Below are 101947 nucleotides of genomic sequence, written 5' to 3' on the forward strand. Positions count from 1 at the left end.
AGTAGATTCAACTTTTGCTGATGGGCGCTATTTTTTGAAGGCAAAAACCAACTGGATGAGAAACTTCAGTGATGGAAATGCATTCTTAAAGGAAATCAAGGTTGTTAAATCCGACTTAGATGTCACCCAGGATCGGCTAAATTTCGAGAGTTTGGATATCCGGTTTTTTCCGGAGGGCGGCAAAATGGTGTCCGGAATAAAAAACACCGTGGGGGTAAAAGTGGTCAATGGTAAGGGGCTGCCAGTAGAGGTGGGCAACCTCAGGATAGAGGATGGGTCCGGCATACAAATGGCATCGATCGAGGTCAATAATCAAGGTCTTGGAAAATTTGAAATAACTCCCAAATCCCGTTCCGATTATTTTGCCAAAATCAGAGTCTCTTCTGGAGAGGAAGTAAGTTTTAAGTTGCCAAGATCAAATGCCAAGGGAATTAATCTGAATGTAGTTGATAATCCTTACAAAAAGGAAGTTTTGGTGCAAGTTGAAGCAAACGAGTTGGCCATGAAGGATGGGGATGTAAGAACGAATTTGGTTTTGCACAAAGATGGTGAGATTATATCTCAACCGGTATTATTGACCAAGAACGGTAAAGTGTTCAGTACTTATTTTGATAAGACAAAGCTAATGACTGGTGTAAATACACTTACCTTATTCGATATGGACAACAAGCCCATAGAGGAAAGGCAATTTTTTGTTTGGAAAGGATTAGGGGAGCACAAAATTGAAACCGCAATAGGCCATTCTTCGCGGGCAAACGACTCGTTGGAAATTACTATAACGTCCAAGGTTCCTGAGGCCGTGGGGTTGAGTGTATCCGTTTTTCCAATGGACACAAAAGTTTATAAGGGGGACGGAAATATGTACAATCAAATTTATCTGAGGCCTTATGTAAAGGAGGATATTCAAAACGATGGTTATTATTTTAACGATACCAACTATCAAAAGAAGTATGAGATGGATTTGCTCTTATTGACAGAGGGACACAGTAAATATGATTGGCATGCGATTTTGAAAGACCGGTTTGAAACAAAGTATAACCCAGTAGATGGAATTAATCTTTATGGTTTTTTAAATGAGGATTTGAAAAGGGAGAAAATTTTAGTGCATAAAACGATCGAGCATGAACTTAAGGAAATAGATCTATCATCCGGCCAAGATAAATTTTTGATCACCAATTTTTATCCTATCACTGGCGAGAGTATTTTCTTTTCCAAGATAGATGTTCGCGGTAAAATATCCAAGTTGAATATGTATGCCCGCTTATCCAACAATTATTTTTTGGATGAGAACATTGATGTTTCCGACCATAAAAAAAACGCCTTTCCCAAAACTAACATCTCAACCATAAAGGAAGGGAGTAAAGGTTTTAAATTACCAGATATAAGTTCAGAAGAAAAACTTATTGCCTTGGATAACGTGACCATAACCGAGGAAAGTAAAATGGAAAAACAGGCTCGAGAGAATATAAGAGTTCCTCGATATTTGGCAAAAAAAATTACGGTCGTGGACAAAGAAATGGCATTGACGTTCAATACTGTTGCAGAACTGTTGCGCTCCAAAGGCTACGAGGTAAGGGAGGATTTACAGGCCTTCGACGGTGGTAGCAATGCGTTTATTAGTAGGTTTCGCATAAGATCGCGCCGAGGTGCGGGAGTTAATATGTTTCTTGATGGTGCTTTACAGGTTAATCTGGATGTTTTTACACATATGCCATTAGTACAAGTAGAGAGTTTTTATATTGATAGGTTGTCTAGGTACATGGGGGCCAAGGGAGGTTTTCGCGAGACGATTTATATTTTCACAAGACGAGGTAAGGAATTGAATCTTACGCCTGGGCAAGACTTTATGTCCAGAAAATCTTTTGAATTTAAAGTGGACAAAGGGTTCGAAAAACAAAAGAACTTCTATAACCCGGAATTTACTTCTTTTACAGATACTGCTTTTAAGAATTTTGGTTTGATTCACTGGGAGCCTTGGATATGGATAGATGAAGATGACAGTTATACCTTGAAAATTCCTAACTATGGTTTCGATAACTTAAAGTTAGTTATTGAAGGAATGGGCAAGAACGGAAATGTGTTGTCCGAAATTAGGGTGTTGAACGTGGGTGATTCCAACTGAAAATCCATTTTTTCAATAGGTTTTTGCCTTTAATTGTGCTACTGGTAAAGGTTTGCATGGCAAAGTGTTTTTAGGCTTTTAATTTTAAAAACTTTTATTGATCAGATGTTCTAGTAGTAATTTTTTGGAAGGACAAGCTTAAACATTAATGGTTTCGTCAAATTTTATTTATGTATCTTCTTGATTTAAAATCAAGAAACAGATTTTAGTGTTTCACTAACCATAATAATTATTCAGAAATGCGAGAATATAAACCGCTATTTTATATAGTATCCTTACTATTCTTAATAAACACACTTAATGCCCAAAACCAAATAGAAGATAGTTACCAAGAATATTTCCAAGCACCTAGAGAGGTGGTGTACCTACATGTAAGTAAGGATATATTTCTTCCCGAGGAAGAGATATGGTTCAAAGGGTATCTGTACGATCAAAAAAACGCTAAACCATCAAAAATTTCAAAAACCATCAATGTAGGGGTTTATGATAGTACAGGTGTCCTAAAAAAGGAACAGCTTTACTATTTGAATGATGGCTTTTTCAAGGGAAGTGTGAAAGTAGATTCAACTTTTGCTGATGGGCGCTATTTTTTGAAGGCAAAAACCAACTGGATGAGAAATTTCAATGATGGAAACTCATTTTTTAAAGAGTTTTTGGTAGTCAAATCAGACTTTCAAGTTAAGGGGAAATCCCAAGATGTGAATAAAATTGATTTTCAGTTTTTGCCAGAGGGAGGTAATCTGGTAGCCGGTATTAAAAATATCGTGGGAGTTAAAGCCCTAGATCACATGAACAGGCCTTTGCAGCTAAAGAATATTAAAGTTGTAGACGAACAGGGGAAACAAGTGGCGTTGATGGAAACCAATGGCCGTGGTCTTGGAAAATTTGAAATCACACCTGATTCTGATGTTATCTATACTGCCAAAGTAAAAATACCTTCTGGAGATGAAGTCAGTATGAGGGTACCTATGATTTACCCTAAGGGAATCAATCTTAATGTAATCGACAATCCCTACAAGAATCAGGTTTTGGTGGAAGTTCAAGCCAATGATTTAGCAATGGAGGATGGAGCGGTCAAAACCAAATTGGTTTTACACAAGGAGGGAGAAATCATATCCAAACCAATCTTGTTGTCAAGAAACTCTAAAATTCATACAACCTATTTTGACAAGACCAAATTGATGAAAGGTGTAAATATCCTTACTCTATTTGACGAAAAGGACAATCCCATAGAAGAAAGGCAATTTTTCGTATGGAAAGGCATAGGGAAGAATAGTGTAGAAATCGATATGGATTACGCTCTTCAATCAAATGAAGATTTGGAAATTACGATAAACTCCAAAGCCTTAGAACCTATGGGGCTTAGTGTTTCTGTTTTGCCTGTTAGTACAAAGGTTCATAACGGAAAAAGTAACATTTACGAACAATTATACCTAAGACCGTATGTGAAAGGTGCCATCCATGATGCAGGTTATTATTTCAGGGATGTCAACAATCAAAAGAAATATGAGATGGACCTGCTTTTGCTTACTCAAGGTTTGAGCAAGTACGATTGGAATGAGATAGCGAACGAAGAGGAATTTAAGACCACTCATAATCCTATATATGGATTGAACCTGTATGGTTTTTTAAATGAAGATTTGAAGAGAGACAATATATTGATCCATAAATCTATTGAGCATGAGCCGACGGAAATAAAGTTGTCCCCCGGTCAACGTAAATTTTTGGTAACCAATTTTTACCCAATAAATGGAGAAAGTATCTTCTTCTCTAGAAAGAAAGGTAGTGGCAAGTTGTCCAGATTGAACATGTACGCTCGTTTGTCTACCGCCTATTTTCTTGAGAACGAAATCGATATTTCCAGCTATGAAAAGATAAATATGTTTGAAAAGGGCAACAATATAATATATGGTGATGACAACGATTTTGAATTGCCAGAACTAACCCCGGATGGATCTTTGATTGCCCTGGATAATGTTACTGTTACAGAGGAAAGTAAAATGGAAAAAGAGGCCAGGAACAATTTGCGGGTGCCAAGATATTTGGCGAACAAGATTACCATTGTGGATGAAGAATTGGCCAGAACATTTGGTACCATTGGAGAGTTATTAAGATCTAAAGGTTATGAGGTGTTGGAAGAACTTCAGGCATATGATGGCGGCAGCAATGAATTCATTAGCAGGGTCAAAATAAAATCACGGCGCGGTGCTTGGGTTAATGTTTTTTTGGACGATGTCTTGCAGCTGAATTTGGATGTGCTTTACAAAATGCCCTTAACACATGTGGAGAGTTTTTATATAGATAGATTATCCAAGTATATGGGGGCAAAAGCAGGGCACAAGGAAACGATATACATTTTTTTGAGACGTGGTGCGGAGCTAAATCTCACGCCGGGCCAAGATTTTCTGTCCAAAAAATCCTTTAGATTCAATGTGGAAAGAGGATTCGAAAAGCAAAAGGAATTTTATAACCCAGATTTCACCTCATTTAGGGATTCAGCTTTTGGAAATTTCGGGTTGATTCATTGGGAGCCAATGGTGTGGGTAGATAAGGATAACAACTATAAATTTACAATTCCCGACTACGGTTATGATAAGTTAAAGGTTGTCATAGAAGGGATGGGAGAAAATGGTAGTATATTCTCTGAGATAAAAATATTGGATACTACAATGTCCAACTAAAAATCCAATTTCTTTTTACGGAGCTCAAAGTTCTGGCCCAGGTACACTTTTCTTACCATTTCGTCCACGGCAAGTTCTTCAGGTTCTCCCGCTTTTAGAATGCCGCCTTCGAACATTAGGTAAGAACGTTCCGTAATGGCCAAGGTTTCCTGCACGTTGTGGTCGGTGATCAAAATACCAATGTTTTTGTTCTTTAATTGGGCCACAATACGCTGAATGTCCTCAACCGCTACGGGGTCAACTCCCGCAAAAGGCTCATCCAATAGAATAAATTTAGGGTCGGTGGCCAGGGCACGGGCTATCTCGGTACGTCGGCGTTCACCACCAGAGAGCAAATCGCCACGGTTTTTACGGATATGTCCAAGACCGAACTCATCAATCAGAGACTCCATCTTCATGTGTTGCTCCTTTTTGCTCAAATTGGTAAGCTGCAGTACGCTCAAAATGTTCTTCTCGATACTCAACTTTCGGAAAACGGATGCTTCCTGTGCCAAATAGCCGATACCGTGCTGTGCCCTCTTGTACATAGGGAAGCTGGTAATGTTGGTGCCATCCAGGTAGATGTTCCCGCCATTGGGCTTTATCAAACCAACGATCATGTAGAACGAAGTGGTTTTTCCAGCTCCATTGGGACCTAAAAGTCCAACGATTTCACCTTGGTTTACTTCTAGGGAAATGCCCTTTACCACTTTTCGGCCACGGTAGGCCTTCATTATATTTTCTGCGCGTAGCTTCATAGGAATGTGCCAAAACTAAACATATTCTTGGTCCGGCGTATGGTCTTTTGGATTTTTTTAAGCTTCGCTTTCCTCGATGTCCTCCCAATATTCGTAGGCACGACGCAAGTGTGGAATTACAATGGTTCCACCCACTAAAGTGGCTATGCCCAAGGTCTCCATCACTTCTTCTTTGTTGGCACCAGCTTCTTTGGAACTTTCCAAATGGTATTTTACACAGTCATCGCAGCGTAGTACTGCAGAGGCCACCAATCCCAATAGTTCTTTGGTCTTCACGTCCAAAGCCCCTTCCATAAAGGCATTGGTGTCCAGGTTGAATATACGTTTGATCAGCTTGTTGTTCTCAGCAAGCAACTTATCGTTCATTTTGGCACGATAAGCATTGAACTCTTCTACTTTATTTGGCATTTTTTCTTGCTTTCTCTTTTCTTTCTTCTTTTCTGACTACCATTCTCGAAATGAAAATACTTACCTGGTACAACACAAGAACGGGTATACACACAATGATTTGACTTGTAATATCCGGCGGTGTGATGATTGCAGATAGTATTAGGATGATCACCAAGGCTATTTTTCTGTATTTCTTTAAGATTTCGGGAGTTACCAACCCTACTTTGGTCAAAAAGAAAATAACAATGGGCAATTCAAACATGATACCACAGGCGATTACAGAGGCCCTTACCGTTCCGATGTAGGAGGCAAGGTCGATTTCGTTCAATACTTCCTTGCTTACTTGGTACGACCCCAAAAAGTTGATGGACAATGGGGCAACGATGTAATATCCGAAAAGTACCCCTAGGAAGAACAATCCAGAGGCGGTAATGATGAACCCGCGGGAATGCTTTCTTTCGTTTTCGTAAAGCCCTGGACTGATGAATTTCCACAACTCCCACAAAATGTATGGGAAACCAAGAATGACGCCCGCCCAGATGGATGTCCAAATGTGTGCGGAAAACTGTCCTGCCATCAATCTACTCTGAATGGTAAATGGAATGGTATCACCACAAAATTCGGAATCCACTCCGAAGAACTTTCCAATATTGCAAAAGAACTGATAGGTTGGGAAGTCCATGTTCTTGGGTCCGAACAGTATCGTATCAAAAATAAAGCCCCTGAATACAAAGGCCATACAGGCAATGATAACAACTGCCAAGGTGGAGCGCACCAAATGCCAACGTAACTCTTCCAAATGGTCCAAAAAGGACATTTCATCCGGATTTTTTCTCTCTTTTTTAGCCATTATAGGATTCCCTCGTTTATAAGGTTATGGAGGTGGACCACGCCTGCGTAGTTGTCCCCGTCAAAGGCCAACAATTGGGATATGCTCTTTTCCTGCAATAGTTTTAATGCTTTTACGGCCAACGTATCCACAGCTATTGTCTTAGGATTGGACGTCATAATATCCTTTGCGGTAAGTCCACTTATATTGTCATATTTGCTCAACATTCTTCGCACGTCACCATCGGTAACGATACCAACTACCTTCCCTTGGTCAAGTACAGCGGTAACGCCCAGCATTTTTTCGGATATCTCCATAATCACATCTTTTACCTTGGCATTGATATCCACTTGTGGTTTTTGATTGTTCACCACAATATCGGCGACGCGCAAATATAGTTTCTTTCCCAAAGCGCCGCCAGGATGGTATTTGGCAAAATCCGAACTGCTGAATCCCTTAAGTTCCAAAAGGCATATGGCAAGTGCATCGCCCATGGACATTTGTGCGGATGTACTCGTGGTAGGTGCCAAATTATTGGGGCACGCTTCTTTTTCCACAAAGGTGTTCAGAACAAAATCGGCCTGTTTGGCCAATACGGAATCCATGTTGCCCGTGATGCCGATGAGTTTATGGTTGCCCACTTTGATCAATGGAAGCAAAGCTTTGATCTCCGGGGTGTTGCCGCTCTGCGACAAGCAGATGACCACATCGTTTTGTTGGATGGTTCCCAGATCGCCATGAATGGCATCAGCGGCGTGCATAAAAATGGCCGGGGTTCCCGTGGAGTTCAATGTGGCCACAATTTTGGAGGCCACGATGGCGCTTTTCCCGACACCGGAAACAATGACTCTTCCATCGGATTCCAGGATATGCTGTACGGCATGTGCAAATTGGTCATCTAGCAGACCAATCAAATTCGCTACGGCCTTGCTCTCGATTTCGAGGGTCCGTTTTGCTATGTTTAAAATTGACTTAATGTCGCTCAAAGTATAATAAAGTAATAAACCGATTAACTGATTGCATTCCTAAAAGAATGTCTTATATTTAAGATTACAAAACTAATCAAACTATCTTTTACAGACTATTATGGAAGTGAGAATAGATTCTTCTGTAATTGATTGGTTAAAATAAAAGCTTCAACTGCCTTTTAGGCTGCTTGTTATTAATTGAAAAATGCGGAAATGAGCCTAACGAACACTGATTTGCATTCCTCGCTCAAAAAATATTTTGGTTTCTCAAAGTTCAAAGGGTTACAGGAAGGTGTAATCCAGAATATACTCAACGACAATGATACCTTTGTAATTATGCCGACAGGCGGGGGGAAATCCCTTTGCTATCAACTGCCGGCCCTTATGAAAGAAGGAACAGCAATTGTTGTTTCCCCGTTGATAGCCTTAATGAAGAATCAAGTGGATGCCATTCGTGGCATTTCAGAACAACATGGCATTGCCCACGTATTGAACTCCTCCTTGACCAAAACAGAAGTAAAACAGGTAAAGGAGGATATTGCCAATGGTGTTACCAAGTTACTCTATGTAGCTCCCGAATCCCTGACCAAAGAGGAAAACGTTGATTTTCTAAAAGGAGTCCAACTTTCCTTTGTGGCTGTGGATGAGGCACACTGTATTTCGGAATGGGGGCACGATTTTAGGCCCGAGTATCGTAACCTTCGTGGCATCATCAATAGATTGGGGGATAATATCCCGATTATTGGGCTTACGGCAACCGCTACGCCCAAGGTGCAGGAAGATATTATTAAAAACTTGGGTATGACGGATGCCAAGGTTTTCAAAGCTTCCTTTAACAGACCCAATTTATTTTACGAGGTACGTCCTAAGACCAAAGAGGTCGATGCAGATATCATCCGTTTTGTAAAACAGAACCAAGGAAAATCCGGTATCATATATTGTTTGAGCAGAAAAAGGGTGGAAGAATTGGCCCAAGTGCTCCAAGTCAATGGTGTAAGTGCCGTTCCCTATCATGCTGGCTTTGATGCGAAGACCCGTTCCAAGTATCAGGATATGTTTTTGATGGAGGAAGTGGATGTGGTGGTGGCCACCATTGCCTTCGGCATGGGAATCGATAAACCCGATGTTCGTTTTGTGATACATCACGATATTCCGAAAAGTATCGAAAGTTACTATCAGGAAACAGGACGTGCCGGCCGGGATGGGGGAGAGGGACATTGTTTGGCCTACTACGCCTACAAGGATGTGGAGAAGTTGGAAAAATTCATGTCTGGTAAACCTGTGGCCGAGCAAGAAATCGGTAATGCCTTGTTGCAGGAGATAGTAGCCTATGCCGAGACATCCATTTCCCGTAGAAAATTTATTCTACATTACTTCGGCGAAGATTTTGATGAATTGAATGGAGAAGGGGCTGATATGGACGATAATTCCAGGAACCCCAAACCCAAGGAGGAGGCCAAGGAAGATGTAGTCAAGCTTTTGAGTGTGGTAAAGGACACCAAAGAAAAATTCAAGACCAAGGAAATTGTAAGGGTGTTGGTAGGAAAGACCAATGCCATGATAACTTCCCATAAAACCGATGAAAAGCCCTTTTTTGGAATAGGCAAGGACAGGGATAAAGAGTTTTGGATGGCGCTTACGCGACAGGTTTTGGTCGCAGGCCTCCTCAAAAAGGAAATCGAACGCTATGGAATCCTGCATCTGACTGAGGAGGGTGAAAAATACCTCGAAAATCCGGAGTCCTTTATGATGACCAAGGATCATGTATACTCCAAAGATGATTCGGGAAATATCGTGGTCGCAGAAAAATCCAACGGAGCCGTAGCGGATGAAAACTTATTGAAACTATTGCGCGACCTTAGAAGAAAAGAGGCTCAAAAGCGAGAGGTTCCGCCTTTTGTGGTTTTCCAGGATCCATCATTGGAGGATATGTCACTTAAATATCCGGTAACGATGCAAGAACTGCTCAATATTCAAGGTGTGGGCGAGGGCAAGGCCAAAAAATACGGAAAAGCCTTCGTGGATTTGATTTCCAAATACGTGGATGAAAACGATATTACCAGGCCGGATGACCTTGTGGTAAAAAGCACAGGCGCCAACTCTGGATTAAAATTGTATGTGATCCAAAGTGTGGATAGAAAATTGGCACTGGACGATATTGCTTCTGCCAAAGGGTTGGAGTTGCCAGAACTGATCAAAGAGATGGAGCAAATCGTATTCAGTGGGACCAAATTGAACATTGGCTATTGGATTGACGAAATCTTGGATGAGGATCAACAAGAGGAAATCCATGACTACTTTTTGGAAGCTGAGACTGATTCCATTTCTGCAGCCGTTGAAGAATTTGAAGGGGACTACGAAGATGAAGAACTCCGTTTGTACCGCCTAAAATTCATAAGTGAAGTGGCGAATTAAAATTCGCCACTCAATTCTCCTGTAGTGATTGCCGCTACGATTAATCCAAAATAAAGGATAGTAAGCACTAAATACACCAATGCTAATGCCAATCCAATGTAGGAAAGGATTTTACCTGTTTTCACATTACTGTAGTCGGTATAATTTTCGGGGCTTGATCGGTACAATTGGTCAGCACTTTTCGCTTTTACCAAACCGATAATGCTAAAAATGGCACCAAAAGGGCCGCAACAAAACAAAGTGAGGACAATGGAGAGTATCCCCATTGTCAACACCGTGCTTGCCCCTGGTAAGGGTTGTTGGTTCATATTGTTGTCTTATTGATATTGTTCAAGGATTTCTTGCATTTGCTGAGGATCTTGAAGGGTCTCCCATCCAAAATAAGAAATGGCCCAAATCATATAGGCAAGGGCTAAGATATTCAGTACAAGCCCGATAATGGCAAGTATCCTACCTGTTTTTACAGTTTGGACGCCTTCGTACATTTCTGGATTTTCAGCATAGAGCTTCAAGGCTTTGTTGGCCAATATCAAGGCAATGATTCCGAAAATAAGCCCGATGATACCGTAGCAGCAACAAGTTACAATCGAAATGATGCCAAATACCATTATCAGTGTAGCGTTTGGAAGTTTCTGTTGTTCCATAGTTTTAGGTTTTTAATTAAAAAGGTTGTTCATTTTTAGAATATAACTTATTATGATGGTACCAGCTGTCATGACGACAAGGGCCATTTTTAAGTACTGGGAATATTTGATGGTCGTAAAGCTACTCGTTACCAAAAACGCAAGAAGCGCCAACATGGGATAAATAGCTGGATACATCTGAAATGCAGCAACGAACTCTCCATGCAACAATAAATCAACGGAACGCTGTAAGCCACATCCTGGGCAATCTATTCCCAGAAGTTGTTTGTTGAGGCATGGAAGCATGTAATCTTCTAAATCTATGGCAGATATGGTCAGTGCAGGGTACATCATAGTCTGTAGAGCCCGAAATTACTATTATTTTTGTATTCGGGTTTAATATTTACATCATTTTTACCTTAGAAATCAATTATGGGCAAATTTTCAATAGGGGATAGGGCAGAAGTGTTGGACGAGGCCATTTCGGGGATCGTGCAAAAAGTGGACGGTAATGAAGTGACCTTGATTACCGATGATGGGTTCCCTATGCATTTTCCTGCCGATGATCTGGTTAAAATAGAAGGCGATATTTCTGTTTCCAATTATGAGGTCGCTCAAATCAAAAAAGAAAAGGAGATACCAAAAAAGAGAAAGGCACCGACCATAAAGCCCAAAGAAAGGACAGCTCCAAAAATGGAAGTGGATTTGCATATCCACCAACTAGTGAAATCCAGCAAGGGCATGAGTAATTTTGATATGCTCAACATTCAGTTGGATACCGCAAAGCGACAATTGGATTTTGCCATACGAAAACGAATCCAAAAAGTGGTGTTTATCCACGGAGTGGGTGAAGGGGTGTTAAAAGAAGAACTACGCTACTTGTTCAATAGGTACGACAATGTGAATTTTTATGATGCCGATTACCAGAAATACGGTTTGGGAGCTACCGAAGTCTACATTTATCAGAATGCTTAATCAGGAACATTGGTGGTTACTTCACCAAACTCGTTTATAGCCAAATTGGTAATACGTTCCCCGTTTCCAGTAACAAAGGAAATTCCGCTAAGGCTAATATTGTGAGCAAAAAGAGTGCTGTCATTTTCGGCAAGCATGGTCTCAATGATGACCAATCCATCTTCCGCTACGACTTCTTGTACTACAGTCGGTTCTACCGTGGGGATATCATCGCAGAAATAATCGTTGTCCACACCGTCTGAGAAAACCCGATATGTGATTTGGGATTGATTGGGAACCGTACTTTCCGTGATTATCGTGTCCCCGATAACGCCATTGTTCAAGGCACCGCTTTGCAACTCTAAAATCAGGGCTTCGCTTTCATTTATTTTGAACATCAGGTTTTTTGCGTTTCTCACAGGGTTGGTGCAATACTGCAAGGAAACACTATCAAAATCGATGGTTTCTATCTGCAGGTCGCCATCACTGCAAGAAAAGAAGGTGCCCAAAACAAAAACTGAAAGGATAAATTTTCTCATGTGCCAAATTTAAAGCAATTCCATTTTAATACCCTAATCCTTAGGGATAGTTTAAAAGAAATTAACTTTATTTCACGTACTTTTGCACCTGTTAAAAAGTGACCCGAAAATGCAAAAAGTCTATCTGGACAACGCTGCAACCACGCAGGTAAGACAAGAAGTGATTGAACGAATGCAACAAGCCTTGGCAGAGCATTACGGTAACCCATCTTCCACACATAGCTTCGGGAGATCGGCCAAGACCGCTGTGGAACAGGCTAGGAAAACCATTGCCAAAACCTTGAATGCGCAACCAGCCGAAATCATCTTTACTTCTGGAGGCACGGAAGCGGATAACATGATTTTGCGTTGTGCCGTGAGGGATTTGGGGGTCGAGACCATCATTACATCCAAAATTGAGCACCATGCCGTGCTGCATACGGTTGAGGAACTTGAAAAAGAGTACAACATCAATCTTTGGTATGTGGATTTGGATGAACATGGCAATCCAGACCTTAACCATTTGGAAGAATTGCTCAAAAAGGACGCTTCCAAAAAGTTGGTCAGTTTGATGCATGTGAACAACGAAATCGGGAACATTACCGATATTGCTGCTGTAGGTAAACTTTGCAAGGCAAACGAAGCACTTTTCCATTCCGATACTGTACAATCCATAGGACACTATCCTTGGGATGTGCAAGCTGTAAATGTTGATTTCATGACAGCTGCCGCCCATAAATTCCATGGACCCAAAGGGATAGGTTTTGCCTTTATTCGAAAAAATTCTGGTTTAAAACCTTTAATAGTGGGAGGTTCCCAGGAAAGAGGTTTTAGGGCAGGTACCGAACCTTTCCATAACATTGTTGGGTTGGAGGAAGCTTTTGTAAGAGCCTACGAGCATTTGGATGAAGAAACCAAAACCGTAAAAGAGCTCAAAAAGTATTTTGTGGATAGGATTTTGGAAGAGATTCCGGGAGCAGAATGCAACGGACTTTCAGGCGATATGGAAAAAGGCACTTATACCTTGGCCAATATTCGTTTGCCATTTGACAAACAGAAGGGCTTGATGCTCCTGTTCCACTTGGATATGAAGGGAATTGCCTGTTCCAAGGGAAGTGCATGCCAATCGGGAAGCAACCAAGGTTCGCATGTGCTTAATGAAATTTTGGAAGGCGAGGAACTGGAGAAGCCCAGTTTGCGCTTTTCCTTTTCCATGTACAATACCAAGGAAGAGCTGGACTACGCTGTTGAGGTGTTGAAGGAGTTTGCGAACAGTTGATTAATTTCTGTTCCTTCTTTTTTCCCTGTCATAAGGAAACTTTCTGGATGCGGTCTTCATCATTTTATCGATGAGTTCCGTGGTGTTTTTGCCTGTTTTCTTGGAAATTTCGTTCTCATATTTCCAAAGTAGTTTGCCTGTATCGCCATCACTTATTTTCACGCCGATACGTCCGTAATTTGCATTGCCACTGAAGTAATCCAAAATACTGAAATCCGTGGGCACTCCTTCTGATAACAATATGTTCAGGGTCAGGTTGCCGCTGATAATCCCGTCCACATCTAGAATTTTGCACAATTCCTGGGTGGTGTAGGTGTCAATATTATCGTAGTCAATATTGTTCTGTGCCAAAATAGCGTTGGTGTTCATAATGTTCTGAAAGTCCACATTGAACTTTTTTCGCTTTTTACGTTTGGAAAAATAGGTTTCCAATGCATTCTGTACCGCATACCCCTCTTTTTGCGCCAAAACACTCAATTCATCCTTGTCCACCGCTTTCTTTAATTCCAGATGCGCGATAAAGGGTATTATCGCCAAAATCTCATGGTCTTCGGTATACTCATCAAACCTTATGCTCTCATAAATGTTCTTTTGGGCCATGGCCAGTGTAGTGGTAAAAAGAACAAGGACAAAGACAATTTTTTTCATTAATCAATTTTTATTTCAATACTCATGGTCTATGGCTGAGGTTGTTCAGGCAACAGGTTGGCACTTAGAATCGTAAAAAAACAGGTTGTATCAGATCGGGTTGATTTTCCGTGTGCAAAAGTAACGCTATTTCCTGAAAAAAGAGCTCGTGTAGGTGGAAGAGTTGCCGACATTGTCCGTAACCGTGACTTTAAGTTCACATTCCGTTTCGCTGGTCACATTATCCTCAAAATTATAGGTTATGGTATTGGTTTTTGGCTCATACTCCATCAAAATCCATTTTCCGTTCAAGGTAGCGGAATAGGAATCAATGCCGCTCAAGTCGTCCGAAATGGAAAGACTAAGGTAGTTGTAATTACTCAACCATTGTTTCTCCTTGAAGTTTTTGGGGCGTATCTGGGGTGCTACACTATCCCTTACCAAGGTATAGGTGCCCAAAGTTCGTGTTCGTGTTGTAAAAGAGCCATCCCTTTTATAGGTTTTCGAGTAGGATGGCCACATTCTACTGTCCAAATGGGCAATGAACAATTGTTTTCTTTCTTCCGTTGAATATTTTGATGGGTCAAAGCTTATAGTGAAATTTCGGTGGGCTGCAACGCTATTATCGTGTATCGTGATGGTGTCGTTCCCTTTTTCCAGATGGATGAAAAAATCTTCATAAAAGGTGCTGGCGGGAAAATAAACTTTGGCAGCCCCCAAATCAAAATTGTTGGGTTTAGTGGCAATGATAAAATTTTCGGTGGTCTCGTCATCCTTGGAGATTTTTTCCTCTTCCCGTTTTCCCTCTACGGGAATGATCAGCTTTGTGGTGTTGCCCTCCAAATCCGAAATGAGCATTTCCACATTGTACGACATTCCTTCTTCCACTTTTATCTTTCCATCGTTGTAAAGCGATTTGTAAATGCTCAAATGGTTGTAGGGTTCCTTAAAACACTTTTGGATACGCTGCCGGTGGTCGTAAAAGTGTGCATAATCGATAAGGGTGTTGATGTAACGGGTCTCTCCAAAGGAGAAAGTCTCAAAATCAAACTCGGAATAGGTTCTACCGTTTACGGACTGCTTGATAGCGTACACCCCGTTTTTGTTGGCGGCCATGTCCAAACGGTCAAATGTATTGATTCCGAAGCCTATGGTTCCGGAAGCGGTTACTTTATCAGCCAAAAAAGAACCGTCGGACTGTCGGGTATAATTCAACTGGATTTTTTTTGCGCTTTGATTGATCAAGCCACCCTCGGACAATGGATACCCATAGAGCCCCAACAAAGTTGGGTCAGTGGCGTCCCTGACCTCATACCCGTAGAGTAGGGGATTGGTGGGTTTGCTGTTCACGCTGTTCCTTATTTCAAAATGAAGGTGGGGTCCTGCGGAACCGCCCGTGTTGCCCGAATAGGCAATCGTACTGCCTTTGGTCACTTTGAGTTCGCCATAATCGGGAAACATCTCCACTTCATAGGATTGTTTCTGATATTGGACTTTTTTAACGTATTCCTCGATTTCGGGACCAAATTTTTGCAGGTGGGCATATACCGAGGTGTATCCGTTGGGGTGGGCTATATAAAGTGCTTTGCCATACCCCCAGTGTGAGACTTTGATGCGCGTTACGGTACCATCGCCTATGGCAAAAACGGGCAGTCCTTCCCGTTGTTGTGTTTTAATATCCATCCCGGAATGGAAATGATTGGATCGAAGCTCGCCAAAGGTGCCAGCCAAAACCAATGGAATATCCAAAGGTGAACGGAATTCATCTTGGGGGTATTTTTTTTGGGCGGAAAGGTGGAGTGCAATGAAAAATAGGACCAATAAAGTGTTGCAGCGCATATAAACATCAATAATTCCTACGAAAGTAACCAATGTTTTGTTTTGAGAAAAGGATTTAAGAGAACCAAAAGACTTAAAGCAATGCTTTAAGAATAAATCTTAAAAGTATTGCGAGGTTGTACTAGGTTGGTTAACTTTGTGTAATACGTATTGTTGTTTGCATATATGAGCGAACTTGTTGAGATTGTTGATTCTTTGGAGAACAAGGTGAGCAAATTGCTTCACAAAATGGAGCTGTTGCACCAACTCAATGCCAAGTTAAAACAGGAATTGGAAGTCCAAAGGGATGAAAACAAAATTCAACAGAAAGCGCTCAGCGAATGGGAGGAGAAATACGACTCCCTGAAAATGGCAAGCACAATGCTGGGTAGTAATACTAGTAAAACAGAAGCTAAGCTCAAGATAAATACTTTGATTCGCGAACTTGATGTTTGTATAGCCAAGTTGGCGGATTAACTGGTACCGAGATTATGGACGAGAAGCTCAAAATAAAGCTTTCCATTGCTGATAGGGTATATCCTTTGACGATTGATCCCAAGCAAGAGGAAGGGTTGCGCAAAGCAGCCAAGAACATAGAAAATCTGGCAAAAAAGTTTGAGCAAAACTATGCCGTTCGGGACAAGCAGGATGTATTGGCCATGTGTGCTTTACAATTTGCTTCCAAAATTGAGCAAAGCGGAATAGATCGTTCCGAAGATGCGGAGGCTGCCATGCAGCGCCTCAGGGCATTGGACGAGTTGGTCCATTCCAAAATTGGGGAATAAGTTCTTTTAAATAAAATATTGTTACTGCCCACATTGGTAATTAATTTTTGACAAACTCAACACTAATATAATTAGAAAGGGTGAGTTTAGGCTGTAAAAGCAGGCCCTACTCGTATAGGGATCCTTGATCAGTCTGTTAGCCCTAAACCTGTATTTCGGAGTTTGTACAAAACTTCTTCTGATGTGGGCTTTTTTTTTAACTAAACACAATCTAAAGATGGATAATATCATATTAATTGTTGTCGCAGCTGTTGTAGGGCTGGCAATAGGATTCGGAATTGCCAAGATGATGGAGAAGGGCAAGGCATCCAAAACCATTGCCAATGCAAAGAAGGATGCGGCCGATATCATTAAAGAGGCCAAAAAAGAAGGGGAGGGCATCAAGAAGGATAAGATTTTTCAGGCCAAGGAGAAGTTTTTGGAATTGAAGGCGGAACATGAAAAGGTTATCATCAACAAGGATAAGAAAATCGCCGAGGCCGAAAAGCGTACTAGGGACAAGGAATCCCAAGTGAGCAGCGAATTGGCCAAGAATAAAAAGCTGAACGATCAGTTTCAACAGAAAATAAAGGATGTCGAGTACAAAAGTGAGATACTCGATAAAAAACAGGCCGAGGTCGAAAAGCTTCACAAGAGCCAAGTCCAGCAGTTGGAAGTGATTTCAGGACTTTCCGCTGAAGATGCAAAGGCACAATTGCTGGAGTCGTTAAAAGAGACCGCCAAGAGTGATGCCATGGCATATCTTCAAAATACTTTGGAAGAAGCAAAGCTTACCGCACAACAAGAGGCCAGAAAAATCGTGGTCAATACCATCCAGCGTATCGGAACCGAAGAAGCAGTGGAAAACTGTGTGTCGGTATTCAATCTGGAATCCGATGATGTCAAAGGACGAATCATTGGTAGGGAAGGTAGAAACATCCGTGCTTTGGAATCTGCTACCGGAGTTGAGATCATTGTCGATGATACCCCGGAAGCCATTATCCTCTCCTGTTTTGATTCCGTGAGGAGGGAAGTGGCAAGATTGTCCCTGCACCGACTGGTAACAGATGGACGAATCCACCCAGCTCGTATTGAAGAGGTGGTAAAGAAGACCGAAAAGCAAATCAACGAAGAAATTGCAGAGATAGGTAAACGTACTGTTATTGATCTGGGCATCCATGGATTGCACCCAGAGTTGATCAAAGCGGTGGGTAGAATGAAGTATCGTTCGTCTTACGGACAAAACCTTTTGCAACACTCCAGAGAGGTGGCCAAACTTTGCGGTGTGATGGCTGCGGAATTGGGGCTCAACCCTAAACTGGCCAAACGTGCTGGATTACTTCACGATATTGGAAAAGTACCCATGGCCGAGGTAGAAGTGGAGACACCACACGCAATCTTGGGTATGCAATGGGCACAGAAATATGGTGAAAAAGGTGAGGTTTGCAATGCTATCGGAGCCCACCACGACGAAATTGAGATGAACACTTTGATATCTCCGATTGTTCAGGTCTGTGATGCCATCAGCGGAGCAAGGCCAGGAGCAAGAAGACAGGTTTTGGACTCTTACATCCAACGATTGAAAGACTTGGAAGATATCGCTTTTGGTTTCAACGGGGTACAGAAAGCCTATGCTATTCAAGCTGGTAGGGAACTTCGAGTGATTGTGGAAAGCGAAAAAGTGAACGACGACAAAGCGGCCGAACTTTCTTTCGAAATCTCACAAAAAATACAGACCGATATGACCTATCCTGGTCAGGTAAAGGTTACTGTAATCCGTGAGACACGATCTGTAAACGTTGCTAAATAAGTAGTTGGAAAACTAGAAGTCCAAGGTGTTTAGCAAAATCCAATTTATTGGGATGTCCTGATATTGGGAACTGGACCTGTTCGTGGTATTGGTGGTGTTTTTTGACATGACCACAAGCCACATACCGTCGCCGTAAGTTATGGTGGTTATCGAATATCCTTTGTCCGCCCTTTCTTTGATCCAATTGAAGGGATACGCAGTTTCTGTTTTCCATGATTGTGCCCCTAGTTTGGAACCTTTGCTCATGGCGAGGGCCCAGACACCGTTTCCATAGGTAGCAGAAGTTATGGCGTAATTCTCGTTCCAATTGTCAATAATCCAATCCCTTGGAATATCGTAACTGGTCTTCCATTTTTGGTCGGTAAACCCGGTATTTTTGTTCATGGCCAAATACCAGTTTCCAGCCCCATACATTACCGAAGTGATTTGGTAATCTTCATTCCATTTTCCAATGACCCAATCCTTGGGAAAGGTATCCGATTTTTTCCAGGATTGTGGCTGTAAAGCTTTCCATTTGCTCATCAGTACAACGAACTGTTCTTTATTTTCATCATAATCAAAAGCGGATATGTTGAGGCCTTCGTCCCATTGCTGTTTGATCCATTCGTCAGGGAATTGATTCGATTTTTTGATTTTTTGTTCCGAGTAGGGGGCTTTGCTCGTGTTGTCCATTACGGCGACCCAAACCGATTCCCCATCCACACCATTGGCAAGTACGGTCACTGCATTGTCTTCCGTGGGATAGGATATTTCTCCTTTGTTCAAATAGATCAGCAATTGGAAAAGTGATTCCTCTTCTTCAAAATAGTCATCCAGATATCCCTTGGTCAGTGCTTTGGGGTTTAATTTTACCCAATAGAGCATTGGTTTCATGGATTCTGTAAAGTCTCCGCCTTCAAAAGCATTATCGTCAGCTGTATATGCTTCGTAAGATGCCCCATTTTCTTTTACATAAAAGTTGTCCGCACTATAAGTGGAGTTTGATGGTCCACGCACCATGTGTGCTTCGCGACCATCCAAATACTGGTCTGTGGTACCATCCGCTTTTATGAAGTTTTTGTAAGAGCAAGCGTAAGTGGCCAGTTTATCCGCACCATTGGCATAATACTTTACGCGTACCAGGGCTTCGTTTTCCTCATAGAAAATAACAAGGGCGGTATACTTCACATCTCCGCTGACCCAACTGGTCTCGTAATAGTTTTGCGAATATCCGGAAATGGCAGCGCACAAAATCATTAGGGAAACTAAAAGGTTTTTCATAGTGGTTGGTTGGTATGGTGTTTTGATTCTAAAGATAAAAATGCCACCAAAATGAAGAAAAAACCAAAAAAATGCGGTGTATGGTCAAAAAAAGTTGTGAATACTTGCTTTTAATCATAAATCGACCCTTCTAATTCTTGATGTGAAGTACTGTGAGCTGACAATTATCATACTTTTCCAGGCGGGATAAGGGTAATTTCATTGAAGGAATTGTTAAACTACTTGAGTGATGAAAAATGGTGTGCCCGTTTCTAAAATAATGACCAAAAAGTTGGTCACGCTTACAACTAAGGATGATTTGGTAACCGCCGAACGGCTTTTTAAAAAGCATCATATAAGACATATTCCCGTGGTGGAAGGCTCATCCATTGTAGGGATGTTGAGCTACACGGATCTATTGCGAATCAGCTTTGCTGATGCCGTGGACGAACATGAGGAATATGTGGACACCATTGTTTACAATATGTTTACCATACCTCAAGTTATGGTCAATGACGTTGTAAGTGTAACATCCAAGACTTCTATTGGGGATGTGGCACGTTTTCTTTCAAAAAGAGAGTTTCATGCATTGCCTGTAGTGGATAATGGCAAACTTGTGGGGATTGTTACCACTACGGACTTAATCAACTATTTACTGGAATGCATTGAGCCTTGAACTGGAAAGAATGCAAAGGGCCGCCCTAATTGGCGGCCCTTTGATTTTATATGATGAATTGATCTTTATTCCTCTTCGTTGCTCTCGTTTTCCTCTTCCTCGGATTCCTTGTTGAGCTTGTGCTCGAGAATGTTGAGTTTCTTCATCTTCTCTTTCCAAGTTTTAAGGGCCTCTTTTTGCTTGTTCAAGTTGTTGACAACTTCTTTTACCAATGGATTGCCCTCGGTATCACCTGAGAAGAATTGAAGATTGTTCTCCAATTGACGGATTTCGGATTTTACCTCGTCGATTTTGCGTTTGACAAAAAGGCGTTCGTTGCCGATGGCGTAATTATCCTCGGTTTTGGCCAATTCCTGAACTTTGTTGCCGTATTTGAGCAGTTCCGATTGTTGTTTGCCAACTCCTAACTTTTTGAAGAGCGCGTCCACAATTTTGTTGAACTTGCTGTTGATATGCTTCTTGTTATAGGGAATACGGCCATATTGTTTCCATTCGGCCAAAAAGGCTTTGATGTCTTCGATATCCTTTTTCTTGTTACCGCTGAGCTGAAACTCTTTCAAGCGGTCTAGACAGGCACTTTTCTTCTTGAAGTTTTCGAACTCTTCTTGGTGGGCCTCATTCTTTTCAGCATGCAGACGGTCAAAGTAATGGTTGCAGGCATCTTTGAACTCTTTCCAAATCTTATCGGAATACTTTCGGGGTACATGGCCAATCTTTTTCCAGTCCCGTTGTATGCGTTTCATTTGAGGGGTTACCTCGGCCCAATCGTCACTATCCTTTAAGGAAACAGCCAGTTCCAAGAGCTCTTTTTTCTTTTCCAGATTTTGCTGTTGCTCTTTTTTCTGGTTTTTATAGAAAGCGTTCTTGGTTCTATTGAATTTGCGGACGGTTTCCTTGAAATGGCTCCAGGTTTCCTCGTTTACCTTTTGGGGAACTCTTCCCGCTTTAAAGAACGATTCCCTGAGCGCTTCAACTTCTTTGATCTGTTGTTGGATCCCTCTGTGGTTGTCCGCAACATTTTCGGCTATTTTAGCAATGTTGGCAATGATCTCCTGCTTTTTCTCCAGATTCTTTTCGTAGGACTTTTCCAGTTCTTGGAAATGTTCTTGCCTACGTTGGTGCATGGCCTTGGTGGCATTGCTGAATTTTTCCCAAATCTCCTCGCGGTGTTCCTTGGCCACGGGGCCTATATCCTCTTTCCAGATTTTGTGAAGGGTCTGCAGCTCCCTGAAGGCCTTGTTCAAATCCGGCTCATCGACCAAAGCTTCGGCACGTTCCACCAATTTTTGTTTTTCTTCGAGATTGTGCTTAAAGTCAAGATCGCGCAATTCACGGTTAAGGTGGAGAAAATCGTAAAAGATTTCCATGTGGTGATGGTAGGTGCGCCAAACATCATTGTAATTGGCACGCGGGATTGGTCCGGCATTCCTCCATCGATTCTGGAGATCCTTGAAATTGTTGTAGGTGGTGTTGATGTCTTCCTCGATATCGATAAGACCTTTCAACTCCTCAATGATATCCAATCTTTTTTGAAGATTGTCCTTTAAGGACTGGTCTAATTTTTTGTAGTACTGGTCTCTTTTTTCCCGGTAATCGGAGTAGACTTCATTAAATTGTCTTTTGGATACGGAATTGTATCTGAAATCTATCTCGTTGCCACCCTTGGAGATGAACTCCTCTTTCTTTTCATCCAGAAAATCATGGAACTTTTGATCGAACTCATATTTAATGGAGCTCACATGCTTGTTGATGGCCTGTACTTTTTCGTTTTTGACCAATTTTTGCAATTCCCCAACCAAGTTTTCCATGGACATAGAGTGATAGTCCAACATGGGGATGGTATGACGCTTTTCGTTGTCTGAATCCTCTGCGTCCTCCGCATTGGATTCGTCGATTTCGTCTATGTGTTCGTTGGAGTCCTCTTTCTTTTCAGGATTTATTTCATCGCTCTTGGTTTCGGAAACCGCATCTTTTTCAGCTTGTTTTTCCTCTTCATTTTCAGGTGTGGCACTTTCGGAACCCTTAGGTTCGGCCTGAGTGCTTTCTTCCAAATGTCCTTTGGTGTTTTCCGATGTTTCCTCTATACCACCTTCAGCTTGCTGAAGTTTACGATCATTTTCCTGCATTCGTAGCTTATTTACCTATTGATTGATGAAAATTATAGCCAATTTAACAACTTAATTGTCTAATAGCAAAAGTATTGTTTCTTCTTTTTGGTCGGGAATATAGTTGTGTGGATCGGTGTAAACCCTATACCGATTGTCTTCTATTACAGGTTATTCCAGATTTCCCAAGCTTTTTCGGCCTGCTGTTCCAGCATTTTCAATCCATTGCAAATAGTGGCGCCATTGGCCTCTCCCATAGCCAGAAAACTGGTTTTTTCCGGATTGTAGATCAAATCGTACAATAAGTGGTCGGGACCAATATATTGATAGGGTAGCGCAGGTTTGTCCTCGATATTGGGATAGGTCCCCAAAGGAGTACAGTTGATGATCAAGGTATTTTTTTCTAGAATACTTTGATCTAGCTCATTGTAAGTATATTGCCCCTCTTTTTTACTGCGGGAAACATAGGTATTGGCAATGCCAAGTTCGTCCAGTACAAAACGAACCGCTTTGGAAGCACCACCCGTTCCCAAAATCAATGCATTTTTGTGATGTGGTTTTAAAAAAGGTTCCAGCGATTTTTGAAAGCCATAGGCATCCGTATTGAAGCCTTTTAAACCTTTCTCTGAAAATTGAATCGTGTTGACGGCTCCAATTTTCGCCGCTTTTTCATCCAATTCATCCAAAAAGGGGATGATATCCTGCTTGTAGGGAATGGTAACGTTGAGCCCCTTGAGATTGTCCTGGGCGAGCACGTTCTTGAACCCATCCATGTTTTGAATGTCAAAATTCTCGTAGCTGTGGTCTTTCAATCCCAAACCCTTGAATTTTTCAGTGAAATACCCTTGCGAAAAGGAGTAGGAGATGTTTCTACCGAGAAGCCCGAACCTGTTCATTTTTCTGTCTGTTGTTGCCATACCAATCCAAAATCAATAATACCAAAATCCCAATTAAAATAAAAAGGATGGCCCACCAGCTTTCCGCCTCTGCCATATCGGGTAGATATCTGGTGTAGTTCACTATAACTTTGTTCCCGTTGGAGTCCAATAATGTATTTCCTGTTGGGTCTATTTTAAAAATAGTCTTCTTCCAAGGCCAAAGTACACCCAGCGACCCGGTTATAAAACCTAATAGCACAGCTGAGGTTATGGCTTTAAAATGCTTTAACAAATAGCTCAGTAAATGAGAAAATGTAACCAATCCCGTAATGGAACCCAAGGTAAAGACCCCCAATATTTTTAGGATTTGGATTCGTTCCTCATTCTTCCAGAAGCTGAAGTCCCCAGAGAAAATCTCGGAAAAAGTATCGTAAAGGGCATTTACGGAGTCTACCAGGAGTAGGACGTAATTGCCCATCAAGATCAAAATAAAGGATCCAGAGAGCCCCGGAAGGGTCATACCGGATACACTGACGATTCCACAGAAAAAGATGAACAGTAGGTTGTCATTTTCTTTTGCGGGACTCAAAAAGCTAATGGAGACCCCGATGATCAAACCAATGAGCCCGGCCGGAATGGTTTTTTTGTTCCAAGGTGAAAAATCTTTGCCAATGTGATAGATGGAACCGATGACCATCCCAAAGAAGGTGGCCCAGACCAGTAGCTCATTATGTTCCAAGAAATAATCCAGAATTCGGGAAACACTGAAATAACTGACAAGCATCCCAAAAACGAGCAGTCCCAAAAAACGAGCGTTGGTGTATCGGAAAAAGCTTTTGAACCTCCCGTTGAACAAAAGTTTCAGGGCTTTGGAGTTCAGTTTTTGCAGGGAATAGATGAACTCTTCATAAAACCCAGCCACAAAAGCGACTATGCCACCGGAAACCCCTGGAACCTTATTGGCGGCACCCATACAAAGCCCCTTGATGACCAAGAAGAAATTGTCCAGAAATGTTCTAGGTTGATGCATGCGCCTAAACAGGTTTTACTTATTTTTTGGAAGCTAGTCTTTCCAGGATAAAAATAAGTGAAAAACCTAGGATGGCTAATACAATGGCCAGCATTAATTTGCTATCGCCCTGAAAAGCACCGGGAAGCACGTTCATATCATCGACGACAACGGTTTTTTCGCCAAAGGTTTTGGTCTCCAGCACTTTTTTCCATGGCCAAATTTTATTCAAAGACCCGAGAATGAATCCGGTCAAAAGCGCCAACGTGATGTTTTTGTAGTGATTGAACATCCATTTGAGCAGGCGAGCGAAGCTCAAAAGCCCGAAAATGGCACCAACTCCTACTGTTAGAATAATCTTGATGTCCCGCTCGTGAACAGCGTCCAGAATGGTTTTGTACGAACCCAATAACACCAAGATGAATGCTCCGGATATCCCGGGTAGAATCATGGCGCAAATCGCCAAAGCCCCTGAAAGAAATAGGTAGGGCAAACTGTCCACATTATCGTTGGCGGGCAGTTCGGTAATGAAAAATGCCAAGGCAGCCCCTAAAATGAGCACAACAATGGTTCCCATGGTCCATTTGGTAATTTCCTTTCCCACCATGAATATGGAGGCCACCACCAGACCAAAGAAAAAGGACCAAAGTAAAATTGGTTCGTTTTCCAATAACCAACTTAAAAACTTGGCCAGAGAAAGCACGCTTATAAAGATACCAAGGAACAGCGCAGCTAAAAAGTTGCCGTTAACTTTGTTCCAAGCGGCTTTTATGCCCTCTTTCCTTAAAATTTTGATAAGGGAGAGGTCTATGTTGTTGATGGAGGTAATGAGCTCTTCATAAATGCCCGAGATAAAGGCAATGGTTCCCCCTGATACTCCCGGTACTACATCGGCGGCCCCCATGGCCATGCCCTTTAGGGTAATGAATACGTAGTCCAGTATACGGCGTGCTTGCATGATTTTGGATAATGTGCTGGCTACTTTGCTGTTTTCCTGATTTTTGAAACCAGCGCTTTCACCCAATCTACTTCAATGAATTCAGGGAATTCTTTTTCAAACTGCTGCAATTTACCAATATCCAATTTCATAGCCTTGGATAAGATGCTTTTTGCTTCATCCAAGTCGTTATTTTTTAAATGGAGCCCCGCCAATTTATAAGTGAGTTCCGAATTATCCGGGTAAAATTCCAATCCTTGGATCAATACTTGGATGGCCGAGTTGTAATCGCCGATCTTGTTGAGCACTTCTGCCCAGTTTTTCCAAGTAACCAATTCATAATTGCCCAAATCCACGGCCTGCTTGTAGGCAAAGTCCGCTTCATCATAGTTGTTGAGCGCAAAATAAATCTTGGCAGCCTTTTTCCAATATTTAGGGTTCTCTCCATCAATATTTATGGCCTTGTTGATATAATATAGGGCTTTTTCATAGTTTTTCTGTCCAAAATGGAAATCTGTAATGGCCAACCATCCTTTATCCAACAAGGGGTCTTCATGAACCGTATGGTAGTAGTAATATTTTGCCAAATCAAAGTTGCCCAGTTTTTCATGACACTTTCCAAGTCTTAAAAAAGCATAGGATGTAGGGTCTTCGATGGATATGGTGGACTCGTAATTTTCGATGGCCTCGTTGTAGCGTCCCAATTTCTCCAGCACCTTGCCTTTTTCAAAATAGGCTCCGATAAAGGAATCATCCGAAATCACGGCAAAATCAAAAGCGGTCAAAGCTTCCAAATACAGTTTTTTGGCCAGGTACATTTTCCCCAATTGGTGCCATGCCACCTCGCAATAGGGGTTTCGGTCCAAATAATCGTTCAGGTAATAAATGCTTCCGTCAAAATCCTCTAAAAATTCAAAGCAGTATACCACATTGTAGAGCGATGAATAGTCCCTGTCATCAATCTCGACGCAACGCATAAAACTGAGTTTGGCCTGCTCGTAATCATCCATAAAAAGGTACTCCATTCCGAGGAGGGAATGAATGTCGAAGGAGTGGTCTGTAATGTCCAACGCCTCTAGCAATAGGTTCACAGCTTCCTGGTGTTTGTCCTGCTTAGATCGGATATTGGCCCGTTGGATGAATACTTCCTCATTGGCTGCGTTTATGGTCTGAATTTCATCCAGAAGCGTTTCCGCAGCTTCAAATTTGTCTTCAAACGCCAATACTTCCACCTGTAACAGTTTAAGCTCCATGGAATTTGGATGTTGTTCCAAACCAATTTGAATGGCTTTTTTGCCCAGGGATATTTTACCGTTGTTCAGGTAGTGGTGAATGATTTCCTCAAAGTCCTCCGCATCAAAGAAATAGACGTCATCCGTCTTGAGCATGGACTCAAATTTGTTTATGGATTTGTCAGGATATTCGTTGGATTCTAACGCCATAGGAACGTTTTTGGTTGAACTATGGACTTAAAATTAACCCTTTGAGGTGCTCTTCAAGTCCATTTTAGGGGTATGTTATCAACAAATTAGTTAACAGTATCGGATTTGTAGCTGTCCAAAATACTGAGGATTTGGTCGCAACCTTCCTCGATTTCTTTCATGGAAATGGTCAGTGGAGGCGATATCCGCACTGCTTTTGGTTCAAATAATAGCCAGAAAAGTATGAGTCCCTTTCTAGCGGCTTCAAGCACCAAATAATCGGCTACTTTCTTGCTCTCCATAATTGGTGCGAGCATTAATCCTTTGCCCCTTATTTCTTTTATCAATGAATGTTGCAATAATTTTCGGAACAGTTTTTCCTTTTCCAAGGTTTGTGGAATCAAGTCTGTTTCGGTAATTTCTTTTAGGGTTGCCAAACTTGCCGCTGCAATTACTGGATTTCCACCAAAGGTGGTGATGTGGCCAAATTTGGGATTATCCTTTAAATCGGCCATAAGTTCATGCGATGCCACGAAAGCTCCAACGGGAAGGCCCGATGCCATGCCTTTGCCAATAACTAAGATGTCGGGCGGACAATTAAAATGTTCAAAAGCGAACAGTTTGCCTGTGCGTCCAAAACCTGGCTGTATTTCGTCCAGGATCAATAAAGCGCCAACTTGGTCGCAGCGCTTTCGTACTTTTTCAAGGTAACCGTTTTTAGGAACGATAAACCCAGCGCCACCTTGAATGGTTTCCAAGACCACGGCAGCAGTTTTCTCGGTAATCTTTTCGATTTCTTCCTCAACATTGAATTGAATCGACCTGATATCCGGAATCAATGGACGGAATGCACTTTTGCGTTCTTCCATCCCCATTAGGCTCAGGCTGCCCATGGTATTCCCGTGATAGGCATTTTTTGCCGCAATCACTTGTGAACGACCTGTGTGCCTACGAGCCAATTTGATGGCGCCTTCCATGGCTTCCGTCCCTGAATTGACCAGATAGGTGGTGTCCAGGTTATCAGGAAGGAGGGAGGCCAAAAGTTTAGAGAATTCCACAGCTGGTTGTTGCACATATTCGCCGTAAACCATGACGTGCATGTATTCGTCCACCTGTGTTTTAATGGCATCCACTACTTTGGGATGGCAATGCCCTAAGCTGCAAGCTGATACGCCAGCCACAAAATCCAGATAGGCGTTGCCGTCTTGGTCGTAGATGTAGCTCCCTTTGGCACGAGAAACTTCCAAGGCCAATGGATGCGGGGAAGTTTGGGCTTGGTATGTGAAAAAATCGTTTTTGGACATTATGGGCTTTGCGCTTTCTTTTTAAGAACAGGCTTTTTGGGTTTTACCGCCTTGGTATTGGGTGCGTTTATGGGGTCGTTCTGGTTGCTCTGCCGCTCGTTTTCCTCTGCATCAATATCAATGGGATTTTCTATTCCCCGAATTTTGACCAGTTCAATGTTGTTGTCGTCTTCGTCAAATATTTCTTCTTTGGACATGATCCGTTCATCCCCACGCCAAACAAAGCCCTTCAATTTTCGACTTTCTACGGGCAGGTCTGTTTCTGGGAAAATATCCCCATCAGGATCAACAAAAAAGGTAATGTCCTCAATATCATTATCGGCCATTAGCAGGCGAATCTTACTACAGATGGTCTTATCTATTCCAATCAGCTCTTCATCATCGTTGTAGACATAGTAGATGACCTCCGTGTTTTGGACCAAATCAATGATTTTCAATTCATTTTCAATGAACTTGCCAAAAAGGTTCTTTCCTTTGGCTTGATTGTATCCAGTGCCGCTTATCGTATCCAATGAAATAATGAAGGCATTCTCGATTACCTTCAAGGAATCCAGCTTGTCGGTTTCCATATCGGAAATCAAATGAATACTGTCTCCGGTGATCTGGTTGTCCACATTCCATAAAATGGGGTCGGTGATCAATTGGGTAATACCTGTTTTTTCTTCGAAATGGATAGAATCGCATTTGCCACTCAAGTCCGTTTTGTAGAATTTGGCATTTCTAAAAGCCCTGACGATGCGTTCATCTTCTTTACCGGTGACCATCAAGGTGTCCCCATGCATGTAAAGTGAGTCTTTTTGCACCAGGCTGATGGAGACCGCCCTTTTGGTGGCAAAAACGGAATCTTTGGCCTTGTGGACTTCGGCATAGTGCGCTCTGATCACACCATTGTTGATGGTGTCCGTGATTTGAATGTTGTTGGTGGCCGAAGCAAACTCTGTGGCCTTATCAAAATAGAGACTGTCCCCCTCAATGATTTTGTTGTCGTAATCGATTCGGGTATTCTTTATGCCGTAGCCTTGCTCGATAGTGGTATCGTAAAAACCTCGCTCGCAATATATTTTGTATTCCTCGCCCGTAATGGTGGAAGGACCGTACATGTAAGCATTTTTGGAGGTGGTGTAGTAGTCCAATTGTTCCGAATCAATGATATAATCCAGGTTGTCTATGTGTACGTTTCGTTGGAACTGATACTTTTTTGGCGTCATAAAGTAAGTGCCCACTTTACTGGTAAGTACATTGGCGGAGTCTACCACCTTACCGCCTGAATTGTAGTAAGCCTGTTGCTTTTCCCTATCAAAATATAGGGTGTCGGTGGTCAATCGCATTTGACCATTGCTCAGGTCCACTTTTTCCCAGGCTTTGGCCAATCTGGTATTGCCATCATAATCCATTTTACCACTGTTCATCTCAATGGAGTCCCCCTGTTGCAAACGTATGTTTCCAATGGCTTTTAAACGGTTCTCCTCGGCATAAAAAAGAGCAATATCGCACCACAGGTCGGCTCCTTGGTGTTCAAACTGTACTTGTTGCTCATCGTCCTTGGTGAAAATGGATGCGCCAGGAAACTGAGTTTCATCTTTGGTGAACGTACCGCCGTAGACAATATTGATTTGCCGGCCACCTTCTGGCTGCTGTTCCTGGGCAACTATACTAAAAGTGATAAGGAATACAATGAAAAATGAAATGCTTTTCAAATTCACTAAATTTTGCCCAAAAGTAGGGTTTTTAACGGACGTGGCATACAGCCTTTAGAAAGCTTTGGGATTTCTAATCCAAGTGATTGCCTTTGTTTTTACTTCCCGCGTTTTAGGGTAAGGGTAATTTGCCCACAATGGTAGGTGTTGTGATAAAGGATATGTCCCAATAGCTTGGTTCTGGATATGGGACCAAAAAATGGGGTGTCCAAGGTTTCCATCCATTCTTTTTCGGATAGACTTTCAACGAGACCATCCAGTACTTTGTACCCATCGTCCACCAATTTTCGGCTTTCTTTTAGGTCATACACTTTGCCAGTGTCTTTTTCGCCCATGGTGGTATTTTTCACCTCGGTGGGAATGCCGAAGAATTGGGCAAGCAGGTGCATGATTTCCCCAATATGACGATATATAAACCCAACGGATGCGGTATCATCATTTAATTTCAGGGCACTGTTTTCCTGGGTGATCTCGTTGAAGGTAAAATCACAGGTTTTTCTGTTCTGTGCAATCAGATCTTCAAGAATATCCTTGGTCATATAAATTATTGGTTTAGGTATGCCGAATACATCCAAATGAGTTTTTCCTGCTCACGGATATAATCGCTCATCAAGGCATTGGTGCCCTCGTCGTCTGACTCTCCTGACATGTCCAGAAGTTCCCTTTCCAAAGGTAACAATACTTCGTAGCCATTTAAGATTTCTTGGATGGCCATATTGCCACTCGAAACATTTTTAGCGGCCTTGATTTTTGATAGCGCTGAGTAATCCCCGTAGGTATGGAGCGGAGTGAAGCCCAGTGTCAAAATCCGTTCAGCGATTTCATCAATTTTGACCAATGAATCATTGTAAAGTTCCTCAAATTTCACATGCAGTTCAAAAAACTTTTCGCCTTTGATGTTCCAGTGGAAACCACGGGCATTCATGTAAAATAATTGATAGTTGGCCAATAATTCATTGAGTTTATCGGCCAAGTCGCTCGAAGCCTGTTTATCCAGTCCTATTTGATTCAGTTTATTTGTCATATCAGCTTATTTTGATTTTACCCAAAGATAGCTTCAGGATATCAGTTTTACAGTGATATAAGTCACATAGACCAGGAATAAATCAATCATTTTTCTTTATCAAACTGATGGCGAATCCACCACCCTCCACCATGGGGACAGTAAGCGAAGATCCTTTGCTGATTTTGATCTCCTCAATGCTGATACCCGTAGGGTTGGTTTGGTAATGGGCATCGGCAGCATCTTTGTAAATAATGGCCTCATAAGTGACACCACCATCCAGAAAATGAAAATCAATAGTGACCTCCCGTGCGTTTTCATCGGTTATGCCGCCAACAAACCAATTGCCGGTTTCCCTTTCTTTTCGGGCTATGGTGACGTAATCGCCAACCTCTCCGTTCAATACATTGGTTTCGTCCCAATCCACACCTACATCCCTTATAAACTGGAATGCAGGCTGGCCTTCATAATTCTCGGGCAGGTCGCAAGCCATTTGTACCGGACTATAAATAACCACGTATAGGGCCAGTTGCTGCGCCAGGGTGGTACTGATATGGTTGTTATCCTTGGTTGGCAAACCTATGTCAAAAACACCGGGGGTAAAATCTATGGGTCCGGCCAACATTCTGGTAAAGGCCACAATGGGCAGGTGCTCGGCAGGGTTTCCACCATCGGCCGACCAGGCATTGAATTCTTGTCCACGAAGCCCTTCGCGGGCAATGGCGTTGGGATAGGTTCGTCGGATTCCTGTTGCTTTAATGGGTTCGTGCGCATTTATGGCCACCTTGTACTTGGCCCCGGTCTCCAATACTTTTCTATAATGGTTTACCATCCATTGACCATGGTGGTACTCGCCTTTTGGGATGATTTCCCCCACATAACCGGTTTTGACCGAATGGATACCCAATTGGTTCATCAGTTGGTAGGCAGTATCCAATTGTTGTTCATAGGTTCGCGGTGCCGCTGAGGTTTCGTGGTGCATAATGATTTCCACACCTTTTTCCTTGGCGTATCGGTTCAATTCCTCCAGATCGTAATCGGGGTAGGGGGTCACAAAATCGAATACGCCCTCGCGGTCTTCAAAACCTATCCAATGTTCCCATCCCGTATTCCAACCCTCTACCAAAACACCTGTAATGTTGTTTTTTGCGGCAAAGTCGATATAACGTTTGGTATTTTCAGTTGTGGCACCATGTTTGCCCGTAGGCTTTAAGTCGTTGGTGAACGTATTCATATCTTGGGACCCCGCATAGTCCCATGTGGACTTGCCTATATGCATTTCCCACCAGATGCCTACATATTTTTTGGGTTCGAACCAGTCTACATCACCCAATTTATTGGGCTCGTTAAGATTCACGATTAATTTTGATTCGATTAGATCTGTAGCCTGGTCGGCAATTTGAATGCTACGCCACGGTGTTTTAAAGGGCAGTTTCCTTTTTACTTTGTACCCCTTTATATCGGAACCCACCAATTCACTGGTCAAGAGCAAGGTTTCATTGTCGACCTTTAAAGTCATTCCGGCATAGTCAGTAAGATTGGCCTCATGAAAACTGAGGTGCAATCCATCCTCTCCGCGCATGGTCACGGGAGTGTTCACTGCATTTTCAGGAATGTAGGTCTGGGCAAGGTCCTCGTTATTTCTTTTGGATGTAGCATCGATTTCGGAAACTTTGGTGGTGTTGTACAAGTGTTCATAGATATCCCAATCGCCAGGAATCCAAAATGTAGTGTAATCCTCGGTCAACTGGAACTCGGTGTTCTCATCCATGATAATGATGCTGTCTACCCCTTGCTGTGGCAAAAACTCATAACGAAAGCCAACGCCATCGTCATAAGCCCTAAAATAGATATTGAATTTGCGGTTGGGAGCTTGGGTCTCTTCGAGCTCCACTTTGAGTTCATTGTAATGGTTCACGACCTCTTTTTGCTCACCCCAAGGCATTTCCCAGGTTTCATCGACCGTAGTTGTGGTTGAATTAACAATGCTCAGGTTTCCATCCAAGGCTTCCTGATCTTTGAAATCAAAGCTCATGGAGGAGGAGTCAATCACAATTTTGTTGTTGTGATTTACCAAATAATACGGCGTACCATCATCCGAAAGCTGAAAATCAATGGAATTGGTGCCGTTAGGCGATGCAACGGATAATTTTGCAGGTTCTTTGGTACAGGAAATAAGCGTGCCTATTACAAACAGCAGGGTAAGTGTTTTGTTCATCGTATTGATATTTAATCAATTATATATGTGGTAAACTAATTGTCCGTGATTGCGATTGGACCTATAATTTACTGAAAAATGAACAAAAAACCGAGACTTATCTGTGAATAGTTTGCAGTCTATCGGGACCTACGGATACTATCTTAATGGGTACGTTCAACCGCTCCTCCAAGAACGCGATATAGTCGTTCAGGGTTTCAGGTATATCCTCTGCCTTGGACAGTTTTGTAAGATCTTGGGACCATCCTTTCATCTCGGTGTACACAGGAGTTACGTATTCTTCCTCGATATTGTAGGGTAAATGCTGAATTTCTTCGCCTTTGTACTTGTAGGCCGTACAGACTTTGATGGTATCAAAACCGCTCAAAACATCGGCCTTCATCATCATAAGTTCTGTAACACCATTAATTTGGACCGCATATTTAAGGGCTATCAGATCCAACCAACCGCAACGTCGCGGTCTTCCTGTAGTGGCTCCGAACTCGTTGCCTATTTTGGCCATTTTGGCACCGTCCTCATCAAAAAGTTCGGTAGGGAAGGGGCCGCTTCCCACACGTGTGGTATATGCCTTAAAGATTCCCAATACACGTTTTATGTTGTTCGGAGCAACACCCAACCCCGTGCAAGCCCCAGCGGCAGTGGTGTTGGAGGATGTTACAAAGGGATAGGTTCCAAAGTCAATATCCAATAGGGAACCTTGTGCACCCTCGGCCAAGATTCTCTTTCCTTCTGCCTGTGCCTTGAAAATATATTCCTCGCTATCTATAAAGATCAATTTTTTAAGTGTTTCCACACCTTCGCAGAACTCCGCTTCCAATTCATCCAAATTGTACTGGATATCCACGTCGTAAAAATCGATCATGGCCTCATGCTTATCGGCCAAGGCACGGTATTTGGTTTTCCAATCATCAAACTCCAAATCCCCAACACGCATACCATTGCGGCCGGTTTTGTCCATATAAGTTGGCCCGATACCTTTTAGGGTAGAGCCGATTTTGGCCTTTCCTTTAGAAGCTTCAGATGCGGCATCCAACAAACGGTGCGTCGGTAGAATAAGGTGAGCTTTTCTGGAAATAAAGAGCTTGGATTCAATATCAATATTGAACTTTTCCAAGTTGTCCAATTCTTTCTTGAATATGACAGGGTCTATCACAACCCCATTGCCCACAACATTAATGGCGTTTTCATGAAATATGCCGGATGGGATGGTGTGTAAAACGTGTTTTATACCATCAAACTCCAGGGTGTGTCCAGCATTTGGACCTCCTTGAAATCTGGCGATAATATCGTATTCCTTGGTCAGTACATCAACAATTTTTCCTTTTCCTTCGTCTCCCCATTGGAGTCCAAGCAATAAATCTACCATGTAATGTTCGGGTTATTCGGTTAGGTTTTCTTCTTTGTTTCGAGTTCCGTAGAAATATAATGAGTGATTGTTGATCTTGATGTCAAAAACCTCTTCAATTGTTTTTTTGATGGATTGGATGCGCGGGTCACAAAATTCCACTACTTCGCCAGTGTCCGTTAAGATCACATGGTCATGCTGGCGGTCAAAATATGATTTTTCGTACTGGGCCTGGTTTTTGCCAAACTGATGCTTGCGTACCAACTTGCTCTCCAACAATAGTTCAATGGTATTGTAGAGCGTGGCCCGGCTTACCCGATAGTTTTTGGTCTTCATCTTAATGTAGAGGGATTCCACATCAAAATGATCGTCACTATCATAAATCTCCTGTAAAATGGCGTAGCGTTCAGGGGTTTTGCGGTGTCCTTTCTCCTCTAAGAACGAGGTGAACACGTTTTTTACAATTTCCTGATTTTTATTGTTTCCCATAGCTCGTTATACTCTATGCTAATGCACAAAGGTACAGTTAAAAATTAAATTCTGGTTACTTTATCTATACCTTCGACTTGCTTTAAACTGTTCATCAAACGTTTAAGGATATTGTTGTTTTTGACCACAAGTGTGATTTTCCCTTTAAAGGTACCGCCATCGGCACTAAAGTTGAGGTTGCGCATGTTCACGTGCATGTTTTCCGAGATGATTTTGGTAATATCCTTGACCAATCCCATATTATCAATTCCCGTGATTTTGATATCAACGGAGAATTCTTCCTGTGAGGAATCTATCCATTTGGCACTAATGATCCGGTAGGCATAGTTGGATTGCAAAGAAATGGCGTTCGGGCAGTTCTTTTTGTGCACCTTGATGCCATCGTTTACACTGACAAAACCAAACACTTCGTCCCCGGGAATAGGATTACAGCATTGGGAGAGTTTATAGTTGAGCCTTTCCTCTTCCTTTCCAAAAACGAGTAGATCATATTTGGTGGTGATCTCATTTTTATCAACATCTTTTGGAGCTGGGGTCTTGCGAATCCTGTTCTTAAAGAAATTGATGAACGCATTGTGATAGGATGAAGAGAAGTCTTTTAACTTATCGTTGTCAATGACCCCGATACCCACGCGGTAAAAGAGATCCAAGCTTGTCTTCAGCTTGAAGAAGGTCACCAATTTGTTTACGGTGTCCTCGTTCAGGTTGATTTTTTGTGCCTTCAGTTTACGGCGCAAAATTTCCTTCCCTTCCGCAGCAACCTCTTTTTTCTCCTCGCTAAGTGACGATTTTATTTTAGACCTGGCCCGGGCCGTTTGTGCATAGTCCAACCAGGTTTGGGTAGGTTTTGCACTCTCCGAGGTTATGATTTCCACTTGATCGCCGCTACGTAGCTTGGTGCCCAAGGGCACCAATTTACCGTTGACCTTTGCGCCTCGGGTCTTCATCCCGATTTCGGTGTGAATATTGAACGCGAAGTCCAAGGCGGTAGCACCTTTGGGCATCGATTTTAGATCTCCTTTGGGCGTGAACACAAATATTTCCTTGGAATAGAGGTTTAGCTTGAACTCCTCTACAAAATCAACGGCGTTGCCATTGGCACTTTCCAAAGCTTCTTGCAATTTGTTCAACCATTCCTCAATGCCCTGTTCTTTTTGTGCCCCATGCTTGTATTTAAAGTGCGCTGCATAGCCTTTTTCTGCAATCTCGTGCATGCGCTCACTTCTGATCTGTACCTCTACCCATTTTCCTTTTGGACCCATAACGGTAATGTGCAGTGCTTCATACCCTGTGGATTTGGGTGAAGTGATCCAATCTCGCAGCCGAATGGGATTCGGGGTAAAGTGATCCGTTACGATGGAATATATTTTCCAAGCCAGGAACTTTTCGTTTTTTCTATCGGATTTGTATATGATACGTATGGCAAACTTGTCGTAGACCTCATCAAAAGTCACGTTTTGTGCCTTCATCTTCCTTCGGATGGAGAAGATGGACTTCATACGGCCCTTGATATAGTAGTTGAGCCCTTCCTTGTCCAAAGAAGTTCGGATGACATTAGCGAAATCCTCTATATAGGCGGCGCTTTCTTCTTCGGTATCCTCTCTTTTGGCGGAGATATCATTGTAAACTTCGGGTTCCGTGTATTTTAGCGAAAGGTCTTCAAGATGCGTTTTGATGTTGTACAGTCCAATTCTGTGGGCCAAAGGGGCGTAGATGTACAAGGTTTCCGATGCAATTTTAACCTGCTTGTGCTCTGGCATGGAATCCATGGTGAGCATATTGTGGTAACGGTCCGCTATTTTAATGATGATTACCCGAACATCATCATGCAGGGTCAATAGCATTTTACGGAAGTTCTCCGCTTGCTGACTGATGTCCTTGTCCTTCTTTAAATGTGCAATCTTGGTAAGACCGTCCACGATCCGGGCAACTGTCTCTCCGAACATCCGTTCAATGTCGTCCAAAGTGTAGGCGGTATCCTCAACAACATCGTGGAGTAGGGCAGAGGCAATGGAAACGGCGTCCAGCCCAATTTCCGAAGCAACAATTTTGGCCACGGCAATCGGATGGAAAATATAAGCTTCCCCAGATTTTCTTCGCTGGTCCTTATGGGCATCAACGGCCACATCAAAAGCGGAACGGATCAACTTCTTGTCCTCATCCGTCAGCGTTTGGTAGCTTATGCGAAGTAATTCCTTGTACTGCTTCGCAATCTCCTTGTTCTCTTTTTCAATAGCAGCCTCTGTCATAGTATTTTAAATTTACTACAATCTTATTATCTAACCAACAAAATCTATGCCTTTAGGTTTCGGATACGCTCCACCAAAGGTGGGTGGGAATAGTGGACAAAAACGTAGGCGGGATGTGGCGTTAAGTTGCTCAAGCTTTTCTTTGATAGTTTTTTTAATGATGAAACCAAAGGTGTCGCGGCAAATGTCGTTTTGGCAAAATCATCGGCCTGGAACTCGAATTTCCTTGATAAATAGTTCATGATCAATCCTGTCAATTCCGAAATTGGACTGTACAATAGCGCAAACCCTACCAAAGCAGCATGAAAACTTGGCGTGGACACTCCGATGGCCAACGATATTTCTGGATGGTTGATGAACAACGATAGTATAAAAAGCGTCAATCCCGTGGTCAATAAAGAAACCATTAGGTTCACAATGATGTGTTTGCGTTTGTAATGACCTACCTCATGGGCCAAGACCGCCACGATTTCATCCTCGCTCAGATCGTTGATCAATGTATCGAACAAGGTAATGCGCTTTTCCTTTCCAAAACCTGAAAAATAGGCGTTTGCCTTGGTAGACCTTTTGGAACCATCGATCACAAAAATATTTTGAAGTTCAAAACCCACTTTTTGGGCATAATTTTCAATAGAACTCTTAAGACTTCCATCCTCAAGAGGTGTTTGCTTATTGAATAACGGAACGATCAACCTGCTGTAAAATAAATTGATGAACAAGATGAAAACACCGACTGCTATCCAAGCGTATATCCAAAAATTGGGTCCTGTGGATTGGTAGAACAGCATAAACAGTGTCAAAATACCACCACCTAGAATGATGGTGAGAAGGCCACCTTTTATTTTGTCGGATAAAAAGGTGGATTTGGTGGTTTTGTTGAACCCGTATTCTTCCTCGATCACAAAGGTTCGGTAATAGGAAAAGGGGAGTCCCAGTATAGCACTTCCCAGCATAATGATTCCGAAGAAGATCAAAGCCATCGGGATACTTTCCTCTGTTATGGAGCGCGTGAGTTGGTCCACCCATTCAAAACCGCCGAAAGCAAGAAAACAAATGGTCAGTACCAATGAAAATCCATCGGAAATAACACCGAATTTGTAATTTGTCCGTTTATATTGTTGGGATTTTTGATACTCATTCTCATCAAAAACATCGGCAAGTTCAGGGGGTAAAGTAGATTTGAAACGCTTGGCGTTCAGGTATTCCAAATACTGGTGAACCAGGTATTGGACCACAAGAATGGCCAGAATGACATAAAAGAGCATATTTTTTTCCATAGCTTAAAATCCGCGCTGGCGCTTCGCCTCAAATATAAGTATTGCGGCGGATACCGAAACATTCATGGAGTCTATTTCTCCCTGCATCGGTATGATTATGTTTTGGTCGGAATTTTGAAGCCATTTTTCTGTTAATCCAGTAGCCTCCGTGCCCATTACAAGGGCAGAAGCGGCTTTAAAATCACAATCCACATAATTTTTTGAAGCGGTCAGGGCAGCACAGTAAATTTTGATTTGGTTGGTTTGTAAAAATTCAATGATTTCGTCCGTTGTTCCCACCCCAATCTGGTTGGTAAAAAGACAACCCACGCTGGAACGGATAATGTTTGGACTATATAGGTCGGATTTGGGATTTGCGATAAGAACGGCATCGACAGCAGCGGCATCGGCAGTGCGCAACAATGCGCCGATATTGCCCGGTTTTTCAGGAGCCTCGGCAACCAACACCAATGGTGTTTTAGTCTCGAAGGAGATATGCTCCAAAGCATGGTTTTTGGATTGCACAAGCCCAATAACACCTTCCGTGGTGCCCCGATGTGCAACTTTGCCGTAAACGCTTTCGGAAACTTGTATGATTTCTGGGTTTGAAACTTTGGTGAGAGCATCAACAGAACTGGAATTCATGATTTCGGGACAAAATAGAAGGGTTTGTAGTGTATACCCTCCCTTTTTGGCCAATTCAATTTCCCGCTGTCCTTCAACAACAAAAAGCCCACTTTTTCTCCTTTCACGCGATTTCTCTTTGAGGAGCAGGACTTTTTTTATCAAAGGGTTTTGGGCACTACTAATCAGTTTAGCTTCCATACAGTTGGTAAAAATAGCCATTCCTGTAATTAAACAAAGGGGTTTTCGACCAACTGGTAAAAACCTTATCATGAATAAATTAACCATCCTATTGCTTTTTATGGGCTTGATTGCCTGCAAGCAAAACCCCAAAACAGAAAAAACTGAAGTTCCGATTCAACAGGAAATCGTGGTGGACGAAGCTGTTTATCCTGATGCCTTGACGAAGGTTTTTGAGGCCCATGGAGGTTTGAAACAGTGGAAAGCACAGCGCACATTGTCATTTGTACTCCCCAAACCAAATTTACCTGAAACGCACACCATTGATCTTCGGACAAGAATGGATAGAATTGACACCGACCAATTTTCCATGGGTTTTGATGGCGAACGAGCTTGGCTTTTGAATGGAAGCGGGAGTTATGAAGGTGATGCAGGTTTTTATCACAATTTGATGTTTTATTTCTATGGCATGCCCTTTGTTTTAGCGGATGATGGCATCATGTATTCCGCTACTGAGGATTTAGCATATGAAGGCAAAAGATATCCGGGACTACAAATAGCTTATGAATCAGGAGTTGGGGCTTCATCTAAAGATGAATACTACATTCATTTTGATCCTGAAAGTAATAAAATGACCTGGTTGGGCTACACGGTGACTTACCGGTCTGGAGAAAGTTCGGATAACGTGAGATGGATACATTATGCGGATTGGCAAGAAGTGAACGGATTGGTGTTGCCAAAATCCATCACTTGGCATAACTATGAGGGAAGTAAAATTTTAGAACCAGCCAGTACGATTACCTTTGAGAGTGTCACTGTCAGCGAGAATCCTCGAGAGGATGATTTTTATGTCAAGCCCGAAAACGGGGAATATGTGCCCGTCAACATACAATAGATATAGAAGTTGAATTGATTGTTGTTCCGTCAACCTGAACTTGATTCAGGTTCTCATATTGATTTTACAATCAACTGGATAAGATTCTGAAATAAATTCAGAATGACGCTTTCCAAGGAATTTTAAGTAGTAATAGCAAAACAAAAAAGGCGCTCCTCAGAGCGCCTTTTGATATTTAGGACTACTGTCCTTCATTTTGTCGTTCGTATTTGCCCATGTACCGTTTCCATAATTCGGTCTGGTGGGTTTCCAACGAAACGTCCCTACCATCAATAAAGGCTTTGGAAAGTTGGTTGGTTCTCATGTCCAATGCATCCCCTTGAGAAATAAATAGGGTGGCACTCTTACCTTCTTCCAAAGTTCCGTACATATCGTCGATGCCCAAAATTTTGGCGGTATTGCCAGTGATCAATTGAAGTGCTGTCTCCTTACCCAGACCTTGTGCCACGGTTTGCCCGGCGTAAAAGGCCAAGTTTCTTGCTTGGAAATTGGCAGCTCCTTCGTTTTGTAAACCAACTAAAAGCCCCGCATCCACCAAGATTTTTGGTAATTTATACGTGATATCATAATCGTCATCTTCAAAACTAGGTAAGGAATGTGTTCGCTCCAATAATACGGCAACATTGTTTTCTTTTAGAAAATCCGTTATTTTATTCGCTCTGTATCCGCCAACGATGACCACATGTGCTACGCCCATATTCTTGGCAAAGGTCACGGCATCGGTAATTTCCTTTTCTCCATCGGTATGGATGTAGAGTCGCTGGGATCCATCAAAAAGTCCCTGCATGGCTGCAAAGGGCAAGTTTTTCTCATCTTCGCCAGCTTTTCCGTAGGCGATGGAATTCTGGAAGAACATTTTAATGTCATCGATTTCTTTTCCATAATCCTCGTTGGGAATATAGCCTCTTTCCTCACCGGCCCACCAACGGCCCCTTCTAAAAAAGTTGGGCCAGTTCATGTGGATGCCGTCGTCTGTTTTCAAAGCGGCATCTTCCCAGTTCCATGCATCGAACTGGACAATACTGGAAGTTCCTGAAATGGTACCTCCCTGTGGTGTTACCTGTCCAATGAGAACACCGTTCGGACGCATACTTTCCACTACTTTGGATTCTGCGTTGTAAGCGATCAAACTGCGGACATGTGGAATCATTTCGCCGATTTCATCTTGGTCGTCACTTGCCCTAACGGCATCTACTTCCACCAAACCTAGGGATTTGGAGGGTGCGATAAAGCCAGGGTATACGTGTTTGCCTTCGGCATTGATCATGGTGCCAATGGTCGGTGCCATCAAATCTGCTCCAATGGCCGTGATTTTTCCATCCTTAAAAATGATGGTACAGTTCTCTATCACCTCTCCATTACCGATATGGGCGGTAGCACCAATAATGGCAATCTGTTCGGATTGAGGTGGGGCCGGGGTTTGCTGTGCGTTCAATGAAACCCCTAAAACAATTGCTATGATTAAAAATATTCTTTTCATGGTCTATTTTTTAAAGGGTGTCACAATTAAACTCTTCTTTCTTGCTCTGAACGGGAGTTCTGGATTTTTTACCCTTTTTGTTCTCGTTCAACATCATTCCGATCAACTGGTTACGTTCCTTTTTGATGGATTCCCTTAGCTTTTTGTCTTTTTCCAGATCAAAATAAACTTTTCCTTCAATCAAGGTTTTTTCAGCCTTGGCATATACGGATAGCGGGTGGTCTGTCCACAGTACTACATCAGCATCTTTACCTTCTTCTATACTGCCTACGCGGTCGTCCAAGTGAAGAAGTTTGGCTGGATTCAATGTGACCATTTTCCAGGCTTCGATTTCAGACATACCTCCGTATTTTACCGTTTTGGCAGCCTCTTGGTTCAATCGTCTGGACATTTCAGCATCATCACTGTTGATGGCCACGGTCACCCCCTGACTGGTCATAATGGCAGCATTGTAAGGAATCGCATCGTTCACTTCGTATTTGTAGGCCCACCAGTCACTGAACGTGCCACCGCCGACACCGTGCTCGGCCATTTTATCGGCCACTTTGTAACCTTCCAAAATATGGGTAAAGGTGTTCACACGGAAGTCAAATTTCTCGGCGACTTTCATCATCATGTTGATTTCACTCTGCACATAGGAGTGGCAAGAAATAAAACGCTCCGCGTTCAAGATTTCGGCCAAGGTTTCCATTTCCTCATCATGGCGGTAAGCTTGCCCGCTCTTTTTCTTTTCATCGTATTCCTTTGCGCGTTGGAAGTAATCGGTGTACACTTGCTCCACACCCATCCTTGTTTGCGGGAAACGGGAATAGCTGCCCCAGTTGGACTGCTTTACATTCTCTCCCAAAGCAAATTTGATGAACTTGGGCGAGTTGTCGAAGATCATATCTTCAGCACTTTCTCCCCACTTTAACCGCAATATGGCAGATTGTCCACCGATAGGGTTGGCAGAACCATGCAGCAATTGGGCGGTAGTGACACCACCAGCCAAATCACGGTAAATGGCAACGTCTTTTGGGTCAACAACATCTTCCATACGAACTTCGGCGGAGGAATTGTGACCACCTTCGTTAATGGATAGTGCGGCAATGTGTGTGTGCTCGTCAATGATACCGGCGGTCAAGTGCTTTCCTGTGGCATCGACCACCGTGGCACCTCCTGCACGCAGGTCTTTCCCCACTTTGGAAATCTTGCCTTTTTTGATGAGTACATCGGTGTTTTCCAAAATGGTCTCGCCGGTCCAAACCGTAGCATTTTTGAAAAGGATGTCTTCTTGTTCTGGCTTTTCCTTATAACCATATCCAACATTGGGATAGGTCAGTGCCATAAGCTGAGGTTTCTCGCCAGCGTCGTCATCTTTTGATTTTTCCTCAAACGAAGAGGTTTTGGTCATTGTGGCAGAAGTTTCATCGCCATTGGGAAGCACCACGTTTCCTTTAATGGTTTCGGAACCGGGCAGAACATGGGCAACCATGCGGTAAGAACCAATATTGTCCTCACTGAAAGAGATGTTCAACCAGTCTCCTGTATAATCGATCTGAGAGTCTACCGATTCGTCTCCTTTTTTGATTTCAGCCTTTGGTTTGTCAGCATCTCCCGTCAAAGAAACTTTGTAGGTTGTCCCGTTGACCGCAAGGTCGTAATCGCCTCGGATATCGATGACATCCATACTTTCAATAATATTCTTGGTTCCTTGGACCCAGTTTTCGTAAAGGGTGGTTTCTTTTTCAAAAATATCGCCTGAAGTGATCAAGAAGTTGGCTTGGCTTCCAGTTTGCAGTGAACCAATCTCACTGGATTTCCCTAAAATCTCGGCGGGAACAGTAGTCAATGCTTCCAAAGCCTTAGTTTTTGAAAGTCCATAAGTAATGGCCTTAAAGATTTTTTCCTTCAGCTCTTTTGGGGATTTAAGGCCATGCAACGTAATGGAGAATTCAACACCGTTGTCCGCCAAAACTTTTGGATTGGATGGCGCCAAGTTCCAGTGTCTCATATCCTTCAAGGCAATATATTTAGCTTGATAAGGGTTGGATACATCAAATGCATCCGGAAAATCAAGAGGTAAAATCAATTTGGCGTTGGTGGCTTTTATTTGATCAATACGCTCGTATTCATCACCGCCTGCCAAAATAGTGTATTGAATCCCGAAAAGGTCTCCGATTTTATCGGCACGTAGTACGTTGCCATTGTCTCCGGCAGCGTAAATCTGAGTCAACCCTTTGTTGTCGATAAGCGCTTCCAAAGAACGGTCTTTGGTATCCACGTTGCCTTTGCTGTACCAGTCCATGTCGTAATACACCTGACGCATCAAGGCCATGGACCCCATCAAGGAACCTGGGTATGATTGTCTTGATGCTCTGCTCTTCTGGAAAGAAAAGTACTGTGCGGATTTATCGGAAAGGATGCGTTGTGCTTCGGACGCTTCGTCATTCAAAGCGACCAATAGGCCTGTACCCCTTGCAATACCATCTTCGATATGTGCATTGATGGTTCCGAAACCTGCGTTTCTCAGTTCTTTGGCCTTTTTTTCATCATACTTAAAATTGTTGATGGCATCATTTTCGGGCATTATGTGGTCGTTCCAGTAAAACCCTTCCCTTGTTGGACCGTATTGTGCGGACCTTCCGCTGCTGCTGGCTCTTTTTGGGAGTTCCACACCAAATCCTGAAAATACATCGATAAATGATGGATAAATGGATTTTCCGCCCAGGTCCTCCACGACCGCATTCTTTGGAATGCTTACGGATTTACCCACTTCCACCACTTTACCGTTTTGTATCAGCAAGGTGCCATTGTTGATGATTTGTGTGGGGGTTACATAGATCTTGGCATTGGTAAATGCCGTGTAATTGTTGTTTTTCTTTGCCTTTACACCATCATTTATAGGAAAATAATCCTGTGCAAACAAAGAAACACTGCCCATGAAGAGAAATAGGGCCAAAAGTTTTAGTTTCATAAGGTTTGAATTGAATTAGTCGCTTTAAAGGTAACCTTTGTGAAAGGACCCCACAAGTTTCAAAGACCGCTCAATTGCTTGTTTCGGTGATTGATGATAAGGCCTACTACGGCATTGTAACTTTTGATACCTTCTTTTTGGTTGTTTGCCTTCAAAAATGTGTTGAATACGGATTTGAATACGGGCTCCATGGGGTTCTCATATTTTTCCCAAAATTCACGCAGTTCATTGAAATTTTCTTTTACACCTGGATTGATGGCGGCAACGATTTTATTGTATTGTTCCTCATCTTTATGAAAAAGGTCGGTAAGGCAGTAGCCCAGGGCATGATGGTAAGCTGAATACTTGAAATACGGGTCGTGGCTTTCTGATGTAACCAAAAATCCGATAAAATTGGTGGCGCCTTCGGCAGAGTACCCCAATTGATGACCTACTTCGTGGCAGCTTACTGTGGGCAACCTGAACTTTGGGGTAATGCCGTTTACCTGTGCCTCATTGGTAAAAGGATTAAGGTAACCCCCATATCCCATAAAAGTCAATGGAACGCTATAAATGGATGATTTTAGGCTGCGATGTTCATACCCGAAATCGGGGTATTGCTTTGCAAAGTTGACATAGGCTTCTTCCGTCTTGGCAAAGATTTGCTTTTTGGAGTAGGGGATGTGCACGGGAGAGACGGTATCTCCTGTCAGTTCCCATTGATATTGGTTTGTTTGGATGACAATGTATTGGGTCAGTTCAACCAATTCATCAACGGTATATTCGCGATCAATGCCCAGTTTCCAGTTAATGGGTTGGCGATGGTAATTCATGCCCCAAAGCAGATGAAAGGCAAAAAATACGATAGAAAGCACCACAACAATATCCTTTAGGAACCAAAGTGGCTTACGTTTGATGCTTTTCCAATGTTTGTAAATGTATCGAATTGCCAAAATGACCAGGGTTGTATAAACCAAATCCCCGAAGGAAAAAGGAATCCAACCAAACAATATTCTTAAAAAACCTGAAATGTATGGGTAGATGCCATTGCTGTAATATGTTTCCACAAAATCGGGATAGCTGCCCATCCATTTTACCAATATGATTTGTAGAGGTAGGGCAATGGCGATAATGTTCTTGGTTCTTTGTCTCATCAAGAATTGAGCAATTTATTTTTGGCAATTAAAAAAGCCGCACGGAAAAGTACGGCTTTTTTTAAGTTTGGCTTTTGGAATTTTATTATTGGATTCCAACAATTTCTATATCAAAAACCAAGGTGGAGCCACCAGGGATAGGGCCATAATCATTATCGCCATACCCTAAATGCGGAGGGATGAACAAACGAACCTTGTCTCCAACTTTCATGGTCAACAATCCTTCCCGGAAACCTGCAGCCAATTGAGCATCGGGGCTATAATCCATAGGAAATGGTCTGTAACCTCCCTGATCTCTCCTTCCGGGGTTCAGTTGGTTGAATTGTTCGGCAACTTCTTCGATGTTGCTGTCGAACAAATCCCCGTTGAACAACCAACCTGCATAGTTTACCAATACTTTTTGGCCCACTTTTGGTTGCTCTCCATCGCCTTCTTCCAGTTTTAAGATACGAAGCCCACTATTGGTTTCTTCGGCCTCCTCAATCTGTTCGGTAAAATTGGCTACCAAATCTTCCTTCATTTTCTTAAAGGCTTCTTCGGCTGCATTAGCTTCTTCGAAATAGTCACTCATGATCTGAACAGCATCGAATTGTCTGGCCTCCTTACCATTGCGCACAATTTCCACATGGTCCATCACAACATCGGTTACAGGTCTGTCGCCAGCACCTGTCTCTACATTGGCAATGGAATCAACTACATCCATGCCTGCCACTACTTCTCCGAAAACAGTATGCTTGTCATTCAACCATGGAGTGGCCTTGTGCGTGATGAAAAATTGACTGCTGTTTGTTTTTGGACCTCTGTTGGCCATGGAAAGGATTCCTTTTTTGGAATGTCTCAAGGAATCATTGAACTCATCATTAAAAGTGTAGCCAATATTACCGCTTCCACTACCGGTCGGGTCTCCACCCTGAATCATAAAATCTTTAATGACCCTGTGAAATACAATACCGTCATAGAATTTTTTGTCTTTGTATTCATCGTTAACAAAAGGGTTTTTCCCTTCGGCCAAGGAAACAAAGTTTGCTACTGTGACTGGGGTTTTTTGGTATTCCAGTTGAATGATGATATCCCCTTTGGCGGTCTGGATATCAGCAAAAATACCATCGCCCAAATCAGCGTATTTGCTCGATTTGCACCCTATGATCACTAGGAGGAATAATGGTATGATGTAAAATAATTTCTTCATTGTTTATGAATTTAGTTTAAACTGTCGTTGTCTATTATGATTGTGTGTAATTCTACAGATGATTTAAGCGGTGTTTTTGGGCCAATGGCCTTGTTGTCTCCTTGGTAGCCATAGGCTTGGGGGGATGGAAACAAAAATGTGACCTTCTCATTTATTTTCAAAAGCTTTACCGCATTCTGGAGCCCAGGGAATAATTGCTGTTTGTCTATAACATGTGAGGTCGGCCCTATTTCTTCAGCGGTGTATATGGTATCACCGCCAAGGCTCATCAAGTTATAGGAAAATAGAATTTGGTCGCCCGATTTTAGTTGATAATTGGCCGTATCGTTTTTGGTCTCGTAGTAGTACCAAAATCCGTTTGGACTGGATATGTACTCGTGAACCGTATCCTTTGAAATAATTTCCTGAATGGCGGCTTCCTCTTCTGCCAACAATTTCTTGGTACGTTCAATGGATTCCTTGTAAAAACTACCGGATTTCACTTCAACGGGTCTTCTCGGTTCGGGACCCCCACAGCTCACGACGATGGCAACCAGCAAAACAGCTAGAAAGAATCTCATGTGTTCAATTTGTCTTTATAGTTTTTTAAAATAGCATTGAATTTGGATATGGTCTCCTCCATGCTCATTTCACTTCTCCCCCCAGCTGCATTGGTATGCCCACCTCCATTAAAATGCTCTCGGGCAAATTCGTTTACGGAAAAATCCCCGACGGAACGAAACGAAATTTTAATGATGCCCTCTTCGCGATTTTCAATAAAAATGAGGGCAAAAATAATACCTTCCAAAGTTAGGCCATAATTAACGAATCCCTCGGTATCCCCCTTTTTAAAACCGTATTGGTCCAATTCATCTTGGGAAAGGGTAATGTAAGCAGTTCTGTATTCTGGAAGAATAACCATATTGCTCAAGGCAATACCCAACAAATGCAAGCGGGAAGGGGAGTTGGTGTCAAAAACTTCGCGATGTATTTCCATATTGTCGGCACCCTTATCAATAAGTTCGGCCACAACACGGTGTGTTTTGCTCGATGTAGATCGATATTTAAAAGAGCCAGTATCCGTCATAATGCCCGTGTACAGGTTTGTTGCCATATCGGCATCAATCAAATCGGTTTCCCCTAAAGAGTCGATAAAATTGAAGACCATCTCACAGGTAGAGCTCATGGTCACATCCGAATAGGTTACCTTGGCATAGTCGCTTGGCTGTTGGTGGTGGTCGATCATAATAAAATCAGCCTCCGCTTCCTGTAGGACTGATTCCATTTGCCCCACTCTGGAAAGGTCGTTGAAGTCCAAAGTGAAAATAACCGAAGCCTCATTGATGACTTCCTTTGCCTTTGGGTTTTCCCTCTCAAAATTGATGACGACATCATTTCCCGGCATCCATTTCAGGAATTTTGGATAGTCATTTGGTGCCACCACATGCACTGTGTGCCCTTTTGCCTTTAAAAAACCGGAAAGTGCCAAGCAGGACCCCATGGCATCCCCGTCGGGGTTTCTGTGGGGAATGATCGCTATCTTTTTAGGTTGGGAAAGAATCGACTTTACTGTCGTGATATCCACTGAATTCATGCGGCCAAATATACAATAATATAATATAGAGGTAACTCGGTTTATCCGTATTTTTGGTTTGGTAAACACACATCATGAAACAACTTTATACTTTGTTTGCGGCCTTGGTTTTGTTTTCTGCCTGCAAAAAGAAGGAGGAGAAAACGGTCGAGGTCCAAGAAAAAGCAACACCTGATTTTGTGGTGGCCTTTGGATCATGCAATATGTCGCAGGAACCAAATCCGTTTTGGGACAATATTTTGGCAGAAGATCCAGATGTTTGGATTTGGGGAGGGGACATTGTCTATGCGGATACGGATGATGTGGAACGATTAAGGTCCATTTATGCCATGCAGGATACCGTTGCGGGATATGCTGAATTGAGAAGCCAAGTACCTATTATCGGAACATGGGACGACCATGATTTTGGAGTGAACGATGGAGGTTCCGATTTCGCCATAAAGGAAGAAAGCCAACAAGTATTCCTGGATTTTATGAATGTACCGAAAGATAGTGAGCGTAGAAATCAAGAAGGGGTGTACGCTTCCCATGATTATGAAGTGCCTGCCGGAAAGATAAAGGTAATTGTGTTGGATACCCGGTATTTTAGAAGTGAGCTCATCAAAGATGAGGATTCCAACAAGCGATATAAGCCAACAATGGATTCTACGGCAACTGTACTCGGAAAAGCCCAGTGGCATTGGTTGGAAAACGAACTTAACGGTTCCGATGCGGATTTCAACTTGATTATGTCCAGCATTCAGGTGCTTTCTGGTGAACATGGTTTCGAGACTTGGGGCAATTTTCCGCTAGAGGTGGAAAAGCTGGAAAATATGATAGCGCAATCAAAAGCAAGAGGAGTGATTATTTTATCGGGAGACAGGCATATTTCTGAGTTCTCCAGAACCGATGTTGCCGGGCTTTCATATCCCTTGGTGGATTTTACCAGTAGTGGGCTTACCCATTCGTATTCCAGCTTCAGTGGAGAACCGAACCAGTATCGTGTCGGGGAGGTGGTTTCCGATAAAAGTTATGGTATTATCAATCTCAATATTGAAGGGAAAAGGGCAGAATTTAAAATTATGGGGGACAATGGCACTGTTTTCCAAGAGTTAAAACAAAGCTATTGAGCCTTGTACCTTGGTTGAAAAAGCTTAAGTTTGCGCAAAATTTAAAAAATGACTGGAAATAGAACATTTACCATGATTAAGCCTGATGCCGTTGAAAATGGGTACATCGGGGCGATTTTGGATAAAATTACGGCTGCTGGATTTAAGATTGTGGCCATGAAGTTTACACAATTGAGCAAGAGGGATGCCGAAATATTCTATGCCATCCACAAAGAGCGTCCATTTTTTGGTGAGTTGGTGGAGTTTATGACAAGAGGACCAATCGTTGCCGCTATCTTGGAAAAAGACAATGCTGTGGATGATTTCCGTGCGTTGATCGGGGCTACCAACCCAGAAGAAGCTGCCGAAGGAACTATCAGAAAGTTGTACGCTGCCAGTATTGGTGAGAATGCCGTTCACGGTTCCGATAGTGATGAAAACGCTGCTATTGAAGGTGCTTTCCACTTTTCAGGAAGGGAAATCTACTAAAATAGCTACAAGATATTTTTGTTCAAAGCCACCTTTTGGGTGGTTTTTTTATTTCCTCTTTTATTAACGCAACACCAATTTCTTTACCAGCTCCTTGCCCAGTTCTTCATTGATCATTTTAATGATCTTGGTTTTTCCCAAACTCAATTCCTCCCGCAATACCGAAGAGGAGAGCGATACGTAGAGCGTCTCATTTTTAAGTTCAACGGCCGATGTGTAGTTGTTTACCCCATTGCCCATCAATTTAACCCAAGCCTCTCGGGCATCAACTTTGTCCATGCCTTTTTGCAGCTTGTTTTCCTGGATGAATTCGCTCAAGGCTTCACTCAATGGGATGTGGGAACTATGTCGTTTGGCCATTACTGCGGTATTTTTATGGGTTCAAAACGCTTGTATTTGTAAGTAACGCCTTCTTGGTTGATGACTGAAAAAGAAACTGAATCCAATTGGACCAGTTTTTCCTCCCATTCGCTGAACTCATTTTTATAACGAAGGGTAAAGGTTTCATTGACGTGCGATACTTCAAAATCCTCCACGTCTTTAGAGGTGTCGTACGAGCCATCAAATTGGGGTTTCATCTTTTTTCGGTACCCTTTGTCTTCTTGCAATTGAATAAAATCGATACTCGTGTTCATACCATATTCCTTGATGGAACCATCAGGGAATTCTACCTCCGATATCTCCCAATAACCGTTCAAGTGATGCAAATCCTTTTGATTTATGGATGAATCATTACAGCTCCAGAACAATACGATCAATAAAATGGGAAGTATTTGCTTCATGATGCTACAAGGTAAATATTTTATAACTCTGATGGATGTTCTTGACCACATTTTCGGTTCGGTCGGCATGTGTGTCACTAATAAAGATTTGACCAAAATTGTCATCCTTGACCAAACCTACAATATGGGATACCCTATTCTCGTCCAGTTTGTCAAAAATATCATCCAACAATAAAATGGGAGTGGTGTCCGCCAATTGCTTGATAAAGTGGAATTGTGCCAATTTCAAAGCAATCAAAAATGATTTTTGTTGACCTTGGCTCCCAAATTTTTTAATCGGATGGCCGGCAATCGTAAAGCTCAGATCGTCCTTGTGAACACCAACTGAGGTATATTGAAGGGCACGGTCTTTCTCGACATTGTTTTTCAAAAGGTTCAATAGATTGTCGTCGCTCAATTGACTTTCATAGGAGAGATCGATTTGCTCATCTTTTTCGGAAATGTTGTGATACTGCTCCTTGAAAATAGGGAGGAAAGAATCAATGAACTCCACTCTTTTTTGATGGATTGCCGTTCCCAAGGTGTTCATCTGTTCGTTGTAAATGCTCAAGGTGTCTGAATCAAAAGTTCGATTCGCCACGAAATACTTTAAAAGAGAGTTCCGTTGCGATACTACCTTGTTGTATTTGATGAGGTTTTGCAGATACACCTTGTCCGATTGCGAGATAACACCATCCATAAATTTTCTGCGGGTATCGCTACCTTCTAGTATTAAATCACGATCTGACGGTGAAATGATGACCAAGGGCAAAAAACCAATGTGCTCGGAAAACTTTTCGTATGGCTTTCCGTTGCGCTTGATTACTTTTTTGGTGCCTTTTTTAAAGGAACACAGTATTTTTTCTGTTCTTTCGTTTTTCTCAAACTCCCCTTCGACCACAAAAAAATCGGTGCCGTGTTTTATGTTTTGTGTGGACACGGGGTTAAAGTAACTTTTGCCAAAGCACAAGTGGTAAATGGAGTCCAAAACGTTGGTCTTTCCTACCCCGTTATCGCCCACCAAACAGTTGATCACAGGATCGAATTCCAAGGTCTTGGAATCAAAGTTTTTGTAATTGACTAAAGATAAATGCCTTAAAAACATAAAAAATTAGAGAAACGGTTTGGAATTAAAAGGTGGCCCTTTAAAAAAGGGAATCCAAAAATAACGAATAAATTACCTTTTGGTTTTGGATAAAAACTTTATTTTTGCGCGACCAATTAAATGACGGATGGCAACATACAAGAAGAGAGGCTTTAAGCCAAAAAATAAAGAGGAAGAAGCTCAGATAGAGGAACACGACAGTACAACAGCTGAAGTTTTCAATACTTTGGACGAGGGTGCCTCCAAGACCGAGGAGTGGGTTCAGAAGAACCAAAACTACATTTTGGGCGTTATTGGAGTTATCGCTGTAGGTGTTTTGGCCTATTTGGGATACCACCAGTTCATTCAAAACCCGAAAGAAGCTTCCGCTGCAAACGAACTTTTCTATCCACAACAATATTTTGATCAAGCTTTGGCAAGCGAAACCGAGAAGGATTCATTGTTTACTTTGGCTTTGAATGGAGCCCAAGGTAAATATGGTTTCTTGGATATTATCGAGGAGTACAGTGGTACCAAAGCAGCCAACTTGGCCAAGTATTCCGCTGGTATGACGTATTTGAACCTGAAGCAATATGATCAGGCAGTTTCTTATCTGGAAGATTTTTCTTCCGATGATGATATTATGGGGGCTATGGCTAAAGGGGGAATCGGAGATGCTTTCTCTCAGTTGAACCAACCTGAAGACGCTTTGGATTACTACGAAAAAGCCATTGCACATAGTGATAATGAGTTTACGGCACCACGATATTTGCACAAAGCAGGTGTGGTTGCTTTGAACCTTGGCGAAAAAAGCAAAGCTTTGGGTTACTTTGAACGAATCAAAGAGGAGTACCCTAACTCTCAGGAAGCCAACGGTATTGACGCCCTTATCGGATTGGCGCAAAATTAGAACATGGCCACAGAGAACAAAAACTTATCCGTTTACGATAAAAGCAAAATCCCAAACGCGAAGAATCTTCGGTTTGGGATTGTTGTTTCTGAATGGAACGACGAAATAACCGAAGCCCTGTATCAAGGTGCGGAAGATGCGCTGCTGGATTGTGGGACACTCCCCGAAAATTTGATTCGATGGGACGTTCCGGGCAGTTTTGAACTGACTTTCGGTTGCAAAAAAATGATTCAAACGGAAAAAGTCGATGCTATTGTGGCTATCGGTAGTGTTATCCGTGGGGAAACCAGTCACTTTGATTTTGTATGCAGTGCAACGGCCCAGGGCATCAAGGACTTGAACGTCGCCTATGATGTTCCTGTGATTTTTTGTGTACTGACAGATGATAACATCGAACAATCTAGAGCTAGGAGCGGGGGCAAACACGGCAATAAGGGGACCGAGGCTGCCATCGTCGCCATACAAATGGCTGTGTTGGGAAAGTAAGCCCACGTAACTAAATAAAGCTCAATCTTCGGCACAAGTTCAAATTGAGTTATTCTTACAATCCAACAATCCATAAATGGGTTGTTAACATTTTTTGGGATGATCTCCCAACCCCTTTTTTCTATTTTGAGTACCTTTGAGGTTACAGCGATAAGGATATCATGCGGAACCCTTTAAAACTTAGGAAAAACAAGAGCTTCGATTACTCCCCTAGATATTACAAGGGAGAGGGGAATCCTTATAAAATTGAACACAAACTAGATCAATTTAGGACTACAGCGCATTCTAATAAAGGGCTTAAGAACAAGATTACCTCGGCGATGGATGATCTTCAGACCGAAGGCGATAAAAATTTAAAACTCCGTTTTTGGATTATCGTGGCTGTTTTGGTGCTGCTGTTCCTGTTTATCATCGATTTTGATTTATCAATATTCCTGAATCCATAATGGCGGACATCATTAAACTTTTACCAGACCATGTCGCTAATCAGATAGCAGCAGGGGAGGTGGTCCAACGGCCCGCTTCCGTAGTAAAGGAACTGATGGAAAATGCCATCGATGCAGGTGCTAGTTCCATAAAGTTGATCATTAAGGATGGGGGCAAAACCCTAATCCAAGTGGTCGACGATGGCGTGGGCATGAGCGAAACGGATGCTCGTTTGTCCTTTGAACGTCATGCCACCTCCAAAATATCATCCGCACAAGACCTGTTCAATTTGGAAACCAAAGGTTTCCGTGGAGAGGCTTTGGCCTCCATTGCGGCCATTGCCCATGTGGACATGCAAACGCGCACGGCAGACAACGAGGTAGGGACCCATTTAAAAATTGAGGGAAGTAAAATTGTATCCCAAGAAGTGGTGGCCACTCCAAAGGGAACTTCCATATCCGTAAAAAACCTATTCTTCAATATTCCTGCAAGACGTAATTTCTTAAAGTCCAACCAAGTAGAGCTTCGCCATATCACCGACGAGTTTCATCGTGTGGCCATGGTGCATCCGAATATTGAGTTTCACTTTTACAACAATGGTTCGGAGATATTCAACCTGCCCAGTACAAAACACCGTCAACGAATTGTACACATTTTCGGGAGTAAAATGGAACACCGTCTGGTTCCGGTCAACGAAGAGACCGAAGTGGTAAAAATTTCTGGTTTTATCTGTAAGCCCGAGTTTGCCAAAAAAAGCAGGGGAGAGCAATTCTTTTTTGCCAATAACAGATATATCAAAAGTCCGTATTTGCATCATGCCGTAGTTGCGGCCTTTGAAGGATTAATCAAATCGGATACCTATCCGGGCTATTTTCTGTTTTTGGATGTGGACCCATCCTCCATCGATATCAATATTCATCCAACCAAAACCGAGGTGAAATTCGATGACGAAAATACGCTCTACGCTATTTTACGCTCCACGATAAAGCATAGCTTGGGCCAGTTCAATGTAGCTCCTGTGCTGGATTTTGACCATGACCCGAACTTGGACACCCCTTATTCCTACAAAGAGAAAGGGGCTGTAATCCCCAAGGTTACCGTGGATGCTACGTTTAACCCATTCGAAGAAACAGCAACCAAAAAAAGCGGTTCGAGCAGTAATTACCGTAAACAAAGCACAAAGGGTTGGGAAGATTTGTATGAAGGTCTTGGCAATCAGAATAATCAGCAGGAGTTTAGTAGTGTGGTCATTGAGTCCGAAAGCGAAGAACAGGGCACTTTGTATTCAGGCGAAGGAGTTGAAGAGCATTTGGCCAGTACGTTTCAATTACGGCGCAAATTTGTGGTGAGTACCGTTAAGTCGGGGATGTTGGTCATCCATCAAAATAGGGCCCACGAACGCATTCTTTTTGAAAAGTTTTTGGGAGAGATTACCGTAAAGGAAGGAGTGAGCCAGCAGCTGCTCTTTCCTTTGGAACTTACTTTCAACAAACAAGAACTGACCGTGCTCAAGGAAATACAAGAAAGCCTGACAAACATAGGTTTTGTATTTGAAAGCTTGGAGGAAGAAACTGTAAAAGTGACAGGCGTACCCATGATGGTTCCCGAAAGCGGGATTGGCACGGTATTGGATCGCTTGATTGCTGATTATATGGAAGGGTATGCCGATGGTTCTATTTCGCAGGCCGAAATGCTTGCCAAGGCACTGAGCAGGAACCTTGCCGTGAGAACTGGGGACGTTTTGGATTCGGAGTCACAGCTTATGTTGGTCAACAATCTTTTTGCATGCAAGGAACCTAACTTGAGCCCTTTTCAAAAAATAACATATACCATAATCTCCGAAGGGGATATTGATAAAAAATTCAACTAAATGGGTAGAATGACCGAGGCAGTAAAGCATATATTGATCATTAACGTGATCTTGTTTTTTGCCACACAATTATATGGAGATCAAATGTACCAGTGGATGTCGCTCTGGTTTCCCAAAAATCCAAATTTCGAATGGTGGCAGGTCGTTTCCCATATGTTTATGCATGGGAATTTCATGCATATTCTGTTCAATATGTATGCCTTATGGGCCTTTGGTACGCCATTGGAACGTATTTGGGGAAAGAACAAATTCCTATTTTTCTACTTTTCTGCAGGTTTAGGGTCGGCTGCCTTGCATACAGGTGTCAATTATTTTCTTTTCAACGAAGGAATGAGTGCTTTGGAAGGAGCAGGTATTGCCCGTACGCAGGTTTTGGATATTTTGGCGAATGGACAGTATAGTCCCGGTTGGTACGATATTGCAGGAAAAGGAACAATAGACAGTATGTTGACGGCATTTAATACCCCTGCGGTAGGAGCATCCGGAGCTATCTATGGTATTTTGGTGGCTTTTGCCTTTATGTATTCGGAAGCGAAATTGATGCTCATATTTTTGCCCGTACCCATTAAGGCGAAGTATTTTGTGCCCATTTTAATTGCGGTGGATTTGATTTTTGGAATTGGAAACGTGAATACAGGAGTGGCACATTTTGCGCACATCGGTGGGGCATTGATTGGATTTATAATGATGTGGTACTGGAAAAAGAACCAGTTTAACAATAATCGGTGGGATTAATTTATGATGAACGGAGGACTTCGATATCAATTTGAACGGCTTAGTGTCGCTGAAAAACTGATTGCCATCAATGTGCTTATTTTTTTGATTGATGGACTCTCTGGGGCATTGTTCGGAAAGTCGTTTTCCCGTTGGTTCCATTTGCCCAAGGATTTTTTTGAGTTTCTGGCCCAACCATGGTCGTTGGTTACCTATTCGTTTTTCCATGCAGGATTCGGCCATATTTTCTGGAATATGCTGGTGCTTTACTTTGCGAGTAGAATATTCTTAAACCTTTTTGATTCCCAACGGTTCATCAACGTTTACTTTTTAGGGTTGATGTTGGGTGGACTGGTGTTTTTGCTCAGCTATAACATATTCCCAACTTTGGTCAACTCCAATACAGCCTTGATTGGGGCATCCGCTGGAGTGAATGCGGTGCTCATTTTTGTTTGCACCTATATCCCCAACCAAGAAGTTCGAGTGATTTTCTTCAATATAAAACTGTGGTATATTGGGGTTGCTTTGGTGGTAAAGGATTTAGTGCTGATAGGTATGGGAGACAATATCGGAGGAGGTATGGCGCACTTGGGCGGTGCCTTTTTAGGATATATGTACGCCCGTCAGTTGTTTAAAGGCAATGATATTGGTTCGGGCTTCACTAAATTAAGAAATGCCATTGTGGACCTTTTCAAACCCAAGGAAAAAAAGGCTCCAATGAAAACGGTCTACAAGAAAAAAGCTGCCTCGAACAGTAAAGCGGATTATGATAAACAGGCCAAACAAAAACGCATAGACACCATTTTGGATAAAATCAGTAAATCTGGTTATGAGAGCTTGTCCAAAGAGGAAAAGGACTTTTTGTTTAAGGCGGGTAAGGAAGACTAGAAAGTGAAAAAATCGACCTCGACATGGGACAAGATGGTTTTTGCCGTTAATATATTGGCTGCATTCCTGCTGATTCTCACAGGGGTGATTTCATATGTGCCGTTCCGGTTTCTTTCTACTCTTTCCGTTTTGAGCCTCGTGGTACCTTTCCTATTTGCATTGAACATCGTTTTCCTGCTGTATTGGCTATTAAGGTTCAAAAGGAAATTCTTATTGTCATTTACTGCGATTCTTTTAGGGTATTTGATGTTTGGACCCTTCTATGGTTTTGATGGTAGTGATGAACCAGAAGAAAAGAGCATATCCGATTTGAAAATTATGTCCTATAATGCTTGGGGGTTTAATAAAAACGGATGGATAAAAAAACCAGGGGTTGGGGACAGTATAGTGGAATTAATAAAATCTCAAGACCCTTCTATCCTTTGCATACAGGAACATAACAGGATACGTTATAGACAATTCCAACAGTATCCTTACCGAAGTGAGACCCCATATTCAGTGCCAAGGACAATACAGGCCATATTCTCCAAATACCCCATTGTTGGTAATGGATCTTTGGATTTCCCAGGAACAATCAACAATGTTATCTATGCTGATATTGTTTTTAAAAATGATACGCTTAGGGTTTATAATGTCCATTTACAGTCCTTTAATATTGTGCCGAGCACGGATAATTTTTCAGATGGCGAAAAATCAGAAAGAACCTATAAAAGATTGGTCGGTACTTTTTCCATACAATTGGAACAAGCTGAAATCTTAAAAGATCATTTGGAAAAAAGTCCGTACACTAACATTGTTTGTGGCGATTTTAACAACACGCAATTTTCCAATGTCTATAAAATTGTAAAAGGAGATTTGCAGGATACTTTTCTAGAAGAGGGCACTGGTTTTGGAAGAACATATGATCTCTGGAAAATCCCCCTGCGCATTGATTATATCTTAGCTGACCCAAAGTTTGAAGTATTGTCCCATCAAAATTTTGATGAACGCCTGTCCGATCACTATCCGGTAATGGCTACATTACGCTTGAATTCACATCAGTAAACAATCCAAGATGTCCGCAAAAATGTGGATGATCAAGGCGAACCCGATTACCCGTGTCGTTTTAAAAAAAGGTAATACACAATAAAAGGCAATCGCCCAATAGCTATGGAGTGCATGAAATCCAACACTGCACCGATTTGGGTCGTAGAGTGGTGTGGCCCATAGATGGTCTATGTCGATGATGATTCCGGCCAACAGTATGAGCGCCACTTTGATGCTTTTATCCTTAAAGAACCAAAAGGCTATCAAAATAGGAACCAAAAAATGTATGCCGTAATGGAGTAGGTGCCTAAGCATGTTTTAAATCCAAAGATAGGCTTTTCAGATAGTTGAGTGTGTTGGTACCTTCGTTGAACAATAGGTCCAATACACTTAAATTGGGTATAAACCCGTGTCTTTCCTCAAAAACCTGCACATAAGGTGGGCTATTCCAATCCTTTTCTTTTTTGGCCTCCACCAGAAAGCGGGCGTCAAAATAGTGGGTCGGCTCAACTTCGTATGTCTCGGTTTTTTGGGTTGGAATTTCTATTCCAATACAATCGGCGACGGCTTTAATGGTTTTTAAATTGAAGTCAAATAAGGAATCATCGTCTCCTTCGTACAGCGGTCTAAGTTCATACTCATAAAACTCAAAAAAGGGAGAGGTGCGATATGCTGTTTCCAAGGTGCGCCAATGCTCTTTTTTCCAATTATAACTGTTCTCTGTGGATACATCGGCATATTTTTGACGCCCTTCGTTGCCTCCCACATGTTTTATGGGAATGTTGAGCATGTGCTTGCCTTTATCCGTTGAAATATAACAGCGGTTTCGGTAGGTCTGCTTCTGAAAATTATCTTTAGCCTCCCAGATTACCTCATGCTGGACAATGGCCGCAAAAGTGGGAATACTTGGAAAATATGTTGGATGGGTAAGAATTTTCAAAGAACAAACTGATTAAAAATTACCTATGCTTTCTTCTTCTTTCGCTTTCGGAAGAAGTCAAAAATGAACCAAGCGGCCAAGAGGGCGATGAAGTACCAGAAATAAGATACGGGTTCGCCGCTTCCTCCAACGGTAGTGAATACGCGGTCCCAACGTACCCTCCAATTGGCGATACCTTGCCTAAAGTTGTCAAAACTCATCCAAAGGAACACGGGTTTCCCCACAATATGGTCAGCGGGCACATAACCCCAAGTCCTACTATCTTCAGAGTGGTCGCGATTGTCCCCCATCATCCAATAATAGTCCTGTTTAAAGGTATACGAATCAGCTTCTTTCCCATTTATGAGCACTTTGTTGCCGGTAATCTTCACATCGTTGTATTCATAATCCCGAATGATTTTTTTGTACAACGGAATGGTTCTGGAATTGATTTCAACAGTGGTTCCTTCCTTGGGAATATAGATCGGTCCAAAGTTATCATTGTTCCAAGGGTATAAATCGGGCTTTTGTGGAAAAGCTCCGCCATACATTCCTTTAGGTTCTATGGTCTGTACCACGGAATCAATAGCGGGATTATTTCTGAGTGCCGAGACCATTTCATGGGTTAAGTTGGCCATACGGGAGCGAGGCTTTTCCTCAGTCAAAGAAAGTCGTAATTGACGGATGACATCAGTTGGGATGCCATTTTCCTGCGTATACAATTCAATTTTTCCATCCTCGGTGGGTCTTCCCCCAGAAATAAAAGGTGCTAATGCATTATATTGGGCTTCGCTGATATTGGTTGCAATATATTTGCGAACATAATCGGATGCGTCAACTTCTTCCAAAAATCTACTGGAAACCCCATTTTTTGCATATATATCATACACATACATCGGCTTTGCCCTGTCAGACAGTTGAAGTTCCTCGCCATTGATGTAGACATAGCCGTTGATGACTTCCAAGGAATCCCCGGGTGTGCCCACACACCGTTTTACGTAATTGGATTTTTTGTCAATCGGTTTTATTACGGCCTTTTGCGCTTTAAAAAACTGATACAGAGTATCTGCAGGCAGGCTGAAGACCACAATATCATTTTTCTTGACTTTCTCAAACCCAGGCAATCGCATATAGGGCAATTGCAGTTTGTTGATCCAAGAAGTCTTGTAGGTTTCAGGGTCAACATCGGCCAAATAGGACCTTGTTTTAAGAACAGGAAGCGTATCGTGGACCATTGGTGCGGCCAAAGTGGTCATAGGAACCCGGGCGCCGTAGTGAAACTTGCTTACAAACAGGAAATCGCCTACCCGTAGGGTGCGCTCAAGGGATCCAGTGGGAATTACATATGGCTGAATGAAATAGGTGTGGACAAAGGTCGCGGCCACAATGGCGAATACAATGGAACTAACCCATTCGCCCAATCCAGTATTTGGTTTAAGGCTGCGGTCTTCAATATATTGAACATCTTCAGCGTAATTGATGTAATAGATATAAAAACCAAGGGTAAGGATGACCAACCAAGTGTCCACAAGGGAATTTTTTCCAAAACTTCGGATGGTTTCCACCCAAACCACTGGGAACATCAATAAATTGATAATGGGAATAAACAATAAAATAACCCACCACCATGGTCTATTGATGATTTTCATCAAAACGATACCATTGTAAACGGGTATGGCAGCTTCCCATGCTTTTCTGCCCGCCTTAACGTAGAGTTTCCAAGTTCCCAAGAAATGGATGACCTGAATGATCAGGATGAAGATAATCCATTGAATACCGTCCATATAAAAAAGTTTCTTTGTTAGACTCTGGGTCTATGTTTCTGTTACGTTTTTAGCTAAGGTTTAACACATCCTTCATGGAAAAGACGCCGGTTTTCCCCTGTATCCATTCCGATGCGATCACTGCCCCAAGTGCAAAACCTTCCCTGTTATGTGCTTCGTGTTTTATTTCGATGGTGTCCACGGAACTCTTGTAGGCAATGCTGTGGGTACCGGGAACCATGCCTTCCCTTACGGAATTTATGGAAATTGTTTTATCGCCAGATTCATCCAACTTCCAGTCTTGATAGGAAGTGTTTTCAATAATGTCTTCGGCCAAAGTAATGGCCGTTCCGCTCGGGGCATCCAATTTTTGGGTGTGATGTATCTCCTCCATGGAAACCTTATATTGATCTAATTCACCCATCATTTTGGCAAGATGTTTATTGAGCTCAAAAAAGATATTCACGCCCAAACTAAAGTTGGAGGCATAGATAAATGCACTTTTATGCTCGTCACAAATTTTGATAGCTTCTTCAAACCTATCCAACCAACCTGTAGTGCCACTGATCACGGGCACATTGTTCTTAAAGCAATTGGTGATATTGTCAAAAGCAGCTTCGGGTGTGCTAAAATCAATGGCAACATCCATTGAATCATAATTTACGTCTTGCGAGGGGTCGTCAATCTTCGCTACTATGGAATGGCCTCTATCCTGAGCAATTTGCTCGATCATCTTTCCCATTTTGCCATATCCAAACAGACCAATCTTCATACATTAAAATTTTATGACCATGGCCATACCGTAGTTTGGCTCATTGGTAAAAGGATTAATATCCAGGTAAGGGTTGAAATCAACGGCCAAATCATCACTGACATTATACTGTTGTAGGTGTGAATCCACATTGGCATCGATAATATTCAAGGCGTAAAGTGCAATGGTGATTACCAAGGCCAAATCCCTGTCCCTCTGCGTGTTTTCCTGTGCTTCCTGTAGTGCTTCGGAAGTTAGATCGGGACCGTTGCCATCTCCGTTCAAATCCCAAAATTCATCATCCTCAAAACCAGCAAGTCGGCGTTTAAAAGCATTTCTTGCCCTGCGGTACTCAGTATTGTTGTAGGAGTACACATAAATACCTGTGCCAATGGCTCCCCAAACAATAGGGGCCTTCCAGTAACGTTTGTTGTAAATCTGTCCCAGACCAGGGAGAATTGCCGAATAAAATGCAGCCTTACTCGGGGCAAGGGGGTTAATGTCTTTTTGTTTGGTGACTTCTTCAAAAGTTACACCTTCCCCTTCCATATTTTGAGCAATGGAATCTACCTCTTTGGTCTGCTGGGGCTGTTCTTTTTTATCATTTTCCTCTTCTTCCTGAGAGAATCCTGACTGAAACAACAAAAAGGCAAAGAGCAATAAAAGGAGGTTTTTATTCACCAGTCAACAATTTTTTGATACGCTTAAAGTCTTCCTCGGAATGGAAGGGTATCACAATTTTACCTTTTCCGTTTTTGGATGTGGTCACGTCCACTTTGGTAGCAAGACGCTCTTTGATGGAGTCCAAGCTGTTGGAAACAAAATCAGGCACATTGGGAGTGCTTTTTTTCTTTTCGGCACCTGAACCTTTAGGCTCCTTATGAGCTTTTACCAATTGCTCCGTAGCTCTTACCGATAGTCCGTCGGAAACAACTTTTTCATAGATGGCAATCTGTTCTTTTTTCTTATCGATGTTGATAAGGGCCCTACCATGCCCCATACTGATGAATCCGTCGCGCATTCCCGTTTGGATAATGGGGTCCAATTTCAATAACCTCAGATAATTGGTAATGGTCGAGCGTTTTTTTCCAACACGGTCACTCAACTTTTCTTGTGTGATTTCAATCTCGTCTATCAGTCGTTGGTAGGAGAGTGCGATTTCAATGGGGTCAAGATCCTGTCTTTGGATATTCTCCACCAAGGCCATTTCCAGGGATTCTTGGTCGTTGGCGATACGGATGTAGGCTGGAATGGTTTCCAACCCCACTAATTTGGATGCGCGGAATCTACGTTCCCCAGAGACCAACTGGAATTTGTTGAAATCCAGTTTTCTTACTGTAATAGGTTGTATTATGCCAAGTTCACGAATGGAACTGGCCAGTTCTTCAAGGGTTTCGTCGTTAAAATTGGAACGTGGCTGAAAAGGGTTGACTTCAATGGAATTGATATCCAATTCCACTACATTACCAATAACCTTGTCCGCATTTTTATCCGAAACTGACTTGATATCATTCTCTGGATCATTCAATAGAGCGGACAGGCCTCTTCCCAACGCCTGTTTTTTTGTTGCTTTCGCCATCTAAACTTTCTCCTTGTTTTTCTTCAAAATCTCGTTGGCTAAGTTAAGATAATTGGAGGCACCTTTACTGCTAGCATCATATTTTATGATACTCTCGCCATAACTTGGGGCCTCGCTCAGCCTAACGTTTCGTTGGATGATGGTGTCAAAGACCATATCCGCGAAGTGCTTTTTCACTTCTTCAACCACTTGGTTGGAAAGTCGCAACCTGGAATCGTACATGGTCAACAACATTCCCTCGATGTCCAAATCGTTGTTGTGTATTTTTTGTACACTTTTTACGGTGTTCAATAGTTTACCAAGACCTTCCAGGGCAAAATATTCACATTGTATGGGTATCATTACGGAATCTGCTGCAGTAAGTGCATTCAGGGTAAGCAACCCGAGCGAAGGGGCACAATCTATTAGTACAAAATCATACTTATCGCCCAAATTCTTCAATGCGTTCTTCATCATGTATTCCCTGTTGTCCTTATCCACCAATTCGATTTCGATGGCAACAAGGTCGATGTGTGCGGGAACTAAATCCACATTGGGGGAATCCGTAGGGATGGTTACTTCTTCCACAGTCATGGTGTGTTCCAAGAGCTGATACGTTCCGTTTTCCACGGAATCAACATCAATACCCAATCCAGATGTGGCATTGGCCTGGGGATCGGCGTCAATGAGTAGTACTTTTTTTTCCAATACACCTAAAGAGGCTGCAAGGTTTACCGTTGTGGTGGTTTTTCCTACACCGCCCTTTTGGTTTGCTATTGCAATAATCTTGCCCATTTCATAGTAAGTTAGGTGCTAAAAATACGATTATTTAGGATGCGATAAAATGTAATTTGTTAACAGGTGGTAAATAAACCTGCTATTCCGCGTTAAATAAAGTTAAACTTTTACTTGCTAGACTATTGCGGATTCTAATCCAAAAGGATGTTCAGAATTTCCGTGGCAGCATCCGCGATTTTGGTACCTGGGCCAAATACGGCAACAGCTCCATTGTCCAACAAGTGCTTGTAATCCTGTTTTGGAATCACGCCTCCCACAATGACCATGATGTCTTCGCGACCGTATTTTTTAAGTTCTTGGACCACTTCAGGAACCAAGGTTTTGTGACCTCCTGCCAGTGATGAAATCCCCAATACATGGACGTCGTTTTCAACTGCTTGCTTGGCCACTTCGGCAGGGGTTTGGAACAATGGGCCTATATCCACATCAAAACCGAGGTCCGCATATCCCGTGGCTACTACTTTAGCACCACGATCATGTCCATCTTGACCCATTTTGGCCACCATAATACGGGGTCTTCGGCCTTCTTGCTCAGCAAAGGTGTCGGCAAGCTTTCGGGCTTTCGCAAAACTCTCGTCGTTCTTGATCTCTTTGGAATACACGCCGGTAAAGGATTGAATTTTTGCTCTGTAGCGACCGAATGCACTTTCCATGGCATTGCTGATTTCTCCCAAGGTAGCACGCTCTTTGGCCGCTTCAACCGCTAAAGCTAATAAATTTCCACGGTCAGCATTGTTTTCCGTGGCTTTTTTGGAGGCGATACGGATAGCTTCCAGTGCCTCTTCAACTTTTTGTGAATCCCTGCTATTTCGGATTTGATCTAGACGGGCCATTTGCTTTTTACGTACCTTGGCATTGTCCACTTCCAAAATTTGAAGGTCGTCTTCGTTCTCCAACCGGTATTTGTTCACTCCAACGATAACATCTTGTCCACTATCGATACGTGCTTGTTTTTTGGCCGCTGCTTCTTCAATGCGCATTTTTGGAATGCCTTTTTCGATGGCCTTCGTCATTCCGCCCAACTTTTCCACTTCTTGAATCAGTTCCCAGGCATTTTCTGCAATCTCTTGTGTCAATTGCTCCACTTTGTGGCTGCCAGCCCAGGGATCTACCGTTTTCGTGATATGGGTTTCCTGTTGCAGATAGATTTGTGTATTTCTCGCAATACGCGCGGAAAAGTCGGTGGGCAAAGCAATAGCTTCGTCCAAAGCATTGGTGTGGAGACTTTGAGTGCCTCCAAAGGCTGCCGCCATGGCTTCAATGGTGGTTCTGGCCACATTGTTGAAAGGATCCTGCTCGGTCAAACTCCAGCCACTGGTCTGACTGTGGGTGCGGAGCATGGAGGATTTTGGGTTCGAAGGATTGAATTGCTCCACCAGTTTGGCCCAAAGCATTCGCCCTGCGCGCATTTTGGCGATTTCAGCAAAATGATTCATACCGATACCCCAGAAAAAGGATAGTCGTGGTGCAAATTCATCAATTTTAAGGCCTGCTTTAATCCCTGTTCGAATATACTCAATGCCATCGGCCAAGGTATAGGCGAGTTCCATGGATGCGGGTGCCCCTGCCTCGTGCATGTGGTATCCGGAAATACTGATGCTGTTGAACCTCGGCATATGTTTACTGGTAAATTCAAAAATATCGGCCACGATCTGCATGGAAGGCGTAGGTGGGTAGATGTAGGTATTCCGTACCATGAATTCTTTCAAGATATCGTTTTGGATAGTTCCTGAAAGCTGCTCCATGGAAACCCCTTGTTCCAAACCAGCTACAATATAAAAGGCCATAATGGGAATCACGGCACCGTTCATGGTCATGGAAACGGACATTTTCTCCAATGGGATACCGTTGAACAAAATTTTCATGTCCTCGATGGAATCTATGGCAACACCAGCTTTGCCCACATCTCCAACTACACGGTCGTTGTCCGAATCGTAGCCACGGTGAGTGGGCAGGTCAAAGGCTACTGATAGCCCTTTTTGGCCTGCTTCCAAGTTTCTCCGGTAAAACGCATTGCTTTCCTCGGCTGTAGAAAATCCTGCATATTGGCGAATGGTCCAAGGCCTGCGAACGTACATGGTAGAGTAGGGGCCACGAAGAAATGGCGAGATACCCGCTGCAAAATTCCCGTGCTCGTAATTTTGGGTCTCGACTGCGCTCGACCTGACAGCCAATTCCAATTGTTGAAGGTCTTTTCTACTCATCGTTCAATCTTTTTTGTTCAGATGCTTCGGCCAATCTTTTTTCTATAATCGGCTCAATGATGGTTTTTCGGGCTTTTTGCTTTACAAAGGGGTAGAGCTCCAGGTCATCCTTCATCCTATCTTGCGGATTTTGGTATTTGTTGGTGCCCAAAGAAACTATTTTTCCTTCATCAAAGAGTTGCTGTTCTTTATTGGCACTTTCCTTTATTTTTTGCTGGATGGTGCCTTTTTTAAGTGCTTCCAGGTATCCTCCTGTTTTTTCCAACTGCTTGAAGAGAACTAATGCTTTCTCAGCAAGTTGTTTGGTAAGGGATTCAATATAGTAGGCGCCCTCAGAAATTTGTGAAGCCTCGGTAAAATAGCCTTCTTCTTTTAAAAGAAGCAATTGGTTACGGGCAATACGCTCCCCGAATTCATTATCTTTATGATAAATGGCATCGTAGGGCAGATTGCAGACCGTGTCGGCTCCACCCAATACTGCAGACATGCACTCGGAGGTGGTTCGGAGCATGTTTACATTGTAATCGTAAAGGGTTTTGTTTCGCTTGGAGGGAATCGCTAGGATGTTGCACGCACTTTGTACACCATATGCTGACGCCAAACTTTCCCAAAGCCATCGTAAAGCTTTGATTTTTGCAATTTCAAAAAAATAGTTACTGCCTACTGCCACTTTAAAGGTAAGGGGAAAAGACTTCTCGACTGCACTCGAAGTGACGATATGGTTAAGATACTCGTTGGCGTGAGCTAAGCTGTATGCCAATTGCTGTACCATATTGGTGCCAGCATTTTGATAGTGGGAAGCATCTACTCCGATTATTGAAATATCCGAAGTTCCAAGTGAAACCAATTCAGTGAATATTTTGTGGTCATCTTCAAGATTGTGATACCAGTTGCCATCTTCGGTCAAATGGCCAATGATGTCAATATTCAAATAGGCTTTTGCCTTGTTGTCTTTTAGGAATGCCACCAATTTTTTGATGGGCTCCAAAGCCAAAAACTCAAAGTTGAAATAGAGCTTCGTCTCTTTTAAATCAATTCCAGAGAACAAGGTTTCAAAGCCTGTAGTTTCGTTTGGGATAGTGAAAATCAAACTTTCCACGCCTTTTTCAAGTATTTCGAGGGCTTTTGCATTAGACTTTTTTTCGTCGCCAACATAAATATCTTGTCCAATCGACCAATCGTGGTCTTTTGGCAAGGCATAGCTAGGGCTGTTTTTTAAGTCCTCTTGATTGTAAAAAGGCTTGACATTGATGCCTTCCAAAGATTCCCAGACCAAGGTTTCGTTGTAATCGGCACCTTTTAAATCCACCTGAATCTTTTGTTTCCATTGTTTGGCGGAAACTTCGGGGAATTCTTGAAATAAGCTAGTGTTACTCATCTTGCTTGTTCTTTAGACTGTCTTCATATTCGATAAGGAATATTTCCTCATTGTCCTTTTTCATATAATACTTCTCGCGGGCCAGTTTTTCCAGTTCCTTTTCATCGGACATCTTTTCTAAGATTTCTTTGTCCTTGGCAATCTCGCCTTGGAGGAATTCTTTTTCTTCTTCCAACTTATCAATTTCACTTTCCAGCTCCAAATGAATCATTAGGGAATTGGTGTCAAAAAAAGCCATCCAAATCACAAAAATGGTCAATACCAAAATGTAGGTGTTGGTCATAATTTTAAACCATTTCTTTTTTCTCAATTCCTTTAGGCCCATATTAAGAAAGATTATTGTTGATGATGGTCCTAACAATATCCACGGCAACCGTGTTATAGTGGTTGTTCGGGATGATAATATCCGCAAACTCCTTCGATGGTTCAATAAATTGAAGGTGCATAGGCTTTACAGCGGTTTGGTACCGTGTCAGCACCTTTTTTAAATCGTGTCCGCGTTCTTGGGTGTCACGTTGCAACCTTCTGATCAAACGTTCATCCGAATCGGCATGCACAAATATTTTTATATCGAACATGTCCCTCAATTTGGGGTTGCTCAGTACCAGGATGCCCTCTACGATCATTACTTTGCGTGGTGCCGTGGGAACAGTTTCCTTCATTCGGGTTTCCTCGACAAAGGAATATATCGGCGTATCCACGGTTTCTCCCTTCCTTAGTTGGCCAATATGCTCGATCAAAAGGTCGAAATCTATCGAGTTTGGATGGTCAAAGTTTACCATGGCCCTTTCCTCTTTACTCATATGGGAAAGGTCATTATAGTAGGAATCCTGAGATATCACACCTACTTCCTCCGTGGGCAATTGCTCCACAATTTGGTTTACCACCGTTGTTTTTCCGCACCCTGTGCCGCCAGCAATCCCTAAGATCAGCATAGTTTAAATTTTGGCATCAAAAATAAACAAATGATTACATCTCCTGTCTATGAACGATACAACATAATTAGCGATTAATAATAAAGAAATTAATGATCATTGTCATAATTAATCCTGCTTAATAGGTATAGCTTTGTATGATTTCTAATGCATTAACCTTATATTTATCAAGCTAACCAATGGAAACTTCTTATATGGATAATTCTTATTCCGTCAAGGTTGGGGAAGACTTTGACTTTACACTTTCCAAGGACACTATTTCTTCGTTGGATTTGATCAAAACTGGTAATGACGCTTATCATTTATTAAAGGATGGCGCATCATACCACGTAAAAATTTTGGATTCCGATTTTAACAATGGAACCTACACCATTAGCATTAATGGGAGTGAATACCAAACCTCGATTCAAACACCTTTGGACGAGCTGATCAAAAAAATGGGCTTCGCTGTCAATGCAGGAAAAAATATCGATTCCATTTCGGCGCCCATGCCAGGATTGATTCTTGACATCTTGGTTGAAGAAGGACAGGAGGTAAACGAGGAGGACCAATTATTGATTCTGGAAGCCATGAAAATGGAGAACATCATCACTTCCCCACGTAGCGGGGTGATCAAAAGCGTCAGTGTATCTAAAGGTGATGCCGTTGACAAAAAACAATTGTTGATTGAATTTCAATAGAACACCATGAAAAAAATATTGATCGCCAATCGTGGCGAAATCGCGGTCAGGGTTATGAAGACCGTAAAAAAAATGGGGATTCAAACGGTTGCCGTTTTTTCGGAAGCGGACAGGAATGCCCCTCACGTTCAATTTGCCGATGAAGCAGTGTGTATCGGTGAAGCCCCTTCGAATAAATCCTATCTTAAAGGAGACAAGATCATTGAGGTGGCCAAACAACGCAACGTGGATGGCATTCATCCAGGTTATGGGTTTTTGAGTGAAAACGCTGACTTTGCAGAAGCTGTAGAAAAAAGCGGAATCACTTTTATAGGACCGAAATCCAAAGCCATTCGGATTATGGGGAGCAAATTGGCGGCCAAGGAAGCCGTTAAGGCCTATGACATTCCCATGGTGCCGGGTATTGATGAAGCCATTACAGATGTGGCCAAAGCCCATGAAATTGCCAACGAGGTAGGTTACCCCGTTCTGATCAAAGCCTCCGCCGGTGGTGGTGGTAAAGGAATGCGGATCGTGGAAAAGGAAGAGGAATTGGAATCTGGCATGAAGCGTGCCATTAGCGAGGCTACTTCGGCCTTTGGGGACGGTTCCGTTTTTGTGGAGAAATACGTAACCTCGCCAAGGCACATCGAAGTGCAAGTTATGGCCGATACCCACGGAAATGTGCTGCATTTCTTTGAAAGGGAATGCAGCGTGCAACGCCGCCACCAAAAAGTGGTGGAAGAGGCGCCATCTTCCATTTTAACGCCCAAACTGCGTGAGGAAATGGGGGTTGCTGCTTGCAAAGTGGCCAAATCGTGTGACTATATCGGAGCTGGTACGGTCGAATTTTTAATGGATGCGGACCATAATTTCTATTTCTTGGAAATGAATACCCGCCTCCAGGTAGAGCATCCCGTTACCGAATTGATCACTGGAGTGGATTTGGTGGAATTGCAGATTAAAGTGGCCCGTGGCGAAGAAATTCCCATGAAACAGGAGGAACTAACCATAAAGGGGCATGCGGTGGAACTTCGAGTATATGCCGAAGACCCGTTGAACGATTTCCTGCCCAGCGTGGGGAATTTGGAAACGTACCAATTGCCGACCGGCGAGGGAGTTCGGGTGGATAATGGTTTTAGAGAAGGAATGGATATCCCGATTTATTACGACCCCATGCTTTCCAAACTGATTACCTATGGTAAAACCCGCGAAGAGGCCATTGAGTTGATGCTCGATGCCATTCAAAATTATAAAGTGAAAGGAGTACAGACCACCTTGCCCTTCGGAAGTTTTGTGTTTGCCCACGATGCTTTCCGGTCAGGGAACTTTGACACCCATTTTGTAAAGAAGTATTATTCTCCCGAAAAAATCAAGGAGCAAACGGCCAATGAAGCTGAAGTTGCCGCCATGGTTGCCCTCTATCAATTTCTGGAAGACAAAAAAATAGTAAGATTACCCTCAAACTGAATCCTATGGATCCCAAGATAAAAGCATTACAGGAAAAAATTGCCGAAGCTCATCTGGGCGGAGGCGAAAAACGTATTGAAAAACAACATCAAAAGAAAAAATTGACGGCTCGCGAAAGGGTACTGTACTTTTTGGATGAAGGTTCTTTTGAGGAAATGGGCATTTTGGTGACCCACCGTACCACCGATTTTGGTATGGACAAGGAAATGTACTACGGTGATGGTGTGGTAACGGGTTACGGAACCGTAAATGGCAGATTGGTGTATGTGTATGCACAGGATTTTACCGTTTTCGGGGGGGCATTGTCCGAGACCCATGCGGAAAAGATCTGCAAGGTTATGGATTTGGCCATGAAGGTTGGAGCGCCCGTAATCGGACTTAATGATTCTGGTGGGGCCCGTATTCAGGAAGGAGTGAAATCATTGGGTGGTTATGCCGATATTTTTTACCGTAACGTACAAGCGTCAGGCGTAATTCCTCAAATTTCGGCCATAATGGGACCTTGCGCTGGTGGAGCTGTGTATTCGCCTGCCATGACGGATTTCATCGTAATGGTGGAAGAAACCAGTTATATGTTCGTTACGGGGCCCAATGTGGTAAAAACGGTAACCAACGAAACCGTAACTTCTGAAGAATTGGGGGGAGCAAGTACCCATGCCGTGAAATCAGGGGTGGCGCACAGAACTTCGTCGAATGATGCCACTTGTTTGGATGATATTAGAAAGTTGCTAGACTATTTGCCGCAGAACAATAAGGAAACCACACCTTTATTGCCCTATGATCTCGGTGATGAGACTCGGGAGGAGTTATCTGGTATAGTGCCCGATAATCCCAATAAGCCGTACGATATGCACGATGTGATCAATGGCATTATTGATGGGGATTCGTTTTATGAGATTCATAAGGATTATGCCGAAAACATCATTACAGGTTTTGCTAGGCTGGGTGGGCGAAGTATCGGAATCATTGCCAACCAGCCTATGTTCTTGGCTGGGGTGTTGGGGGTGAAAAGTTCCCGAAAGGCAGCCCGATTTACCCGTTTTTGTGATTCCTTCAACATTCCATTACTGGTGTTGGTCGATGTGCCAGGATTTTTGCCTGGAACGGATCAAGAATGGAGCGGAATAATCATGCATGGTGCCAAATTGCTCTATGCCTTGAGTGAGGCTACCGTACCAAGGGTTACCGTAATTACCCGAAAGGCCTATGGTGGAGCTTACGATGTGATGAACTCCAAGCACATTGGAGCCGATTTCAATTTTGCATGGCCAAGTGCAGAGATTGCCGTAATGGGGGCGAAAGGTGCCAGTGAAATCATCTTTAGACGTGAAATTGCCGCAGCCGATGACCCAGAGGCCAAATTAAAGGAGAAAGAAGCCGAGTATGCAGATAAATTTGCCAATCCATACCGAGCTGCCAAACGCGGTTTTATCGATGAGGTGATTCTGCCCAAAGATACTCGGAGCAAATTGTTGAAAACATTTGCCATGTTGGAGAAAAAAGAGGTGCAAACCCCTTGGAAAAAGCATGGGAATATTCCGTTGTAAGGTAGATGGTTGAAAGGTAAGAAAGGTAAGTGGCCAATTGCCCCTCACTCTGCCTACAACATCACAGTTTTTCCGGTTTTAACGGATTCATCCGCGGCAAGAACGATTTTGAGACTATTGACTGCATCATTCAAATGATTGGTCAGGTCCCGGTCGTTGACTATGGCATCCAGCAGATATTCTTGCTCCAATAAACAGAGCCCATCATGGTCGGGTTCATCCGCTGTGCTGATGATTTCATCTTTTTTTGTGAAATGTCCGTCGGCATCAAGTTCGCTGTGGTGCAGTTTTAGGCTTCCTGTTTTGGAGTGACCTTCAACATCATCGGAAGCACCTTTATCTTCATCACTGATGGATACACAGCCCTTTGGACCAATGACATCCTTTATGAAAAATGCAGTTTCGCTCATCATGGGGCCCCAACCTGCTTCGTACCAGCCAACAGAACCGTCTTCGAAACGTACCTGTAATTGCCCATAATTATACATATCGGAATCCACTTCGTTTGATAGGTGAGCACCAATGGCAGAGACGCTGACAGGTTTGGAACGCGTCATGGAACACATCACATCGACATAGTGTACACCACAGTCCACAATGGGGGACATGGATTGCATCAACTGTTTGTGGGTATACCAGTGTTCTCCCGAACTTTGTTGGTTCAAGTTCATGCGCATGACCAATGGTTTGCCCAAGGTTTGGGCCATCTCGGTAAATTTTGCCCAGGTCGGATGTACCCTTAAAATATAGCCCACTACCATTTTTCGACCTTTTTTTATAGAGAGGTCAACCAAGGCTTGCGCTTCCTTAACGGTCAAGGCCAAAGGCTTTTCCACAAAAACATGTGCGTTGGCTTCCAAGGCCGTTTTCACATAATCAAAGTGAGTGTCCGGATAGGTATTGATGGAGACCACATCGGGTTGGGTAGTTTTAAGTGCTTCCGCATAATTAGAAAACGTTGGGGCATCATCCAATTCTTTCGATAACCGTTCCCTGCTTTTTTCGCCACGGCTTACCAATCCCACGATGTCAAATCCATCCAATTGATGATAGGCACGTGCATGCGAGGTTCCCATATTTCCACAACCCACTACCAGTACTTTCAAGCTTCCCATAACTTCATTTTGTTTGACATTAAAGATAGCGTTATCTTGATTTTTGACCTGATTCTTTGCTGGTATTTCTACGAAAATCTCACATCATCTTAAACTACAACGTTGTATGTGTTGCCTTAACATTAAACCTTTCTTAAATGCTTTACCGATCCATTGGGTATGACTAATTTTGCCTGATGGAAAAGTTAAATCAAAAACCCAACTTTGAGTTTGTGGCCATGATGGCCGCTTTGATGTCAATCGTGGCCTTGGCCATTGATGCGATTCTACCTGCGATTTCCAATATAGGGACTGACATCAATAGTACGGACCCTACGGATAATCAGTTATTGGTTACCATGATTTTTATGGGATTGGGCGTGGGACAACTTTTCTTTGGACCTATTTCCGATAGTTTTGGGAGAAAACCTGTGGTTTATATGGGGTTTGCCATCTTTCTGATTGCAAGTGTCATTTGTTTGTACGCTCCTTCTTTGGAGGTAATGGTCATAGGAAGAATTTTCCAGGGTATCGGGTTATCAGCTCCCCGAACTATCTCCATCTCCATTATCCGAGATACGTATGAGGGCGATTATATGGCCAAAATAATGTCTTTTGTTACAGCCTTCTTCATCTTGGTGCCCGTTGTGGCTCCGGCGGTGGGTAAACTGATATTGGATGCCGCTGGTTGGCAAGCCATATTCTATGTGCAAATGTTCTTTGTGTTAGTAGTGGGCTTATGGTTTTCGCGCAGACAAAAAGAGACCCTTCATCCAGAATATAAAATTCCGTTTACCCGACACGTTTTCATTGATGGTGTGAAGGAATTTGTGAAATATAGGGAGACCGTTGCCTTTACTTTGACATCGGGTTTGGTAACCGGTGCATTTTTGGTGTATTTAAGTTCAGCCCAGCATATTTTTGAAGATCAATATGCATTAAAAGAGGTGTTCCCATACATATTTGCAGGGTTGGCTGTTTCCATAGGGTTGTCCACATTTTTAAATGGAACTTTGGTCATGCGTTTTGGAATGCGTAGGCTTTCCTTAATGGCAACAATCGTATTTTGCGCTGTAGCTTTGACCTATTCCTTTTTGTTTTTAAACGCACCCAATCCAAGTATTTATGTATTGGTTGGCTTTTTGTCAGTACAATTTTTCTGCCTTGGGTTCATGTGGGGTAATTTCCGTTCCATAGCCATGGAGCCCATCGGGCATATTGCAGGAATTGGAGCGGCCATCAATGGTTTTGTTTCAACGTTGTTGTCCATACCTATTGCGACTTTTATCGGCGAGTTTGTAAAAGATACGGTATGGCCCCTTTTTGCAGGTTTGGCCATTTGCGGACTGTGTGCGCTTGCCATTTTCCTATTGGTAAACAAACCCAAAAGAAAAGGATTCGTTACGACTTAAACTTCTATTGGGAAAAAGACCTCGCCACTACACGAATCGGAAGTGGCCCCTGTAACGGATTTCAATACATTGTTTTTTCCTTCCAAACGGAGTACGCCCATTAATGCGAAGACCAAAGCCTCTTTGTAGGCAATCAAGGTCGTATTGGGCACTACAACTTCAATGCTTGACCCTAATTTGGTTTGCAGCGTTTCCATAAAGAATCCGTTGAGTGCACCTCCTCCCGTAGCCAAAAGTTTACTATTGGATTTGCTGTTGTTCTTGTGCTTGAGGGCTGCAAAGGCAATCTGCTCGCAATTATGATGGATGAAGGTGTATAATAAATCCTCGTTGGAAGCTTTGGATGCCTCGATCAACGGAACAATTTCGGATGTGAACCATTCATACCCTGTGGATTTAGGGTAGGGCAAGCTATAATAGGGTAAACTGTTCAATTTTTGCAAAAGCGATTGGTCAAGTTTCCCTGAGCGGGCCAACTTGCCATTTTCATCATAGGCCAGTCCCATTTTATGTGTGATGTAATTCAAAGGCATGTTTGCCAATCCAATATCGTAGGCAATGCGTTGCCCATCTTTGTCAAAAGAAATATTGCTGATGCCTCCCAAATTCAGGCAAAAATCATATTCATGGAACAACAGCTTATCGCCAATGGGAACCAAAGGTGCACCTTGTCCCTTTAGGGACACATCCTTGGTCCTGAAATCACATACGACTTGTTTGCCAGCAGTATTGGCCAATAATTGCCCATCGCCCAATTGAAATGTGACACCGTCTTCGGGTCGATGGTGTGATGTATGACCGTGACTGGCAATAAAATCAACCTCTTCGTCCAATTCGTCAATGAACAATTTGGATTGTTGCCCCAACCAAATACCGTAATCCTTGTGTAGTTGTCCATGATCTTCTTCAGAAAGATGGATGGCATTTTTAAGATACTCCCGCATTTCATCCGAATAGTCGATTTCCGCGGTATTTTTGATGGAAAAGTTCCATTTTCCATCATTCTCCCAAATATGGCAATAAGCCATGTCCAAACCATCGAGTGAGGTGCCGGACATTAAGCCCAATACTCTGTAAGTACTCATACCTTATTTATTTTGATGATTAAAGAAATCGGTTTTTCTTCATCGTTTAAAACTTCCTTGATATTGTATTTGCTATTTTCAACCTGATTCAGCTCTGATATCCAATCCTGCATAGTTCGCGCATACCACGAATGTCCATCCGTGAAGTTACCGGGAAGGCCTTTCCATGAATCGGAAATCCATTGACTCTGATAGGATAGATTGTTTTGGGACAAAAAATAGGGATGCAGGGTTTGAATCATTAACACACCTTCTGCAGAAAGCTGATTCAGTGTGTTGGAGAGAAGGTCTTTTAATCCGTCTTTCAGGTAAAGGCAAAAATTAAAGACAGCGACATCAAAAGGCCCATTTGGAATAGTTTGTCCGTCAATTATAGCTTCAAAAGAGAACACTTCAAATGTTTGACTGCTCCGTTTTCTAGCTTCTTCAATCAATTCTTTCGTGGCGTCCAAACCTGTGGCATTCCATCCCAATTTTTGCAATTCCCTTGTCAACCATCCCTCACCACAGCCAATGTCAGCAATTGTTTTTCCTTCTAATTCTTGGGTGCATTCTAAAATGGCCGAATTCGTGAATTTTCGGGAAGGAATATCATTGTTCTGAATGACTCTTATCCATTCGTTGGCATTTTTGTTCCAAGAATCAAGGATTTCTTTACTCACGGTTGAAACGTTTTTAGTTGGATGGGGAGTTTTCCCTTCGCCTTTATATTACCAGAGAAGTGTTCAAATGCAACTGCTTGAAATTCTGGAAAATCTTGATAAACCAGCACAACGTTGGAGTTGGGTTGTAACTTTAAAATATCCAGAATATACGGATTCCCAAATAGATATATCAAGGTGTTTTTTTCAGAAATCAGTCTGTGAATGGAAGCCAAGGTCTTGTCATCAAAACCAAATAGGTCCTTTGGTTTTACAGCGGGGGCGAAGATGCTCAATACGATACTTTGATTATCGGAAATTAAGGCGGCGTCTAAATCCACCCCTTTAGCTCCAGAATAGGATGAAACTTGTTTTGAAAAGCTATTTTTCTTGCCGGAGTTCACTGAGATATTCAAAAAATCGGAAGATTTTATTTTTTCCACAGTTGGTGCATCACCAAACAATTCCGTGATACTTTGCTCTGCAATTTTTCGGTTGAGCTGGGAATAATCATCAGGGTTGACTTGGTTCAAATGTGATTCTTGGGAAAATGCATTATGTTTTAGCGCCCGAACACGGTCAAAGCTCTCTTGAATTCTATCTTTTGAAGCATTTGTCATGATTTCATCAATCCCTTCGGCTACATTTTCACTAAAGCAAAGCACATCCATTCCAGCCGTAAAGGCGGCTTCTTCCAAGCTACCTTTTTGAGGGAACTTTTTGGAAACGGCATGCATATTCAATGCATCGGAAATCACAACGCCATCAAACCCTAATTTTTTTCTAAGTAATCCGGAAATAATTTTTGAGGATGTTGTGGAAGGGTTGTCAGCATCCAATTGAGGGAGCAACAAATGACCCACCATCACAGAGTCCACTCCAGATGCAATCAATTTTTTAAAGGGATACAATTCGTTTTCCATGAGTTCTTCCATGGATTTGTCTATTACGGGCAATCCCAAGTGGGAATCCGTTGCCGTATCGCCATGTCCTGGAAAATGTTTGATGGAGTTTAAGGTGCCGCTGTTTGTCATTCCTTTCAGAAATGCCTCGGTTTTTTCAAGAACACTGTCTCTATCATCCCCAAATGAGCGGTAACCGATTACAGGATTCTCGGGATTGTTGTTGATGTCCACCACTGGGGCCAAATTCCATTGAATACCCGCTCGTCTGCAGTCGTCCCCGATAGCTTCGCCCACTTGTTGAATAAGATTGTTTTTATCGGTTAACGCACCTAACGTGATGGCATACGGGAATTGCGGGGTGTTTTCAATACGCATGGCAAGCCCCCATTCAGCATCAATGGCAATTAAAAGAGGCACGGATGCCGCTTTTTGATAACGTCCGATAAGCTCCAACAATCGGTCATAGCTCTGCTCGTTGTGTACTACTTTTTTCTTCCCTTCAAAGTTGGTCGCAGCACTCGCTCTACTATGGAAAAAACAAATGGACCCCACACACTGCTCTTTGATGAGTTGTTCCATTTGCTGCACCTCTTCTTCGGTATCGTTGATGAACACAGCGGGCATGAACAATTGACCTACTTTTTGTCTCAAGGTCAACTCTGCTTTTGGAAGGGAATATGTTTTGGAAATATCAGTCATCGGATGCTACTGTTTTTTTACCGTAATCTTCGGGGTATTTTAAATAACGGAGGACCAAAAATGCAGGTAAGGCGGCAATCACTACCCAAATAAAGAAACCATCGTAGCCCAGCCATTCCTGAATGTAACCGCTTAACATTCCGGGCAACATCATGCCCAAAGCCATAAAACCTGTGGCAATGGCGTAATGTGATGTTTTAGAGGCCCCTTCGGCCACATAAATCAAATACATCATAAAGGCGGCAAAACCAAAGCCATAACCAAACTGTTCAAGCACCACGGTACCCACTACGGCATAGATACTGGTGGTTTGTGTAATTGCCAGCAGCGCATAAAGTGCGTTGGGCAAATTGAGTGATAATAGCATAGGCAACATCCATTTTTTAAGGCCATCGCGGGAAATTAGAATTCCTCCAAGTATACCACCAAGCGATAACATAATGATGCCAACGGTGCCGTAAATGGTTCCCACCGCCTCTGTGGAGTAAGCCAATCCGCCCACTTCCAATTCATCGAGCAAGAAGGGAGAGGCCATTTTGACCAATTGTGATTCTCCTAACCTGTAGGTCAAGATGAATAAAAGTGCCACACCGATTTGATGCTTTTTAAAAAAAGTGGCAAACACCTCAAAGAATCCAGCTGGTTTTTCTTTGGGTTCGGTTGTGGTGTCTTCAAATTTTGGTGCCGTAAAAAAGTTGGAAACTGTGAGCACGATCATTAAAACGGAGGCACTGATCATGGTAACGGACCACGCTTTGGTATTATCGCCATACTTGTTCTCCAAAAAACCTGCGAAAATTACCAAGAGCCCTTGTCCGGTAACCATGGCCAATCGGTAAAATGTGCTTCGCAATCCAATGAAGAAAGATTGTTTTTTCTGTGTCAGACCAATCATATAATAACCATCGGAGGCAATATCATTGGTTGCCGAGGCGAAGGCCGCCATCCAAAAAAACGCCAATGTGATGATAAAGAAAGAATTCGATGGCAGAAAAAGCCCAATACCCAAAAATGCGAAGGAAATTAACAATTGCATGCCCAAAAACCATTTTCTCTTGGTTCCATTGAGGTCTACAATGGGGCTCCACAAGGGCTTGATTACCCAAGGGAGGTATAGCCAACTGGTGTAAAGGCCTATTTCAGCATTTCCAATGCCCAAACGTTTGTACATGATCACGGAGACCGTAACAACTAGAATGTAGGGGATTCCTTGTGTGAAGTATAAAAATGGAATCCACAGCCAAGCGTTTTTGTCTTTGGGAGCTACATTCATTTGGGTTGTCTTAATAGGTTGTGATAAATACTTTTTTCGGACTTTTCAATAATCCTTGCGTTCACGACTTGTTCATAATAGGCGGCAGGTCCGACACCTCCGATAATGGCATAGGCATACCCCATTTCCTTGAGAGCCAGCAATGATTTGATCAATAGGATTTTTCCAATACCCTTGCCCCTTTGGTCAGCGAGCACCCCCGTTGGACCAAAAAAGTTCTTGGCGGTGCTCTCGAAACAGGCAAAACCTAAAATCTGTTGATTTCGCTGTGCTATGAAACAATTTACGGGCAAAGTGGAAAAGACGACTTCCACTTCATCAGCCCAATTCTTGCTAAAATGTTTGTTGACCCAATCCTCTACAATGCTTTTTTCCGGGGTAATGGGCCGTTTGAATATGATTCCTTCTTTCTCTAGAAGTTTCTTTTCTTCATGAGAGATGTCGGGTAGGTCCAAAAGTCGAACAAGCATGTCCTGCATCATCTTAATTTAATTTTTTCTATTGGCTGCATGGCGCTCTCATTGCCAAAAGCATCAACTATGTTGATTTTTAAATCACTTCGTAATTGTTTTTGAGTCAAATTGAATTCAAAACATCTTTCCATAAGACTTTCTGAAAGATATTGTTTTCCAATGAGTTGTGATGCTCCTTTTTTTACCTGATAAAGATGTAGGAATCGAGGGATGGTATCACTATGGGCGATGCAGATGTCCAATTTTTGATTGTTGACCTGAACGGAATTGATGGCTGGTAATTGAACAACTCGAACCACTTTGTTCAATGGTCTCGGATTCTCAGCGGGAAGAGCATAATATTTCTTTTGAAGCTTTTTATTGACTTTCTCGTGTTGGCCAATCAAGGATTTGGCACTGAAAAAGATGTTGCCATCAATATTTTTCAAATCACGGGCGTAGTTCAACTGCTTGGGTATCTCGTTTTTCTTTTCCCAAGCCTTATCTGCGTTGTTTTTGATTTTATAGGTACCGTTTCCTACATATAAATTGGTGTTAGGGGTGTGATCGGCCCACCAACTGGTAATTATTTTGTGAGAGGCAACGGGGTAGTCCATACTCCAATATACTTGTGGAGCCAAATAATCCAACCAGCCTTTTTGCACCCATAGAACAGGGTCTGCATACAGGTCCTCATAGGTGGTTTGTCCAGCTTTGGTAGCGGAGCCCATGGGGTCTGTACTCTTGTTTTTCCAGACTCCGAACGGACTTATTCCGAACTGTACCCAAGGTTTATGTTTTTTGATGGTCTCGTGGACATTCTTTACCAAAGAATCAACATTGCTACGTCGCCAATCCTCTATTGATTGGTCGGGAAGACCGTATTTGGAAAATGTTTCGGCATCATCAAAAGTTTCCCCTACGACTTTGTAGGGATAGAAGTAATCATCAAAATGGATAGCATCAATCTCATAGTTTGTGACCAGTTCCTCTATGATTTTATTGAATTTTTCCCTGACTGCTGGTAGTCCTGGATTGTAATAGTTCTTTTTCCCGTATTGGATGATCCAATCGGGGTGTTGATAATAGTCATGATTCTGGGAAAGTAATGAAGTATCCAAGCTAACTGTGGCTCTATATGGGTTGAGCCAAGCGTGGAATTCCATGCCGCGTTTGTGGGTTTCATTGATCATCCATTGGAGCGGTTCATCAAACCCTGAGGGAGCTTTACCTTCTGTCCCCGTCAGATATCTGGACCAAGGGGCCAAATCGGTGGGGTAGAGTGCGTCTCCGGCGGTGCGTACCTGTACAATGGCCGCGTTGAAATTCATCTTTTGGTAGAAATCAAGGATATCGATAAAATCCTTTTTTTTCTTGGCAACATTGTCCTCTGGGTGCTTGGGCCAATCAATGTTGGCCACGGTGGCAATCCACACGCCCCTAAATTCTTTTTTTGGTGCTTTGGAAACTGCACAGGAAAACAGAAAAAGTAGCGGGATTATGTATAAAATTCGATGCATATAAGCGAAAAAAAAGGCCTACGTATGCACTAAATGTAGGCCTTTTTAAGATTAATTAAACAACTAACAACTTAAAAACATTGTCTTTTTAAATGGCTGGATCAGCCGGTGTGTTCGTATTGTTATCTCTCTCAGTATTAGGATAAGGATAGAAATTTCTGTTTCGCTCCTCATCAAAATTCTGTACTGATGGAGATGGTTCCGGCCTTCCAAATCTTCTACTGTCTTCCAAACTTGAACCTGTTAAAAACAATTCGATTCTTCTGTTTTTATATACTTCCTCAAGTAGTGCGTCTACTGAAGTGTCCCCAGCATATTCAGGAAGATTGGCATTCACGTCAAAAGCATCATCGGTATCTGTCAATACCAGATTTAAAGCGGTAAGGGCAGCACCAGTATCTGGGGAGGCTTTCCTAAGGTTGGCCTCGGCAATAATCAAATTCATTTCATCTGGTAGATATAATGGAATTGACTCTGATCCATTCTCATCATCAAAAAAACCAGCTAGATCCTCGATGGGAAGTTGGTTAAGGTTTACTGTGTCCAAGGGAATTAGATAGAACTCGGTCCTACCATCATTTTCGTCGATATCAAATGAATCTGGTAATCCAAAATTATCTCTTGGTTTAAAGTTTGGAGTTCCATTTTGGTATACCCTTGCCCAAATAGGATTTAGGTTTTGCGAATCGTAGCTAAACACGGAAGTCGATGTTTGGTCCACTGCAGATGCTGCGGTAATGGCCGCATCGTAGTTGCCCGCGTACAAGTTGAACCTCGCCAACATGGCATCTATGGTGTTTTCCAAATCGATTTGTCCTCTCAGTATTTCTTCCTCAAACTCTGAAGAAACTGGAGTGGCGGCCAACGTATTTTTTGCCTCGTTCAACAAAGTAATGGCAGTGTTAAAACCTTCGATACGTGAAACAAAAGGAGGGTTGTCTTCTGATGTTGCCACGATAACTTGCTCATAACTTTGAGCCATTGCACCAATACTCATCGCATGGTAAAGGTTAGCATAGGCAATCAATCCGCTTTGAGTTCCTGGGTCGATATCTATGGTCGCTGCATTTGCTGAGATATCTTCCGCAATACCAATTATCCTGAGCATGGTAGTCCAGAGTCCAATTACATTTGAGTTTGTGTTTGGAATATCCCCTCCATCTTCTAGGTCAATCATGTTTTGGAAGGTGGTGGTTATACCAGCCTCCCTTGTTGTAATGGCAGGCGTTTCTATAATATACCGTAAACCTGTTGTGGAATACAGTTCCTGCATTCCCGTGGTTGCAGCCAAAATACCTTCCCTAGAGGAAAATACCTGGTCGCTGGTTGCAGCATTCGGATTTTCAAAATCTGTTTCGCAGGATGTCATTGCCAATACGGTTGTTAGCAGAAACATCAGCTTATATGTGTTATATCTGTAAAATTTCATTGTCAATTTTTTTAAGATTAGAAGCTTACGTTAACGCCTAACTGATACGTTCTTGGAATCGGCACAGTAGCGAAATCGAATCCACGTACACCGTTGCTTTGTCCTGCAGCACTGACTTCTGGATCCCATCCTGAATAATCGTCCCAAGAAATAAGGTTTCTTCCGACCAAGCTGAACTTCACATTGTCTATGTACTCCCAGTTTGGTTTAAAGTTGTAGCTCAAGGCTACCTCACGTAGTTTTACAAAAGAACCATCTTCCACAAATTCTTCGAAAATGTTTGCTTGGGCACTTCCGTATCCTTTTGGACGGTTGCCCAACAATTCTTGTCCAACATTGTATCCGCCTCCGAAAACCACGTTGTCCAACAATCTTCTGTTCCAGTTGAATACGTCGTATCCTTGAACGGCATCAAATTGAACCCTAAGTCCAAAATCCTTATAGGTAAATTCGTTGATCAAGGAGCCGAACCAATCTGGATTTGGGTCTCCCAATACTTTGGAAGATTCACCGTCTTCGGTGGTGCCTCTATATGGGTATCCAGATTCATCCAAAGCAATGGAACCGTCTTCGTTCCTTGCATAGAATTGTCGATAGAATACACCAAGGGATTCTCCTTCAATCACGTAGTTGGTAGAGAAACTTCCTGCTAGCGTCAATCTTCCGCCACCGGCAACACTTGTTACTTCATTGTTGTTGGATGAGAATGTAGCTGTTACATCCCAATTAAAATCCTGGGTTTTTATGGGGGCTCCTCTTAGCAACACCTCAACACCTGTATTTTCCAGGTTGCCAACATTTTCGAATCTTGACCCAAATCCACTTGACGGAGCCAAAACTCTTGGTAAGAGCAAATCGGTTACTTTTTGTTTGTAGTATGAGAACTCAACACCTAATCGGTTATTGAACAAACCTGCATCAAAACCAAGCTCTATCTCGTCCTGTCTTTCAGGTTTTAAGTTTTCGTTACCTTGTGCTGTAGAAGGTATGAGACTTACCGAACCTGTTAAGGCTGATGGATTGTAGACAGAAAATCTGTCAAAAGCACCCAATGCTGTAAGGTTACCTGCTTGCCCCCAAGAAGCTCTAATTTTGAATAGGTTAAAGCTATCTCCCAGGCTATCTTGCCAAAAGTCCTCATCGGAAATCACATATGATCCACTGGCCTTGAAATAAACCTGATTACGCTCATCCTCTCCAAAGGTTGAAGCGCCATCCAAACGAACGGCACCGTTCACGTAAATCTTATCGTTGAATGAAAAGGATTGTTGGAAGAACGCACCCCAGTAGGAGATTTGAGACCTTGATTCACCTTGTTCCAAAATACTACCGCCCGTTGCAGTTTGTACTACAGGGGGTAATCCAGTGGCATTGATTCCAACTCTGTCTCGTTCCTCATATTGCCAAGATCCACCCAATGTTGAAGTTGAGTTAATCGCATCTGTCAATTCTGTTTGGTAGGTCACATTAAGGTCAGAGTTGTATTGAAAATTGTTCAAATCCGCTCTTCTTGCATATCCATCAGGGTTAGGCGACGTATTTCCTATAGGTATGTATGCAGTTGCTGATTGATTGTAGTAATCCATACCCAAAGTATACTTCGCGCTCAAGTGCTTGTTGAACTTGGCATCCAAAGCTATACTTGTGATAAAGCGGTTGGTTTTTTGACCGAAATCAAAACGGGCTACAGCTTCTGCAGGGTTTGTTCTTGGAACCGCTGGAGAAGTAACAGGATAAACACCTGACTCATCTGGGGATGGGTCGATGTAGTTGTCACTGAAAACAAAACCGGTAATTGCTCCATAAGCATTGTTGATACCTCCGTTGGGAACATCCTTACTTACACTACGAACATAATTGAAACCTCCGGTGATATCCAACCAATCAAACGCCTTTTGGGTCAGATTGGCCTTGAAGCCATACCTTTTGAAGTTTGTGTTTTTGATAATTCCTTCATTATCAAGGTGTGATGCTGATAGGTAATAGGATGTTTTCTCTGAACCTCCTGTCATGGATAGGTAGTTTTCCACACCAAATCCTGTATCAAAAAAGGCATCCTGAAGATTGTAGCGTTCTACCGCATAGGTGTCCAGATTAGTCCTGTCGCCGGGAACTTCCCAGGCCAATGGAACTGTATTGTAATCTATTTCCTTGCGGAGTTCGTTTACTCTTACATTGGTCATAAAGCTGTATTTGGGGTCGCCACTTCTACCTTGTTTGGTAAAGATTTGCACAACACCATTACTTGCCCTGGAACCATAAATAGCTGCAGCAGCTGCACCTTTAATCACTTCGATTTTTTCAATGTCGTTCGGGTTGATGTCCGCCAAACGGTTCTGGGCATTACCACCAAGATCTACCAACTCGTTACTGGAGTTACTGATGATTATACCGTCCACAATGTACAATGGGTCTGAGCTACCGGCAATGGTACTTGGCCCCCTTAAACGGATGCTTATACCTCCGGCAGGGTCACCAGAGTTTTGTTGTACCAAGGCCCCTGTGATTTTACCGGCAATAGCCTGGTCAATTTGGGTTGCGCCGTTCTCGGTGAGTTCTTCGGCCTTAACCGAAGAAATGGCATTACCCAAGGTTCGTTTGTTCACCCCTGAGCCAGATCCTGTAACAACGACTTCATCCAGACTCAAAAGGTCTTCTGCAAGGGCGATGTCCGTTGAAATCGTTTGACTGCTTCCCGCATCAATGGATATCTTTTGACTTGTAAAGCCAAGGGAGCTGAACACCAAGGTGTGATCTCCGGATTCCAATGTTGCTGTAAAGCTGTAGTTCCCATCAAAATCGGTTACGGTACCGAAAGATGTGTTTTCAATAAATACCGAAGCACCTGCCAATGGAAGGTCGGTCCCGGTTTCTGTAACAGTTCCGGTAAAGGTGTATTGACTCTGGCCAAACGCAGAAAGCGTGGATACCATGAGTGCGAATAGCACCAATCGGAACTTCAATCCTAAATAATCATGAAGTTTTCGCATAAAATTGAGTAGTTTAATTTAATTGAGTTTAGTTTGAACGAGTAGTTTGTAACATTGGTTTTAGAAATGATAGCGAACAAAGCCTTCCATCGCTTCGTATTCTGCCATTCCGAGTGCGTTATATCTATTGGCTGTGTCCTTGTTTCTTTGTTCTGCACGTTGCCAGAACTCCCTTTCATCATTACCTGGGAACATAGCGCTGTCTTTTTGTGACTGGTGTTTGAAAATAGCGTTGATTTTTCGGGTCATATCCTTTGGTCCGATTGGCACGGCCATTTCCATGTCCGCAATGTCCCATTCCTGCCAAGCTCCACGATAGAGCCATACGTAACAGTTTCTGATCCATTCCACACGGTCTTCCTTCAGTTTTTCAAGTGCCTTGAAAATAATTTGAAGACATACCCTATGGGTTCCGTGAGGGTCGGATAAGTCTCCCGCGGCAAATATTTGATGTGGTTTTAGTTTGTTGAGCAAATCATAGGTGATTTGAACATCTTCATCGGAGAGAGGCTTCTTTCTAACCGCGCCTGTTTCGTAGAACGGTAGGTTTTGAAAGTGGGCATTCTCTTCCGATACGCCACAATATCTGCAAGCGGCCAAAGCTTCACCTTTTCGAATGAGCCCTTTGAACTCTTGAATTTCTGGGCTGTCCAGTTCTCCAGGCTCTTTGTTGGCCAAGAACTCCCGTACTTCCTTGAATTTCTTTTTAAGCTCTTTATTGTCTTTTTGTACATCGGTGGCAAAATCCAAGAAGCGGATTACTTCGTCATCAAATACCGCAATGTTTCCTGAGGTTTGATACGCTACGTGAACATCATGCCCTTGGTCAACCAACCTTAGTAAAGTTCCTCCCATGGAAATTACATCGTCATCGGGATGAGGACTGAATATCAATGATGTTTTGGGATGCGGTTGTGCTCTTTCGGGTCTTTGACTATCGTCTGCGTTGGGTTTTCCTCCAGGCCACCCTGTGATTGTATGTTGTAATTGATTGAAGACTTTTAGGTTAATCTGCTCTGCAGACCCTACTTCGGCAATCAAATTGCCCATCCCATATTCGTTATAATCCTCATTGGTCAACTTTAGAATGGCTTTGTTCAATTTCTCTGATAACCATATTGTAGCTGTTTTTATCAGTTTTTCGTCCCAATCACATTCTGTTGCCAACCATGGTGTTTTTATTCTTGTCAATGATGATGCGGCAGCTTCGTCTAAAACAAAATCACAATTGTCATGATGCTGTAGGAAAGTAGCTGGGACTGACTCTTTGATTTCGCCTTCCACTGCTTGTTGGATAATGCTGGATTTTCCTTCGCCCCAAGCCATCAAAATTATTTTGTCGGCATTCATTATGGTGCCAACCCCCATGGTTATGGCTCTTTTTGGTACATTCTCTTCTCCAAAAAAATCACTTGCGGCATCAAGACGGGTAACACGGTCCAAGCGGATCAACCTTGTTTTACTGCTCAAAGTGGAACCTGGTTCGTTGAACCCGATATGTCCAGTTCTGCCGATACCCAATATTTGAATATCGATTCCACCAACATTTTTAATTTTTTCTTCGTAATCCTCGCAATACTTCCTTACGCCTTCCATGGAAAGTGTTCCATTTGGAATATGCACGTTGTGAGGTTCTATATCTATATGATCGAACAAGTGCTCGTTCATAAACCTTACATAACTATGGATGGAGTCGGGTTCCATTGGAAAATACTCGTCCAAGTTAAACGTGATCACATTTTTGAAACTTAGTCGTCCTTCTTTATGGAATTGCACCAAGTAATCATAAACTTTTACGGGAGTGGATCCCGTTGCCAAACCTAAAACAGCTTTAGTTCCCTGTTCTTGTTTTTGCTTGATCAAACTTGCGATTTCGTTGGCTACCGACAACGATGCTTCGTCTGAATCCCCATGGATAATTGTACGGATTTTTTCAAATCTTAATTCTTCCTGATAAGGCTGGTACATAAGAAAATTTATAATGTTCTAGCAAAATGCTGAAAAGTTAATTCCAAATGTATGCAAAAAACTGCAAATAATGCAATTAAGTGCTTTTTTTGAATAAAAAATATTAAATACTGCAAGATTTTGCCGTATTTTGCCGTTATTGCTGTCGTTTTTAGTATTTATTTAACTTTAACCACCTATGTTAAAGGAAGAGAGGCAACAGTTTATACTCAACGAGGTTGGAATTCACAATAGGATTTTATTGACGGACATAGCTGACCAGCTCAATGTTTCGGTCGATACCATTCGTCGGGATATCAAAGAGTTGCATGCGGCCAAACAGTTGAAAAAAGTCCATGGTGGTGCCGTTTCTTTGGGGTTCAATAATTATAATCCAACGGGAAAGAAAATTTATTCCCTGGAAAAAAAATCACGAATCGCAGAGAAGGCACTGGAGTTGATCAAGGATGGGCAAGTGATTTTATTGAGTGGAGGAACCACCAATTTGGAATTGGCAAGAATGTTGCCTCCAAAGCTTAAATTAACCTGTTTTACCCCCAGTTTGCCAATTGCCGTGCAATTATTAGGCAAAAATAATATTGAAGTGATTTTTATTGGGGGGCGTCTGTCCAAGGATTCCCAGATTACCGTTGGTGGGAGTGCCATAAATATGCTTTCTGAAATAAAAGTTGATATTTGCTTCCTAGGGACCAATTCAATTCATCCTATGGAAGGACTTACTGAGTTCGATTGGGAAATAGTGCAAATGAAAAAGGCAATGATTCACAGTTCCAGAAAAGTTGTGTCTCCCTGTATATCCGAAAAAATAGGATCTTTACAACGCTATAAAATATGTGGCGTTGAAGAGGTGGATGTTTTGATTACGGAACTGGAGCCATGGGATGTGAAACTTGATGCATTTAAAAATTTGAACATACAAATTCTATAAAGTAAAAGTAGTGGTGGAAAAGCACATTAAGATTACCGAGAAACCATCCAACTATGATAGGTTGGAGGAAATGGATAGTTTGGAGATTGTGGCCAATATCAACCAAGAGGATAAAAAAGTAGCGGATGCAGTTGAATTGGTGCTGCCCCAAGTGGCCAAAGTGGTGGATGAAATGGCAGAACGTTTTAAAAAGGGAGGCAGGCTTTTTTATATCGGAGCAGGAACTAGTGGAAGGTTGGGAATCCTGGATGCCTCCGAAATACCACCTACTTTTGGCATGCCTTATGATCGGGTAATCGGGCTTATCGCTGGAGGAGACCAAGCGATTCGCAAAGCTGTTGAAAATGCTGAAGATGATACGGCACAAGCTTGGAGGGATCTTCAAGAGCATCATATAAATGAAAATGACGTATTGGTGGGTATTGCAGCATCAGGTACCACGCCCTATGTTCTTGGCGGGGTTGCCGACGCAAAAGCCCATGGAATTTTAACAGTGGGCATTACAAACAATCCAGGTTCACCTTTGGCACAATCCACGGATATCCCAATTGAAGTGAACGTAGGGCCCGAATTTTTAACCGGGAGTACACGAATGAAAAGCGGTACCAGTCAAAAATTGGTGCTCAACATGATATCCACTGCCTTGATGATACGTGTAGGTCGGGTAAAAGGGAATAAGATGGTAAACATGCAATTGAGCAATACCAAATTAGTGGACAGGGGAACCCGTTACATCATGGAAGAGTTGGGATTAAACTATGATGATGCGGAAAAGGCACTCAAAAAATTTGGTTCGGTAAAATTGGCTGTTGATGCCCTTAAAAAGTAATTAGCTTTTGGGAACCAACCGGTAAATTCCTTTGCCTTCAACACTTATATAGATAAATCCGTCGGGAGCCTGGCGCACATTTCGCATTCGCCCCATGCCATCCAATAGTTTTTCACGGTAGACCACTTTGTTGTCCTGTACTTCCAAGCGTTCCAAATATTGAAATGCCAGTGAGCCCACCAATAAGTTCCCTTTCCATTTGGGGTATGTATCAGAAGTAACGAAGGTCATTCCCGAAGGAGCAATGGACGGTGTCCATTGGTAAAGAGGCTGTTCCATTCCGGGTCTGGAGGTTTCGTCGGTTATTTCCGTGCCACTATAATTTATGCCGTAGGTAATTACGGGCCAACCGTAGTTTTTCCCTTTTTCTATGATATTGATTTCATCTCCGCCTCGAGGACCATGCTCGTGTGCCCAAAGTTTTCCTGTTTCAGGATGTAGGGCGAGCCCTTGTGGATTTCTATGTCCATAACTGTAAATCGCTTTTTTTGCTCCTGACTCGTCAACAAAAGGGTTGTCGTTTGGAATACGTCCATTATCATGAAGACGGTATATTTTACCCATATCACGTGTGATGTCCTGAGGGTTCACATCCCTATTGCCTCGTTCGCCAATGGAGAAATACAGGTAACCATTGTTATCAAATTCTATTCTAGAACCAAAATGTTGTCCGCGGGTAGAGTTAGGGGAAGCTTTGTAGAGTTCTTCCACATCAACAAGTTGATTGTTGGAAAGTTTAGCACGCATAATCGCGGTGTTGCCACCTTTTTCTTCTCCCTCGCTAGTGGCATAGGAGAAATAAATCCAACCATTTTCATCATAATCAGGGTGTAGCTCAATATCCATTAAACCACCTTGTCCTCTGTTATAAACCTTAGGAGGGTTTTCAATTGTTATGGTTTTTCCTGCTTTGTGAAGCAATAGTTTTCCTGATTTTTCAGAAATCAATATGGCATTGTCGGGCAAGAAAACCATTCCCCATGCGTTCTGTATATCGCCAACTACGAGTTCCGTAGTAAAATCAAGGGTTTCGGGAGTATTTATCTCCTTATCGGAGGTTTGTGCGCAAGATGTACTAAGCAGTACAACGAAAAAAATGGGAAATAAGAGACTATTTTGCATAATTTTACGTTGAAATAACAGATTTCATAGATAAACGACCATTTTTTATGGTCGGGTGTGATTAAGATAAAGAGAATTTTTATAAGAACAGAAAATTACTATTAAGAATATTTAGGTCCCAAATCCAACATATTCTTCTAAACAAGACTTAACCCCTATGCTCCCACAAAAAACAAGGCATTTGCTATATGTCGTGTTGTTGGTGTTCATATCAATCTTCGGTTCCACGGTATTAGCAAAAACTCAAGTTGCCAGGATACTTACCCATATGGTGTCCAACAAGGCAGAGTCCGATACCCAGAAAGAGATTTCAGATGTAACCTCAAAGGAGGCATCCAACGAAGAAAGTGAACCGTTTGCAACAACCACCATGTTCGCTACCATTATAAATGGAGCGGATGATGAGGTTACTTGCCCCAACGATGGTAGTACCGTTGCAAAGTTTTTCTTGTGCGGTACAAGTGACGGTAGGACATTGACGTTGAGTCAATCCGGGAGTTCTTACCAATGGCAGCAGTTGGACCCTAATAGTTGTGCTCCCACAGTAGTGAGCGATTGTCCAACCATAAACAATGCCTGTACCTGGAATACGGTTAGTACGGATGCTACTTTTAATTTGTCAACCGCTGGAGAATTCAGGGTACGTGTCAATTCTGGCCAGTATTACTATTTTAAGTCCACGCTGAACCCATTGGACCCCCAACTGATCAAAGAGGATATCATTTGTGGGCAACCAGGTAGAGTAGAGGTAACAAATGTTCCTGCTGGATACGAGTATAGCTTGAACAGTGCTTCTGGACCTTATCAAGATAATCCTTTCTTTGATATTACAGCTTCGGGAGACTACCGTGTATATGTGAGATTGAAGAATGTTTCCGCAACAGCTTGTGTGTTCCCATCAAACTTGGTAACTGTTGATGATTTGGATATCAATGTGGATGTAACCGCAAATGATATTATGTGTAGTGGAGAGTTGGGCAGCATTGATGTAGCGGTGTCCGGTGTTCCTGGCTTTTATACTTACAGATTGGTTAAGAATGGTGTTACGGTGGATACTTTTGGACCAAACGGCGCGGATAATTACACCTTTGCCAATGTCAGTCCGGGAACCTATAGTATTCGAGTGGAAACAAATGCCTGTTCAGAGACCATTACCAACGATATTGATGGAGACCCTATTGTCATTGGTGGAGGAATAAGTCCCTTGGCTGTTTCGGCTACGGCATCCGATAGTTTTGGTTGTGGTGCCACATCCGTGGATGTGGATGTGACCACAAGTGGAGGTACCGCACCTTACCGATTTAGCGTGGATGGAGGTGCTTTTGGTTCCACATATTCCAGTTCATCCAGTTTTACCGTGAATACTGCAGGGACGTATAATATTTTGGTTGAGGATGCCAATGGATGCCAACGAACCGCTGCCGTGGATGTGGAAAATATTCCCCCGCCACTATATAGTTTTACCGAGGAAGATGCCAACTGTGGCGGAGCCAACGATGGTAGAATCACAGTAAACGTATCAAATGGGTATGGTTACGAAATACAGTATAGTGTAGATAACGGAGCAACTTTTCAAATAAGCAATACCTTCTCCAACTTGGCACCGGGCAATTATGATGTGGTATTACGGTACGAGCAGGATTCCTTTACCTGTACGACCACACCACAAGCAGCAACCATAGGCACGCCTTCTACCATTACGGCAACGGCCACACCCGATAGTGCACCAACCTGCGGGAATGAAAACGGAGGACAGATCACAATATCAGGGGTTTCTGGAGGAACAGCACCCTATGAATACAGTATAGGAGCTGGTTTTGGAAGTAACAATGTCTTTCCCAACCTAGGAGTTGGAACCTACACACCAATGATCCGTGATGCCAATGGGTGTGTGCAAACATTGCCGGATATTCCTTTCAATAGCCTGAACAAGCCAACTGATATCGATTTCAGTATTTCCAGTTTGGATTGTATTACGACCACGGCATCTTTGGAATTATCCGTAACAGGAGGCTCGGGGACTTACACCTATGAAATTATTGCCCCAGCAGGAAGTGTGGTTAACAATGGAAACAACAACACCTTCACAGGTTTGGGATTGGGGACTTATACGTTCAGGGTAACCGATGATGAAGGTTGTTCCTATGATGAAAACTACGCCATAACCGATATCAGTTCCATAGGCGTTGCAGCGCAACAGACCAAAGTAGTTACCTGCGTGGGTGATTCCGATGGCGAAGGACGGTTTTTGGTCGATGGATTCAATTCCACGTACAGCTATAGTATTGATGGAGGGCCTGTTTTTACGGGGCAGAGCGATAGCATTATTCCATTGACAGGATTGCCCGCGGGAAGCTATGTAATTTCCGTGACCGACGAAGAAACCAATTGTACTGACACAGCCACCTTGGAGATAGAAGAACCATCCACTGCATTTGCTATTTCGAGTTTGGATGTTACCGCCATGAGTTGTCAAAATGGAAATACAGGAGCCGTTCGTGTTAATACCGTTGGAGGATGGGGTGGTAACCGATATACTTTGACCCAGCCCAATGGTTCCACAAGAGGACCAAAGAATGGAAGTACGTTCTCCAATTTGGCACAAGAAGGAATATATCAAGTAAGTGTTACCGATGCCAACGGATGTACCGTGACAGATAGCTTTACTTTGACCCGTTTAGAAGCACCAACATTGACCTTGGACAGTGGAGCATCGGATTTTTGCTATGATAACTTTACGGCTGCTACGCTTGAAGTGAATGCCACAGGAGGTTTGGCCCCCTATCAATACAGAATTAATGGAGGAGCTTTGGGTGCAAGTACCACTTTTAGTGGTTTAACACCAGGAACATATACCATTGAGGTAATAGACGCCAACGATTGTAGGGATACCGTAATCGCAACCATAGAGCCACAGGTAATGGCCAATGCTACCACAATACAAGAGTTGGATTGTGCAGGCCCTCCCGGTCAAATACAAGTGATTATTAGCAATGGTTACACATCTTCTGGTAATTACGATATCTACGAAGTAAGTGTGAATGGTGCAGCGTATACTTCAGACAATAACAACTTTACTGGAAACTCGTTTGTATACAATGTCCCCAACGACGGTTCCATTATTTCGGATACAACCTTCCAGTTCATGATTACGGATGCAAGAGGGTGTACCACGGAAACAAACACAGTGACCATTTCCCCACCAGAGACCATTGCAGGTAGTGCAGTGGCCACAGACACACAATGCGGAGACGACACAAGTGGTATAGTAGAGCTGATTCCGGATACGACACAAGGGGTCCCTCCCTATGAATTTAGTAATGATGGGGGAACGACCTTTAGCAGTCAAAATATATTCTCAGGATATGGAGCAGGCACACATACCGGATTCGTTATTCGCGATAGCAGAGGTTGTATCAGCCCAGTATATGATGTGACCATCGGTTCTAGTGATCCATTGGATGCCACGGCCACACCAACGGATGCCATATGTGCTTCGGGCTCTGTGAACGGATCAATTACCTCTACGGTAAACAATGGGGTGGCCCCGTTCGATTATGTTCTGGTCGATGAATTCGGTGGAACAATAGCTTCATCAATAGGAAACGCAAGTACAACCTTTGACTTTACTAACGTGCCGCTTGGGAACTACACGGTGGTTGTTACGGATGCACAAGGTTGTGAGGATCGTGATCAAGTGGTTATCGATCAAAACCAATTGGATTTAATTCCCAGTGCTGATCCAGCTTCATGTTCGGATACCTCCTTTCCTTATCAAGTACAGGCAACAGGAGGGACTGCTCCTTATGAATTTAGACTCGTAGGTGATCCAACCTTTCAATTGGGAACAGGGATTAACAACGATATTTTTGATGTAACAGGACAAGTGGTTCCCGGAGTCACCTATTTTGTTGAGGTACGGGATGCCAATGGATGTACTTATATTGAAGAAATAGACCCCATCGGCCCAAGTAATCCAGTTGCTGTGACCGCAACATCCTTGGCTGCATCTTGTAATGTAGCAGGTAGTGGTTCCATTGATTATGAAGTCTCTGGAATTTCAGCCTCTGGTAATTTTACCGTGACAGTTCAGAATACAGATACAGGCGCAACTGTTTCAATAGATACATATACAGGGGAAACCATTCCATACAATGGAACAATCACAGGATTGGCACCTGGAAACTATCAAATTATTGTAAATGATACCGATACAGGCTGTAGCGGAAGCACTCTGGCCTTTGTGGACATCAGTTCTGTTTCCATAGCTGTTGACAATTTTGTGGAAGCTACTTGTAATGCGGGCGCTTTGGTAACTCTAAGAGGTTTTGGAAGCACAGGGCCATATAATTATGCGTATGTTCCTTCTGGAGACCCGGCGCCAACAGCATTTACACCACAAACTACTTTTGAAATACCAGGACCGTATCCTAATGACTACGATTTTTATGTACAGGATGCCAATGGCTGTACCGCTATGACCACATTGACGGTGACCCAAGAAGCAGGGGTCCCAGACCCGGTAATTGATGTAGTGAACCAATGTACCGCGACCAGTGGATATCAAATCAATATAGTTTCTCCACTCACTTCAGGTCCTGAGCCGGAAAACACCTTTCAATATGATATTGGAAGTGGTTTCCAATCAGGGACGTCATTTGTTGTACCCAATCCGGGCAGCTACGTAATCACCGTAAGGGATGGCAACGGATGTACCAATACGGTAACCGCAGAGGTGTTTGATTTCTTTGCGATTTCTGCCGATGCCACCTCATATCCAACATGTAATGCTGGAGATGGTGTAATCACTGTGAATACCACGGGAGGTAGTGGTAATTTTAGGTATCAGTTAAGGGATGCAACTACATTGACTGATATTGGGCTTCCGCAGATAAATGATAATGTTTTCACAGGGATTGATCCGGGCGATTACAATATCTTGGTAACAGATTTGGATTCAAACACAAGTCCTTTGTGTTCCGATGAAGCAGAGGTAATTGTATCCACAGTGAATACACCCGTGATTACGGCTACGCCAAAAAGTGACATTACTTGTTTTGGAGCTGATGATGGAACCATTGCCGTGGAATTGGACCCTTCAAGTGCCACGGATACCCCGATAAATTATGTGGTGTATCAAGGCTCATCATCAACCATCGTCGCAGGACCACAGGTAACAAACCTTTTTGATAATCTCTCCCAAGGAACCTATCAAGTAGAAGCGGTTTCAGATAGAGGTTGTACCGTTCGCTCAGGGGACATCACAATAAATGAACCCACGGAAGTACAGATTAATGCAGTGAACACGGAGTTTAGTTGTAATCCATCGAGTAATCGATTCAGTAAGGCGACCATTACCATATATACAGATACCAATGGCGATGGAACCGGAGCAGCAACAGGTTCAGGTTCGTTCACGTACAGCATGAATGATGGAACCCCGCAATTTGATGGAACCAATTTCCAAACAAGTAATGAGTTTCCTGTAATCGACAATGGAACCGATCAGACTATCATTGTAACAGCTCGTGACCAAAATGGATGTGAAATTACCGATACGGTCTTTATCCCAGCTCCTACGGATATCACTTTTAGTTACAATGTCAATCCGATTACCTGTGATGTTTCAGGAACTGGCGTCAGTGCAGGTTCCATTGATATCATAGTAAATGAAGGTCCCGGTGATTACGAAGTGGAAATACTGCCTTTGGGCTCCGAATCAGCTCGTAGCTCTGGTGGAAGCGATAGGGTAACTTGGGACATTTCCACTCCCGGCAACTACATTTTTGCCGTTACCGATGTGGGAAGCGGCGGGTGTACCTATTTGACCAGTACCGTCAATATGCCGGAGTATAACAATATAGAAGCAGTAATCGCGGAAGTTGAACCCGTGACCTGTTTCAATGGTTCCGATGGCGTGATTAGTTTGGAAATCAACAATTACAGTGGTGCGTATGCTTATGAGGTGTTCAGGCGTGATAATACGGGAACAGAGACGACCACAGGAGTGACAGGTACTTTTGACACCAATGCACCCATCAACACCCCTGAAATCATTGAAAACGTTCCCGCAGGTAATTTGGTGGTCCGTATAGAAGCTTTGGATTCCCCATATTGTGATACCGTAAGTAATGTGACCACGGTACGATCACCCGATAGGAGTTTGACTGTGGATGCGGTGGAAACATCCCCTGTTACCTGTAATGTGCCTGGGCTGGGAGAGATTACAGCCTCAGGAGACGGCGGATGGGGAACCTATGAGTATCAATTGGTGGCATCCGATGGAACCATTTTGGTGGATTACCCCAATACAAATCCAGTATTTGAAAACCTTTCAACAGATACCTATACCGTAAATGTGAGAGATTTAAGAGGATGTGTATCTACAACAGATATTGATTTGCTTCCACCAATCGACATCACAGCGGATATTCGTATTGTGAGTCCTTTGGCCTGTAATAATGACAATGATGCTATAATAGAAGCCCATAATGAGGCTGGCGGACAAGGGCCCGGCAACTATCTGTACCAATTGAAAAGAATCACGGACGGTACCAATAGTGGATTACAGACCACACCGACTTTTGGAAATTTGTCAGCAGGAGACTATAGGATTACCGTCTTTGATGGCTGGAACTGTAGTTTCCAAACAGACCTTATAACCATTTCCGACCCAGAAATCGTGGTGGCTGAGTTGGTTGAGTTACAACCACCGGGTTGTGGAGACCTCGGTAGAATGGAGCTTACAGTTACCAACCCGGAGCCTGGAGTGAATTATTTTTATAGAAGAGCGGGCACCAGTGGCGCATTCATACCTTTCGGAGCTGGTATGACCAGTGTTGAAATCGCTGCGGATATTAGTGTGGATGCTGGACCTTTCCAATATGAAGTGCAAAACTCCAATGGATGTCCTTACGAAAGATCTAACCAAGTTTCTTTGGACCCTGCTGCACCTTTGGTAATCAATCTTGATTTGACCAATGCTACTATCAACTGTGCGGGAGAAGCAACAGGAATCATTCGTTCCGAAGCTTTTGGTGGAATTGGTAATTACACCTATACCTTGGTTAATTCCAACATGTTGCCAATAACGTCATCATCTATAGTGCGACCAGTTCAAAACTCTGGGATTTTTAGAGAGTTGAACCCAGGCACATACTACGTTTATGCACAGAGTGGAGGGTGTGAAGTCATATCAGACCCTATTGAAATTGAACCTAAAGATCCGTTGGTTTTGGATTATTTGGAAGCTGTACCCGTACTGTGCGCAGGGGATACGAATGGACAGATTATTATTGAGGCGAGTGGAGGAACAGGTCAGATCAGATATTCCATTTCCGATACTTTAAGTGAGTTTTTTGAAGGGGACGACCCGGATAATCCCAACAGAAAAACATTTTACGATTTGGCGCCAAGAACCTACGACATTATCATTCAAGATGATTTGGGTTGTACCATAACCAGAACAGTGGAAATCACACAGCCCATGGAACTGTTGGCAGGAGTTGTGGAAACCACTCCAGAAACCTGTATGGGCGATGGCGATGGAACCATGACGTTGGAAGTGACTGGAGGAACCGCTCCATATTATACCAGCGTCAATACTGCCGATGATGCCAATTTTGAGCAAAATGACAGTCTTTTCTTCGACAATCTTCAAGGAGGGGAAACCTATGTGGTGTTTGTTCGTGATGCCAATGGTTGCCAGACCAACGTGATTGCAGAGGTGGGAGTAGGCGTGGACATTGTAGCAGAACCGGTGGTGGAATATGGATGTGAGGGTATATTCCCCAATAGTACAGTAACCATCAACATTGAGGATAGTTCCCAACTGTCAGATTTATTGTTCTCGCTGGATGTAGACGATGTAATGACAGCAACCAATCAGCGGACCTTTGGGGATTTACCAGCAGGCGAGCACACGGTCTATATCTATCACTCGAATGGTTGTGTGACCTTTGTGGAGTTTGAAGTGGAGGCATACGAACCTTTGACGTTGGAAGCTTCAAAAACGGGTCCCGATGAGATTACTGCAATCGCGACAGGAGGGTTTGGTGGATATGAATACTTTTTCCAAGGCGAACCCTATGGAGAGGAGAACATTTTCAATACCACTCAAGACTCCAATATTACAATCATGGTGCGTGATCAAAATGGATGTGAGGCAACCCTGGTAATGCCATTTAATTTTGAAGGAATGCCAGAGATGCCGAACTTCTTCACTCCGGATGGAGATAACATGAATGATTATTGGTATCCAAAAAACCGAGAGTACTTCCCGTTTATTGATGTCATTATCTACGACAGGTATGGAAGGGTAGTGGCTCGATTGGACCAAGTCAAAAAATGGGATGGGAATTATGATGGCAAACCGCTGCCTACAGGAGATTATTGGTATGTTGTAAATGCGAACGATACTGATAAACAGCGTTTTGTGGGACATTTTACCCTGTATCGCGAATAGTCCCCATTTCTATTGTGCTGAATAAAATTAATGACTCTTGAACTGGAGGGTAAAAGTTTTACCTTCCCAAGGTTGAATTATCGTCAAAATTTATATTTTTGCAGTCCCTTTTCGGGATGTGGCGCAGTCTGGTAGCGTACACGCATGGGGTGCGTGTGGTCGCTGGTTCGAATCCAGTCATCCCGACTTACCTTATTTAAGTAAAATCAAAACACTGTTAATCTTATGATTTTCAGTGTTTTGTGTTTTTAGGCATATCGTTTGAATTCATTTAAAACCATCTAAAATCATATCAAGCGTGTTCCCATCGGGAGCAAACACTTACACTTCTTGTTGTAACTTTAAATGACTTTTAGAACCATTTTTCTTGTGTTTTGACTTTCACAGTATTAACACTCTAAAAGGTTACAACATGCAGAAAAACAATCGTTTAACAATCAACTTCTTTACAAGAAAGCACAAGGTTCAATCCGAGAACCTAATTGTCTATTGTAGGATCACCATCGATGGTGAGCGAACCGATTTTAGCATAAATCGGGAGATAAAAGTCAATTTATGGGACAATAACCGTAAAAGGGGCAAGGGTTTTTCCAGTTATGTAATTTCCCTGAACAAGTACCTAGACCAAATTTATACCGGACTACATGAGGCCCATAGATTAATGATGGCAGAAGAAAAAGTAATCACACCACTATCTATCAAGGCAAGATTTTTTGGGGAAGATGAGGGCGGAAAAACATTGAAACAATTGATTGCCTACCACAATGGAACCATGCACACTTCTTTACGTCCGGGAACCAGAAAGAACTACCACATCACAGAACGATGCGTGGGCCTATTTTTAAAAGAAGAATATGGGATAGAGGATATAAAGCTCAAAAAATTGAATTATCGTTTTATATCGGACTTTGAGCAGTACCTAAGAAAGTACAGACCATCTACACGAACCAAATGCACCAATAATGGGGCCATGAAACACATGGAACGGCTTAAGAAAATGTCAAGGTTGGCCGTTCGGTTGGATTGGATAACAAAAGACCCTTTTGAAAACTATAAACTACGTTTTGAGAAAAGCGAACGGGAATATTTGACAAAACGGGAATTGAGGTTGATTGAAGAAACCACATTCACAAAGGAGGGGGTGGAGAAATGCAAGGATGTGTTTCTCTTCTCGTGCTATACTGGCCTATCCTATATCGATGTCAAGGCATTGACCCCAGACCACCTACTTAAAGGAATAGATGGAAATGAATGGTTGTTCACCAAAAGGATAAAAACGGACGAAAAACTTAAAATCCCCCTATTACCACAAGCAAAGGAAATCATCAAGAAATATGAAGATTCAGCCGAAAGGAGAATAACGAAAGTACTATTGCCTGTTTATAGCAATCAAAAGGTCAATTATTACTTAAAGGAAATATGTAAGGCCTGTAAGATTTACAAAAAAGTGACATTCCATACAGCAAGGCACACTTTTGCAACAACGATAACCTTGTCCAATGGAGTCCCTATAGAAACTGTATCCAAAATGCTCGGTCATACCAAACTGTCCACTACCCAGATCTATGCAAGGGTATTGGAACACAAGATAGGGGAGGATATGCAGAACCTTATTTATCATATGGAAAAAAATGAGCAAAAAGATTCTACAGGAAGCTAATAGTAATCTCCAGTTATGATGTTTAAACTAATTGTTTAGTTATAACTATATTTGAGAAGATAGTTTCTCCAATTTAATAACAGAATAGCCATCAATGACCATAAAACTATGAAGAGGATATTTGATAATTTTACCTTTTGGGGAACACTATTTCTAATTGCCTATTTCTTTTTATACATCTTTCCGTTTCCTTTGGAATGGCTACCGTTCAAAGTTGGAGAAAGCATTTCATCTTATGTAGATAAGTTTTGGCAGTGGTTGGTTTTATTACTGGTAAAGGACGGTGCAGGCTATCAAGGTGATATTGTTACACGTGTCAATGGTAGCGGGGATACGAGCTACCATTTTTTTAAACTTCTTGTGCAAGGAGCAATTTCGGTTATTATTGCAACGATTTGGCTCATTTTTGATAGGGCAAGGGATTTCTTTGGAAGAATTAAAAGGTTTGCTGCCGTTTATATCCGTTATTATTTGGCATTCACAATGTTGACCTATGGTCTTGCCAAAGTGTTTCCTAATCAATTTTGGGAACCTGGTCTTACCGATATGTTAAGGCCATTTGGTGAAATTTCTCCAATGGGTTTACTATGGAAGTTTATGGGATATTCTGTTCCTTACATCATTTTCACTGGTGTGATGGAGGTTATGGCGGGAGTACTTCTTTTTTTTAGAAAGACCACTAGACTTGGGGCCATTTTAGCGTTCGGAATAATGCTCAATGTTTTTGTCTTGAACATGAGTTACGATGTGCCTGTAAAGCTCTTCTCATTTCATTTGGTAATACTGTCCATAATTATACTATCAAAGGACATTATGGGACTTTTGAATTTTTTCGTTTTGAACAAGCCGGTTCCTGCCAATAAAATAGAACCATACTTTAAAAACAGGAGATATGTTAAACTCGGTCTTTTTGTGAAAGGCTTTGTCATTCTATTTATCACTTCGGTAATGGTTACAAATAATTATAGTAACCAATATAAGCATGGGAGAAAAGCAGAGATGCCCAGTCTATATGGAATTTACGAAGTTGAAACTTTTGTCGTGAACAATGATACTATTGAACCGTTGTTGACCGACAAAAATAGATGGCGAAGATTTATAGTCGATAGATACAGTTCCAACATAACCAAAATGAATGGCGATATTCTTTATGCAGAAAGTGTAGTGGATACCATAAACACCACAATTCAAATAAAACCATTCAAAGAATCTTCAACCTTTAACTTCCAATACGAGTTAAGGGATAGTGTTTTGGTTTTTACTGGAACCAAAGGTAAAGATAGCATTAGGATTGATTTTAAGATAAAGGATAAGAATGAGTTTTATCTTATGAAAAGAGGTTTTCATTGGATTAACGAATT

The 101947-nt window shown here is 42.6% G+C and carries 85 protein-coding genes, 1 tRNA gene and 1 other RNA gene; 30 read left to right on the plus strand and 57 right to left on the minus strand.

The genetic code is table 11. From position 1 onward, the window contains the following. A partial coding sequence (locus tag EO132_RS18525; protein ID WP_205780385.1) for a hypothetical protein occupies positions 1 to 2122 on the plus strand: 2122 nt, incomplete at its 5' end. 239 nt (positions 2123 to 2361) lie between these two features. Further along, complete coding sequence (locus EO132_RS18530) at positions 2362 to 4803, plus strand: hypothetical protein (protein ID WP_127139294.1); 2442 nt, start codon at positions 2362 to 2364, stop codon at positions 4801 to 4803. Here EO132_RS18530 and lptB read toward each other — a convergent pair. From lptB to EO132_RS18550, 4 genes are read right to left on the minus strand one after another with little or no spacing between them, the layout of a single operon-like run. Continuing rightward, the gene (lptB, locus tag EO132_RS18535; protein ID WP_127139295.1) at positions 4800 to 5540 is read right to left on the minus strand and encodes an LPS export ABC transporter ATP-binding protein; all 741 of its coding nucleotides are present in this window, start codon (positions 5538 to 5540) and stop codon (positions 4800 to 4802) included. The genes EO132_RS18530 and lptB overlap by 4 nt on opposite strands. Before the next feature lie 57 nt (positions 5541 to 5597). Beyond that, the gene (locus EO132_RS18540; protein WP_127139296.1) at positions 5598 to 5948 is read right to left on the minus strand and encodes a carboxymuconolactone decarboxylase family protein; all 351 of its coding nucleotides are present in this window, start codon (positions 5946 to 5948) and stop codon (positions 5598 to 5600) included. After that, entirely contained in the window at positions 5938 to 6780 is an 843-nt protein-coding gene (tatC, locus tag EO132_RS18545; RefSeq protein ID WP_127139297.1) for a twin-arginine translocase subunit TatC, read from the minus strand. The genes EO132_RS18540 and tatC overlap by 11 nt, the downstream gene beginning before the upstream one ends. Continuing rightward, a complete protein-coding gene (locus tag EO132_RS18550; RefSeq protein WP_127139298.1) occupies positions 6780 to 7745 on the minus strand; it encodes a KpsF/GutQ family sugar-phosphate isomerase in 966 nt (321 codons plus the stop codon). The genes tatC and EO132_RS18550 overlap by 1 nt, the downstream gene beginning before the upstream one ends. Positions 7746 to 7940: 195 nt before the next feature. Here EO132_RS18550 and recQ point away from each other — a divergent pair, with 195 nt between their 5' ends. Then, positions 7941 to 10142, plus strand: a complete 2202-nt coding sequence (gene recQ / locus EO132_RS18555) for a DNA helicase RecQ (protein WP_127139299.1) — start codon at positions 7941 to 7943, stop codon at positions 10140 to 10142. Here recQ and EO132_RS18560 read toward each other — a convergent pair. Genes EO132_RS18560 through EO132_RS18570 form a run of 3 tightly spaced genes read right to left on the minus strand, consistent with a single transcriptional unit; the run spans position 10139 to position 11119 of the window. Beyond that, the gene (locus tag EO132_RS18560) at positions 10139 to 10450 is read right to left on the minus strand and encodes a CCC motif membrane protein (protein ID WP_127139300.1); all 312 of its coding nucleotides are present in this window, start codon (positions 10448 to 10450) and stop codon (positions 10139 to 10141) included. The two genes, recQ and EO132_RS18560, sit on opposite strands and share 4 nt — an antisense overlap. Positions 10451 to 10459: 9 nt before the next feature. Next, positions 10460 to 10786 (minus strand): CCC motif membrane protein, encoded by a 327-nt coding sequence (locus EO132_RS18565; RefSeq protein ID WP_127139301.1) that lies wholly within the window; start codon positions 10784 to 10786, stop codon positions 10460 to 10462. A 12-nt stretch (positions 10787 to 10798) separates the two neighbouring features. Next, positions 10799 to 11119, minus strand: coding sequence for a DUF2752 domain-containing protein (locus EO132_RS18570; protein WP_235856511.1), 321 nt, complete (start codon positions 11117 to 11119; stop codon positions 10799 to 10801). Between the two features lie 78 nt (positions 11120 to 11197). Between EO132_RS18570 and EO132_RS18575 the strand changes: the two genes are divergently transcribed. Next, positions 11198 to 11740 (plus strand): Smr/MutS family protein, encoded by a 543-nt coding sequence (locus tag EO132_RS18575; protein ID WP_127139302.1) that lies wholly within the window; start codon positions 11198 to 11200, stop codon positions 11738 to 11740. Here the strand turns inward: EO132_RS18575 and EO132_RS18580 are convergent. Then, the gene (locus EO132_RS18580; RefSeq protein ID WP_127139303.1) at positions 11737 to 12258 is read right to left on the minus strand and encodes a hypothetical protein; all 522 of its coding nucleotides are present in this window, start codon (positions 12256 to 12258) and stop codon (positions 11737 to 11739) included. The two genes, EO132_RS18575 and EO132_RS18580, sit on opposite strands and share 4 nt — an antisense overlap. Before the next feature lie 109 nt (positions 12259 to 12367). Here EO132_RS18580 and EO132_RS18585 point away from each other — a divergent pair, with 109 nt between their 5' ends. Beyond that, positions 12368 to 13516 (plus strand): cysteine desulfurase family protein, encoded by a 1149-nt coding sequence (locus tag EO132_RS18585; RefSeq protein ID WP_127139304.1) that lies wholly within the window; start codon positions 12368 to 12370, stop codon positions 13514 to 13516. Here EO132_RS18585 and EO132_RS18590 read toward each other — a convergent pair whose 3' ends face one another. Continuing rightward, positions 13517 to 14164: a hypothetical protein gene (locus EO132_RS18590; RefSeq protein ID WP_127139305.1), complete on the minus strand. Its 648-nt coding sequence runs from the start codon at positions 14162 to 14164 to the stop codon at positions 13517 to 13519. It lies immediately after the preceding gene. Positions 14165 to 14290: 126 nt separating this feature from the next. After that, positions 14291 to 15982: a M23 family metallopeptidase gene (locus EO132_RS18595; RefSeq protein WP_127139379.1), complete on the minus strand. Its 1692-nt coding sequence runs from the start codon at positions 15980 to 15982 to the stop codon at positions 14291 to 14293. A 165-nt stretch (positions 15983 to 16147) separates the two neighbouring features. On the opposite strand from EO132_RS18595, the gene EO132_RS18600 reads away from it, so the two are divergent. The 4 genes from EO132_RS18600 to rny all read left to right on the plus strand — a co-directional run bounded on the left by EO132_RS18600 (position 16148) and on the right by rny (position 18535). Continuing rightward, a complete protein-coding gene (locus tag EO132_RS18600; RefSeq protein ID WP_127139306.1) occupies positions 16148 to 16438 on the plus strand; it encodes a hypothetical protein in 291 nt (96 codons plus the stop codon). 14 nt (positions 16439 to 16452) lie between these two features. After that, the gene (locus tag EO132_RS18605) at positions 16453 to 16746 is read left to right on the plus strand and encodes a cell division protein ZapA (RefSeq protein ID WP_127139307.1); all 294 of its coding nucleotides are present in this window, start codon (positions 16453 to 16455) and stop codon (positions 16744 to 16746) included. Between the two features lie 54 nt (positions 16747 to 16800). Continuing rightward, positions 16801 to 16910: non-coding RNA, 6S RNA (ssrS, locus tag EO132_RS18610), on the plus strand. 53 nt (positions 16911 to 16963) lie between these two features. Next, the gene (gene rny, locus EO132_RS18615; RefSeq protein WP_127139308.1) at positions 16964 to 18535 is read left to right on the plus strand and encodes a ribonuclease Y; all 1572 of its coding nucleotides are present in this window, start codon (positions 16964 to 16966) and stop codon (positions 18533 to 18535) included. Positions 18536 to 18547: 12 nt separating this feature from the next. On the opposite strand, the gene EO132_RS18620 is transcribed toward rny, so the two are convergent. Continuing rightward, positions 18548 to 19795 carry a DUF7477 domain-containing protein gene (locus EO132_RS18620; RefSeq protein ID WP_127139309.1) on the minus strand — a complete coding sequence of 416 codons (1248 nt, stop codon included), beginning with the start codon at positions 19793 to 19795 and terminating at the stop codon, positions 18548 to 18550. Between the two features lie 229 nt (positions 19796 to 20024). Between EO132_RS18620 and EO132_RS18625 the strand changes: the two genes are divergently transcribed. Further along, positions 20025 to 20450, plus strand: coding sequence for a CBS domain-containing protein (locus EO132_RS18625; protein WP_127139310.1), 426 nt, complete (start codon positions 20025 to 20027; stop codon positions 20448 to 20450). A 65-nt stretch (positions 20451 to 20515) separates the two neighbouring features. Here the strand turns inward: EO132_RS18625 and EO132_RS18630 are convergent, their stop codons facing one another. The 15 genes from EO132_RS18630 to EO132_RS18700 all read right to left on the minus strand — a co-directional run bounded on the left by EO132_RS18630 (position 20516) and on the right by EO132_RS18700 (position 39207). After that, a complete protein-coding gene (locus tag EO132_RS18630) occupies positions 20516 to 22576 on the minus strand; it encodes a DUF349 domain-containing protein (RefSeq protein WP_127139311.1) in 2061 nt (686 codons plus the stop codon). Between the two features lie 143 nt (positions 22577 to 22719). Then, the gene (locus tag EO132_RS18635) at positions 22720 to 23472 is read right to left on the minus strand and encodes a shikimate dehydrogenase family protein (protein ID WP_235856512.1); all 753 of its coding nucleotides are present in this window, start codon (positions 23470 to 23472) and stop codon (positions 22720 to 22722) included. Then, complete coding sequence (locus tag EO132_RS18640) at positions 23426 to 24463, minus strand: DUF368 domain-containing protein (protein ID WP_127139312.1); 1038 nt, start codon at positions 24461 to 24463, stop codon at positions 23426 to 23428. The genes EO132_RS18635 and EO132_RS18640 overlap by 47 nt, the downstream gene beginning before the upstream one ends. Before the next feature lie 19 nt (positions 24464 to 24482). Further along, on the minus strand, positions 24483 to 25400 hold the full coding sequence (locus tag EO132_RS18645) for a polyprenyl-phosphate transporter (RefSeq protein WP_127139313.1): 918 nt from the start codon (positions 25398 to 25400) through the stop codon (positions 24483 to 24485). A 20-nt stretch (positions 25401 to 25420) separates the two neighbouring features. Next, positions 25421 to 26821 (minus strand): tetratricopeptide repeat protein, encoded by a 1401-nt coding sequence (locus EO132_RS18650; RefSeq protein ID WP_127139314.1) that lies wholly within the window; start codon positions 26819 to 26821, stop codon positions 25421 to 25423. 86 nt (positions 26822 to 26907) lie between these two features. After that, positions 26908 to 28104, minus strand: coding sequence for an aspartate aminotransferase family protein (locus EO132_RS18655; RefSeq protein ID WP_127139315.1), 1197 nt, complete (start codon positions 28102 to 28104; stop codon positions 26908 to 26910). Then, positions 28104 to 29807 carry an OstA-like protein gene (locus tag EO132_RS18660; protein WP_127139316.1) on the minus strand — a complete coding sequence of 568 codons (1704 nt, stop codon included), beginning with the start codon at positions 29805 to 29807 and terminating at the stop codon, positions 28104 to 28106. Before EO132_RS18660 ends, EO132_RS18655 begins: the two co-directional genes overlap by 1 nt. A gap of 92 nt (positions 29808 to 29899) precedes the next feature. Beyond that, complete coding sequence (locus EO132_RS18665; RefSeq protein ID WP_127139317.1) at positions 29900 to 30340, minus strand: DinB family protein; 441 nt, start codon at positions 30338 to 30340, stop codon at positions 29900 to 29902. Between the two features lie 5 nt (positions 30341 to 30345). Then, positions 30346 to 30825 carry a Dps family protein gene (locus tag EO132_RS18670; protein ID WP_127139318.1) on the minus strand — a complete coding sequence of 160 codons (480 nt, stop codon included), beginning with the start codon at positions 30823 to 30825 and terminating at the stop codon, positions 30346 to 30348. Between the two features lie 82 nt (positions 30826 to 30907). Beyond that, positions 30908 to 33022: a glycoside hydrolase family 97 protein gene (locus EO132_RS18675; protein ID WP_127139319.1), complete on the minus strand. Its 2115-nt coding sequence runs from the start codon at positions 33020 to 33022 to the stop codon at positions 30908 to 30910. Positions 33023 to 33119: 97 nt separating this feature from the next. Further along, a complete protein-coding gene (locus EO132_RS18680) occupies positions 33120 to 34388 on the minus strand; it encodes an adenylosuccinate synthase (RefSeq protein ID WP_127139320.1) in 1269 nt (422 codons plus the stop codon). A gap of 12 nt (positions 34389 to 34400) precedes the next feature. Continuing rightward, positions 34401 to 34856, minus strand: a complete 456-nt coding sequence (locus tag EO132_RS18685) for a Fur family transcriptional regulator (protein ID WP_127139321.1) — start codon at positions 34854 to 34856, stop codon at positions 34401 to 34403. A gap of 44 nt (positions 34857 to 34900) precedes the next feature. Then, positions 34901 to 37105, minus strand: a complete 2205-nt coding sequence (locus tag EO132_RS18690; RefSeq protein WP_127139322.1) for a RelA/SpoT family protein — start codon at positions 37103 to 37105, stop codon at positions 34901 to 34903. A gap of 44 nt (positions 37106 to 37149) precedes the next feature. Continuing rightward, positions 37150 to 38382 carry a M48 family metallopeptidase gene (locus tag EO132_RS18695; RefSeq protein ID WP_127139323.1) on the minus strand — a complete coding sequence of 411 codons (1233 nt, stop codon included), beginning with the start codon at positions 38380 to 38382 and terminating at the stop codon, positions 37150 to 37152. 3 nt (positions 38383 to 38385) lie between these two features. After that, the gene (locus EO132_RS18700; protein ID WP_127139324.1) at positions 38386 to 39207 is read right to left on the minus strand and encodes a TrmH family RNA methyltransferase; all 822 of its coding nucleotides are present in this window, start codon (positions 39205 to 39207) and stop codon (positions 38386 to 38388) included. Positions 39208 to 39256: 49 nt separating this feature from the next. Here EO132_RS18700 and EO132_RS18705 point away from each other — a divergent pair, with 49 nt between their 5' ends. Beyond that, complete coding sequence (locus tag EO132_RS18705; protein ID WP_127139325.1) at positions 39257 to 40060, plus strand: DUF6503 family protein; 804 nt, start codon at positions 39257 to 39259, stop codon at positions 40058 to 40060. A gap of 181 nt (positions 40061 to 40241) precedes the next feature. Here EO132_RS18705 and EO132_RS18710 read toward each other — a convergent pair whose 3' ends face one another. The 6 genes from EO132_RS18710 to EO132_RS18735 form a co-directional block, all read right to left on the minus strand. After that, positions 40242 to 41540 carry an amidohydrolase family protein gene (locus EO132_RS18710; RefSeq protein WP_127139326.1) on the minus strand — a complete coding sequence of 433 codons (1299 nt, stop codon included), beginning with the start codon at positions 41538 to 41540 and terminating at the stop codon, positions 40242 to 40244. A gap of 10 nt (positions 41541 to 41550) precedes the next feature. Next, positions 41551 to 44496, minus strand: a complete 2946-nt coding sequence (locus EO132_RS18715) for an amidohydrolase family protein (protein ID WP_127139327.1) — start codon at positions 44494 to 44496, stop codon at positions 41551 to 41553. Between the two features lie 59 nt (positions 44497 to 44555). Further along, positions 44556 to 45629: a DUF3810 domain-containing protein gene (locus EO132_RS18720; RefSeq protein WP_127139328.1), complete on the minus strand. Its 1074-nt coding sequence runs from the start codon at positions 45627 to 45629 to the stop codon at positions 44556 to 44558. An 85-nt stretch (positions 45630 to 45714) separates the two neighbouring features. Beyond that, entirely contained in the window at positions 45715 to 46818 is a 1104-nt protein-coding gene (locus tag EO132_RS18725; RefSeq protein WP_127139329.1) for a peptidylprolyl isomerase, read from the minus strand. A gap of 11 nt (positions 46819 to 46829) precedes the next feature. Continuing rightward, positions 46830 to 47378: a gliding motility-associated peptidyl-prolyl isomerase GldI gene (gene gldI, locus EO132_RS18730; RefSeq protein WP_127139330.1), complete on the minus strand. Its 549-nt coding sequence runs from the start codon at positions 47376 to 47378 to the stop codon at positions 46830 to 46832. Then, positions 47375 to 48391, minus strand: coding sequence for a DHH family phosphoesterase (locus EO132_RS18735; protein ID WP_127139331.1), 1017 nt, complete (start codon positions 48389 to 48391; stop codon positions 47375 to 47377). The genes gldI and EO132_RS18735 overlap by 4 nt, the downstream gene beginning before the upstream one ends. A gap of 74 nt (positions 48392 to 48465) precedes the next feature. Here EO132_RS18735 and EO132_RS18740 point away from each other — a divergent pair, with 74 nt between their 5' ends. After that, on the plus strand, positions 48466 to 49500 hold the full coding sequence (locus tag EO132_RS18740; protein ID WP_127139332.1) for an alkaline phosphatase D family protein: 1035 nt from the start codon (positions 48466 to 48468) through the stop codon (positions 49498 to 49500). Positions 49501 to 49548: 48 nt separating this feature from the next. Beyond that, the gene (locus tag EO132_RS18745) at positions 49549 to 49968 is read left to right on the plus strand and encodes a nucleoside-diphosphate kinase (RefSeq protein ID WP_100815890.1); all 420 of its coding nucleotides are present in this window, start codon (positions 49549 to 49551) and stop codon (positions 49966 to 49968) included. A gap of 63 nt (positions 49969 to 50031) precedes the next feature. On the opposite strand, the gene EO132_RS18750 is transcribed toward EO132_RS18745, so the two are convergent. From EO132_RS18750 to recF, 3 genes are read right to left on the minus strand one after another with little or no spacing between them, the layout of a single operon-like run. Beyond that, on the minus strand, positions 50032 to 50328 hold the full coding sequence (locus EO132_RS18750; protein WP_127139333.1) for a DciA family protein: 297 nt from the start codon (positions 50326 to 50328) through the stop codon (positions 50032 to 50034). Beyond that, complete coding sequence (locus EO132_RS18755; RefSeq protein WP_127139334.1) at positions 50328 to 50750, minus strand: hypothetical protein; 423 nt, start codon at positions 50748 to 50750, stop codon at positions 50328 to 50330. The genes EO132_RS18750 and EO132_RS18755 overlap by 1 nt, the downstream gene beginning before the upstream one ends. Before the next feature lie 4 nt (positions 50751 to 50754). After that, entirely contained in the window at positions 50755 to 51834 is a 1080-nt protein-coding gene (gene recF / locus EO132_RS18760) for a DNA replication/repair protein RecF (RefSeq protein WP_127139335.1), read from the minus strand. Positions 51835 to 51961: 127 nt separating this feature from the next. Here recF and EO132_RS18765 point away from each other — a divergent pair, with 127 nt between their 5' ends. From EO132_RS18765 to EO132_RS18795, 7 genes are all read left to right on the plus strand, one after another. Further along, the gene (locus EO132_RS18765; RefSeq protein WP_127139336.1) at positions 51962 to 52723 is read left to right on the plus strand and encodes a tetratricopeptide repeat protein; all 762 of its coding nucleotides are present in this window, start codon (positions 51962 to 51964) and stop codon (positions 52721 to 52723) included. A gap of 3 nt (positions 52724 to 52726) precedes the next feature. After that, complete coding sequence (ribH, locus tag EO132_RS18770) at positions 52727 to 53209, plus strand: 6,7-dimethyl-8-ribityllumazine synthase (protein WP_127139337.1); 483 nt, start codon at positions 52727 to 52729, stop codon at positions 53207 to 53209. 161 nt (positions 53210 to 53370) lie between these two features. Then, on the plus strand, positions 53371 to 53655 hold the full coding sequence (locus EO132_RS18775; protein ID WP_127139338.1) for a riboflavin synthase subunit beta: 285 nt from the start codon (positions 53371 to 53373) through the stop codon (positions 53653 to 53655). After that, positions 53655 to 55505: a DNA mismatch repair endonuclease MutL gene (gene mutL, locus EO132_RS18780; protein ID WP_127139339.1), complete on the plus strand. Its 1851-nt coding sequence runs from the start codon at positions 53655 to 53657 to the stop codon at positions 55503 to 55505. The genes EO132_RS18775 and mutL overlap by 1 nt, the downstream gene beginning before the upstream one ends. Continuing rightward, entirely contained in the window at positions 55506 to 56240 is a 735-nt protein-coding gene (locus EO132_RS18785) for a rhomboid family intramembrane serine protease (RefSeq protein WP_127139340.1), read from the plus strand. A 3-nt stretch (positions 56241 to 56243) separates the two neighbouring features. Continuing rightward, positions 56244 to 57107, plus strand: coding sequence for a rhomboid family intramembrane serine protease (locus EO132_RS18790; RefSeq protein WP_127139341.1), 864 nt, complete (start codon positions 56244 to 56246; stop codon positions 57105 to 57107). A 3-nt stretch (positions 57108 to 57110) separates the two neighbouring features. Beyond that, positions 57111 to 58151, plus strand: a complete 1041-nt coding sequence (locus EO132_RS18795) for an endonuclease/exonuclease/phosphatase family protein (RefSeq protein WP_127139342.1) — start codon at positions 57111 to 57113, stop codon at positions 58149 to 58151. Here the strand turns inward: EO132_RS18795 and EO132_RS18800 are convergent. The 11 genes from EO132_RS18800 to udk form a co-directional block, all read right to left on the minus strand. Next, a complete protein-coding gene (locus EO132_RS18800) occupies positions 58140 to 58448 on the minus strand; it encodes a DUF6122 family protein (protein WP_127139343.1) in 309 nt (102 codons plus the stop codon). The two genes, EO132_RS18795 and EO132_RS18800, sit on opposite strands and share 12 nt — an antisense overlap. Next, the gene (locus EO132_RS18805; RefSeq protein ID WP_127139344.1) at positions 58441 to 59073 is read right to left on the minus strand and encodes a WbqC family protein; all 633 of its coding nucleotides are present in this window, start codon (positions 59071 to 59073) and stop codon (positions 58441 to 58443) included. The genes EO132_RS18800 and EO132_RS18805 overlap by 8 nt, the downstream gene beginning before the upstream one ends. Before the next feature lie 23 nt (positions 59074 to 59096). Beyond that, positions 59097 to 60836: a signal peptidase I gene (gene lepB / locus EO132_RS18810; RefSeq protein WP_127139345.1), complete on the minus strand. Its 1740-nt coding sequence runs from the start codon at positions 60834 to 60836 to the stop codon at positions 59097 to 59099. Between the two features lie 49 nt (positions 60837 to 60885). Next, positions 60886 to 61587 carry a 4-hydroxy-tetrahydrodipicolinate reductase gene (gene dapB / locus EO132_RS18815; RefSeq protein ID WP_127139346.1) on the minus strand — a complete coding sequence of 234 codons (702 nt, stop codon included), beginning with the start codon at positions 61585 to 61587 and terminating at the stop codon, positions 60886 to 60888. A 3-nt stretch (positions 61588 to 61590) separates the two neighbouring features. Next, positions 61591 to 62247: a DUF5683 domain-containing protein gene (locus EO132_RS18820; protein ID WP_235856513.1), complete on the minus strand. Its 657-nt coding sequence runs from the start codon at positions 62245 to 62247 to the stop codon at positions 61591 to 61593. Then, complete coding sequence (locus EO132_RS18825) at positions 62240 to 63145, minus strand: ParB/RepB/Spo0J family partition protein (protein ID WP_127139347.1); 906 nt, start codon at positions 63143 to 63145, stop codon at positions 62240 to 62242. The genes EO132_RS18820 and EO132_RS18825 overlap by 8 nt, the downstream gene beginning before the upstream one ends. Further along, on the minus strand, positions 63146 to 63919 hold the full coding sequence (locus tag EO132_RS18830) for a ParA family protein (protein WP_127139348.1): 774 nt from the start codon (positions 63917 to 63919) through the stop codon (positions 63146 to 63148). It lies immediately after the preceding gene. Between the two features lie 134 nt (positions 63920 to 64053). Beyond that, complete coding sequence (gene scpA / locus EO132_RS18835; protein ID WP_127139349.1) at positions 64054 to 66126, minus strand: methylmalonyl-CoA mutase; 2073 nt, start codon at positions 66124 to 66126, stop codon at positions 64054 to 64056. Continuing rightward, positions 66119 to 67504: a methylmalonyl-CoA mutase subunit beta gene (locus EO132_RS18840; protein ID WP_127139350.1), complete on the minus strand. Its 1386-nt coding sequence runs from the start codon at positions 67502 to 67504 to the stop codon at positions 66119 to 66121. Before EO132_RS18840 ends, scpA begins: the two co-directional genes overlap by 8 nt. Further along, positions 67497 to 67829 (minus strand): FtsB family cell division protein, encoded by a 333-nt coding sequence (locus EO132_RS18845; protein WP_127139351.1) that lies wholly within the window; start codon positions 67827 to 67829, stop codon positions 67497 to 67499. The genes EO132_RS18840 and EO132_RS18845 overlap by 8 nt, the downstream gene beginning before the upstream one ends. A 1-nt stretch (position 67830) precedes the next feature. Then, complete coding sequence (udk, locus tag EO132_RS18850; RefSeq protein WP_127139352.1) at positions 67831 to 68439, minus strand: uridine kinase; 609 nt, start codon at positions 68437 to 68439, stop codon at positions 67831 to 67833. 194 nt (positions 68440 to 68633) lie between these two features. Here udk and EO132_RS18855 point away from each other — a divergent pair, with 194 nt between their 5' ends. Genes EO132_RS18855 through EO132_RS18865 form a run of 3 tightly spaced genes read left to right on the plus strand, consistent with a single transcriptional unit; the run spans position 68634 to position 72115 of the window. Continuing rightward, positions 68634 to 69119 carry an acyl-CoA carboxylase biotin carboxyl carrier protein subunit gene (locus EO132_RS18855; protein WP_164732387.1) on the plus strand — a complete coding sequence of 162 codons (486 nt, stop codon included), beginning with the start codon at positions 68634 to 68636 and terminating at the stop codon, positions 69117 to 69119. Between the two features lie 6 nt (positions 69120 to 69125). After that, positions 69126 to 70568, plus strand: coding sequence for an acetyl-CoA carboxylase biotin carboxylase subunit (accC, locus tag EO132_RS18860; protein ID WP_127139354.1), 1443 nt, complete (start codon positions 69126 to 69128; stop codon positions 70566 to 70568). Between the two features lie 5 nt (positions 70569 to 70573). Continuing rightward, a complete protein-coding gene (locus tag EO132_RS18865) occupies positions 70574 to 72115 on the plus strand; it encodes an acyl-CoA carboxylase subunit beta (RefSeq protein WP_127139355.1) in 1542 nt (513 codons plus the stop codon). 53 nt (positions 72116 to 72168) lie between these two features. Here EO132_RS18865 and EO132_RS18870 read toward each other — a convergent pair whose 3' ends face one another. Then, entirely contained in the window at positions 72169 to 73230 is a 1062-nt protein-coding gene (locus EO132_RS18870; RefSeq protein WP_127139356.1) for a Gfo/Idh/MocA family protein, read from the minus strand. Positions 73231 to 73406: 176 nt separating this feature from the next. Between EO132_RS18870 and EO132_RS18875 the strand changes: the two genes are divergently transcribed. After that, complete coding sequence (locus tag EO132_RS18875) at positions 73407 to 74621, plus strand: multidrug effflux MFS transporter (RefSeq protein ID WP_127139357.1); 1215 nt, start codon at positions 73407 to 73409, stop codon at positions 74619 to 74621. Here the strand turns inward: EO132_RS18875 and EO132_RS18880 are convergent. The 9 genes from EO132_RS18880 to nagB all read right to left on the minus strand — a co-directional run bounded on the left by EO132_RS18880 (position 74618) and on the right by nagB (position 87583). Then, positions 74618 to 75706 carry an anhydro-N-acetylmuramic acid kinase gene (locus EO132_RS18880; protein ID WP_127139358.1) on the minus strand — a complete coding sequence of 363 codons (1089 nt, stop codon included), beginning with the start codon at positions 75704 to 75706 and terminating at the stop codon, positions 74618 to 74620. The genes EO132_RS18875 and EO132_RS18880 overlap by 4 nt on opposite strands. After that, positions 75703 to 76368 (minus strand): class I SAM-dependent methyltransferase, encoded by a 666-nt coding sequence (locus EO132_RS18885; RefSeq protein WP_127139359.1) that lies wholly within the window; start codon positions 76366 to 76368, stop codon positions 75703 to 75705. Before EO132_RS18885 ends, EO132_RS18880 begins: the two co-directional genes overlap by 4 nt. Next, positions 76365 to 77951, minus strand: coding sequence for a glycoside hydrolase family 3 protein (locus tag EO132_RS18890; RefSeq protein WP_127139360.1), 1587 nt, complete (start codon positions 77949 to 77951; stop codon positions 76365 to 76367). The genes EO132_RS18885 and EO132_RS18890 overlap by 4 nt, the downstream gene beginning before the upstream one ends. Beyond that, entirely contained in the window at positions 77944 to 79224 is a 1281-nt protein-coding gene (locus tag EO132_RS18895; protein ID WP_127139361.1) for an MFS transporter, read from the minus strand. The genes EO132_RS18890 and EO132_RS18895 overlap by 8 nt, the downstream gene beginning before the upstream one ends. Continuing rightward, positions 79221 to 79706: a GNAT family N-acetyltransferase gene (locus EO132_RS18900; RefSeq protein ID WP_205780386.1), complete on the minus strand. Its 486-nt coding sequence runs from the start codon at positions 79704 to 79706 to the stop codon at positions 79221 to 79223. The genes EO132_RS18895 and EO132_RS18900 overlap by 4 nt, the downstream gene beginning before the upstream one ends. Continuing rightward, positions 79703 to 81196, minus strand: a complete 1494-nt coding sequence (locus EO132_RS18905; RefSeq protein WP_127139362.1) for a glycoside hydrolase family 10-like protein — start codon at positions 81194 to 81196, stop codon at positions 79703 to 79705. Before EO132_RS18905 ends, EO132_RS18900 begins: the two co-directional genes overlap by 4 nt. An 88-nt stretch (positions 81197 to 81284) precedes the next feature. After that, positions 81285 to 82625, minus strand: a complete 1341-nt coding sequence (locus EO132_RS18910) for a RagB/SusD family nutrient uptake outer membrane protein (RefSeq protein ID WP_127139363.1) — start codon at positions 82623 to 82625, stop codon at positions 81285 to 81287. A gap of 17 nt (positions 82626 to 82642) precedes the next feature. Continuing rightward, positions 82643 to 85615 carry a SusC/RagA family TonB-linked outer membrane protein gene (locus EO132_RS18915; RefSeq protein WP_127139364.1) on the minus strand — a complete coding sequence of 991 codons (2973 nt, stop codon included), beginning with the start codon at positions 85613 to 85615 and terminating at the stop codon, positions 82643 to 82645. A 60-nt stretch (positions 85616 to 85675) separates the two neighbouring features. Beyond that, a complete protein-coding gene (nagB, locus tag EO132_RS18920) occupies positions 85676 to 87583 on the minus strand; it encodes a glucosamine-6-phosphate deaminase (RefSeq protein ID WP_127139365.1) in 1908 nt (635 codons plus the stop codon). A gap of 178 nt (positions 87584 to 87761) precedes the next feature. On the opposite strand from nagB, the gene EO132_RS18925 reads away from it, so the two are divergent. Together EO132_RS18925 and murQ are read left to right on the plus strand one after the other, a co-directional pair. After that, positions 87762 to 88511 carry a DeoR/GlpR family DNA-binding transcription regulator gene (locus EO132_RS18925; RefSeq protein ID WP_127139366.1) on the plus strand — a complete coding sequence of 250 codons (750 nt, stop codon included), beginning with the start codon at positions 87762 to 87764 and terminating at the stop codon, positions 88509 to 88511. A gap of 13 nt (positions 88512 to 88524) precedes the next feature. Continuing rightward, positions 88525 to 89340 carry an N-acetylmuramic acid 6-phosphate etherase gene (gene murQ, locus EO132_RS18930; RefSeq protein WP_164732391.1) on the plus strand — a complete coding sequence of 272 codons (816 nt, stop codon included), beginning with the start codon at positions 88525 to 88527 and terminating at the stop codon, positions 89338 to 89340. Here murQ and EO132_RS18935 read toward each other — a convergent pair whose 3' ends face one another. Then, the gene (locus EO132_RS18935; protein WP_127139368.1) at positions 89341 to 90462 is read right to left on the minus strand and encodes a PQQ-dependent sugar dehydrogenase; all 1122 of its coding nucleotides are present in this window, start codon (positions 90460 to 90462) and stop codon (positions 89341 to 89343) included. A 157-nt stretch (positions 90463 to 90619) separates the two neighbouring features. Here EO132_RS18935 and EO132_RS18940 point away from each other — a divergent pair, with 157 nt between their 5' ends. The 4 genes from EO132_RS18940 to EO132_RS18955 form a co-directional block, all read left to right on the plus strand. After that, the gene (locus EO132_RS18940; protein WP_127139369.1) at positions 90620 to 98926 is read left to right on the plus strand and encodes a T9SS type B sorting domain-containing protein; all 8307 of its coding nucleotides are present in this window, start codon (positions 90620 to 90622) and stop codon (positions 98924 to 98926) included. Between the two features lie 112 nt (positions 98927 to 99038). Next, a tRNA-Pro gene (locus EO132_RS18945) sits at positions 99039 to 99112 on the plus strand. Positions 99113 to 99338: 226 nt separating this feature from the next. After that, positions 99339 to 100586, plus strand: a complete 1248-nt coding sequence (locus EO132_RS18950; RefSeq protein WP_127139370.1) for a site-specific integrase — start codon at positions 99339 to 99341, stop codon at positions 100584 to 100586. 108 nt (positions 100587 to 100694) lie between these two features. Further along, on the plus strand, positions 100695 to 101947 hold a 1253-nt coding region (locus tag EO132_RS18955), incomplete at its 3' end, for a DoxX family protein (RefSeq protein ID WP_164732388.1).

The sequence above is a fragment of the Flagellimonas oceanensis genome, from assembly GCF_003992595.1.
GTDB lineage: Bacteria > Bacteroidota > Bacteroidia > Flavobacteriales > Flavobacteriaceae > Flagellimonas > Flagellimonas oceanensis.

What these genes read in the sequence shown, in the direction of transcription:
- lptB (WP_127139295.1), bottom strand. Translation starts at nt 5,540, where the DNA reads ATGAAGCTACGCGCAGAAAATATAATGAAGGCCTACCGTGGCCGAAAA.
- EO132_RS18590 (WP_127139305.1), bottom strand. Translation starts at nt 14,164, where the DNA reads ATGAAAAAAATTGTCTTTGTCCTTGTTCTTTTTACCACTACACTGGCC.
- EO132_RS18900 (WP_205780386.1), bottom strand. Translation starts at nt 79,706, where the DNA reads ATGATGCAGGACATGCTTGTTCGACTTTTGGACCTACCCGACATCTCT.
- EO132_RS18905 (WP_127139362.1), bottom strand. Translation starts at nt 81,196, where the DNA reads ATGCATCGAATTTTATACATAATCCCGCTACTTTTTCTGTTTTCCTGT.
- recF (WP_127139335.1), bottom strand. Translation starts at nt 51,834, where the DNA reads ATGTTTTTAAGGCATTTATCTTTAGTCAATTACAAAAACTTTGATTCC.
- udk (WP_127139352.1), bottom strand. Translation starts at nt 68,439, where the DNA reads ATGCTGATCTTAGGGATTGCTGGCGGCACAGGGTGCGGAAAAACAACG.
- EO132_RS18625 (WP_127139310.1), top strand. Translation starts at nt 20,025, where the DNA reads ATGAAAAATGGTGTGCCCGTTTCTAAAATAATGACCAAAAAGTTGGTC.
- EO132_RS18655 (WP_127139315.1), bottom strand. Translation starts at nt 28,104, where the DNA reads ATGTCCAAAAACGATTTTTTCACATACCAAGCCCAAACTTCCCCGCAT.
- EO132_RS18700 (WP_127139324.1), bottom strand. Translation starts at nt 39,207, where the DNA reads ATGGCTATTTTTACCAACTGTATGGAAGCTAAACTGATTAGTAGTGCC.
- EO132_RS18580 (WP_127139303.1), bottom strand. Translation starts at nt 12,258, where the DNA reads ATGAGAAAATTTATCCTTTCAGTTTTTGTTTTGGGCACCTTCTTTTCT.
- EO132_RS18950 (WP_127139370.1), top strand. Translation starts at nt 99,339, where the DNA reads ATGCAGAAAAACAATCGTTTAACAATCAACTTCTTTACAAGAAAGCAC.
- EO132_RS18630 (WP_127139311.1), bottom strand. Translation starts at nt 22,576, where the DNA reads ATGCAGGAAAATGATCGTAAACTTCAGCAAGCTGAAGGTGGTATAGAG.
- EO132_RS18645 (WP_127139313.1), bottom strand. Translation starts at nt 25,400, where the DNA reads ATGCAAGCACGCCGTATACTGGACTACGTATTCATTACCCTAAAGGGC.
- EO132_RS18895 (WP_127139361.1), bottom strand. Translation starts at nt 79,224, where the DNA reads ATGAATGTAGCTCCCAAAGACAAAAACGCTTGGCTGTGGATTCCATTT.
- EO132_RS18705 (WP_127139325.1), top strand. Translation starts at nt 39,257, where the DNA reads ATGAATAAATTAACCATCCTATTGCTTTTTATGGGCTTGATTGCCTGC.
- EO132_RS18910 (WP_127139363.1), bottom strand. Translation starts at nt 82,625, where the DNA reads ATGAAATTTTACAGATATAACACATATAAGCTGATGTTTCTGCTAACA.
- EO132_RS18765 (WP_127139336.1), top strand. Translation starts at nt 51,962, where the DNA reads ATGGCAACATACAAGAAGAGAGGCTTTAAGCCAAAAAATAAAGAGGAA.
- EO132_RS18935 (WP_127139368.1), bottom strand. Translation starts at nt 90,462, where the DNA reads ATGCAAAATAGTCTCTTATTTCCCATTTTTTTCGTTGTACTGCTTAGT.
- EO132_RS18720 (WP_127139328.1), bottom strand. Translation starts at nt 45,629, where the DNA reads ATGAGACAAAGAACCAAGAACATTATCGCCATTGCCCTACCTCTACAA.
- EO132_RS18865 (WP_127139355.1), top strand. Translation starts at nt 70,574, where the DNA reads ATGGATCCCAAGATAAAAGCATTACAGGAAAAAATTGCCGAAGCTCAT.
- EO132_RS18605 (WP_127139307.1), top strand. Translation starts at nt 16,453, where the DNA reads ATGGACGAGAAGCTCAAAATAAAGCTTTCCATTGCTGATAGGGTATAT.
- EO132_RS18750 (WP_127139333.1), bottom strand. Translation starts at nt 50,328, where the DNA reads ATGGCCAAACGACATAGTTCCCACATCCCATTGAGTGAAGCCTTGAGC.
- EO132_RS18640 (WP_127139312.1), bottom strand. Translation starts at nt 24,463, where the DNA reads ATGCATCAACCTAGAACATTTCTGGACAATTTCTTCTTGGTCATCAAG.
- EO132_RS18755 (WP_127139334.1), bottom strand. Translation starts at nt 50,750, where the DNA reads ATGAAGCAAATACTTCCCATTTTATTGATCGTATTGTTCTGGAGCTGT.
- EO132_RS18840 (WP_127139350.1), bottom strand. Translation starts at nt 67,504, where the DNA reads ATGAGTAACACTAGCTTATTTCAAGAATTCCCCGAAGTTTCCGCCAAA.
- EO132_RS18785 (WP_127139340.1), top strand. Translation starts at nt 55,506, where the DNA reads ATGGGTAGAATGACCGAGGCAGTAAAGCATATATTGATCATTAACGTG.
- EO132_RS18595 (WP_127139379.1), bottom strand. Translation starts at nt 15,982, where the DNA reads ATGCGCTGCAACACTTTATTGGTCCTATTTTTCATTGCACTCCACCTT.
- EO132_RS18560 (WP_127139300.1), bottom strand. Translation starts at nt 10,450, where the DNA reads ATGAACCAACAACCCTTACCAGGGGCAAGCACGGTGTTGACAATGGGG.
- lepB (WP_127139345.1), bottom strand. Translation starts at nt 60,836, where the DNA reads ATGGACGGTATTCAATGGATTATCTTCATCCTGATCATTCAGGTCATC.
- EO132_RS18725 (WP_127139329.1), bottom strand. Translation starts at nt 46,818, where the DNA reads ATGAAGAAATTATTTTACATCATACCATTATTCCTCCTAGTGATCATA.
- EO132_RS18570 (WP_235856511.1), bottom strand. Translation starts at nt 11,119, where the DNA reads ATGATGTACCCTGCACTGACCATATCTGCCATAGATTTAGAAGATTAC.
- EO132_RS18925 (WP_127139366.1), top strand. Translation starts at nt 87,762, where the DNA reads ATGTTAAAGGAAGAGAGGCAACAGTTTATACTCAACGAGGTTGGAATT.
- EO132_RS18845 (WP_127139351.1), bottom strand. Translation starts at nt 67,829, where the DNA reads ATGGGCCTAAAGGAATTGAGAAAAAAGAAATGGTTTAAAATTATGACC.
- mutL (WP_127139339.1), top strand. Translation starts at nt 53,655, where the DNA reads ATGGCGGACATCATTAAACTTTTACCAGACCATGTCGCTAATCAGATA.
- EO132_RS18620 (WP_127139309.1), bottom strand. Translation starts at nt 19,795, where the DNA reads ATGAAAAACCTTTTAGTTTCCCTAATGATTTTGTGCGCTGCCATTTCC.
- accC (WP_127139354.1), top strand. Translation starts at nt 69,126, where the DNA reads ATGAAAAAAATATTGATCGCCAATCGTGGCGAAATCGCGGTCAGGGTT.
- tatC (WP_127139297.1), bottom strand. Translation starts at nt 6,780, where the DNA reads ATGGCTAAAAAAGAGAGAAAAAATCCGGATGAAATGTCCTTTTTGGAC.
- EO132_RS18890 (WP_127139360.1), bottom strand. Translation starts at nt 77,951, where the DNA reads ATGACTGATATTTCCAAAACATATTCCCTTCCAAAAGCAGAGTTGACC.
- ribH (WP_127139337.1), top strand. Translation starts at nt 52,727, where the DNA reads ATGGCCACAGAGAACAAAAACTTATCCGTTTACGATAAAAGCAAAATC.
- recQ (WP_127139299.1), top strand. Translation starts at nt 7,941, where the DNA reads ATGAGCCTAACGAACACTGATTTGCATTCCTCGCTCAAAAAATATTTT.
- EO132_RS18670 (WP_127139318.1), bottom strand. Translation starts at nt 30,825, where the DNA reads ATGACAAATAAACTGAATCAAATAGGACTGGATAAACAGGCTTCGAGC.
- EO132_RS18650 (WP_127139314.1), bottom strand. Translation starts at nt 26,821, where the DNA reads ATGGCGTTAGAATCCAACGAATATCCTGACAAATCCATAAACAAATTT.
- EO132_RS18710 (WP_127139326.1), bottom strand. Translation starts at nt 41,540, where the DNA reads ATGAAAAGAATATTTTTAATCATAGCAATTGTTTTAGGGGTTTCATTG.
- EO132_RS18715 (WP_127139327.1), bottom strand. Translation starts at nt 44,496, where the DNA reads ATGAAACTAAAACTTTTGGCCCTATTTCTCTTCATGGGCAGTGTTTCT.
- EO132_RS18915 (WP_127139364.1), bottom strand. Translation starts at nt 85,615, where the DNA reads ATGCGAAAACTTCATGATTATTTAGGATTGAAGTTCCGATTGGTGCTA.
- EO132_RS18585 (WP_127139304.1), top strand. Translation starts at nt 12,368, where the DNA reads ATGCAAAAAGTCTATCTGGACAACGCTGCAACCACGCAGGTAAGACAA.
- EO132_RS18740 (WP_127139332.1), top strand. Translation starts at nt 48,466, where the DNA reads ATGAAACAACTTTATACTTTGTTTGCGGCCTTGGTTTTGTTTTCTGCC.
- EO132_RS18695 (WP_127139323.1), bottom strand. Translation starts at nt 38,382, where the DNA reads ATGGAAAAAAATATGCTCTTTTATGTCATTCTGGCCATTCTTGTGGTC.
- EO132_RS18940 (WP_127139369.1), top strand. Translation starts at nt 90,620, where the DNA reads ATGCTCCCACAAAAAACAAGGCATTTGCTATATGTCGTGTTGTTGGTG.
- EO132_RS18800 (WP_127139343.1), bottom strand. Translation starts at nt 58,448, where the DNA reads ATGCTTAGGCACCTACTCCATTACGGCATACATTTTTTGGTTCCTATT.
- EO132_RS18875 (WP_127139357.1), top strand. Translation starts at nt 73,407, where the DNA reads ATGGAAAAGTTAAATCAAAAACCCAACTTTGAGTTTGTGGCCATGATG.
- dapB (WP_127139346.1), bottom strand. Translation starts at nt 61,587, where the DNA reads ATGAAGATTGGTCTGTTTGGATATGGCAAAATGGGAAAGATGATCGAG.
- EO132_RS18530 (WP_127139294.1), top strand. Translation starts at nt 2,362, where the DNA reads ATGCGAGAATATAAACCGCTATTTTATATAGTATCCTTACTATTCTTA.
- rny (WP_127139308.1), top strand. Translation starts at nt 16,964, where the DNA reads ATGGATAATATCATATTAATTGTTGTCGCAGCTGTTGTAGGGCTGGCA.
- EO132_RS18680 (WP_127139320.1), bottom strand. Translation starts at nt 34,388, where the DNA reads ATGGTAGATTTATTGCTTGGACTCCAATGGGGAGACGAAGGAAAAGGA.
- EO132_RS18745 (WP_100815890.1), top strand. Translation starts at nt 49,549, where the DNA reads ATGACTGGAAATAGAACATTTACCATGATTAAGCCTGATGCCGTTGAA.
- EO132_RS18665 (WP_127139317.1), bottom strand. Translation starts at nt 30,340, where the DNA reads ATGACCAAGGATATTCTTGAAGATCTGATTGCACAGAACAGAAAAACC.
- EO132_RS18735 (WP_127139331.1), bottom strand. Translation starts at nt 48,391, where the DNA reads ATGAATTCAGTGGATATCACGACAGTAAAGTCGATTCTTTCCCAACCT.
- EO132_RS18880 (WP_127139358.1), bottom strand. Translation starts at nt 75,706, where the DNA reads ATGAGTACTTACAGAGTATTGGGCTTAATGTCCGGCACCTCACTCGAT.
- EO132_RS18635 (WP_235856512.1), bottom strand. Translation starts at nt 23,472, where the DNA reads ATGGCAACAACAGACAGAAAAATGAACAGGTTCGGGCTTCTCGGTAGA.
- scpA (WP_127139349.1), bottom strand. Translation starts at nt 66,126, where the DNA reads ATGAGTAGAAAAGACCTTCAACAATTGGAATTGGCTGTCAGGTCGAGC.
- EO132_RS18675 (WP_127139319.1), bottom strand. Translation starts at nt 33,022, where the DNA reads ATGAACAAAACACTTACCCTGCTGTTTGTAATAGGCACGCTTATTTCC.
- EO132_RS18790 (WP_127139341.1), top strand. Translation starts at nt 56,244, where the DNA reads ATGATGAACGGAGGACTTCGATATCAATTTGAACGGCTTAGTGTCGCT.
- EO132_RS18575 (WP_127139302.1), top strand. Translation starts at nt 11,198, where the DNA reads ATGGGCAAATTTTCAATAGGGGATAGGGCAGAAGTGTTGGACGAGGCC.
- EO132_RS18600 (WP_127139306.1), top strand. Translation starts at nt 16,148, where the DNA reads ATGAGCGAACTTGTTGAGATTGTTGATTCTTTGGAGAACAAGGTGAGC.
- EO132_RS18825 (WP_127139347.1), bottom strand. Translation starts at nt 63,145, where the DNA reads ATGGCGAAAGCAACAAAAAAACAGGCGTTGGGAAGAGGCCTGTCCGCT.
- gldI (WP_127139330.1), bottom strand. Translation starts at nt 47,378, where the DNA reads ATGAGATTCTTTCTAGCTGTTTTGCTGGTTGCCATCGTCGTGAGCTGT.
- EO132_RS18870 (WP_127139356.1), bottom strand. Translation starts at nt 73,230, where the DNA reads ATGGGAAGCTTGAAAGTACTGGTAGTGGGTTGTGGAAATATGGGAACC.
- EO132_RS18830 (WP_127139348.1), bottom strand. Translation starts at nt 63,919, where the DNA reads ATGGGCAAGATTATTGCAATAGCAAACCAAAAGGGCGGTGTAGGAAAA.
- EO132_RS18690 (WP_127139322.1), bottom strand. Translation starts at nt 37,105, where the DNA reads ATGACAGAGGCTGCTATTGAAAAAGAGAACAAGGAGATTGCGAAGCAG.
- nagB (WP_127139365.1), bottom strand. Translation starts at nt 87,583, where the DNA reads ATGTACCAGCCTTATCAGGAAGAATTAAGATTTGAAAAAATCCGTACA.
- EO132_RS18565 (WP_127139301.1), bottom strand. Translation starts at nt 10,786, where the DNA reads ATGGAACAACAGAAACTTCCAAACGCTACACTGATAATGGTATTTGGC.
- EO132_RS18775 (WP_127139338.1), top strand. Translation starts at nt 53,371, where the DNA reads ATGCGGAACCCTTTAAAACTTAGGAAAAACAAGAGCTTCGATTACTCC.
- EO132_RS18685 (WP_127139321.1), bottom strand. Translation starts at nt 34,856, where the DNA reads ATGGGAAACAATAAAAATCAGGAAATTGTAAAAAACGTGTTCACCTCG.
- EO132_RS18855 (WP_164732387.1), top strand. Translation starts at nt 68,634, where the DNA reads ATGGATAATTCTTATTCCGTCAAGGTTGGGGAAGACTTTGACTTTACA.
- EO132_RS18540 (WP_127139296.1), bottom strand. Translation starts at nt 5,948, where the DNA reads ATGCCAAATAAAGTAGAAGAGTTCAATGCTTATCGTGCCAAAATGAAC.